At 69.7% G+C, this 111,891-nt stretch carries 114 protein-coding genes and 1 pseudogene (1 of these 115 running past the window's edge); 52 read left to right on the plus strand and 63 right to left on the minus strand.

Annotated elements, in window-relative coordinates:
• Positions 1–12: 12 nt before the first annotated feature.
• Genes D7D94_RS14420 through D7D94_RS02830 form a run of 4 tightly spaced genes read right to left on the minus strand, consistent with a single transcriptional unit; the run spans position 13 to position 3,986 of the window.
• Positions 13–183 (minus strand): DUF2795 domain-containing protein, encoded by a 171-nt coding sequence (locus D7D94_RS14420; protein ID WP_246171909.1) that lies wholly within the window; start codon positions 181–183, stop codon positions 13–15.
• Positions 101–1,123 carry a glycosyltransferase family A protein gene (locus tag D7D94_RS02820; RefSeq protein WP_156241120.1) on the minus strand — a complete coding sequence of 341 codons (1,023 nt, stop codon included), beginning with the start codon at positions 1,121–1,123 and terminating at the stop codon, positions 101–103. Before D7D94_RS02820 ends, D7D94_RS14420 begins: the two co-directional genes overlap by 83 nt.
• Positions 1,120–2,601 carry a D-glycero-beta-D-manno-heptose 1-phosphate adenylyltransferase gene (rfaE2, locus tag D7D94_RS02825; RefSeq protein ID WP_156241121.1) on the minus strand — a complete coding sequence of 494 codons (1,482 nt, stop codon included), beginning with the start codon at positions 2,599–2,601 and terminating at the stop codon, positions 1,120–1,122. The genes D7D94_RS02820 and rfaE2 (D7D94_RS02825) overlap by 4 nt, the downstream gene beginning before the upstream one ends.
• The gene (locus D7D94_RS02830) at positions 2,598–3,986 is read right to left on the minus strand and encodes an aldehyde dehydrogenase family protein (protein ID WP_156241122.1); all 1,389 of its coding nucleotides are present in this window, start codon (positions 3,984–3,986) and stop codon (positions 2,598–2,600) included. Before D7D94_RS02830 ends, rfaE2 (D7D94_RS02825) begins: the two co-directional genes overlap by 4 nt.
• Before the next feature lie 157 nt (positions 3,987–4,143).
• On the opposite strand from D7D94_RS02830, the gene D7D94_RS02835 reads away from it, so the two are divergent.
• Entirely contained in the window at positions 4,144–5,304 is a 1,161-nt protein-coding gene (locus D7D94_RS02835; RefSeq protein ID WP_156241123.1) for a glycosyltransferase family 9 protein, read from the plus strand.
• A gap of 72 nt (positions 5,305–5,376) precedes the next feature.
• Here the strand turns inward: D7D94_RS02835 and D7D94_RS02840 are convergent, their stop codons facing one another.
• Genes D7D94_RS02840 through D7D94_RS02870 form a run of 7 tightly spaced genes read right to left on the minus strand, consistent with a single transcriptional unit; the run spans position 5,377 to position 11,960 of the window.
• Positions 5,377–6,084, minus strand: coding sequence for an SDR family oxidoreductase (locus tag D7D94_RS02840; RefSeq protein ID WP_156241124.1), 708 nt, complete (start codon positions 6,082–6,084; stop codon positions 5,377–5,379).
• Positions 6,085–6,130: 46 nt separating this feature from the next.
• Complete coding sequence (rfaE2, locus tag D7D94_RS02845; RefSeq protein ID WP_156241125.1) at positions 6,131–7,471, minus strand: D-glycero-beta-D-manno-heptose 1-phosphate adenylyltransferase; 1,341 nt, start codon at positions 7,469–7,471, stop codon at positions 6,131–6,133.
• Entirely contained in the window at positions 7,468–8,088 is a 621-nt protein-coding gene (locus tag D7D94_RS02850) for a D-sedoheptulose-7-phosphate isomerase (RefSeq protein ID WP_156241126.1), read from the minus strand. The genes rfaE2 (D7D94_RS02845) and D7D94_RS02850 overlap by 4 nt, the downstream gene beginning before the upstream one ends.
• Positions 8,085–9,323, minus strand: a complete 1,239-nt coding sequence (locus D7D94_RS02855; protein WP_156241127.1) for a glycosyltransferase — start codon at positions 9,321–9,323, stop codon at positions 8,085–8,087. Before D7D94_RS02855 ends, D7D94_RS02850 begins: the two co-directional genes overlap by 4 nt.
• Positions 9,320–10,360, minus strand: a complete 1,041-nt coding sequence (locus tag D7D94_RS02860; protein WP_156241128.1) for a glycosyltransferase — start codon at positions 10,358–10,360, stop codon at positions 9,320–9,322. The genes D7D94_RS02855 and D7D94_RS02860 overlap by 4 nt, the downstream gene beginning before the upstream one ends.
• Entirely contained in the window at positions 10,357–11,385 is a 1,029-nt protein-coding gene (locus tag D7D94_RS02865; RefSeq protein WP_156243285.1) for a glycosyltransferase family 9 protein, read from the minus strand. The genes D7D94_RS02860 and D7D94_RS02865 overlap by 4 nt, the downstream gene beginning before the upstream one ends.
• Before the next feature lie 32 nt (positions 11,386–11,417).
• Positions 11,418–11,960 (minus strand): HAD-IIIA family hydrolase, encoded by a 543-nt coding sequence (locus D7D94_RS02870; protein ID WP_156241129.1) that lies wholly within the window; start codon positions 11,958–11,960, stop codon positions 11,418–11,420.
• A 141-nt stretch (positions 11,961–12,101) separates the two neighbouring features.
• On the opposite strand from D7D94_RS02870, the gene D7D94_RS02875 reads away from it, so the two are divergent.
• A complete protein-coding gene (locus tag D7D94_RS02875) occupies positions 12,102–13,055 on the plus strand; it encodes a glycosyltransferase family 9 protein (RefSeq protein ID WP_156241130.1) in 954 nt (317 codons plus the stop codon).
• A 29-nt stretch (positions 13,056–13,084) separates the two neighbouring features.
• Here the strand turns inward: D7D94_RS02875 and D7D94_RS02880 are convergent, their stop codons facing one another.
• On the minus strand, positions 13,085–13,930 hold the full coding sequence (locus D7D94_RS02880; protein ID WP_156241131.1) for a sigma-70 family RNA polymerase sigma factor: 846 nt from the start codon (positions 13,928–13,930) through the stop codon (positions 13,085–13,087).
• Between the two features lie 305 nt (positions 13,931–14,235).
• On the opposite strand from D7D94_RS02880, the gene D7D94_RS02885 reads away from it, so the two are divergent.
• The gene (locus D7D94_RS02885) at positions 14,236–15,117 is read left to right on the plus strand and encodes a manganese catalase (RefSeq protein WP_156241132.1); all 882 of its coding nucleotides are present in this window, start codon (positions 14,236–14,238) and stop codon (positions 15,115–15,117) included.
• Positions 15,118–15,124: 7 nt separating this feature from the next.
• Here D7D94_RS02885 and D7D94_RS02890 read toward each other — a convergent pair whose 3' ends face one another.
• Together D7D94_RS02890 and D7D94_RS02895 are read right to left on the minus strand one after the other, a co-directional pair.
• Positions 15,125–15,820 (minus strand): esterase/lipase family protein, encoded by a 696-nt coding sequence (locus tag D7D94_RS02890; RefSeq protein WP_246171852.1) that lies wholly within the window; start codon positions 15,818–15,820, stop codon positions 15,125–15,127.
• Positions 15,802–16,566, minus strand: a complete 765-nt coding sequence (locus D7D94_RS02895) for an alpha/beta fold hydrolase (protein WP_246171853.1) — start codon at positions 16,564–16,566, stop codon at positions 15,802–15,804. Before D7D94_RS02895 ends, D7D94_RS02890 begins: the two co-directional genes overlap by 19 nt.
• A gap of 197 nt (positions 16,567–16,763) precedes the next feature.
• Between D7D94_RS02895 and D7D94_RS02900 the strand changes: the two genes are divergently transcribed.
• The 3 genes from D7D94_RS02900 to D7D94_RS02910 are packed head-to-tail and all read left to right on the plus strand — an operon-like array spanning position 16,764 to position 18,587.
• The gene (locus tag D7D94_RS02900; protein WP_156241133.1) at positions 16,764–17,576 is read left to right on the plus strand and encodes a hypothetical protein; all 813 of its coding nucleotides are present in this window, start codon (positions 16,764–16,766) and stop codon (positions 17,574–17,576) included.
• The gene (locus D7D94_RS02905; RefSeq protein ID WP_156241134.1) at positions 17,566–17,982 is read left to right on the plus strand and encodes a phage holin family protein; all 417 of its coding nucleotides are present in this window, start codon (positions 17,566–17,568) and stop codon (positions 17,980–17,982) included. The genes D7D94_RS02900 and D7D94_RS02905 overlap by 11 nt, the downstream gene beginning before the upstream one ends.
• Positions 17,979–18,587: a DUF3618 domain-containing protein gene (locus tag D7D94_RS02910; RefSeq protein ID WP_156241135.1), complete on the plus strand. Its 609-nt coding sequence runs from the start codon at positions 17,979–17,981 to the stop codon at positions 18,585–18,587. The genes D7D94_RS02905 and D7D94_RS02910 overlap by 4 nt, the downstream gene beginning before the upstream one ends.
• 60 nt (positions 18,588–18,647) lie before the next feature.
• Here D7D94_RS02910 and D7D94_RS02915 read toward each other — a convergent pair whose 3' ends face one another.
• On the minus strand, positions 18,648–19,277 hold the full coding sequence (locus D7D94_RS02915) for a hypothetical protein (RefSeq protein ID WP_156241136.1): 630 nt from the start codon (positions 19,275–19,277) through the stop codon (positions 18,648–18,650).
• Positions 19,278–19,444: 167 nt separating this feature from the next.
• On the opposite strand from D7D94_RS02915, the gene D7D94_RS02920 reads away from it, so the two are divergent.
• A complete protein-coding gene (locus D7D94_RS02920) occupies positions 19,445–19,897 on the plus strand; it encodes an SRPBCC family protein (protein ID WP_156241137.1) in 453 nt (150 codons plus the stop codon).
• 16 nt (positions 19,898–19,913) lie between these two features.
• Entirely contained in the window at positions 19,914–21,284 is a 1,371-nt protein-coding gene (locus D7D94_RS02925) for an MFS transporter (RefSeq protein ID WP_156241138.1), read from the plus strand.
• Between the two features lie 3 nt (positions 21,285–21,287).
• Here D7D94_RS02925 and D7D94_RS02930 read toward each other — a convergent pair whose 3' ends face one another.
• Positions 21,288–21,608 carry a DUF7882 family protein gene (locus tag D7D94_RS02930; protein WP_156241139.1) on the minus strand — a complete coding sequence of 107 codons (321 nt, stop codon included), beginning with the start codon at positions 21,606–21,608 and terminating at the stop codon, positions 21,288–21,290.
• Between the two features lie 178 nt (positions 21,609–21,786).
• Here D7D94_RS02930 and D7D94_RS02935 point away from each other — a divergent pair, with 178 nt between their 5' ends.
• Positions 21,787–22,680, plus strand: a complete 894-nt coding sequence (locus tag D7D94_RS02935) for a helix-turn-helix domain-containing protein (protein ID WP_216648680.1) — start codon at positions 21,787–21,789, stop codon at positions 22,678–22,680.
• On the opposite strand, the gene D7D94_RS02940 is transcribed toward D7D94_RS02935, so the two are convergent.
• Positions 22,667–23,425 carry a helix-turn-helix domain-containing protein gene (locus D7D94_RS02940; RefSeq protein ID WP_173024224.1) on the minus strand — a complete coding sequence of 253 codons (759 nt, stop codon included), beginning with the start codon at positions 23,423–23,425 and terminating at the stop codon, positions 22,667–22,669. The two genes, D7D94_RS02935 and D7D94_RS02940, sit on opposite strands and share 14 nt — an antisense overlap.
• Positions 23,422–23,970 carry a MarR family winged helix-turn-helix transcriptional regulator gene (locus D7D94_RS02945; protein WP_246171854.1) on the minus strand — a complete coding sequence of 183 codons (549 nt, stop codon included), beginning with the start codon at positions 23,968–23,970 and terminating at the stop codon, positions 23,422–23,424. Before D7D94_RS02945 ends, D7D94_RS02940 begins: the two co-directional genes overlap by 4 nt.
• 95 nt (positions 23,971–24,065) lie before the next feature.
• Between D7D94_RS02945 and nagE the strand changes: the two genes are divergently transcribed.
• Genes nagE through D7D94_RS02960 form a run of 3 tightly spaced genes read left to right on the plus strand, consistent with a single transcriptional unit; the run spans position 24,066 to position 27,082 of the window.
• Positions 24,066–25,970: an N-acetylglucosamine-specific PTS transporter subunit IIBC gene (gene nagE, locus D7D94_RS02950; RefSeq protein WP_156241142.1), complete on the plus strand. Its 1,905-nt coding sequence runs from the start codon at positions 24,066–24,068 to the stop codon at positions 25,968–25,970.
• A gap of 60 nt (positions 25,971–26,030) precedes the next feature.
• The gene (locus tag D7D94_RS02955; protein ID WP_156241143.1) at positions 26,031–26,675 is read left to right on the plus strand and encodes an SDR family oxidoreductase; all 645 of its coding nucleotides are present in this window, start codon (positions 26,031–26,033) and stop codon (positions 26,673–26,675) included.
• Positions 26,672–27,082, plus strand: coding sequence for a ribosomal maturation YjgA family protein (locus D7D94_RS02960; protein WP_156241144.1), 411 nt, complete (start codon positions 26,672–26,674; stop codon positions 27,080–27,082). The genes D7D94_RS02955 and D7D94_RS02960 overlap by 4 nt, the downstream gene beginning before the upstream one ends.
• On the opposite strand, the gene D7D94_RS02965 is transcribed toward D7D94_RS02960, so the two are convergent.
• From D7D94_RS02965 to D7D94_RS02980, 4 genes are read right to left on the minus strand one after another with little or no spacing between them, the layout of a single operon-like run.
• A complete protein-coding gene (locus D7D94_RS02965; protein ID WP_156241145.1) occupies positions 27,036–28,637 on the minus strand; it encodes a deoxyguanosinetriphosphate triphosphohydrolase family protein in 1,602 nt (533 codons plus the stop codon). The genes D7D94_RS02960 and D7D94_RS02965 overlap by 47 nt on opposite strands.
• Before the next feature lie 10 nt (positions 28,638–28,647).
• Positions 28,648–29,247 (minus strand): DnaJ family domain-containing protein, encoded by a 600-nt coding sequence (locus D7D94_RS02970; RefSeq protein ID WP_156241146.1) that lies wholly within the window; start codon positions 29,245–29,247, stop codon positions 28,648–28,650.
• 51 nt (positions 29,248–29,298) lie between these two features.
• Entirely contained in the window at positions 29,299–30,132 is an 834-nt protein-coding gene (locus D7D94_RS02975; protein ID WP_156241147.1) for a hypothetical protein, read from the minus strand.
• A 34-nt stretch (positions 30,133–30,166) separates the two neighbouring features.
• Positions 30,167–30,961, minus strand: a complete 795-nt coding sequence (locus D7D94_RS02980; RefSeq protein WP_156241148.1) for an NUDIX hydrolase — start codon at positions 30,959–30,961, stop codon at positions 30,167–30,169.
• 106 nt (positions 30,962–31,067) lie between these two features.
• Here D7D94_RS02980 and D7D94_RS02985 point away from each other — a divergent pair, with 106 nt between their 5' ends.
• Together D7D94_RS02985 and D7D94_RS02990 are read left to right on the plus strand one after the other, a co-directional pair.
• Positions 31,068–32,372 (plus strand): glycoside hydrolase family 3 N-terminal domain-containing protein, encoded by a 1,305-nt coding sequence (locus D7D94_RS02985; RefSeq protein ID WP_246171855.1) that lies wholly within the window; start codon positions 31,068–31,070, stop codon positions 32,370–32,372.
• Between the two features lie 350 nt (positions 32,373–32,722).
• A complete protein-coding gene (locus D7D94_RS02990) occupies positions 32,723–34,666 on the plus strand; it encodes an HNH endonuclease signature motif containing protein (RefSeq protein WP_156241149.1) in 1,944 nt (647 codons plus the stop codon).
• A gap of 53 nt (positions 34,667–34,719) precedes the next feature.
• On the opposite strand, the gene D7D94_RS02995 is transcribed toward D7D94_RS02990, so the two are convergent.
• From D7D94_RS02995 to D7D94_RS03015, 5 genes are all read right to left on the minus strand, one after another.
• Complete coding sequence (locus tag D7D94_RS02995) at positions 34,720–35,595, minus strand: 3-methyladenine DNA glycosylase (protein ID WP_156241150.1); 876 nt, start codon at positions 35,593–35,595, stop codon at positions 34,720–34,722.
• A gap of 1 nt (position 35,596) precedes the next feature.
• Complete coding sequence (locus D7D94_RS03000) at positions 35,597–36,877, minus strand: M18 family aminopeptidase (RefSeq protein ID WP_156241151.1); 1,281 nt, start codon at positions 36,875–36,877, stop codon at positions 35,597–35,599.
• Between the two features lie 81 nt (positions 36,878–36,958).
• Positions 36,959–37,669, minus strand: coding sequence for an SOS response-associated peptidase (locus tag D7D94_RS03005; RefSeq protein ID WP_156241152.1), 711 nt, complete (start codon positions 37,667–37,669; stop codon positions 36,959–36,961).
• A 9-nt stretch (positions 37,670–37,678) separates the two neighbouring features.
• A complete protein-coding gene (locus tag D7D94_RS03010; protein ID WP_156241153.1) occupies positions 37,679–38,710 on the minus strand; it encodes an App1 family protein phosphatidate phosphatase in 1,032 nt (343 codons plus the stop codon).
• A 5-nt stretch (positions 38,711–38,715) separates the two neighbouring features.
• Positions 38,716–39,390, minus strand: a complete 675-nt coding sequence (locus D7D94_RS03015; protein ID WP_156243290.1) for a DedA family protein — start codon at positions 39,388–39,390, stop codon at positions 38,716–38,718.
• Between the two features lie 111 nt (positions 39,391–39,501).
• Between D7D94_RS03015 and leuS the strand changes: the two genes are divergently transcribed.
• Complete coding sequence (leuS, locus tag D7D94_RS03020) at positions 39,502–42,069, plus strand: leucine--tRNA ligase (RefSeq protein ID WP_156241154.1); 2,568 nt, start codon at positions 39,502–39,504, stop codon at positions 42,067–42,069.
• Positions 42,070–42,232: 163 nt separating this feature from the next.
• Here the strand turns inward: leuS and D7D94_RS03025 are convergent, their stop codons facing one another.
• Positions 42,233–42,544: a putative quinol monooxygenase gene (locus tag D7D94_RS03025; protein WP_156241155.1), complete on the minus strand. Its 312-nt coding sequence runs from the start codon at positions 42,542–42,544 to the stop codon at positions 42,233–42,235.
• Between the two features lie 176 nt (positions 42,545–42,720).
• On the opposite strand from D7D94_RS03025, the gene D7D94_RS03030 reads away from it, so the two are divergent.
• Together D7D94_RS03030 and D7D94_RS03035 are read left to right on the plus strand one after the other, a co-directional pair.
• Positions 42,721–43,338 carry a ComEA family DNA-binding protein gene (locus tag D7D94_RS03030; protein WP_156241156.1) on the plus strand — a complete coding sequence of 206 codons (618 nt, stop codon included), beginning with the start codon at positions 42,721–42,723 and terminating at the stop codon, positions 43,336–43,338.
• Between the two features lie 5 nt (positions 43,339–43,343).
• The gene (locus tag D7D94_RS03035; protein WP_246171856.1) at positions 43,344–45,668 is read left to right on the plus strand and encodes a ComEC/Rec2 family competence protein; all 2,325 of its coding nucleotides are present in this window, start codon (positions 43,344–43,346) and stop codon (positions 45,666–45,668) included.
• 27 nt (positions 45,669–45,695) lie between these two features.
• On the opposite strand, the gene D7D94_RS03040 is transcribed toward D7D94_RS03035, so the two are convergent.
• Positions 45,696–46,112, minus strand: a complete 417-nt coding sequence (locus D7D94_RS03040) for a VOC family protein (RefSeq protein WP_156241157.1) — start codon at positions 46,110–46,112, stop codon at positions 45,696–45,698.
• Between the two features lie 127 nt (positions 46,113–46,239).
• Here D7D94_RS03040 and D7D94_RS03045 point away from each other — a divergent pair, with 127 nt between their 5' ends.
• Positions 46,240–46,530 (plus strand): hypothetical protein, encoded by a 291-nt coding sequence (locus tag D7D94_RS03045; RefSeq protein WP_156241158.1) that lies wholly within the window; start codon positions 46,240–46,242, stop codon positions 46,528–46,530.
• A gap of 85 nt (positions 46,531–46,615) precedes the next feature.
• On the plus strand, positions 46,616–47,104 hold the full coding sequence (locus D7D94_RS03050) for a tetratricopeptide repeat protein (protein ID WP_246171857.1): 489 nt from the start codon (positions 46,616–46,618) through the stop codon (positions 47,102–47,104).
• A gap of 12 nt (positions 47,105–47,116) precedes the next feature.
• Here the strand turns inward: D7D94_RS03050 and D7D94_RS03055 are convergent, their stop codons facing one another.
• From D7D94_RS03055 to D7D94_RS03070, 4 genes are all read right to left on the minus strand, one after another.
• On the minus strand, positions 47,117–47,632 hold the full coding sequence (locus D7D94_RS03055) for a 2'-5' RNA ligase family protein (protein ID WP_156241159.1): 516 nt from the start codon (positions 47,630–47,632) through the stop codon (positions 47,117–47,119).
• Between the two features lie 66 nt (positions 47,633–47,698).
• Positions 47,699–48,196, minus strand: coding sequence for a GNAT family N-acetyltransferase (locus tag D7D94_RS03060; protein ID WP_216648681.1), 498 nt, complete (start codon positions 48,194–48,196; stop codon positions 47,699–47,701).
• 170 nt (positions 48,197–48,366) lie between these two features.
• Entirely contained in the window at positions 48,367–48,699 is a 333-nt protein-coding gene (locus D7D94_RS03065) for a DUF6176 family protein (protein ID WP_156241160.1), read from the minus strand.
• Between the two features lie 136 nt (positions 48,700–48,835).
• Positions 48,836–49,525, minus strand: a complete 690-nt coding sequence (locus D7D94_RS03070) for a hypothetical protein (protein WP_156241161.1) — start codon at positions 49,523–49,525, stop codon at positions 48,836–48,838.
• Positions 49,526–49,633: 108 nt separating this feature from the next.
• Between D7D94_RS03070 and D7D94_RS03075 the strand changes: the two genes are divergently transcribed.
• Positions 49,634–50,449: a LysM peptidoglycan-binding domain-containing protein gene (locus tag D7D94_RS03075; protein WP_216648682.1), complete on the plus strand. Its 816-nt coding sequence runs from the start codon at positions 49,634–49,636 to the stop codon at positions 50,447–50,449.
• A 47-nt stretch (positions 50,450–50,496) separates the two neighbouring features.
• Here D7D94_RS03075 and D7D94_RS03080 read toward each other — a convergent pair whose 3' ends face one another.
• Both D7D94_RS03080 and D7D94_RS03085 read right to left on the minus strand, forming a co-directional pair.
• A complete protein-coding gene (locus D7D94_RS03080) occupies positions 50,497–51,186 on the minus strand; it encodes a nucleotidyltransferase domain-containing protein (protein ID WP_156241163.1) in 690 nt (229 codons plus the stop codon).
• Positions 51,187–51,353: 167 nt separating this feature from the next.
• Complete coding sequence (locus D7D94_RS03085) at positions 51,354–51,980, minus strand: class I SAM-dependent methyltransferase (RefSeq protein WP_156241164.1); 627 nt, start codon at positions 51,978–51,980, stop codon at positions 51,354–51,356.
• Positions 51,981–52,237: 257 nt separating this feature from the next.
• Here D7D94_RS03085 and D7D94_RS03090 point away from each other — a divergent pair, with 257 nt between their 5' ends.
• Positions 52,238–52,945: a DUF6226 family protein gene (locus D7D94_RS03090; protein WP_156241165.1), complete on the plus strand. Its 708-nt coding sequence runs from the start codon at positions 52,238–52,240 to the stop codon at positions 52,943–52,945.
• Positions 52,936–53,277: a hypothetical protein gene (locus D7D94_RS03095; RefSeq protein ID WP_156241166.1), complete on the plus strand. Its 342-nt coding sequence runs from the start codon at positions 52,936–52,938 to the stop codon at positions 53,275–53,277. Before D7D94_RS03090 ends, D7D94_RS03095 begins: the two co-directional genes overlap by 10 nt.
• 126 nt (positions 53,278–53,403) lie before the next feature.
• On the opposite strand, the gene D7D94_RS03100 is transcribed toward D7D94_RS03095, so the two are convergent.
• From D7D94_RS03100 to D7D94_RS03110, 3 genes are read right to left on the minus strand one after another with little or no spacing between them, the layout of a single operon-like run.
• Positions 53,404–54,372, minus strand: a complete 969-nt coding sequence (locus D7D94_RS03100) for an epimerase (RefSeq protein WP_156241167.1) — start codon at positions 54,370–54,372, stop codon at positions 53,404–53,406.
• Positions 54,369–54,983 carry a DUF4166 domain-containing protein gene (locus D7D94_RS03105; RefSeq protein WP_156241168.1) on the minus strand — a complete coding sequence of 205 codons (615 nt, stop codon included), beginning with the start codon at positions 54,981–54,983 and terminating at the stop codon, positions 54,369–54,371. The genes D7D94_RS03100 and D7D94_RS03105 overlap by 4 nt, the downstream gene beginning before the upstream one ends.
• A 14-nt stretch (positions 54,984–54,997) precedes the next feature.
• Positions 54,998–55,627, minus strand: coding sequence for a VanZ family protein (locus tag D7D94_RS03110; RefSeq protein WP_156241169.1), 630 nt, complete (start codon positions 55,625–55,627; stop codon positions 54,998–55,000).
• Positions 55,628–55,834: 207 nt separating this feature from the next.
• Here D7D94_RS03110 and D7D94_RS03115 point away from each other — a divergent pair, with 207 nt between their 5' ends.
• Complete coding sequence (locus tag D7D94_RS03115; protein ID WP_156241170.1) at positions 55,835–56,626, plus strand: hypothetical protein; 792 nt, start codon at positions 55,835–55,837, stop codon at positions 56,624–56,626.
• A 154-nt stretch (positions 56,627–56,780) separates the two neighbouring features.
• Complete coding sequence (locus tag D7D94_RS03120; RefSeq protein ID WP_156241171.1) at positions 56,781–57,467, plus strand: hypothetical protein; 687 nt, start codon at positions 56,781–56,783, stop codon at positions 57,465–57,467.
• A 114-nt stretch (positions 57,468–57,581) separates the two neighbouring features.
• Here D7D94_RS03120 and D7D94_RS03125 read toward each other — a convergent pair whose 3' ends face one another.
• Positions 57,582–57,944: a hypothetical protein gene (locus D7D94_RS03125; RefSeq protein ID WP_156241172.1), complete on the minus strand. Its 363-nt coding sequence runs from the start codon at positions 57,942–57,944 to the stop codon at positions 57,582–57,584.
• 190 nt (positions 57,945–58,134) lie between these two features.
• Here D7D94_RS03125 and D7D94_RS03130 point away from each other — a divergent pair, with 190 nt between their 5' ends.
• Complete coding sequence (locus D7D94_RS03130) at positions 58,135–58,827, plus strand: hypothetical protein (protein ID WP_156241173.1); 693 nt, start codon at positions 58,135–58,137, stop codon at positions 58,825–58,827.
• Between the two features lie 91 nt (positions 58,828–58,918).
• Here the strand turns inward: D7D94_RS03130 and D7D94_RS03135 are convergent, their stop codons facing one another.
• From D7D94_RS03135 to D7D94_RS03185, 11 genes are all read right to left on the minus strand, one after another.
• A complete protein-coding gene (locus tag D7D94_RS03135; RefSeq protein ID WP_156241174.1) occupies positions 58,919–59,383 on the minus strand; it encodes a hypothetical protein in 465 nt (154 codons plus the stop codon).
• A gap of 200 nt (positions 59,384–59,583) precedes the next feature.
• Positions 59,584–59,937 carry a GntR family transcriptional regulator gene (locus tag D7D94_RS03140; RefSeq protein ID WP_173024225.1) on the minus strand — a complete coding sequence of 118 codons (354 nt, stop codon included), beginning with the start codon at positions 59,935–59,937 and terminating at the stop codon, positions 59,584–59,586.
• Positions 59,934–60,845: a hypothetical protein gene (locus D7D94_RS03145; RefSeq protein WP_156241175.1), complete on the minus strand. Its 912-nt coding sequence runs from the start codon at positions 60,843–60,845 to the stop codon at positions 59,934–59,936. Before D7D94_RS03145 ends, D7D94_RS03140 begins: the two co-directional genes overlap by 4 nt.
• A gap of 238 nt (positions 60,846–61,083) precedes the next feature.
• Complete coding sequence (locus D7D94_RS03150) at positions 61,084–61,860, minus strand: class I SAM-dependent methyltransferase (protein ID WP_173024226.1); 777 nt, start codon at positions 61,858–61,860, stop codon at positions 61,084–61,086.
• Between the two features lie 762 nt (positions 61,861–62,622).
• Positions 62,623–63,237: a hypothetical protein gene (locus D7D94_RS03155; protein ID WP_156241177.1), complete on the minus strand. Its 615-nt coding sequence runs from the start codon at positions 63,235–63,237 to the stop codon at positions 62,623–62,625.
• Positions 63,238–63,458: 221 nt separating this feature from the next.
• The gene (locus tag D7D94_RS03160; protein WP_156241178.1) at positions 63,459–64,349 is read right to left on the minus strand and encodes a F510_1955 family glycosylhydrolase; all 891 of its coding nucleotides are present in this window, start codon (positions 64,347–64,349) and stop codon (positions 63,459–63,461) included.
• 76 nt (positions 64,350–64,425) lie between these two features.
• Positions 64,426–65,031 carry a DUF305 domain-containing protein gene (locus D7D94_RS03165; protein ID WP_156241179.1) on the minus strand — a complete coding sequence of 202 codons (606 nt, stop codon included), beginning with the start codon at positions 65,029–65,031 and terminating at the stop codon, positions 64,426–64,428.
• A 70-nt stretch (positions 65,032–65,101) separates the two neighbouring features.
• Complete coding sequence (locus tag D7D94_RS03170; protein WP_156241180.1) at positions 65,102–65,551, minus strand: DUF6153 family protein; 450 nt, start codon at positions 65,549–65,551, stop codon at positions 65,102–65,104.
• Between the two features lie 43 nt (positions 65,552–65,594).
• Positions 65,595–67,838, minus strand: coding sequence for a heavy metal translocating P-type ATPase (locus D7D94_RS03175; protein ID WP_425486979.1), 2,244 nt, complete (start codon positions 67,836–67,838; stop codon positions 65,595–65,597).
• 64 nt (positions 67,839–67,902) lie between these two features.
• Complete coding sequence (locus tag D7D94_RS03180; RefSeq protein WP_156241181.1) at positions 67,903–68,238, minus strand: heavy-metal-associated domain-containing protein; 336 nt, start codon at positions 68,236–68,238, stop codon at positions 67,903–67,905.
• 24 nt (positions 68,239–68,262) lie between these two features.
• Positions 68,263–68,544: a metal-sensitive transcriptional regulator gene (locus D7D94_RS03185; protein WP_156241182.1), complete on the minus strand. Its 282-nt coding sequence runs from the start codon at positions 68,542–68,544 to the stop codon at positions 68,263–68,265.
• 108 nt (positions 68,545–68,652) lie between these two features.
• Between D7D94_RS03185 and D7D94_RS03190 the strand changes: the two genes are divergently transcribed.
• The 4 genes from D7D94_RS03190 (at position 68,653) to D7D94_RS03205 (ending at position 71,177) form a co-directional block, all read left to right on the plus strand.
• Positions 68,653–69,057 carry a four-helix bundle copper-binding protein gene (locus tag D7D94_RS03190; protein ID WP_156241183.1) on the plus strand — a complete coding sequence of 135 codons (405 nt, stop codon included), beginning with the start codon at positions 68,653–68,655 and terminating at the stop codon, positions 69,055–69,057.
• A gap of 68 nt (positions 69,058–69,125) precedes the next feature.
• Positions 69,126–69,746, plus strand: a complete 621-nt coding sequence (locus tag D7D94_RS03195; protein WP_246171858.1) for a DUF305 domain-containing protein — start codon at positions 69,126–69,128, stop codon at positions 69,744–69,746.
• A gap of 304 nt (positions 69,747–70,050) precedes the next feature.
• Complete coding sequence (locus tag D7D94_RS03200) at positions 70,051–70,446, plus strand: hypothetical protein (RefSeq protein WP_156241184.1); 396 nt, start codon at positions 70,051–70,053, stop codon at positions 70,444–70,446.
• Between the two features lie 125 nt (positions 70,447–70,571).
• A complete protein-coding gene (locus tag D7D94_RS03205) occupies positions 70,572–71,177 on the plus strand; it encodes a TlpA family protein disulfide reductase (protein WP_173024227.1) in 606 nt (201 codons plus the stop codon).
• 370 nt (positions 71,178–71,547) lie between these two features.
• On the opposite strand, the gene D7D94_RS03210 is transcribed toward D7D94_RS03205, so the two are convergent.
• The 5 genes from D7D94_RS03210 to D7D94_RS03230 form a co-directional block, all read right to left on the minus strand.
• Positions 71,548–71,898, minus strand: a complete 351-nt coding sequence (locus D7D94_RS03210; protein WP_156241185.1) for a GntR family transcriptional regulator — start codon at positions 71,896–71,898, stop codon at positions 71,548–71,550.
• Positions 71,895–72,917 (minus strand): hypothetical protein, encoded by a 1,023-nt coding sequence (locus D7D94_RS03215; RefSeq protein WP_156241186.1) that lies wholly within the window; start codon positions 72,915–72,917, stop codon positions 71,895–71,897. The genes D7D94_RS03210 and D7D94_RS03215 overlap by 4 nt, the downstream gene beginning before the upstream one ends.
• A gap of 226 nt (positions 72,918–73,143) precedes the next feature.
• A complete protein-coding gene (locus D7D94_RS03220; protein ID WP_173024228.1) occupies positions 73,144–74,211 on the minus strand; it encodes a hypothetical protein in 1,068 nt (355 codons plus the stop codon).
• A complete protein-coding gene (locus D7D94_RS03225; protein WP_343032142.1) occupies positions 74,186–74,848 on the minus strand; it encodes an RNA polymerase sigma factor in 663 nt (220 codons plus the stop codon). The genes D7D94_RS03220 and D7D94_RS03225 overlap by 26 nt, the downstream gene beginning before the upstream one ends.
• Positions 74,849–75,300: 452 nt before the next feature.
• Positions 75,301–76,284: an ROK family protein gene (locus D7D94_RS03230; protein ID WP_246171859.1), complete on the minus strand. Its 984-nt coding sequence runs from the start codon at positions 76,282–76,284 to the stop codon at positions 75,301–75,303.
• A gap of 278 nt (positions 76,285–76,562) precedes the next feature.
• Here D7D94_RS03230 and D7D94_RS03235 point away from each other — a divergent pair, with 278 nt between their 5' ends.
• The 8 genes and pseudogenes from D7D94_RS03235 to D7D94_RS14430 all read left to right on the plus strand — a co-directional run bounded on the left by D7D94_RS03235 (position 76,563) and on the right by D7D94_RS14430 (position 85,500).
• Entirely contained in the window at positions 76,563–77,834 is a 1,272-nt protein-coding gene (locus D7D94_RS03235) for an extracellular solute-binding protein (RefSeq protein ID WP_246171860.1), read from the plus strand.
• Positions 77,834–78,763, plus strand: a complete 930-nt coding sequence (locus D7D94_RS03240; protein WP_246171861.1) for a carbohydrate ABC transporter permease — start codon at positions 77,834–77,836, stop codon at positions 78,761–78,763. Before D7D94_RS03235 ends, D7D94_RS03240 begins: the two co-directional genes overlap by 1 nt.
• Before the next feature lie 71 nt (positions 78,764–78,834).
• Positions 78,835–79,602: a carbohydrate ABC transporter permease gene (locus D7D94_RS03245; RefSeq protein WP_216648683.1), complete on the plus strand. Its 768-nt coding sequence runs from the start codon at positions 78,835–78,837 to the stop codon at positions 79,600–79,602.
• Between the two features lie 2 nt (positions 79,603–79,604).
• Entirely contained in the window at positions 79,605–81,206 is a 1,602-nt protein-coding gene (locus D7D94_RS03250; RefSeq protein WP_156241192.1) for a glycoside hydrolase family 66 protein, read from the plus strand.
• On the plus strand, positions 81,193–82,923 hold the full coding sequence (locus D7D94_RS03255) for a glycoside hydrolase family 13 protein (RefSeq protein ID WP_156241193.1): 1,731 nt from the start codon (positions 81,193–81,195) through the stop codon (positions 82,921–82,923). Before D7D94_RS03250 ends, D7D94_RS03255 begins: the two co-directional genes overlap by 14 nt.
• A 51-nt stretch (positions 82,924–82,974) precedes the next feature.
• On the plus strand, positions 82,975–84,150 hold the full coding sequence (locus D7D94_RS14330; RefSeq protein ID WP_216648684.1) for a glycoside hydrolase family 66 protein: 1,176 nt from the start codon (positions 82,975–82,977) through the stop codon (positions 84,148–84,150).
• 27 nt (positions 84,151–84,177) lie between these two features.
• Positions 84,178–85,089, plus strand: a pseudogene (locus D7D94_RS14425) (glycoside hydrolase family 66 protein); the annotation flags it as partial.
• Between the two features lie 45 nt (positions 85,090–85,134).
• On the plus strand, positions 85,135–85,500 hold the full coding sequence (locus tag D7D94_RS14430) for an RICIN domain-containing protein (protein ID WP_246171911.1): 366 nt from the start codon (positions 85,135–85,137) through the stop codon (positions 85,498–85,500).
• Positions 85,501–86,394: 894 nt separating this feature from the next.
• Here D7D94_RS14430 and D7D94_RS03265 read toward each other — a convergent pair.
• A complete protein-coding gene (locus D7D94_RS03265) occupies positions 86,395–87,120 on the minus strand; it encodes a hypothetical protein (RefSeq protein WP_156241194.1) in 726 nt (241 codons plus the stop codon).
• 68 nt (positions 87,121–87,188) lie between these two features.
• Here D7D94_RS03265 and D7D94_RS03270 point away from each other — a divergent pair, with 68 nt between their 5' ends.
• From D7D94_RS03270 to holA, 3 genes are read left to right on the plus strand one after another with little or no spacing between them, the layout of a single operon-like run.
• Positions 87,189–87,362 (plus strand): hypothetical protein, encoded by a 174-nt coding sequence (locus tag D7D94_RS03270; RefSeq protein ID WP_156241195.1) that lies wholly within the window; start codon positions 87,189–87,191, stop codon positions 87,360–87,362.
• 48 nt (positions 87,363–87,410) lie between these two features.
• Positions 87,411–88,250, plus strand: coding sequence for a transposase (locus D7D94_RS03275; RefSeq protein WP_156241196.1), 840 nt, complete (start codon positions 87,411–87,413; stop codon positions 88,248–88,250).
• Positions 88,251–88,290: 40 nt separating this feature from the next.
• Positions 88,291–89,340, plus strand: a complete 1,050-nt coding sequence (gene holA / locus D7D94_RS03280; protein WP_156241197.1) for a DNA polymerase III subunit delta — start codon at positions 88,291–88,293, stop codon at positions 89,338–89,340.
• A gap of 515 nt (positions 89,341–89,855) precedes the next feature.
• On the opposite strand, the gene rpsT is transcribed toward holA, so the two are convergent.
• The 7 genes from rpsT to D7D94_RS03315 all read right to left on the minus strand — a co-directional run bounded on the left by rpsT (position 89,856) and on the right by D7D94_RS03315 (position 99,789).
• Positions 89,856–90,116 carry a 30S ribosomal protein S20 gene (rpsT, locus tag D7D94_RS03285; RefSeq protein ID WP_156241198.1) on the minus strand — a complete coding sequence of 87 codons (261 nt, stop codon included), beginning with the start codon at positions 90,114–90,116 and terminating at the stop codon, positions 89,856–89,858.
• A gap of 146 nt (positions 90,117–90,262) precedes the next feature.
• Positions 90,263–90,994 (minus strand): alpha/beta fold hydrolase, encoded by a 732-nt coding sequence (locus D7D94_RS03290; protein WP_156241199.1) that lies wholly within the window; start codon positions 90,992–90,994, stop codon positions 90,263–90,265.
• A gap of 70 nt (positions 90,995–91,064) precedes the next feature.
• Positions 91,065–92,792 carry an ABC transporter family substrate-binding protein gene (locus D7D94_RS03295; protein WP_156241200.1) on the minus strand — a complete coding sequence of 576 codons (1,728 nt, stop codon included), beginning with the start codon at positions 92,790–92,792 and terminating at the stop codon, positions 91,065–91,067.
• A gap of 167 nt (positions 92,793–92,959) precedes the next feature.
• A complete protein-coding gene (locus D7D94_RS03300; protein WP_156241201.1) occupies positions 92,960–94,888 on the minus strand; it encodes an ABC transporter ATP-binding protein in 1,929 nt (642 codons plus the stop codon).
• Positions 94,885–95,826, minus strand: coding sequence for an ABC transporter permease (locus D7D94_RS03305; protein WP_246171862.1), 942 nt, complete (start codon positions 95,824–95,826; stop codon positions 94,885–94,887). The genes D7D94_RS03300 and D7D94_RS03305 overlap by 4 nt, the downstream gene beginning before the upstream one ends.
• Before the next feature lies 1 nt (position 95,827).
• Positions 95,828–96,799 carry an ABC transporter permease gene (locus D7D94_RS03310; protein WP_246171863.1) on the minus strand — a complete coding sequence of 324 codons (972 nt, stop codon included), beginning with the start codon at positions 96,797–96,799 and terminating at the stop codon, positions 95,828–95,830.
• Between the two features lie 188 nt (positions 96,800–96,987).
• A complete protein-coding gene (locus tag D7D94_RS03315; protein ID WP_156241203.1) occupies positions 96,988–99,789 on the minus strand; it encodes an ExeM/NucH family extracellular endonuclease in 2,802 nt (933 codons plus the stop codon).
• Positions 99,790–100,021: 232 nt separating this feature from the next.
• Here D7D94_RS03315 and lepA point away from each other — a divergent pair, with 232 nt between their 5' ends.
• From lepA to leuA, 12 genes are all read left to right on the plus strand, one after another.
• Positions 100,022–101,872 carry a translation elongation factor 4 gene (gene lepA / locus D7D94_RS03320; RefSeq protein WP_156241204.1) on the plus strand — a complete coding sequence of 617 codons (1,851 nt, stop codon included), beginning with the start codon at positions 100,022–100,024 and terminating at the stop codon, positions 101,870–101,872.
• A 39-nt stretch (positions 101,873–101,911) separates the two neighbouring features.
• Complete coding sequence (locus D7D94_RS03325) at positions 101,912–102,562, plus strand: DUF1990 domain-containing protein (RefSeq protein ID WP_156241205.1); 651 nt, start codon at positions 101,912–101,914, stop codon at positions 102,560–102,562.
• On the plus strand, positions 102,562–103,779 hold the full coding sequence (hemW, locus tag D7D94_RS03330; protein WP_156241206.1) for a radical SAM family heme chaperone HemW: 1,218 nt from the start codon (positions 102,562–102,564) through the stop codon (positions 103,777–103,779). Before D7D94_RS03325 ends, hemW begins: the two co-directional genes overlap by 1 nt.
• A gap of 85 nt (positions 103,780–103,864) precedes the next feature.
• Positions 103,865–104,905 (plus strand): heat-inducible transcriptional repressor HrcA, encoded by a 1,041-nt coding sequence (gene hrcA / locus D7D94_RS03335; protein ID WP_156241207.1) that lies wholly within the window; start codon positions 103,865–103,867, stop codon positions 104,903–104,905.
• Between the two features lie 54 nt (positions 104,906–104,959).
• Entirely contained in the window at positions 104,960–106,078 is a 1,119-nt protein-coding gene (gene dnaJ / locus D7D94_RS03340) for a molecular chaperone DnaJ (RefSeq protein WP_156241208.1), read from the plus strand.
• A gap of 4 nt (positions 106,079–106,082) precedes the next feature.
• A complete protein-coding gene (locus D7D94_RS03345) occupies positions 106,083–106,814 on the plus strand; it encodes a 16S rRNA (uracil(1498)-N(3))-methyltransferase (RefSeq protein WP_156241209.1) in 732 nt (243 codons plus the stop codon).
• A gap of 22 nt (positions 106,815–106,836) precedes the next feature.
• Positions 106,837–107,187, plus strand: coding sequence for an HIT domain-containing protein (locus D7D94_RS03350; protein ID WP_156241210.1), 351 nt, complete (start codon positions 106,837–106,839; stop codon positions 107,185–107,187).
• A 64-nt stretch (positions 107,188–107,251) separates the two neighbouring features.
• The gene (locus D7D94_RS03355) at positions 107,252–108,277 is read left to right on the plus strand and encodes a PhoH family protein (protein WP_246171912.1); all 1,026 of its coding nucleotides are present in this window, start codon (positions 107,252–107,254) and stop codon (positions 108,275–108,277) included.
• Positions 108,274–108,741: an rRNA maturation RNase YbeY gene (ybeY, locus tag D7D94_RS03360; RefSeq protein ID WP_156241212.1), complete on the plus strand. Its 468-nt coding sequence runs from the start codon at positions 108,274–108,276 to the stop codon at positions 108,739–108,741. The genes D7D94_RS03355 and ybeY overlap by 4 nt, the downstream gene beginning before the upstream one ends.
• On the plus strand, positions 108,738–110,168 hold the full coding sequence (locus tag D7D94_RS03365) for a hemolysin family protein (RefSeq protein ID WP_156241213.1): 1,431 nt from the start codon (positions 108,738–108,740) through the stop codon (positions 110,166–110,168). Before ybeY ends, D7D94_RS03365 begins: the two co-directional genes overlap by 4 nt.
• A complete protein-coding gene (gene era / locus D7D94_RS03370) occupies positions 110,161–111,066 on the plus strand; it encodes a GTPase Era (RefSeq protein WP_156241214.1) in 906 nt (301 codons plus the stop codon). Before D7D94_RS03365 ends, era begins: the two co-directional genes overlap by 8 nt.
• Positions 111,067–111,283: 217 nt before the next feature.
• On the plus strand, positions 111,284–111,891 hold the 5' end (the start) of the coding sequence (gene leuA, locus D7D94_RS03375; RefSeq protein ID WP_156241215.1) for a 2-isopropylmalate synthase. It continues 1,147 nt past the right edge of the window; only the first 608 of its 1,755 coding nucleotides appear in the window; it begins with the start codon at positions 111,284–111,286; its stop codon lies off the right edge, out of view.

Below are 111,891 nucleotides of genomic sequence, written 5' to 3' on the forward strand. Positions count from 1 at the left end.
GCTTCGCCGTGCTCAGTTCGCGTCGGCGATCGCCGAGCTCACCGCCGTCGGCGCGTCGTACTCGCCGTCGGGGATGGCCTCGAGCGCCTGGAGGACGTTGTCATCGGCTCCCGACTTCCGTGCCGAGGCGACGATGTCCTCCTTGCTCGCGGGATAGTCGATGCCGCCCAGGAACTTCTGCACCTGAATCGGGTTCGGGGTGTCGCTCATCCTTCTCTCCTCTCTCGGTGTCGGGCCCGTCCGGGCCCGCCTGCGATCGGCCGAAGACGACGTCTGTCGCCTCCACGCGCCGGTCGACGATGGTGGTGGGCGCCTCGAGGTGCACGGCGCCGCTGGGGAGGACGCCGGCGCCGCCCCGGGTCTCCATGACGCGCCACTGGGCTGCCACGTCCTCGCCCGCGTGCGCGACGGGCAGGCGCGGCCAGAAGTCGAAGCCGCCGGCGGTCTCGAGCGCCTGCCGGTCGAAGAGGACGCAGCCGCCGACCCATGCGATGCGGTACGCGAGCCGGTCGTCGTCGGCCAGCCCGCGCTCGGCGGCCTCGTGTGCCAGGTTCGCCGCGTTGTGCAGCGGCCAGCGGTCGAAGCCGGGGGAGCCGCGACGGATGCGCTCGGGCCGCACCCCCTCGGGTCCCCACGGCTCGAACGTCGTGCGCTCGTGCGGGCGCACATCCGGCAGGTAGGACAGGCCCTGCACGGCGTACCCGACGAAGCCGCAGCCGGTCTCCGAGAGCGCGGCGTCGAGCCGCGCGAGGGCGTCGGGCTCCAGCCAGACGTCGTCGTCCAGGAACAGCACGCGCGGGGCGCGGGCCTGCTCGAGGAGGAACTGACGCTGCTCGGCCATGCCCCGTCGCGGCAGGTGGGGAAGCACGTCGACCGGGCGGCCCTGCGCGCGCAGCACGCGGACCATCGCCTGCACGGCGGGGTCGGACGACGCCGCGCCGCCGTCGGACTGGTCGCTCACGACCACGCGGAATGCCGGATCGTCCTGCGCGGCGAGGCCGGCGAGCGTCACCGCGAGCGCCGACGTGCGCCCGGCGCTCGGGATGAGCACGTCGACGGCGGGCGCGACGCGTGCGGCGGGCGCCGCCCAGTGCGCGGCGCCGCGGCGGCTGATCGCCGTCATCGCGGCGGCATCCCCTCCGTCGCGGTCGGCACCGCCCGGATGCGGCCGAGGATCTCGGTCGTGGAGTGGTCGGAGACGTAGTCGAGGATGGCCACCTCGCCGCCGACCGCGCGCACCTCGGCCGTCTCCGCCAGCATCTCCGGTGTGTAGTCCCCGCCCTTGGCGTAGACGTCGGGGCGCAGTCGGCGGATGAGCGCCGATGGCGTGTCCTCGTCGAACACCGTGACGTAGTCCACGCACTCCAGGGCCGCGAGCACGTTCGCGCGGTCGGAGGAGCCGTTCACGGGCCGGTCCGGGCCCTTCAGGCGCCGCACCGAGTCGTCGCCGTTCACCGCGACGACGAGCACGTCGCCCAGGCGCTTGGCCTGCCGCAGATAACTCGTGTGGCCGCGGTGCAGCACGTCGAAGCAGCCGTTGGTGAAGACGACGCGCTCGCCCTCGGCACGGCGCCGCTCGATCTCGACGGCGAGCTCGTCGGCCGAGAGCGCGGCGTCGGAGGGGCGCCCGGCCCAGGCGGCGAGCTCGTCGAGCGAGCACACGCAGGTGCCGGGCTTCCGCACCGCGACGTCGGCCGCCTGCTGCGCGAGGGCGCACGCCGACGTGACCGGAAGCCCCGCTGCCGCTGCCACGGTGAGCGCGGCGACGAAGACGTCGCCGGCGCCGGAGGCCTGCTTCTCGGGCGTCGGATGGGCGTGGGTGCGCAGCGGCGGATGGTCGGGCTGCAGGAGCACGGTTCCGGTGCGGTCGAGCGTGACGACGGCCGCGTGCGCCCCGGTGGCCGCGAGGATGTCCCCGGCGTGCGCGGCGACCCGCTCCGGGCGCTCCTCACCCGCGCCGAGCGGCGCCCCGAGCACGCGCTCGGTCTCGCCGGCGTTGGGGGTGACGAGGTCGGGCTCGAGCGCGCGCCACCGCGCGAGGTCGTGGGCGTCGACCACGCGCAGCGCGGGGCGGTCTCCGGCGCCGAGCGCGGCGACGACCGCGTCGGAGAGGAGCGTCGACCCGTAGTCGCAGATGAGCTGCGCGTCGGCGCCGTCGGTGGCGGCCAGCGCATCCGCGACGAGGCCCTCGACCGCGTGCTGCGGCCATCCGCCCTCGTGCGTCTCGTCGATGCGCAGCATGAGCTGGTCGCCCGACATCACGCGCACCTTCGTCGTCGTGCGCGTGTCGGCGACCGGCCGCAGCCGTGCGACGTCGACGCCGGCCTCGGCCAGCGCGGCGCGCAGGGTGCGCCCCGCCTCGTCCTCGCCGACGACGCCGACCGCCTCGACCCTCGCGCCGAGCGCGGCGAGGTTCATGGCGGTGTTGGCCGCGCCGCCGGGCGCGTGCACGCGCTCGGCGACATCCACCACCGGTGCGGGGGCCTCGCGGGCGAGACGCGAGATGTCGCCGCTCCACCAGCCATCGAGCAGGTAGTCGCCGATGACGACGACCCGCGGCGCGCGGGCGCGGATGACCCCGAGGTCGTCGAGCGCGCTCACCGCGTGACCGCCGGCGAGAGGTGGACGACCTTGACGACCGTCATCTCGTCGAGGAGCTCGGGGCCGTAGCCGAACCCGGAGCCGCTTCGGCCGCGCGGCTGGGCGGAGCCGCCCGGGGCGCCGCCGAACACCGCGTTGACCTTCACCGTGCCCACGGGCAGCGCGTCGATGGCGCGGTTGGCGTGGCCGATGTCGGCGGTGAGGACGCTCGCGGCGAGCCCGTGCTCGTCGTGCGCGGCGAGGCGCACCGCCTCATCGAAGTCGTCAACGACCATGACCGGCGCGACCGGTCCGAACGTCTCCTGCTGGAAGACGGGCATGGTCGGCGTGCAGCCGACGAGGACGGTCGCGGGGTAGTGGCAGCCGGGGCCGTCGGAGATGGCCCCGCCGACGAGGGCGCGCGCGCCCTGCGCGATGGACCCGGTCACCTGGGCGTCGACCTCCGCGCGCATGCGCTCGTCGACGAGCGGCGCGAGGGCGTTCGCGGCGTTGCGGGACTCCGCCTCGGCGACGAGCGCGGCGACGAAGTCGTCGGCGATGTCGCGGTGGACGAAGATCCGCTCCACGGAGGTGCAGATCTGGCCGCTGTTCGCGAACGATCCGAGCGCGGCCTGGCCGGCCGCCCAGACCGGGTCGACGCCGGCATCGACGACGAGCGCGTCGTTGCCGCCGTTCTCGCGGATGAGGTGGGCCCCGGTGAGGGCCACCGCGCGCGCGATGCGCTCGCCGGCGGCCGTGGAGCCCACGTGCGCGACCATGTCGACATCGGGGCAGCTCACGAGGGCCTCGCCGGTCTGCGCGCGCCCGCTCACCGTGCACAGGACGCCCTCGGGCAGCTCGGCGGCGAGGATCTCGCCGATGAGGAGGCCGAGGTGGGGGCACCGCTCGCTGGGCTTGTGCACCACCGTGTTGCCCGTGGCGATGGCGGCGCCGATGAGTCCGATGGCGACCGCGACCGGGTCGTTCCACGGGGTGACGACGGCCACCACGCCGCGCGGCTCGGCGCGCGTGAGATCCAGGGCCTCCGCGCCGCCGCGGAGGCTTCGACCGCGATGCAGGGGACCGTACTCGGAGTACTGCAGGAGCGTGTCGACGGCCGCGCCGATCCCGCCTTCGACGTCGGAGCGCAGGCGCCCGTTCTCCCGCTGCTCGAGATCGGCGACCTCGCTCGCCCGCGCGGCCAGCGCGTGCGCGGCGCGTCGCAGCGCCTGCCCGCGGGCCGCGGCCGGCGTCGCGCGCCACGCGGGGAAGGCCTCCCTCGCGCGCGCGACCGCGGCGCGCACCTCGTCGGCGTCGGCTGCGGGCACGCCGCCCACGATCGACCCGTCCCGCGGATCGGCGATCACGATCTCATCCCCCGTGCGGACGAATGCCCCTGCGCTCATCGATGTGCTCCTCCCGATCGTCGGCTCTTGACCGACCCCTACCCAATCCCGCCGCCGTTCACACGCACACGCGGAGGTTTGCTTTCCCGGCCGGCGGGGAAGTGGGAGAGACAGGACCGCCCGCGCCGTTCCGACGGCGCCGAGAGAGGGAGCACGCATGACCCCAGACGCCGCACTCGACACCGCAGCCCCCGCCCTCGCCGTCGTGGCGCCGCCCCGCGAGCGGTTCGCCGACGTGCGGCGCATCGCGCTGCTGCGCGGCGGGGGCCTCGGCGACCTCCTCTTCGCGCTCCCCGCCGCACAGGCGCTCATGGCGGCGTACCCCGACGCGGAGGTGACGCTGCTCGGCTCGCCGATCGCGGCGGCGCTGCTTCCGGGGCGCGCGGGCGCTCCCCATCGCATCGAGGTGCTGCCGCCCATCCGCGGGGTGGGCGCCGCGCCCGGCGCGGTCACCGACGACGACGAGATCGCCCGGTTCGTCGCCGCGCAGCGCGAGCGGGGATACGATCTCGCGGTGCAGCTGCACGGGGGAGGGCGCTTCTCCAACCCGTTCCTGCTCTCCCTCGGCGCGACGCACACGATCGGCACCCGCACCGACGATGCGGCGGAGCTCGAGCGCACCGTCGACTACATCTACTACCAGCACGAGATGCTGCGCGGGCTCGAGGTCGCGGGGCTGGCGGGCGCGGCCCCGGTCGCGCTGGAAGCGCGGTTGGGCGTGTCGGATGAGGAGCATGCGGCCGCCGCGGCGATCAGCGGCGAGGACCGGCCGGTCGTCGTCATCCACCCCGGCGCCACCGACCCGCGGCGGCGCTGGCCGGTGGAGCGGTTCGCGGAGGTCGCCACCGCGGCGGTCGCCGAGGGCGCGCGCGTGGTGCTCGTCGGCGACGGAGCGGACGCGCACCTGTGCGGCGAGATCGCCGCGCGGATCGATGCGCCGGAGGACGGCCTGGTCGTCGATGCGTCGGGACGGCTCGACCTCGGAACGCTCGCCGGGGTGCTCGCTCGCGCGGATGTCATGCTCGGGAACGACAGCGGCCCGCGCCACCTCGCGCAGGCGGTGGGCGCGCGCACGGTGTCGGTCTTCTGGTTCGGCAACGTCGTGAACGCCGGTCCGCTCGGCCGCGGACGCCACCGCGTGCACCTGGGGTGGACCACGCACTGCCCGACCTGCGGGCGCGACAGCACGCAGGTCGGCTGGACCGCGCCGCGCTGCGAGCACGACGATTCGTTCGTGGCGGGGGTGGCCGCCGCCGACGTGCGCGATGACGTGCTGCGGCTGGTGGCCGACGCGGTCGCGGAGCGCGCGGCGCTCTGACTCCCGCGCATCGCGCCGAGTCGACAGCGGCCCGCCGGCGGAAGCCGGCGGGCCGCTGTCGTGGAGCGCGGATCAGGGCCAGGAGGGCTCGGCCTCGGGCGCCACGACGAGCTCGCGCACCTCGACCCCCTGCGGCTGCTGCAGCGCGAACAGGATGGTGCGCGCCACCTCCGACGGGTCGATGAGCTGCGCGTCGGGGCCGGGCTTGTACTGCTCGTCGCGGTCGTCGAAGAACCGCGTGCGCATGCCGGCGGGGATGAGCGTGGTGACGCCGATGCGGCCGTGCGACTCCGCGGCCAGCGCGCGGGAGAACCCGAGCACGCCGAACTTCGACGCGCAGTACGCCGTCGCGTCGGGGAGGGCCCGCAGCGCGAGCGACGACGCCACCGTGATGACCCGGCCGTGCACCTTCTCGATGTGCGGCAGCGCCGCGCGGACGGTCGACACCGTGCCCATCAGGTTGACGCCGATGACGAGCTCCCACTGGTCCGCCGCCACGTCGCCCAGCTGACCGCAGCGGTCGATGCCGGCGGCGGTCACCACGGCGTCGATCCCGCCGAGCTCCTCGGCGATCTCGGCGACCGCGCGCTCGACGGCGGCGCGGTCGGAGACGTCCGCCTGGCGGGCGAGGACGCCGTCGCCGGCGCCGGCGATGTCGCGGTCGATGACCGCGGGCGTCCCTCCGGCTTCTGCGACGGCGCGCACGACCGCCTGGCCGAGGCCGGAGCCTCCGCCGGTGATGAGAACGCGGCCGACGGGGCGGGGGTAGGTGTCCTGCATGTGCTTGCTCCTTCTCCGGCGTGTGGCCGGTGATCTGGGTGGGGTGTCAGCCGACCTGGGCGAGCGCGGAGGCGAGCGCCGTGGTGGATCGACCGAGGTGGTAGGGGAGCGTGAGGGCGCGGCCGCCCCACTGCTCGAGGATGCGGGCCTCGGGGAGGCTCTCCGCGCTGTAGTCGCCGCCCTTGATCCACAGGTCGGGGCGGATGGCCTCGATCGCGGACTCGGGTCCGTCCTCGTCGAAGACGACGACGGCGTCGACGCAGGCGAGGGCGCTCAGCAGCTCCACGCGGTCCTGCTGCCCGATGATGGGGCGCTGCGGGCCCTTGAGCCTGCGCACCGAGTCGTCGGAGTTCAGGCACACGATGAGACAGTCGCCGAGTGCGCGGGCGGCCTCCAGCGTGCGGACGTGGCCGGCGTGAACGAGGTCGAAGCAGCCGCCGGTCGCGACGACGGTGCCGCCGCGCGCGCGGACGGCCTCCGCGATCGCCCGCGCGTCGCCGCGGTCGTCGCCGAGGTGCGCGATCTCGCGCGAGGCGAGCGATGCCACGCCGCCCGCGGCGAGGTAGGAGCCCGCCTCGTCGATCGCGGCGCGCACCGCGGCGCGGCGGCTGCCGCCCTCGGCGAGCACCGTGGTCGCGGTCGCCGCGAAGCGGTCACCCGCGCCGCAGGGGTCCGACGTCGCCACGGGAAGCGCGGACAGCCGCACCGCGTCGTCGCCCTCGAGCAGCAGGGCGCCCTGATCGCCGAGCGTCACGACGACGGCCGCGCACCCCCAGCGCTCGCGCAGGACGGCGGCCGCCTCGTCGGCGTCGCGGACGCCCGCCGCGGCGGTCGCCTCGGCTTGGTTCGGCGTGACGAGGTGCGCTTGGGCGATCGGCGTCGCGCCGCGCGGGTGCGGGTCCCAGACGAGGGGCACGTGGGCCGCGCGCTCGGCGAGCGCCGCGCGCAGCGTCTCGTCGGCCGCGAGCCGGCGGCCGTAGTCGGCGACGATGACCGCGTCGGCCGCGGCGATCGCGGCGAGCATGTCGGCGGTCACCTCGGGCGCGGGCGGCTCCTCGCAGCCCTCGTCGAGACGCCCGACGGGGAGTCCGTTCGTGCGCAGCCGCGTCTTCACGGGCGTCGGCGCGTGCGAGGGCCCGGCCACGACGCCGATGCCGGCGAGGGACTCCCGCAGCTGCTCGGCGCGGGCGTCGTCGGAGAGCGCCGTGACGAGCACGACCTCGTGGCCGTCGCGCGCGAGCATCGTGGCCACGAGCCCCGCGCCGCCGGCGCGGCGCGATCGGTCGCCGACCTCGATCACGGGAACCGGGGCATCCGGGCAGAGCCGCGTCGAGGTGCCGTCGATGTCCTCGTCGAGCAGCGTGTCTCCCACCACCGCGATCTTCATGACCGGGCTCCTTCCTCGTTCGCCACCTGCGCGTCGAAGACGAGGCAGACGGCGTGGATGGCCGCGAGCTGCGCCTCCTGCACGTGCGGTGACGCGCCCTCGAGGCAGATCGCCTCGTCGCTCGCGTCGGCGAGCGGGTTCGGGCCCGGCCCGGTGAGCGCCCAGGTGGTCGCGCCGGCCTCGCGCGCGGCCTGCACGGCCTTCAGGAGGTTCGGGCTCGCTCCACTCGTCGACAGCAGCAGCACGATGTCGTCCGGGCGCGCGTGCGCGCGCACCTGGCGGGCGAACACCTCGTCGAAGCCGTAGTCGTTGCCGATCGCGGTGACGCTCGACGATTCGGCGTTCAGCGCGATGGCCGAGAACGCGGGCCGGTCGTGCTGGTAGCGGCCGACGAGCTCGGCGGTGAGGTGCTGCGCCTCGGCGGCCGAGCCGCCGTTGCCGCCGACGAGGATCCGCTGTCCGCGGCTCAGGCGCGCGGCGAGCTCCACGCCCCAGGCCCGCAGGCGGTCGGCGTGCTGCTCGGCGGCGATGAGCGCGGCCGCGGCGTCGCGGAGGTGCTCGCGGACGGGGTCGACGTCGACGCCCGTGCGGGGGCGCGTGGTCTCGGCGATGGTCACAGCGCCGCTCCTTCCAGTCGGTGCCCCGCTCGACGCGAGCGCGACAGGGTGTTCTGGTAGATCCGCTCGGTCTGGGCCGCGACGCGGTCCCACGAGTAGCGCGACTCCACGCGCTCGCGCCCTGCGGCGCCGAAGGCGCGCAGCCGGTCGGCGTCGGGGAGGAGCAGCTGCAGCGCCGACGCGATCGCCTCGGGATCGCGCGGCGGCACGTGCAGTCCGGTGACGCCGTCGACGACGCTGTCGATGAGGCCGCCGACCGAGGCGGCGACGACGGGCGTGCCGCAGGCCATGGCCTCCAGCGGCACGATGCCGAACGGCTCGTACCAGGGCGCGCACACCACGACGTCGGCCGAGCGCAGCAGGGCCGGCATGTCCTCGCGGCTCGCCTGGCCGCGGAAGCGCACCAGGTCGCTCACGCCCAGCTCGTCGGCGAGCTCCTGCAGACGGTGCACCTCGGGGTCGCCGTGCGTGGCGCCGGCGACGATGAGCTCGATGTCGTCGATGCCCTCCGCGCGCAGCAGCGCGATGGCCCGCACCACGAGGTCGACGCCCTTGCGGGGGACGATGCGCCCGACGCTCAGCACGCGGTAGCGCGCACCGCGCTCCTCGACGGGCCCCTCGGCCTGGAAGAGGTCGAGGTCGACCCCGCAGGGCGCGATCGCGATGCGCCGCGACGGCACGCCGAGGGCGCGCAGCTCGAACGCCTCGTCCGAGCACGTCGCCACGACGGTGTCGGCCTCGCGGCCCACGCGCGGCTCGAGATACTCGCGCTCCGGGGGGCTCGTGTCGGCGGCGCCCTGGTGGCGGCGCTTCACGGCACCCAGCGCGTGGAAGGTGTGCAGCACCGGGGGCGGCGTGCTCGCGCCGCGCAGTGCTGCGGCGCCGTCGAGGGCGGCGAGGCCCGACATCCAGAAGTGGCTGTGCACGACGTCGGGGCGGTCGTCGGCCCAGTGGGCGGCGAGGCCGGCGGCGAGCTCGCCCATGTACGGCAGGAGATCGTCCTTGGCGACGTGCTCGGCGGGGCCGGCGTCGACGTGCACGACGTCCACGCCCTCGTCGAAGGCGACGCGATGCGGCAGCGCCTCGTCGTCGCGGCGCGTGTAGACGGTCACGGAGTGGCCGCGGCGCGCGAGGGCGCGCGACAGGGCGGCGACGTGGACGTTCTGGCCGCCGGCGTCGACGCTTCCGGGTGCGGCCAGCGGGCTCGCGTGTTCGGAGACCATCGAGATCTTCATCGGTCCGTTCCTTCCGTGATCGTGACGAGCGTCGGTGCCATCCGCCGCGTGTCGCCGGTGCCGGCGGACGCCCGCCGGCGTCGTGCCGCGGCATGCGCCGCGACGCGGTCCTCGAAGAGCCCGTCCCACGCACGCAGGAAGGTCTTCAGCCCGTAGTGCTCGAGCGCGAACGCGCGCGCCGCGGCGCCGCGCGTCCGGGCGTCGTCCGGGTCGTCCATGAGGCGCCGGGCCGCCAGCGCCAGCTCCTCCGGGTCGGACGACAGGGCGCCCGCCTCCGGCGGCACTGCCCGCGCGGCCTCGGTGGTCGCGAGCACGAGCACGGGCATGGCGAGGTGCATGGCCTCCAGCAGCGACAGTCCGAGCGACGTCCACCGCAGCGGGTGCAGGTACGCGCGGCGTCGCGCCAGCTCCGAGTGCAGGCGCGCGGTCGGCAGGTCTCCGACGACCTGCAGGCGGTCCTCGCCGAGACCGAGCGACGCCGGCAGCAGATGGTTGTCGATTCCGAAGGTGTGGAGGGGAGCCGCCTCGGCGAAGCGCGGCAGCAGGTCGGTCCCCGTCACGCGCGCGCGCCGCACCGGTTCGTTCACGACGACGCCGAGGGCGGCGATCTCGCCGGTGTACAGCGGGCCGGGGTCGGGGATGCCGTGCTCGATGACGACCGTGGGAGCCTGGCCGCTGTCCCACACCAGGCGGTTGAAGTGCGTGACGTGGACGATGGGGATGTCCGTCTGGTCGGCGAGCGGATGCCGCTGGTCGATCGGGTGCTGCTTGGGCGTGTTGTGCTCGACGAAGACCGCCGGCACGTCGCGCCCCGGCACCCGGCCGAGGAGCCGCTCGACGAGCTCGATCTCCTCGAGGCGCTGCAGCACGATGAGGTCGACCTCCTCCTCGCGGAGCGCCATCTCGTCGACCGCGCGCGCGGCGGGCGGCAGCGGCGGCGCGGTGGCGCCCGCGGCGACGGGGATGAGGTAGTCGTGCGATCCGGACAGGAAGGCGTTCATCCATCCGCCGTGCACGTGCCAGGCCAGGATCCTCATGCGGTGACTCCGTCCTTCGAGGAATGGGGTGAGGGGATGCGCGCGTGCTCGTCGGCGAGGCGGATGGCCGAGGCCGCCGCCTCCTCGGGAGCGACGCCCGCCAGACAGGGGTGGCCGGGCACGGGGCAGTTCCGAGCCCTGGTGCCGCGACAGGGCGCTTCCTGGTCGCCGAGGAGGGCGACGGGGACGCCGTAGGGCGCCCAGCGGATGGCCGGGACGACGGGGGAGAAGAGGCTCACGACGGGCGTTCCGACGGCGGCGGCGAGGTGCGCAGGGCCGGTGTTGCCGACGATCACGACGTCGGCGCCGGCGAGGACGCCCGCGAGCTGCGACAGCTCCAGGTCGCCTGCGAGGTCGACCGCGCCGGGGGCTGCGGCGACGACGAGGTCGACGAGGTCCTGCTCGCCCGCGGAGCCGGTGACCACGACGCGGCGCCCGACCTCGACGAGCAGCGCGGCGGTGCGGGCGAAGCGCTCGGGCGGCCAGCGGCGCGCGTCGACGGCTGCGCCCGGGTGCACCACGATGTAGGGATCGGCGCCCGTGAGGGCGCTCATGTCGGGCGGCGTCGCCACGCGCATGCGCCGGTCGCCTTCCGGAGCGAACCCGGCCGCCGCCGCGATGGCGAGCGCGCGCTCGACCTCGGGGATGTCCTCGGGGAGGTCCTCGCCGGGTCGCAGGCGCACGTCGAGGAGCGAGCCGGCGTAGTCGACGGAGGCGCCGGCGATGCGCGTCACGCCCGCCAGGCGCAGGATGAGCGCGAGGGGGAGCGGCGACTGGTGGAACGAGGTGAGGATGACCGCCTCGGTCACGTCGGCCGCGGCGATGAGCTCGCGGAGCCGGCCGATGTGCTCATCCGTTGCCGCCGGCGCGGGGTCGGCGATCCAGGGCGCGTCCCAGACCAGCACCTCGGCGACGCCGGGGAGGAGGGCCGCCGCGGCCGCGCCGCGCGGACCGCAGAGCATGACCACCTCGGCCTCGCGCGCGACGGCGCGCACGGCGGGGCCGGTGATCAGCACGTCGCCCATGCTGTCCAGGCGCGCGACGAGCACGCGCCGGGTCACGAGGCCGCTCCCACCGGTGCGAGGAGCATCTCGACGGCGGCGCGGAGGTCGGTCGCGACGGCGGGAGCTGCGGCGACCTCCTCCGGGAGGGTGCGGGCGGTGGGCACGAGCACGGCGCGTGCGCCGGCCGCGGCCGCTGCGCCCATATCGGCGCCGATGTCGCCGATGACGGCGACCTGCGACGGCGCGAGGCCGAGCGCCGCGGCGGCGGAGAGCACCATGCCGGGCCGGGGCTTGCGGCACGCGCAGCCGTCCTCGGGCCCATGCGGGCAGTACCGCCAGACGTCGAAGGGCCCGAGCAGCTCGTCCACGCGGGCGTTCACCGCGCGCGCCTGCTCGTCGGTGAGGATGCCGCGCGCGATGCCGGACTGGTTGCTGACGACGCCCGTGGCGAGGCCCGCCGCGCGGACGCGCTCGAGCGCCGCGACCGCCGTCGGCATGGGCGACACCTGCTCCGGGTCGCCGTTGTAGGGCACGTCCACGATGAGAGTGTCATCGCGATCGAAGAGGATCGCGCGCAGGGCGTCGTCGACGGTCATAGCAGAAGCACTTCCCTCCTCGACGCGGAAGCAAACTCCTCCGCGAGAACTTCCCCTCCGGGCGTGGCGCGTCGCGGCCATCCGCTCGCTCGGCCGGGCCCCGGTTACCGCCGCCTCGGCCGCAGACCCCAGGATGGACGGGTGCGCATCTTCACCGAACCCTCCGACCGGCCGATCCTCCTGGCGCTGCGCGCGCTGAAGCTCGGCGATCTCCTGGTGGCCGTCCCGGCCCTGCACGGGCTGCGGCGCGCGTACCCCGACCACGAGCTCGTCTTCGCGGGCCCCGGCTGGCTGGAGCCCGTGGCCGCGCTCGTCGGGGACATCGACGCGCTGCTGCCGACCCCGGGCCTCGACGACCTGCTGCCGCTGGAGCCGGGCATCGTCGACGTCGCGGTGAACCTGCACGGCAACGGCCCCGAGAGCCGCGCCGTCATCGACGCGCTCGAGCCGCGGGTGAAGATGGTGCACCGCTCGCCGTCCGACCCGGACGCGCTGCCGTGGCTCGACGGCATCCTCGAGCGCCACCGCTGGGCGCGGCTGGTGTCGGCCTTCGGCGCGCCGGCCGACGAGGACGACGTCGCCATCTCGGTGCCCGACGAGGAGCCGCTCGCCCGCGGGGCCGCGGTGATCCATGTGGGCGCCTTCTACGGCTCGCGCCAGTGGCCTGTCGAGCGGTTCGCCGCCGTGGCCGCCGCGCTGCGTGAGGACGGGATGCGCGTGATGCTCACCGGCGGCGGCGCCGACCGCGAGCGCGCCGAGGCGGTCGCGGCCGCCGTCGGCATCCCCGATGAGGACGTGCTGGCCGGGCGCACCGACCTCACGGCGCTGGCCGCGCTCATCGCGGCGGCGGCGGTGGTCGTCACGGCCGACACCGGCGCCGCGCACGTGGCGTCCGCGTACGGCACGCCGTCGGTCATCGTGTTCGGCCCGGCGCCCGTGGCGGAGTGGGGCCCGCCCGCCGGCCCGCACATCGCTCTGACCGACGCGAGCCTGCGTCGCGGCGACGCCTTCGCCGACACCCCCGACCCCGCCCTGCTCGCGGTCACCGCCGATGACGTGCTGGCCGCCGCCCGTCGGGTGCGCCGCACGGTCTGACCCCGTCGGCGCGCCGACCCCGACCGCCCTCATGCCGCCAGGAGGTCGGGGGTCAGGCGGCCGCGCAGCGTGGCGAGGATCTTCGTCAGCAGGCGCGAGATCTGCATCTGCGTCACGCCGCACTCGCGTGCGATCTCCGCCTGCGACTGCTCGTGGACGAAGCGGAGGTAGAGGATCCGGCGGTCGCGCGGGCTGAGGGTGCGGCAGGCGTCGGCGAGGGCCGCGGCCACCTCGGCGCGCGCGAACTCGGTGCCCGTCGCGCGCAGCGTGTCGCCGAGGGTGAGCGTGCCCAGGCCGTCGGCCGCGATGCCGTGCGGGGCGTCGAGCGAGGCAGGCTGCCGGCTCTGCCCGCAGTCCAGCGCCTGCACGATGTCGTCGACGCTGAAGCCGGTCTCCTGCGCGATCTCCGCCGCGCTCGGCTCGTGGCCCAGCCGCTGCGCGATGCCGGGGATGGTGGTGCGCAGCTCCGAGTGGAGCTCCTGCAGGTGCCGCGGCGGCCGCACCAGCCAGCTCGTGTCGCGCAGGTAGCGCTTGATCTCGCCGGCGATCGTCGGCACGGCGAAGGAGACGATGTCTGCGCCGCGGGTCGGCTCGAAGCGCTGGATGGCCTTCGTGAGCCCGAGGTACGCGACCTGCCGGAGGTCGCCGGCGTCCTGCGAGCGCGCGAGGTAGCGGCTCGCGACGGCGTCGGCCACGTCGAGGTAGTCGACCACGACCCGCTGCTGGATCCGCCGCCGCTCGGCCTCGGGAGCGTCGAGCGCCTCGGTCAGCAGCGCGACCGACCGCGCGTTCCGATCGTCCTGCTCGGCCCGCCGAGCCGCAGCCGCAGCCCGGCGCGCGGGGCTTCCGAGCGAAGCGAGGGTCGTGACGGGCATGGGCACCTCTTTCGAAGCGTCACGCAGATGGTCACGAGCGTCGCGTCAGCACGCGTGTCGCCCGCGGCATCTGCGGTCGTGGTGACTCCGAAGCTGCGCTCCGGAGGGAACTGCTCCTACAGAACCGCATCCCCGTGCCCGGGGGAAGTGGCTTGCGGAGAAGGAGAAGGAGCTGTAGAAGAAGTCGACGCGCCCGGGAAGCGGATTGTGCCACGCGCTCCTCCATCTCGGTACCCCCTGCGCACACCGGCATATCGAGCACAGACTTGCGGCATCACCGCAGGATCCGACTCGAAAGGCGATTCATGTTCTTCCATCGACAGGAACTCCAGCACAAGGCCAAGCCCGACGCCCCCGACGCGGTCTACGCGCGCAAGCTCCAGGAGGTGCTCGGCGGTCAGTACGGAGAGATCACCGTCGCTCTGCAGTACCAGTTCCAGGGCTGGAACATGCACATGCCCGGCAAGTACCGCGACCTCGTGTTCGGCATCGGCGCCGAGGAGATGGGGCACGTCGAGATGCTGGCGGTCATGATCGCCCAGCTCCTCGAGAAGTCCCCCCTCGGCATCACCGACGAGGCCGTGCAGAAGGACCCGACGGTCGCGGCCGTCATCGGCGGCACCGACATCCAGCACGGCATCGTGGCGGGTGCCGGCGCACGCCCCGTCGACAGCATGGGCAACCCGTGGTCGGGGTCGTACATCACGGCCAGCGGCAACCTCCTCGCCGACTTCACGGCCAACGCGAACGCGGAGATGCAGGGCCGCCTCCAGGTGGCGCGGCTCTATCACATGACGGACGACCACGGCGTGCGCGACCTGCTCGGGTTCCTCCTGGCTCGCGACACCATGCATCAGAACCAGTGGCTGGCCGCGGCCGAGGAGCTGAAGGCGGAGAAGATCGAGGAGCTGCCGGTGCCGAGCAACTTCCCGCTCTCGAAGGAGGAGCGCGACGTGTCGTACCAGTACCTCAACTTCAGCGACGGTGCGGCCGCGAGCGAGGGCTCGTGGGCGTCGGGTCCGACGCCCGACGGGAAGGGCGAGTTCACGTATCACGACGGTCCCACGACGACGGCTCCGTACCCGGGCCCGACGCACCCCGATGCGCGCTTCTACGGCACGACGGAGGTGCCGAACCGGATCGAGAAGATCGCCGGCGCGGCGCAGGACATGTTCCACAAGGAGTAGGACCGGGTCAGCCCGGCGAGGGCTCCGAGAAGGCGGCCACTTCGGCGATCACGCGCGGATGCGCGAGGACGCGGAAGTGGCCGCCCGTCTCGATCACGACGTTCCGCGCTCCGGGGAGCTCGCTGCCCTCCGGGATGTGCGGGTCGAAGCGCGCGTACACCGAGACGATCCGGCGGTTGACCTCCGTCTCCCGTGCAAGGGCGAGGATGGCGGCGTTGCGCGGGGAGAACGCGTGCAGGGTCGGGACGGCGAGGAATCTCGCGTAGCGCGAGCCGCCGAACGGCGTCGCGATCGCCACCATCCCGCGCACGCGCGACGCGGCCGCCGTCGCCGACATCATCCGCTTGCCGATGAGCCCGCCCTTGCTGTGCGCGACGAGGACGACATCGTGCAGGTCGCGCTCCTCGAGAAGTCGCGCGACGATCTCCGCGCCCTCGCCGAACGGGCGGCGGTTGTGGCGCAGCGGCTCCACGACATGCACGGGATGACCGCGATCGTGCAGCGCGACGACGAGCGGCGTGAGGAATCGCCATGACTCGTAGACGCCGGGGATGACGACGATCGGTGCGAGGCGCCCGTCCTGGAAGTCACGGGCGGAGCGGCGTCGCGTGGTGGCGCGCAGCTGCCCGAGCCCGGCGTAGGCGTAGTCGGCCGCCCACCACCCGGCCCGTCGCAGCAGCCCGCTCACGTGGCCGGCAGCCACGCGGTCTCCGTCGCGAGGAAGTCCTGCAGCGCGGAGGCGACCGCGCGCGGGGCGGTGTGCTGCACGAGGTGCGGATGGCCCGGCATCTCCACGAGCCGCGCGCGCGGTGCGGCGTCGCGCAGGCGCCGGCACCACCGGAGCCCCGCGATCGGGTCGCGGCCGCCGCGCACGACGAGCAGCGGCCGCTCGAGCGCGCCTGCGCGCTCCTCCATCGGATAGGCCAGCATGTGCGGCAGCTGGCGCGCGTACCAGCGAGGTCCGCAGCGCGCGTAGTCCGTGAGCACCATGAGGTCGGTCGCGGGTGTCTCGCGCAGGCAGTCCAGCCCGAGGGACATGCCCTGGCGCAGCGCGCTGCGGTGGCGGTCGTCGACGACGGGGCCGACCGCCACCACGTGCGAGACGAGGTCCGGGCGCTGCACGCCGAGCTCCACCGCCCACTGCGTGCCCATGGAATTGCCGACGACCACGACGGGCTGCTCGCCGATGCCCGCCACCACCTCGCCCAGGAGGCTCGCCATCTCGTGCACATCGGGGGAGCGCTCGGGCTCCGGAAGATCGTCGAACCCCGGCATGTCGAGGGAGTGCACGGTGTGCTCCTCGGCCAGGACGTCGTGGAGCCGCGCGAAGGCGCGATGGGAGATCCCGATGCCGTGCACGAGCACGAACGCGCGCACGGCGCCGGGTCGGGAGGTCGTGTGGACGCGGAAGGTCATGTCGCGCACCTGCACGAGTCGCTCTGTCGCCATCCCCGCAGTCTTCCGGGTCGAGCGGGTCGCCGTCTCGGGCTTGACGCCGCGCGCGATCATCCGGAAGCGCCCTGAAGAAGACCGCGGACGCGTTCTGCCACAGAAGACCGTCGCACGTCAACCCACGCGCGGAACGTCGCGAGACCGTGTTGCATCGCAATCAGTCCATCCGAGCGGTAACGGAAAGGAAGTCACACATGTCTCAGATTCCCGGTCAGGTGCCGAGCGAGGCGGACAGCCGCCCCAACGGCGCGGTCGAGTCGGCCCGGCAGGAGGCCTCCGGTCTCAAGGACACGACCCAGGCGGAGGCCGGGCACGTTCTCGGCACCGCCAAGGAGGAGGCGTCGCACGTCGCACACGAGGCGAAGTCGCAGCTCAAGAGCGTGTACTCGCAGACCCAGAGCGAGCTGAAGGACCAGGCGGCGGGCCAGCAGCGCCGCGTGGCCGACGGCCTCCGCACGATCGGTCACGAGCTGCAGTCCCTCGCCGTGGGCGAGGCGCCGTCGAACCCCGGCATCGCGAGCGACCTGGTGCGGCAGGCGTCGACCCGCCTCACCGACGCATCGTCGTGGCTCGAGGATCGCGAGCCCGGCGACCTGCTGCACGAGGTGAAGAACTTCGCCCGCCGCAAGCCGGGCCTGTTCATCGCCGGCGCGCTGGTGGCTGGCCTCGCCGCCGGCCGTCTCACCCGCGCTCTCGCCGAGAGCGCGCACGACGAGAGCGACGCGTCGGGCGTCGCGGGTGCGGGCGCAGCGCCCCGTCCCGTCACGACCCCGCCCGTTCCGCCCGTGACGACCACGCCGGCCTCGACGCCGCCGGTGGTCCCGGGCGGCACCGTGGGCGGCGCGGGCACGATCGGCGGCACGGCTCCCGTCGTCGGCAGCTCCGCCACCGGCGCCCCCGTGACCCCGCCGGTGCTCCCGCCGACGCGCAACGAGGGCACGCCCGTCTACGACCGGTCCCGTGCGCAGAACCTCACGGGCGATGAGGGGAGTCAGCATGGAATCTGAGCACACCCCGTCCGAGGAGAAGGCCGCGGCCACCTCGCTCGGCGATCTTCTGTCGGAGGTGACCAGCGACATCTCGCTGCTCATCCGGCAGGAGCTCGAACTCGCCAAGGCGGAGCTGCGCCAGTCGGCCACCCGCGCCGGCAAGGGTGCGGGGATGATGGGCGGCGCCGCGTACGCCGGCCTCATGGCGGTGTTCTTCCTGTCCGTGGCGCTCTGGTGGGCGATCGGGCTCCTCACGGGGCTCGGATGGTCGGCCGTCATCGTCGCCGTGATCTGGGGCATCATCGCCGCCGTCCTGTTCGCCAAGGGCCGCAAGGACATCAAGACCGTGAAGGGCGCTCCGCAGACCGTGGAGTCGCTGAAGAAGATCCCCGACGCTCTGAAGAGAAATGAGGAGAACCGATGACTGATTCACCTGAGGCCATCCGCGCCGACATCGAGCGCACCCGCCGCGAGCTCGGCCGCGACGCCGACGCCCTCGTCGACAAGGTCACGCCCTCGAAGATCATGGACCGGCAGACCAGCAAGCTCAAGGGCGCGTTCGGCTCCGTCCGCGAGCGCGTCATGGGCGCGGTCGACGACGCCGGCTCGAGCGTGCACCGCGCGGGCTCGAACGTCGGCGGCTCGGTCTCCGACTCCGTCTCGGGCGCCGGCTCCGCCGTCTCCGACGCCACGCACCGCGTGGCCGCCAAGGCCGAGGGCAACCCGATGGCCGTGGGCCTCATCGCCTTCGGAGCGGGTCTGCTCATCTCCTCGCTCATCCCCGCCTCCGAGAAGGAGAAGCGGATGGCGGAGGACGTGAAGGAGCAGGCGCAGCCGCTGCTGGACGAGGCGAAGAGCGTCGCCCAGGAGGTCGGCGCCAACCTCAAGGAGCCCGCGCAGGAGGCAGCCGCATCCGTGAAGGACGCTGCGACCGACGCCGCCGGCACCGTGCGCTCCGAGGCCCAGTCGTCGGCGGAGAACGTCACCGACCGGGCCAAGGAGGCTCGCGAGAACGTGCAGGGCAGCTGACCCGCACGCGCACATCGATGGGCGGGACCCGACGGGTCCCGCCCATCGGGCTGTCCGGCGTCAGCCGATGCCGAGGATGAGGCCGACCAGGCTCCAGGCGCCGTAGGCCGCGAGCGAGGCCCCGCCCACGACCGCGGCGCCCACGGCGCCGCCGCCGACGATGAGGCCGGTGCGCAGCCGCGAGCGCGGCGCCCGTCCGCGCTGCGCGACGAGGTCGGCATTCCGCTCGACCGTCGCCGCGGTGCGCGTGCTGCGCAGCTCGACGGCCGCCAGCGGCGAACCCGTCCACTTCTCCACGCCCCAGGCGAGACCGCGGGTCGTCTGCACCCTGAGGTTCGTGCCCCAGCCCGCTGCCGGGTCGATCGGGCGCGCGCGCAGCCGCTCGGCCGACGCCCGCACCCGCTCGACGTCGCGGAGGCCGGCCTCGGCGAGCACCGCGGCCATCCCATGCAGGCGCTTGCGTGCGCGCTTGCGGAGGGTCGTGTCCGCCGCGCGCACCTCGAGACGGTGCATGGCCGTGCGCACGTCGTCGAGCACGCGGTGCGCCTCTGCGACGTAGCGGGCCGCCTGGCGGTCGGGTCCGAGCGCGAGGAAGGCGCCCTCCTCGGCGAGAGAGTCGACCGCCTGGTCGAACGCGAACACCGGGCTGCCCGAGGGCAGCGCCCGGTTCTGGTGATGCTGCTGCGTCATGCCATCCGCCTTCCGCCGCGTGATGTCCCGTGCTCCAGCTTACGAGCGGACGGACGATCTGTCCCGTGCTCGCGTTACCCGAGGCGCGCGCATGCCGCAACCCCTTCACTCCCCGGCACAGCCCCCGCACGATGGAGATCCACGCAATCGATCGGAAAGGACACCTCATGGCTCGCATCACAGAGAGCATCGATGTCGACGTCGACGTGACCACGGCGTATGACCAGTGGACGCAGTTCGAGACGTTCCCGCAGTTCCTCAGCTTCGTCGAGTCGATCCGCCAGATCGACGACGAGACCACCGCCTGGAAGGTCAACATCGGGGGCGTCGCCCGCGAGTTCACGGCGAAGATCACCGAGCAGCACCCCGACGAGCGCGTCGCGTGGAACAGCATCTCGGGTGACGCCGACCACGCCGGCGTCGTGACGTTCCACCGCCTGTCGGACACGAGCTGCCGCGTGACGGTGCAGCTCGACTGGGAGCCCACCAGCCTCACCGAGAACGTGGGAGCGGCCCTCGGCTTCGACGACCGCGCTGTGAAGAAGGACCTCGCGCACTTCAAGGAGTTCATCGAGTCCCGCGGCGCCGAGACCGGCGCCTGGCGCGGCGACATCTCCTGACCCCGGGGAGGGGCGGATGGCCGACGCGGTCGGAGAGCGCCTGACAGCGCAGCAGCGACTCGTCGTCGTGATCGCGATCCTCGCGTCGTTCGTGAGCTTCCTCGACGGCAGCGTCGTCAACGTCGCGCTCCCGGCGATCAGCCGGGAGCTCGGCGGCGGCCTCACGACGCAGCAGTGGGTGGTGGACGCCTATCTCGTCACCCTCAGCGCGCTGATGCTCCTGGCCGGGTCGGTGTCCGACGCGTTCGGCCGCATCCTCGTGATGCGGTGGGGGCTCGTCGGCTTCGGCGTCTCCTCGCTCGTCATCGCGGCGGCCCCCGATCCCGCCCTGCTCGTCGCCGCGCGCGCCGTGCAGGGCGCGGCGGGGGCCTTCCTCGTGCCGAGCTCCCTCGCCCTCATCACCACGGCCATCCGCCCGCCCCTGCAGGCGAGGGCGATCGGCGTCTGGACCGCGTGGACCACCGCGGCGATGATCGCCGGTCCGCTGCTCGGCGGGCTGTTCGTCGATCTGCTGTCGTGGCGTCTGGTCTTCCTCATCAACGTCCTGCCGATCGGCGCGACGCTGTGGCTGCTCACGCGCCTCGAGGCCCGCGATGTGCGCAGACCGGGAGTGCGGGTGGACCTCGTCGGCGGTGCGCTCTGCGCGCTCGGGCTCGGTGCGGGCGTGTTCGCGCTCATCGAGCAGCCGCGGCTCGGATGGTCGTCTCCCGCCATCGCCGTGCCGCTCGTCGTCGGCGCGGTGCTCTTCGCGGCGTTCCTCTTCCGCCAGCGCCGGGTGCGGGATCCGATCCTGCCGCTGGAGCTCTTCGCCGTGCGGAACTTCTCCGCGGGCAACATCGCGACGCTGTTCATCTACGCCGCGCTCGCTCTCAACGGCTTCGTCGTCGGCGTCTACCTGCAGCAGGGCGCGGGGCTGCCGGCCACGCTCGCCGGGCTCGCGAGCCTGCCCGTGACGATCCTGATGATCCTGCTCAGCGCCAGGGCGGGAACGCTCGCCGGACGCTGGGGGACCCGCGGCTTCATGACGGCGGGCCCGCTGGTCATGGCCGTCGGCGCCGCCCTGCTCCTGACCGTGAGGGACGACTTCGACTACGTCGGGCAGGTGCTGCCGTCGATGGTGGTGCTGGGCACAGGACTCGCGCTGACCGTCTCGCCGCTCACCGCGACCGTGCTCGGCTCCATCGACTCGGAGCGGTCGGGCATCGCGTCGGCCGTGAACAACGCGGTCTCGCGGGTGGCGGGCCTCATCGTCATCGCGCTGCTGGCGACGATCGTCGGCGGGCGCCTCGACCTCGCGGGATTCCATTCCGCGGCCGTGGTGACCGCGGTGCTGTTCGCCGCCGGCGGCGTCGCGTCCTGGCTGGGAGTCCGCGACGCGCCGGCGTGAGGGTCAGACGGCTCGGGGCGCGTTGTTGATGTGCTCCTCGATGAGCTGGATGCCGCCGAGGGCGTTCGCGGAGACGGCGAGCTCCTCGACCCACTCGCGGTTGAGCGGTGGCGCCTGCGGCTCGTCGAACTCGAATCGCAGCGGGATGGCCGGGTGCACCCAGATGGTGCTGCGGCCGTTGTCCTCCTCTTCCGGATGGCGCCAGGAGACCGAGAAGCTCTCGTCACGGCGCAACTTGCTGATGATGACGACCTTGAGGTGCGCGAGCGCACGATCGTCGATGTGGATGGCGGAGGCATTCGCGCCGTAGTAGAGCACTCCCATGCGCACAACGCTAGACGGCGGGGATGTGCGGACCCCGCGGGCGGCTCCTTCGGCCGTGACGGAACAGGCGGCTTTTCCGACGAACGTCGGAAAAGAGGCAGGACGCGCCGCGATGTCGCCGGGTGGGTGTGCGAAGAGCACCCTCGGCGCCCCCGGGACGTTCTACCTTCTTCATTGGATGGAGGCGCCGTTCGTGGTGCGCGGCGCGAGTGTGGAGCAGGACATGTCGGAGACGAGTGCGGTGCCCGGCGCGCAGCGGCCATGGCAGGACGACGATCTCGCGGGGCGGCCGGAGCCGGCCCTCGATGAGGCGCAGGCACCGGCCGGAGGACGGCTCTCCGTCTTCCGCCGCCTGCTCGACGCGGAACGCGCCGTCCGCGTGCGTGCGCTCGCCCAGGCGCGTGAGCGCCGGTGGCTCGACGCCGACTCCGCGCTGCTGGTGGCCCTCATCGATTCGGCGTCGTCCGACGATGACCTGCGACGACTGGCGGTGGCGCTGCAGGCGGACGGGCGCGGGGCCACCTGGCACATCGGCGACGCCTTCGGGCTGCCCGTGATCGTCACCTCGTGCTCGCGCGTTCCCGAGCCCGCTCGGCAGGCGCTGGAGCGCGAGGTGCGCCGCCTCGGCCATCCGCAGGCGCGTCTGCACGACGCGACGCTGCAGCCCGACGAGGACGACCTGCTTCCCGCCCTGCGGGAAGCTCTGCAGGCGCGCGCGGCGACAGACGACGGCCTGTCGCTGCCGGCGGGGGTGCGGCTGCTCCTCGAGGACGTGGAGGTGCCCATCGACCTGCTGCGCCGCGCCTCTCCCGGCGCTTTCGCCCTGTGGCGGTCGGACGACGACGCCCAGCTCGCGACCGTCGAGGCGTATCTCGACGCGGGCGGCCGGGTCTCCGAGGCGTGCCGCCGACTGCACATCCACCGCACGACGCTCTACTACCGGCTGGAGAACCTTCCCGAACTCGTCCGCGACGAGCTCGCCGACGGGCTGCGTCGCAGCGTGATGCACGTGGTGCTGATGACGCTCCGCTCCCGCGCGGCGGGAGAGGACGCCGCCCTCACGGGTGGATGACCGTCAGCAGCGAATCCGGATGGTCGGGCACGACGAGCGTCTGCCAGGTCGACCGCTGCCATCCGTGCTCGACGTCGTAGAACAGACTCGTCCCGAACGTCAGCTTGCGTGCGCGCTGACGCGCCCACAGCGTGCGGAAGGACGGGTAGCGCCGGTGCAGGGTCGCGACGAGCTCCTGGAAGCGCTCCTCGTCGGGCGCGGCCTGGAAGCGCAGCGAGTCGACGAGGCGGATGGCCGTCTCCCGCCATTCGCCCGGTGAGGGCGCCTCGGCCTCGTGCTCGAACACCTCCACGAGGAGGTTTCGCCCCACGTCGAGGAAGCCGTTCGCGACCTGCGCGCACGCGCGGTTCACGACCAGCACGTCGTGCACGCCGTTGGTGATGTAGGCGGGGTGCGGCTCCACGAGGCCGAGGATGGCGAACGCGCCCTTCGGCAGCCCGTCGCGGCGCGAGATCGCGCGTGTCGCGCTCGTCTGCGCCAGCTGCTGGAAGTACTCCGTCGTGTCCTCGTCGAGCCGCAGCGCGCGCGACAGCGACGCCACCACCTGCGGGGAGGGGAGGTGCCCGTGGGCCTGCTCGAGGCGGATGTAGTAGTCGCGGTTGATGCCGGCGAGCTCGGCGACCTCCTCGCGGCGCAGACCGGGAACGCGCCGACCGTCGTCGCGGGCGAGCCCCACGTCCTCGGGCTGCAGCTCGTGACGCCGACCGCGCAGGAGCTCGGCGATGAGGGTGTAGCGCAGGGTCACGACGCGGTCTCCGGTCCCGACCCGGGTCGCGCTCCGCGGCGCGTGGTGGCGCCGATGGTGCGCAGCGCGTCGATGAGCGAGGCCACCTGCGCCCAGCTGAGGCCCTCGAGCAGGGTGGACTCCTGCGCGACGAGCGTGCGCATGGCGGACTCGACCCGGTCGCGACCCGCGGGCAGCAGCGTCACGATGCGGCTGCGCTGATCGGCGGGGTTGTCCGTGCGCGCGAGGTAGCCGCGCTCCTCCAGCCGCTCGATGCGGTAGGTGATGGTGCCGCTGGTGGCGGTGGTCCACGTGGCCAGCTGCGACGGCGTCATCGCCTGCTCGGGTGAGCGGCGCAGCAGCGACAGGATGTCGAACTCCCAGGCGCGCAGTCCCGCGGCGGAGAACGCCGACTCGCGCACGCGCTGCAGGTCGCGGGCGACCCGGCGCAGGCGCGACATCACGTCCAGCGGCGAGAGGTCGACGTCGGGCAGGATCGCCGACCAGGCGTCGATGATGAGGTCCACCTCGTCATCGCCGCTGTCGTAACCGCGTGCATCTGCCACCACGACACAGCATAGGACGGCGTCCGCCGAACTCCGTGGCGGGCGTCTGCGGCAGCGTGTACCGTCGGGCCATCACTCGTCTGTCGGAGGTCAGGATGAAGTTCTTCCAGCGGCTCGGCCGGTCGTTCATGCTCCCCGTCGCGGTGCTGCCGATCGCGGCCATCCTCGTCGGCGTCGCCTTCTTCATCCGCAACGTCGCGGGGGAGAACGTCGCGGTCACGTTCCTCAACGGCGCCGGCGGCGCGCTGCTCGACAACATGCCGATCCTGTTCGCGATCGGCATCTCGCTGGGCATGGCGTCGAAGTCCGACGGCACCTCGGCGCTGGCGGGCCTCGTGTCGTGGCTGACGATCACCACCCTGCTGTCGCCGGCCAACGTCGCGCTCTTCCAGGGGATCGAGGAAGGCGCCGTGGATCCGGCGTTCGGCGTGATCAAGAACGTGTTCGTCGGCATCATCGCCGGTCTCATCGGGGCGTTCAGCTACGACCGCTTCAAGGACACCCGCCTGCCCGACGCCCTCGCGTTCTTCTCGGGCAAGCGGTCCGTGGCGATCGTCGCCGCGGGGATGTCGCTCGTCGTGGCGCTCATCCTCTTCTTCATCTGGCCGGTCGTGTACGGCGCGCTCGTGGCCTTCGGCGAGTTCATCGCCGCGCTCGGGCCGATCGGCGCGGGCATCTACGGCTTCATGAACCGCATCCTCATCCCGCTGGGTCTCCACCACGCGCTGAACTCCGTGTTCTGGTTCGATGTGGCGGGCATCAACGACCTCGTGAACTTCCTCGGCGGCGAGGGCGAGTACGGCGTCACCGGCCAGTACATGACCGGCTTCTTCCCGGTCATGATGTTCGGTCTGCCGGGCGCGGCGCTCGCGATGTACGTGACGGCCAAGACGACGCGCAAGAAAGTCGCGGCGGGCCTCCTCCTCTCGGGCGCGGTGTCGTCGTTCGTCGTCGGCGTGACGGAGCCGCTGGAGTTCGCGTTCATGTTCCTCGCCCCGGTGCTCTATCTGATCCACGCGGTCTTCATGGGCATCTCCTTGGCGATCAGCGCCATCCTGCCGGTGCGCATGGGCTTCGGGTTCTCCGGCGGCGCGATCGACCTGCTGCTGGGATGGACGAACCCGATGGCGCAGAACCCGTGGCTCATCCCGGTCATGGGCGCGTTCTGGTTCCTCGTGTACTTCCTCGTCTTCCGCTTCGTGATCGTGCGCTTCGATCTGAAGACGCCCGGCCGCGAGGACGACGAGGTCGAAGCCGACGTCGATCGGCCGGCCGACGGCGACGACCGCTACCGGGGCACCGCCGCCCGCTTCCTCGAGGCGCTCGGCGGGCAGGAGAACATCGTCGAGCTCGACAACTGCGCGACGCGGCTGCGGATGGTCGTGGCCGACGTCGCGAAGGTGGACGACGCCGCGCTGCGTCGTGCGGGAGCGGCCGGCACCATGCGCCCGGGCGGCAAGGCCGTGCAGGTCGTCTACGGCCTGAACGTCCAGTTCGTGAAGGACGCTATGGAAGATCTCATGGCGGGCCGCGCGCCCGTCGCCGAGCGACGCGACGACGCGCCGGCGCCGACCCCGGTGCTCACGACAGCGCCCGCCGTCGTCCGGCTGCGGCAGCCGATCGAGGGGCGAGTGGTTCCGCTGTCGGCGGTGCCCGATGCCACCTTCGCCGAGGGGATCATGGGGCCCGGCGTCGCGATCGAGCCGACCGGCGACACCGTGGTCGCACCAGCCGACGGGCGGGTCGAGCACGTCTTCCCGACCGCGCACGCGGTCGCGATGGTGCTCGCGGACGGCACCGAGCTGCTCGTCCACGTCGGAATCGACACCGTGGACATGGCGGGCGAGGGGTTCGAGACGCTGGTGTCCGCCGGTCAGGAGGTGACGGCGGGGACGCCGCTGCTGCGGATAGACCTCGACCGCCTGCGCGCATCCGGCCATCCCACCATCACGCCCGTCGTGGTGCTCAACAACCCGGAGGCCTCGGTCGAGATGTCCTGACCCGCCCCGGCGGTTCCCCACGCGCATAGGGTGGACGGACGCAACCGGAAGGGGAGACCCATGGCACGCATCCTGATCTTCGGCGGACACGGGAAGGTCGCGCTGCGCCTCGCGCCGCTGCTCGCCGAGCGCGGTGACGCCGTCACCGGCGTCATCCGCAATCCCGACCACGAGGCCGACGTCCGGGCGGCCGGCGCCGAGCCGGTGATCGCCGACATCGAGACGCTGGACGTCGACGGCCTGGCCGACCTCGTCCGCGGGCACGACGCGATCGTGTGGTCGGCCGGTGCGGGAGGCGGGAACCCCGCGCGCACCTGGGCCGTCGATCGCGATGCGGCCATCCGCTCGATGGACGCCGCCCGTGCGGCCGGCGTCTCGCGGTACGTCATGGTGTCGTATCTCGGCGCGGGGCCGGACCACGGCGTTCCCGAGGACGATGCGTTCTACGCCTACGCCGAGTCGAAGGCGGCCGCCGACGAGCACCTGCGCGGCAGCGGTCTGGACTACACGATCCTGCAGCCGGGCGGCCTCACCCTCGACGAGCCGACCGGCCTCATCGAGACCGGCGACCTGGGCGACGGACGCGTCGCGCGCGGCGATGTCGCGGCCGTCGCAGCCGCGGTGCTCGCCGACGCGAGCACGATCGGCCGCTCGATCCCGTTCGGCAACGGCAGCACGCCGATCGCCGAGGCGATCGCGGCGTGAGCCGCCGCGCCGTGCTCGCCGCCGCGGCGGCGGGCACGGTGGCCGCGGGGCTGGCCGTCCACGTCGCGCTGCCGGCGTCGCCCGCGACGGATGGCCTGGGCGACGTCCTCTACGCCGTCCTCGTCTTCCTGCTCGTGGCGTTCGCGGCGCCGCGTGCGCGCGTCGTCGCCGTGAGCGCCGTCGCCCTCGCGTGGTGCGTCGCGGTCGAGCTGCTGCAGCTGACCGGCCTCCCGGCCGCGTGGGGGAGCGCCGCGCCGCCGCTGCGGCTCGTGCTCGGCAGCGGCTTCGCGGCGCTCGACCTGCTCTGGTACGCCGTCGGCGTCGCCCTCGCGGCGGGCGCGGACGCCGTGCTCCGACGGGTCAGAGCCCCTGGCCGGCGTCCCAGAGGCGCTCGGGCGAGCCGTTGATGAGCGCGTCGATGTGCATGGCCTGCGCGTCGGTGAGCGACGCGACGTAGTCGATGATGCCGCGGCCGGTCGCGCGCCGTCGCAGCTCGACGCCGTCGGACGCGTCGGCGAGCTCGGGCTCCTCGCGGCGCAGGCGGGCGTAGTCCTCGGCGGCGAGGTCGACGAGGTCGAGGAGGCGTCGCGGCGCCCGCCGCACGTCGTGCGGGTCGTCGAGCCACGCCGCGAACCCGTCGACGAGGCGCTCGAGCACGCTCGCCTGGCCGCGCTGGTACAGCGCGAGGTCCGGGCGCTCGAGGATGAAGCGCTGGTGCAGGAATTTCAGCACGGCGACCTCGTGCCACGCGTCGCGGTCGAGGCTGACGTGCCCCGAGCGGATGGGCGGCGTCTCGCTGACGGTCACCGAGTGCTGCAGGCGGGTGATCCAGGCCGCCGTGAACTGCGACAGCGTGCGCTCGGTGAGCATCGAGCCGTCGAACGGCACCGCGAGGAGGCCGTCGATGACCTCGTCGGTCACCCGGGCGACGGCGGCGGCGAACGCCTCCTCGTCGGCGATCCACGGGTCCTTCGCCTCGAGCCGCCGCCACAGCAGCTCGAGGGAGCGGCCGGGCGCGCGCTGCGACAGCACGAGGTCGCCCTGGGCGGCGGCGTGCAGGGCGGCGCGGTCGCGGCGCCACGCGCGGAACTCGGCGGAGATCGTGGACTGGTTCAGCAGACCCGCGCGGTAGAAGTCGTCGAGGTCGTGCAGCGAGTACGCGATGTCGTCGGCGATGTCCATCACCGAGCACTCCACCGTCTGCTGCAGCGGCGCGATCGCGGGGTAGGGCGCCCGGGCCGCGCGCATCTCGTGCGCGTCGAGCGCGAAGGCGGAGAACTTGTACGCGCCGCTGCCGGGAGAGGCGGGGGAGATGCCGCGCGGGGCCTCCGGCCGGCCGGACCAGCCGTCGCCCTCCGCGCGCAGCCACGGGTACTTCAGCACCGCCGCGCGCACGGCGGCGGTCAGGTTGAGACCCGCGCCGGCCCGGTCGTACTCGTCGAGGCGGGTGACGATGCGGAAGGTCTGCGCGTTGCCCTCGAAGCCGTCGCGCAGGCCGAAGCGGTCGCGCGCGAGCCGGTCGAGGGCCTGCTCGCCGAGGTGGCCGAACGGCGGATGGCCCAGGTCGTGCGCCGCGGCGGCCGCCTGCACGACGACGGGATCGCAGCCGCCCAGCCGCGCGACGATCTCGCCCTCCGGACCCGCGCTGTGCGACAGCTGCACCGCGATGCCGCGGGCGACCGCGGCGACCTTGACCGAGTGCGTGAGGCGGTTGTGGACGGCGAGGCCCGCGCCGGCCTGCGCGATGACCTGGGTGACGGCCGACAGACGCGAGTAGTACGGAGAGAAGCGGATGCGCTCCACGTCGACGCGGTACTCCGGGTTGCGCTCGCGCCGCTGATAGTCGTCGAGCGCCTCGGGCACGCGTCGCGCCGTGCGCGGGTCGTCGTCCAGAGCGGTGGCGGCCGCGAGAGCGGGCGCGTCGTCGGCCGCGAGAGCAGCGGCGGCAGGTGCATCCGTCATCCGACCGATGCTACCGGCCGTCCGCCTCGCGACGACGACGCCGCAGCCGCCGGCGCCGCGGGCTCTGCTCGGGCGCCGCGGCCGCGCGCGCCGCCTGCCGACGCTCCTCGCGTCGGGCAGCCCATCCGGCCACCTCGGCGTCGATGTCGACGAGCGGTGTCACCACGGGCGGGCCGCCGAGGAGCTGCATGCGCGCGAGCTTCACCCGGCGGTTGAAGTCGTCGAGGTGCTCGCGCACGTCCTGCTCGCGCGACATCGCGTCGAGCGTCTGCGCGAGGTCCGCGTGCTCCGAGCGCAGCTGCAGCGCGGGCGGGCCGAGCCCGGTCAGCCCCTCGCGCTCGATCTTGCGGCGGATCCACCAGTCGGGATCGTGCGATTCGCCGAGGCCCTGGATGGGGCGCCCGGCACCGGGGAGGTCGTCGAACTCGCCGCGGCGCATCGCCTGCTGGATGACCATCTCCACGTACGCCGGGCGATCGGTCAGCCCGGGAGCACCCGCCGAACCCGTCGGGGCGTCGTCCGCCTCGCCGAGCTCCTCGCGCATGCGGTCGATGCGGTACTGGACCGCGCTCAAGCGCGGGTCGACGTGCTCCTCGTCGCGTGCTGCCATGGCGTCACCTCCGCGCCTCCAGGCTACGACGCGCGCGCGGAGTGCGGGTCGTCAGCCGGAGAGCTCGGCACGCAGTCGGTCGAGGTGCTCCGCGGTGATGTCGTCCTCGGCGCGATCCTGCCCTGGGGTCTCCCGGAGCACCTCGAACGGCTCCGTCATCGCCTCCCCGTCCGGACGCACGTCGAGATGGGTGACGGCGTCGCCGCGGGCGTGCAGCCACCGCGCCATGTCGTAGTCGCTGGGGGAGTCTCCCGCCGTGAACCAGCGGCGGGGCGCGGCCATCCGCTGCTCGACGAGGGAGAGCGCCCGCTCGGCGCCGAGCGCCTTGCCGGCGTCGACGTGCTCGATGTCGATGGAGATGATCGTCGGGATGATGTGGAACCGATCAGCCAGCCCCTGGTCGTCGATGACCTGCTGGCAGGCGCGGACGAGCGCGGGCTGCGCCGCGAGGTACGCATCGCTCGCGACGTCGACGTTCTGCTCGATGGAGATCATCGTGCGCTTGGTGTCGTCCCAGAACATGAGGTCGGCGTGCGGTTCTGCGAGCTCGCGGATGGCGTCCACCAGCGCCTGCGGCGGCCGCAGCTCGATGTCGGCGTGGATCTCGCCCACTCGCACCTCGGGCGCATCGGGCTCGAGCGAGAACCAGGTCGCGCCCTTCTCGCCCACGCCCCACACCGGAGCATCAGGGCGGAGGCCGGCGGCGGCGAGCTCGGGGATCACCCGCTCGACGAGGAACGCCGTGGAGCGGCCGGTGTTGAACACGACGGGCGCGCCGGCGTGGGCGAGCGCCACGAGGTCGGGCGCGATCGTGGCCACGCGCAGCGTGCGGGTGACGGTGCTCGCGAGCGGGCCGTCGACGTCGAGGAGGAGTCCGAGGGTCACCCGACCATCCTCTCCGATCCGCCGCCGGTCGGCGTCAGGCGGGCACGTCGAGCGTACGGCTCGCATCCCACGGGAGCGTCCATCCGAGCCGGTCGAACATCGCGTCGAGCACGCCGGCGGTGAAGCCCCACACCACGCGCTCCTCGCCCGTCCGCGGGTCGGGCACGACGAACGCCGGCCCGCGCCAGGTGCTGCCGCGATGGTGCGTGACCGACGTGAAGCGGGACGCGGGCGACAGCAGGTCGGCGACTGGCGCGCGGAACACCGCCGACGATTCGGCGACGTCCACCACGCGCACGGCGGATGGCCGGCGCCACCAGGCGAGGACGGGCGTCACGAGATGGCCGGAGGCGGGCACGGGGATGGACGCGAGTTCGCCGAGCACGTCGACTCCGGCGAGGTCGAGCCCGGTCTCCTCGTGCGCTTCGCGGAGCGCCGCGGCCGTGACATCGGCATCATGCGCGTCGACGCGCCCGCCGGGGAAGGCGACCTGTCCCGGGTGAGACCGCAGGGTCGTCGCGCGCGCCAGCAGCAGCACGTCGAGGTCGCGCGAGACGATGGGGCGCGCGTCGGGCTCGCGCGGCGCGGCGTCGTGCGGGGCGGGCGTCTCGGCGGCGCGCACAGGTGCGTCCGCGACAGACGAGGTGGGTGCGTCGGCGGCGGGCAGGTCGTCGAGCACCCCGAACAGGACGAGGACGGCGGCCGGGCGGCCGGCGGCGGGCATCATGCGCGCGCGCTCCGTCGCCCAGGGGCCGGCGAAGTCGCGGTCCGCGGCGAGGGCCTCGAGCTGCGCGCGAGCGGTGGCGGGCGGCAGCGGCTCGGACGGCATGGTCCCGAGCGTAGCCGCCGGCGCGCTTGCTCCGCGTGACCTGGGAAGCCGCAGGCGGGCTGCGCGTCACCGTGTCGTGCGCGGGCCCCCGGCTTAGCATTGCGCTATGAGGACGAGATCGAGCGGACGCACCCGGGCTCTCACCCGAGCGGCGGGTGCCGCGGTCGTGACCGCCCTCCTCCTCGGCGGCACCCCCGCCGTCGCGTCCGCGCAGTCGTCGCCATCCCCGTCGGCCCAGCCTTCGGAGGCGGCCACCCCCGAGCCGACGCCATCCGCGCCCGCCGAGCCCTCGCCATCCGCCACCCCGCCCGCGGAGCCGACGGTGCGCGTGGAAGCCGCGTCGGCCGATGCGTACGCGGCCCGGGCGGCGCAGATCGTCGCCGAGATGAGCCCCGAGCAGCGCGCGGGGACCGTCGTGATGGGGCACATCCCGTCGCGTGACGCGGAGACGGTGCGGTCATACCTCGCCGGCAGCAACCTCGGCGGGTTCCTCCTCATGGGGGCGAACGTCGGCTGGGAGGAGCAGACGCGGTCGCTCACCGACGCCATGGCCGTCGACCCCGCGCTGCCGCCGCTCATCGCCGTCGACCAGGAGGGCGGCGCGGTGTCACGTCTCTACTGGGATCGGGCGCCGTCCGCCAGGGAGCTGCGCGACCAGTCGCCGGGCGCGACCGAGGCCGCCTTCGCCAGGCGCGGAGCGCTCGTCGCGCGCGCGGGCATCAGCGTCAACTTCGGCATCGTCGCCGACACCACCGCCGACACCAGCTCGTTCATCTGGCAGCGAGTGCTCGGCGAGACACCGAGCGCTGCGACGTCGCGCGTCGCGGCGGCGGTGAGCGGCGAGTCGCCGTACGTGCTGTCGGCGCTCAAGCACTTCCCCGGGCACGGACCCGTCCGCGAGGACTCGCACTTCACCATCCCGGCGACCGACGCGACGCTGTCGCGATGGAACTCGCGTGACGCCCGCCCGTTCCTGGCCGGGATCTCCGCGCAGGCGCCGCTGGTCATGATGGGGCACCTCGCGTACACCGCCGTGAACCCGGCGCCGGCGTCGCTCTCGCCGGAGTGGTACCGGATCCTGCGCGACGAGCTCGGCTTCGAGGGCGTCGCCGTCACCGACGACCTCGGCATGCTCGTGCAGAGCGGGCGCCTGGAGTACCAGGACCCGGTGCAGAATGCGATCACGGCGCTCTCCGCCGGTGCGGACCTCGTGCTCACCGTCGCGCGCTCGACGCCGCAGACCGCTCCCGACATGGCGGCGGGCATCGCCGCGGCGGTGCAGTCCGGGACGCTGTCGGAGGAGCGACTCACGGAGGCCGCGACGCGCGTCGTGGCACTGCGCCTGCAGGCCGGCGGCGCAGGACGCTCGCTGCTGCCGTGCGAGGGGGAGTGCGCCGCGCCCCAGGGCTGACCGGCGCTTTTGTGGCGTGTGGCCCGGGCGTGTGGCTCGGGCGTGTGGCCGGGCGTCGGATGGTCGGCGCTCGCGCGGTGCTCGGGCGGTGCTCTCGGGCGCGTACGGCGAGTGGTTGGGGTCGGCTCTCTCGGTTAAGCTCGTAGCTTAACGCCGTAAGCCTGCGCGCACTCGCGCAGCAGACTCACGGAGGCCGGTCAAGCGCCGAAGAAGGCAGCTCGACGCGGCGTGGCGGGCGTGACGCGTGCACAGGTTGACTGCGGCGGCGTGTCTCCTACGGGTTTTCCACAACAGCTGAATGTTCGACTGTTCCCGCTTGAAATGTCGGTAGCCGCTTCTATCGTGGAGGCATGGTCAAAGACGCCAACCTGGTCGCGCGGACCGCTCCCACCGTCCCGGTGGAGGCGGCGGTCGCGCTGCTGGATGGTCTCTTCGCGGGGGTGGAGGATCTTCCGGATGTGGACCTGGTGGCGGTGACGGGGCGGGTGGAGCAGCTCGGCCGGATCGTCGACGCACTCCGGGTGCGGGCGGCGGGGGAGGTCACGCGCCGCTCCCGGCGGGGGTTGGAGCATCCGCTGTCGGAGGCGCTGGGGTGCCGGACCGGCAGGGAGGTGCTGGAGCGGGTGACCGGGGTGCCGGGGCTGACGCTGTCGGGGCGGGCGCGGCTAGACGAGCGGACCCGGGAGCGGGAGTCCGCGACCGGCCTCCCGCTCCCGCCGGAGCGTCCGCTCCTGGCGGCGGCTCTCGCGGGTGGGCGGATCGGGGCGGAGCCGGCGGCGCTGCTGGTGAAGGCGTTCGATGCCGCGTCGAAGGCGCTGCCGGCCGAGGAGCGGCACAAGGTCGACGCGATGGAGGCGCACCTGGTCGGCATCGCCACCGGTGCCATCGCCTCGGACCTCGACGACGCCATCGTCCCCGACGATCTCGCCACCCTCCTCGACCCCGCCACGGCCACTCCCGAAGCCGATGCTGACGCGGCCGAAGCCGAAGCCGACGTCGACGTCGATGCGGAAGCCGGTGGTGCTGAGGCGGACGAGGAAGCGGGTGGGGTGGTGCCGCCGCCGTGGAGTGTGGTGAAGGCGCATGCGGATGCGTGGGTGGATGTGCTCACGGCGGACGGGTTCGATCCGGATCATGAGCACGACAAGGCGTTCCGGGCACGGGGTCTGACGGTCACGGAGCTCCCGAACGGGAACTTCCGGGTGAACGGGATCCTCGTTCCCGAAGCCGGAGCCCTCCTCCAGATCCTCCTCGCCGCGCACACCAATCCCGCCCGCGGCGCCGCCTTCACCGGCCCCGACAGCCCTGACAGCGCGGACAGCGCGGCAGATGAGGGGTCCGCTTCCACATGGGGCGCAGACGCTGGTAGCGCCGACGGAACGGAAAACGGTGCCGCTGACGGAGCCAGCGGGACGACGGACGCCGACGCGGACGCCGAGGGCGGGTTCCTGGACGGGGTGGATCCGGAGGATCAGGGCACGAAACCGTGGCAGGCGGCGGAGATCGTCCACGACCCCCGCACCGCCACGCAGAAGCGCCACGACGCGCTCATGGCGATGCTGCAGGCGGCCTCCCGCGCCGCAGAGACCCCGACCCTCGGCGGCGCCGCCCCGACCGTGATGATCCACGTCACCGACACCGACCTCGCCACCACCCACCCCGACACCGACCCGACCGACGAGTCCGCATGGGACGGCTCACCGGGGTGGGACGACTCTCCAGGGTGGGACGACTCTCCAGGGTCGGGGAACGACCATCCTCCGAACTCCGGGCCACCACCGACCTCGCCTTCGCCAGCTGCGCCACCACCCTGGTCACCCTCGCGGCGACGCCGGTCGGGGATCGCGCACCTCGACGGCACCTCCCGGGCCGTGCCAGTGTCGGTCGCTCGGCGGATCGGGTGCAGCGGGGACATTCTCCGAGCCGTGTTCAGCGCCACCGGGAGGATCCTGTCCCTGACCAGCCTGCAGCGGACCTTCACCGCCACGCAGCGGAAGGCGATCGTCGCCCGAGACGGCGGGTGCATCATCCCCGGATGCACCATCCCCGCCGCCTGGTGCGAGATCCACCACGTCCAAGACCACGCCCTCGGCGGCGCCACCCACACCGACAACGGGGTCCTGCTGTGCTGGTGGCATCACCATCACCTCGAGCACTCCGGATGGGACATCCAGATGCGAAACGGCACCCCCTACATCGCCGCCCCGAACTGGATCGACCGACACCACCGCTACCGGCCCGCACCCACCTCCACCACCCGACTCCACGCGAAGATCCGCGGCAGGCAGCAATGAGCAGCCCTGCAGCTACCGTGAAGGCGGAGTGCCGGTACAGCGTTCAGCAGCGGTCAGTCTCTGCCCTGCCACGCCCCGAGGATCTCCTCGCGCAGTGCGTTGCCGCGAAGCGCGAGGTCGCGCTGGCGACGCACGTACTCGGCCTTGCCCTCGGGCGTCTCGATCGCGACGGGTGCGAAGCCCCAGTCCGCGAGGTCGTATGGCGATGCCTCCATGTCGAGCCGGCGGATGTCCCGCGCGAGCTCGAATGCATCGAGCAGCAGCTCGCCGGGAACGAGCGGCCCGAGTTTCACCGCCCACTTGTAGACGTCCATCCCCGCGTGCAGGCACCCGGGCTGCTCGCGCTCCGGCTGCCCTTCGCGGCTCAGCAGCTCGCGGTTCCGCGGCACGGCGTCGGGCGTGAAGAACCGGAACGCGTCGAAGTGCGTGCACCGCAGCTCGTGCGACTCGACGACGGCGTCCGTCCCGCTCTGTCCGAGGCGCAGAGGCTGTGGATGGCGGTGGTCGCCCTGTCGGTAGACCATCGCCCACTCGTGCAGGCCGAAGCACCCGAACTGCCCCGGTCGCGACGCGGTGCGTCGCAGGATCGCGTCGATGAGCGACAGCAGCTGCGGCTTCGCGGCCTCGAACCCGTCGCGGTCGACCACGAGCGACCCGGGGGCGGTTCCCGTCACGTACCAGCGCCATCCAGTCCGCTCGCCGCCCGCCGCCTCCTCGAGCTCGACGCCGGGGCCCGGATGCCAGCGTCGCAGCACCGACGGCTTGTATGAGTAGTACGTGAAGAGGAAGTCCCACACCGGGTGCTTCTCACCACGCGCGGCGCGCGCCCGGTGCGCGGCCGTCAGCGCGTCCGCGCGGGCGACGTGCGCCTCCTCGCGCGCGCGCCACTCGGCGCGGGCAAGGGACGTGGTGATCGCGAGCGCGGGCATGTCAGCGGGCGAGGATGGCGCTCATCGCGCGGGAGAGGTACCAGGGGTCGACGACCGCCGTGAGCTCGCGCGCCGAGTGCATCGAGAGGATCGGCACGCCGACATCGACGGTGCGGATGCCGAGTCGCGTCGCCGAGATCGGCCCGATCGTCGATCCGCACGGGATCGCGTTGTTCGACACGAACTCCTGCGACGGGACGTCGGCCGCGCGGCAGGCGGCGTTCCAGGCGGCGGCGCCGTGGGCGTCGGTCGCGTAGCGCTGGTTCGCGTTGATCTTGAGGATGGGGCCGCCGCCGACCATCGGCTGGTTCGCCGGGTCGTGACGCTCGGCGTAGTTCGGGTGGACGGCGTGACCGACGTCGCTCGAGATATGCAGCGAGGCCGCGTACGCTCGCGCGCGCTCCTCGGGGCCCGCGCCCAGCGAGGTCGAGATGCGGACGAGCACCTCCTCGTGGAACGGCCCCGCCGCGCCCGACCGTGACGCACTGCCGATCTCCTCGTGGTCGAACGCCGCGAACATCGCGATCGCGTCGGCCGGCCGGGCATCGCGGATGGCCGTGAGCGCGGCATGCGTGGACAGCAGGTTGTCGAGACGGCCCGAGGCGAAGAGCGCCTCGTCCGCGCCGAACACACGCGGGGTCTGCGTGTCGGCGACGACGAGGTCGTAGCCGTCGATCGCGTCAGCGGTCGTGCCGGCGAGGTTCGCGACGACGGCGAGGATGTCGGCGCTCTCGCGGTCGCCGAAGCCCCAGACCGGCTGCGTGTGGCGCTGCTTGTCGAGGGCGAGGCCGTCGTTCACCGAGCGGTCGAGGTGCACGGCGAGCTGCGGGAGGCGCAGCAGCGGCCCGGTCCGCACAAGGTGCTCCGCGCCATCCGCCGTCACCACGCGCCCGGCGAGCTCGAGCTCGCGGTCGAGCCACGAGTTCAGCAGCGGGCCGCCATAGATCTCGACACCCAGCTGCCACCATCCGCCGGGGCCGATGGTCGTGGGCTTCGGCTTGAGCTTGAAGCCGGGGGAGTCGGTGTGCGCGCCCACGATGGCGAAGGGCGTCGTCGCGGTCGCGCCATCCGGCACGACGAAGGCGATGACCGAGCCGTCGCGCACGACCACGTACCGGCCGCCGGGAGCGATGTCCCACGCATCGGCCTCGTTCAACCGGGCGAACCCATCGGCCGTCAGACGCCGTGCTGCCTCCCCGGCGGCGTGGTACGACGACGGCGACGCGCTCACGAACGCGGCGAGGTCGTCGATGTGGGCGCGTGCGGCAGTGGGGACGGTCATCCCTCCAGGGTATCCAGCGCTCGCTGAGCGACGGTCCGCCCAGCGCTCACAGCGACGGTCGCCCCGCAGCTCGCCCGCCGGCTACTCCACCGGCTCGATGAGCTCCGGGGAGTCGTTGCGCACGTTCCCAACCGCCGCCGCGACACGGTGATAGGTGAGCTGCTCGGCCACGCGCGGCGCGTCGTCGAGCGCGGCGTCGAGGATGTCGAGCGGGTAGTCCACGTCGGTGTCGAGCCACGCGTCGGCGTGGTCGGCGTCGAGAAACACCGGCATCCGCTGGTGCACCGACCCGAGCTGGCCGATCGCCTCGCGCGTGAGGATGGTGAAGCTCAGCATCCAGCGCGTCGGGTCGTCGGCCGCCTTCGCCGGGTCCGTCCACCACTCGTACAGTCCGGCGAGCAGGAGCGCCTCCTCCTCGGACGGGTGGATGAAGAGCGGCACCTTGCCCTCCTCGGTGACCTGCCACTCGTAGTAGCCGCTCACCGGGACGACCGCGCGGCGCTTCTGCAGCGCGGGCGCGAACATCCGCTTCTCCTCGAGCTCCTCGGCGCGGGCGTTGAAGGCGCGCACGCCGATCGACGGGTCCTTCGCCCACGACGGAACGAGTCCCCACCGTGCGGACTCGAGACGCCGCGTCGGCGGATCGGTCTTCGCGGAGTCCAGCACGATCGCGGCCTGCGCGGTGGGCGCGACGTTGAACGAGGGCGCGGGGAGGTCATCCGAGACGAGATCCACGCGCAGCTGACCGACCAGTTCCGAGCCCACCCGGGCCACGACGAAGCGTCCGCACACGGTGGCAGGCTACGCCTTCAGAATCCCGACGGCCTCGAGCCGCTCGGCGAGCCCCGCGCCGTCGCCCGCGGTCACCCACGGCACACCGGCGGCGCTGTGGTCATCGACGACGGTGCGACCGCCCGCGAGCACGGCCTGCGCGGGCGACAGACGGCGGATGGCCACAGCCGAGACGGAGTCCGGATGCTTGCGCGTGAACTCGGTGTAGATCTCGTCGTCGTGCTGACCGTCGTCGCCGATGAGCAGCCATGCGATGTCGGGGAACTCCTCGGCCAGGCGCAGGAGGTTCATGCGCTTGTGGTCGCTGCCGCTGCGGAACCACCGCTCGTGGGTGGGGCCCCAGTCCGTGAGCAGCATGGACCCGGGCGGGAAGAGATGCCGCGAGAGGAATGAAGTGAGGGTGGGAGCGATGTTCCATGCCCCGGTCGACAGATAGAGCATGGGGGAGCCGGGGTTCTCGCGCACGATGCGCTCGAGCAGCACGGCCATCCCCGGAACCGGCTGGCGGGCGTGGGTGTGGATGACGAACGAGTTCCACGCGGCCAGCAGCGGACGCGGCAGCGCCGTCACCATGACCGTGTCGTCGACGTCGGAGACGATCCCGAACCGGACGTCGGGGTCGACGACGAACACGCGACCCGACGTCTCGCTGCCGCCCTCGACCGACAGCCGGAAGGTCTGCCATCCCGGTTCGAGATCGGCGGGAACCACCGCATCGATGACGCCGCCGCGATCGGCGACGACCTCGTGCGTCGCGCCGCCGACGGTCACGGTCACCTTCGCGAACGCGATCGGGATGCCGGCGAAGGAGCGCCAGCCGCGGACGCTCGCCGCCTCGCCCTCGGGCGTATTGCGCGGCGCGGGCACGATGAGCACGCGGCCGAGGACGCGGATCCAGCCCTTTCCGCCGTAGCCCGAGAAGGGGACAGCGGTGGGCACTCGCCCCTTGCGGCGCGCGACGCGTTCGCGCCATGCGTGGAAGCGGCGCTCGAGTCGCGCGACCCAGTGGATCTTGCTCGGGGCGGGTGTCAGGGAGGACATCGCCCTCAGTCTTCCATGGCCCGATCGTTCGCGGGGCTCTCGTCGCCGTGCAGATGGCGGTGCTCGATGCGCGCGATGACCTTCTTGGCCGCCACGACGAGGACGGCGAACAGCAGGATGGCCCCGACGAAGAGGTAGCCGGCGTAGTGCGCCTGGTCGGCGATCTCCCGGAACCCCCGCGCGGCGCTGGCCGAGATGCTCACGTAGATTCCCGCCCACAGCACGCAGGCCGGGAGGGTCCACGCGATGAAGCGGCGGTACGCGAACCCGGTCATGCCGACCGTGAGCGGCACCAGGGAGTGCAGCACGGGCAGGAAGCGGGAGAGGAAGATGGCGATGCCGCCGCGGCGCTCCAGGTAGCGCTCCGACCGCTCCCAGTTGCGCTCGCCGATCCGGCGACCGAGCCAGGAATGGCGGATGCGCGGGCCGAGCCAGCGGCCGAGCGCGAAGCCGATGCTCTCGCCGATGAGCGCGCCGACGACGACCGCGCAGCCGAGGGCGAGGCCCTGCCACACGGACTCGACGCCGGCGGCGGCGACGATCACGATAGTGTCACCCGGCACGACCAGCCCGACGAGGACGCTGGTCTCGAGCATGACCGCGAGACCCGCCAGCACGGTGCGCAGGACCGGATCCACCGCCGCGACGAGGTCCAGGATCCACAGGAGGATCTCGTTGATCACGTGCCGAGCATACGAGACGAGCGCTCGCGCTAACCTTGAGTCTCCCCGATCTTCCGCTGTCCGGCTCCCCGGGCGGCGCCTTTCGATTCCGATTGGCCTCATCGCACCGTGTCGCAGAACCCCGTGTCGCAGAACCCCGCAGAGCACCCCGAGAACGACGTCCACGCCATCCAGGCGAAGTGGCAGGCCTACTGGAGCGAGCACGGCACGTTCCTCGCCGGGGAAGAGGGCGACACTCGCCCGCGCAAGTACGTGCTCGCGATGTTCCCGTACCCCTCGGGCGATCTGCACATGGGGCACGCGGAGAACTACCTCTACAGCGACATCGTCGCGCGCTTCTGGCGGCACCGCGGGTACAACGTGCTGCACCCGATCGGCTGGGACTCGTTCGGCCTGCCCGCCGAGAACGCCGCCATCAAGCGCAAGGCCGACCCGCGCGAGTGGACCTACGCGAACATCGCGCAGCAGCGCGAGAGCCTCAAGCGCTACGGCGTCTCGTTCGACTGGAGCCGCGTGCTCCACACGAGCGACGAGGACTACTACCGCTGGAATCAGTGGCTGTTCCTGCAGCTGCACGAGCGGGGTCTGGCGTACCGCAAGGAGAGCCCCGTCAACTGGTGCCCGAACGACCAGACCGTGCTCGCCAACGAGCAGGTGGTCGACGGGCACTGCGAGCGCTGCGGTGCCGAGGTCGAGAAGAAGAAGCTCACGCAGTGGTACTTCAAGATCACGGAGTACGCCGACCGCCTGCTCGACGACCTGAACCAGCTCGAGGGCTTCTGGCCGCACAAGGTGCTGCAGATGCAGCGCAACTGGATCGGCCGCTCGGTCGGCGCCGACATCGACTTCGAGATCGAGGGCCGCGACGAGAAGGTCACCGTCTTCTCCACGCGCCCCGACACGCTGCACGGCGCGACGTTCATGGTGGTCGCTCCCGACAGCGACCTCGCCGCCGAGCTCGTCGCCGGCTCCTCGCCGGAGGTGCGGATGGCTTTCCAGGCCTATCTGGACGACGTGCGCAAGCAGACCGACATCGAGCGCCAGAACTCCGACCGCCCGAAGACCGGCGTCTTCCTCGACCGCTTCGCGATCAACCCCGTGAACGGCGAGCGCCTGCCGATCTGGGCCGCCGACTATGTCCTGGCCGACTACGGACACGGCGCCGTCATGGCCGTGCCCGCGCATGATCAGCGCGACCTCGACTTCGCCATCCGCTTCGACCTGCCCGTGCGCGTGGTCGTCGACACGTCCGCTCCCGTCACCGGGGCCATCCCGGTGATCGAGCTGGACGAGGACGGCGTGCCGATCGACCCCATGCCCTCGGAGGACCCGCGCGAGACCGGCGTCGCCCTCACCGGCGAAGGCCGCCTCATCAACTCGGGCGCCCTCAACGGGCTCTCCAAGCGCAACGCGATCGCCCGTGTGGTCGAGCAGCTGGCGGCCGCCGGCACCGGCCGCGCCGCCAAGCAGTACCGTCTGCGCGACTGGCTGATCTCGCGTCAGCGGTACTGGGGCACGCCCATCCCGATGCTTCACACCGAGGATGGCCGGGTCGTGCCCGTTCCCGAGGACCAGCTGCCCGTGCGCCTGCCCGTCGCGGAAGGTCTCGATCTCAAGCCGAAGGGCAAATCGCCGCTGGGCGCCGCGACCGAGTGGGTCACGACGACCGTTCCGGCCACCGGCGCGCCCGCGCTGCGCGATCCCGACACGATGGACACGTTCGTCGACAGCTCGTGGTACTTCCTGCGGTTCCTGTCGCCGGGCATGGACGGCGCGCCGTTCGGCTCCGCCGACGCCTCGCGCTGGGCGCCGGTCGACGCCTACATCGGCGGCGTCGAGCACGCGATCCTGCACCTGCTGTACGCGCGCTTCATCACGAAGGTCCTCTTCGATCTGGGTCGCGTGGACTTCACCGAGCCGTTCTCCAGCCTCATCAACCAGGGCATGGTCATCCTCGACGGCGCGAAGATGTCGAAGTCGAAGGGCAACCTCGTGCTCTTCAGCGACGAGCTCTCCGCGCACGGTGCCGACGCGCTGCGCGTCGCCCTCGCCTTCGCGGGCCCGGTGGAGGACGACAAGGACTGGAAGGACGTCTCGACCACCGGCGCGCAGAAGTTCCTCGCCCGCGCCATGCGCGTCGCGCAGGACGTGACGAGTTCGCGCGACGTGGTGTGGGCCGACGGCGACGCCGCGCTGCGCCGCGTGACGCACCGCCTCCTCGCGGAGGCGCCGAGCCTGGTCGAGCAGACCAAGTTCAACGTCGTCGTGGCGCGCCTCATGGAGCTGGTCAACGCCATCCGCAAGACGATCGACAGCGGAGCGGGCGCCGGCGACCCCGCCGTCCGCGAGGCCGCCGAGGTCACCGCCATGGTGCTCGACCTCTTCGCCCCCCACACGGCGGAGGAGATGTGGGAGGTGCTCGGCTACGAGCCGTCGGTCGGACTCGTCACGTGGCGGAACGCCGACCCGACGCTCCTCGTCGAGGAGAAGGTCACCGCGGTCGTGCAGATCGACGGCAAGGTGCGCGCCACGCTCGAGGTGCCGGCGAAGATCGACGGTCCGTCGCTCGAGCACCTCGCACGCAACGACGACCGGGTGCTGCGGGCGCTCGGCGAGCGCGAGATCACGCGCGCGATCGTGCGGCCGCCGAAGGTCGTCAGCTTCTCGACGAAGTAAGGCAGCGCGCGCGAAGGCCGGCTTCCCGGTAGGGAGGCCGGCCTTCGCGCGCGGGCTCCGGGCGTCGCGACCGGACTCCCTTGCGGTCGGGCCCGGTCACGGCGAATCGGTGAGCGTCCACCAGACGCCGCCCACCACGAGCAGTGCAACGCGGTGCACCACCTCAGGCGTCGTCTCGAGAGACGGTGCGGCGATCGGTCAGCCCCAGGACCGAGTAGCGGCGCTCGATACCCGCGGTCGCACGTCCCCACTCGCTGCTCGCGACGCGTTCCTGATGCATCCTGAAAGCGGGTTCGTCTGCGAACTGCTCATCGACATCCCAGACCAGAGGGTCAGAGGACGGCGTGACGGCGAAGGCGAGGCACCCCGGCTCGGTGCGGGTCAGCGCGACGTGTCGGGGGAGGTGCTCGGCGACCAGCCTCGACTCGACCTCGTTCTTGCAGACCAATCGGCCGGTCAGACGAACAGCGCTCACCCCATCGATGCTAGACGGCCGTGTCGTCCCGGGTGCGGGACTCCGGACTCGTGGGGCGCGCTCGTCCAGGTGCCGCCCGGGCATCACCGTGTGCACAGGCCGCCCGGTGCGGCGTGGCGCGCAGCCTTCCGCTCTCCCTTCCTCACGGGGGTCCGCCGCCGCCTAGCGTGACGAGGATGAGCGCCGAGACGGGCTTCCGATCGCCGCGCGCCCGCCTGGGCGTCGGCGGGGTGGTCGTGCTCGTGCTCGCCGCTCTCGCCCTGACGGTCGGCATCGGCATCTGGCGCGGCGCGTCCTCTCCGGTGGAGGAGGTCGCGGTCACCACTGCGCCGACGAGCAGTCCCGTGGCGGAGGCCGGGCAGTTGTTCGTGCACGTGCACGGCGCAGTGAATGAGCCCGGGCTCTACGTGCTCGCGGCCGGCGCTCGCGTCGTCGATGCGATCTCCGCCGCCGGCGGGCTCGCCGACGACGCGGACGCTGCGGCGGTGAACCTCGCCCGGCCGCTCGCCGACGGAGAGCAACTGGGAGTGCCCGCCGTGGGGGAGGAGCCGCCGCCACCCGCACCATCCTCGGGAACGGGGTCAGGGCCATCCGGCGGGGAAGCTCTCGTGAGTCTCAACAGCGCGGACCAGGCCGCGCTGGAAGCCCTGCCGCGTATCGGCCCCGCTCTCGCGCAGCGCATCATGGCGTGGCGTGAGGAGAACGGCCCGTTCATGGCGGTCGAGGATCTGCTCGCGGTGCCGGGAATCGGCGACAAGATGCTCGAGACGCTCCGGCCGTTGGTGACGCTGTGACGCGCGTGCGCGACCTGCGACTGCTGCCGATCGCCGCTGGGGTCTGGGCGGTGGCGCTGGTGTGCGTGCTCCTGCCGGCAGCCGCACCCGGCATGGTCGTCGGACTGTGGATGGCCGCGGTCGCGCTGGTGGTGCTGCTCGCGGTGCGGCGGGGTCGGCTCATCGCGGGTGCGTTGCCGCTGCTGGCGGTGGCGCTGGCAGTGTCAGGGGTCGTCGCGACGCACGCGGCCGTCGCTGAGGGGGATCGGGCGGCGGCCCGCGAGCTCGCTGCCCAGCCGGGTCGCGTCGTCGAGGCGACGGTGACGCTCACGACGAAGGTGCGGCAGGTGGGCGATGCGCTGTGGTTCGACGGCGACACCGCGCAGCTGCGCGGCGGGCGCGACGAGATCCCGCTGCGCGTCCCCCTCACGATCTCGATCGAGCCCGACCAGCTGCGGGATGGCCCCGCTCTCGACCTCGGGTCGGTGGTGACCGTGCGCGGTTCGGCCGAACCGGGCGACGCGGGGCAGCGGTCCGTGCTGGTCCTCTTCGCCGGGCGCGGCGAGGTGGTGCGCGGGCCGCCGCACGTGCTGGGTCTGATGAGCGGGCTGCGCGACGGCTTCGTGCACGACGTCGTAGCCGGGCTTCCCGAGCCGGGCGCGGGCCTGCTTCCCGGGCTCGCCGTCGGCGACGACCGCGGCGTGTTCGAGGAGCTCGATGCCGCCATGAAGACGTCGTCGCTGTCGCACCTGACCGCGGTCAGCGGAGCCAACTGCGCACTCGTCGTCGGGATCGCGTTCGCGGCGGCGGCCGCGATGCGCATGCCACGCGCGATGCGAGTGATGATGGCGCTGGCGACGCTGGGCGGCTTCGTGCTGCTCGTCACGCCGGAGCCGAGCGTCATCCGCGCGGCGACGATGGCCGCGATCGCGATGCTCGGCGTGCTGCTCGGGCGCACGGGCGCGGGTGCGGCCGCGCTCGGAGGTGCGGTCGTGGTCTTGCTGACGCTCGACCCGTGGCTCGCAACGACGTACGGCTTCGCGCTGTCCGCGCTCGCGACGGCGGCGCTGCTCCTGCTCGCGGGTCCGCTCGCCGAGGGGCTCGAGCGCTGGATGCCGCGGGTCGTCGCACTCGGCATCTCGGTGCCGCTGGCCGCGCAGATCGTGTGCGGGCCGATCCTCGTGCTCCTGAGCCCGCAGGTGTCGGCCTACGGGGTGGTGGCGAACATGATCGCCGCGCCCGCGGCACCTTCGGCCACCGTGCTCGGGATGCTCGCATGCGTTCTGCAGAGTGTCCCCCTCCTGGCCGAGGGACTTGCCGGTCTCGCATGGGTCCCGTCGGCGTGGATCGGGCAGACCGCGCTGCTGTTCGCGCGCCTTCCGGTCGCGACCGTGCCCTGGTGGGGCGGTCTCCTCGGGTGTCTCGCGCTCGCCTTGGCCGGCGCCGCTCTCGTCGCTGTGCTTCTGCGCCCCGGCCGAGTGCGGGCGGGCGTGCGGCGAGCGTCACTCGTCGTGCTGGCGGTGGTGGCCGGCGTCAGCGCGGGGACGAGCGCGCTCGCCGGCGTCGCCGGACCGCTGACTGCCCCGCGCGACTGGAGCATCGCGATGTGCGACATCGGACAGGGCGACGCGGTGCTGCTGCGCTCCGAAGGCGCGACGATGCTCGTCGACACGGGGCCGGATCCGGCGCTTCTCGACGACTGCCTGACGCGACTCGGAATCGCGCGTCTCGACCTTCTCGTGCTCACGCACTTCGATCTGGATCACGTCGGCGGAGTGGACGCGGTCGCCGACCGCGCCGAAGCGGTGCTGCATGGACCGGTCGGCGCGGATGGCAGGGGATGGCTTGAGCGCGCCGGTGATACTCATTTCATCGACGCATCCGTGGGGATGTCTGGGAGCCTCGGCGCCGCGCGTTGGCGCGTGCTGTGGCCGAAGCGCGACAGTCGCGCCTTTCCGGAGGGGAACGATGCGAGCGTCGTCCTCGAGATCGCGGGAGGGACCATCCCGCGCACGCTGCTGCTCGGCGACCTCGGCGCATCGTCCCAGGCGGCATTGCGCGGATCGGGCGCCCTCGCGGCGCGGTTCGACGTCGTCAAGGTCGCGCACCATGGCAGCGCCGATCAGGACCCCGAGCTCTATCGCATGGCGCGCCCCGCCCTCGCCCTGATCGGCGTGGGCGCCGACAACGACTACGGTCATCCCGCCGACGGCATCCTCGCCGAGCTGAGGTCGCTCGGGACGACGATCACGCGCACGGATCAGGACGGCCTCGTGCTGGTCGGCCGGTCGGCGGATGGCGCGCCCTGGGTGTGGCGGGAGCGTCCGCCACCCCAGAAAGCCGCAGGATGAGCGGCCGACGCGGCCACCGCCATCCGCTCAGCTGGTCTGATCGGTCGCCTCCTCCTCGTAGCCGATGAGCCAGCTCACGCCGTGCCGGTCGACGACGCGTCCATCGTGCGCGCCCCAGCTGCGCCGCTGCAGCGGATCGATCACGATGCCGCCGTCGGACAGAGCGTGGAACCAGCGGGTGAGGGTTGCGCCGTCCGCGGTGCCGAGCAGCGCGATGCTCACCCCGCTCATCCGCAGCGTCTCCTCGCCTGCGACAGCGTCGGTGCCGTACAGACTCACGGAACCGGACAGCGCCCCGTGCGCGATCGCGTCGGCGGGGCCATCCGTGCGGTCGAACTCGGCGTACGTATGCAGGGCGAGCTCGCCGCCGAAGACGTCTCGATAGAACGTGAGCGCCTCGGCGGCGGTGCCGGGAAACCAGAGGTACAGGGTCTGCGCGGTCATGGGGCTCCTTCGCCGGTCGCCACGGCGGTCGTGGCATGCGTCAAGGATGCCCGATGGTGGCGCTGGCGTCTCCAGGCCCATATATTGATCGCCATCGCTCAAGGGGGGCGGGGGAGTGAGTGAATCGATGAAGATCAAGAAGCGGACGAGTGCGGTGCTCGGAATGGGTGCGGCGATCGCGATGAGCATGTTCGGGGCGGTGGCGCCGGCATCAGCGGCTACTCTGGCGCCGTCTTGCGTGATCGCACACACGCTCAGCAACGGTGACGTCAAGGTGGCGAACAACTGTGCGAAGGCGAAGCGGATCAAGGTCGTCATGGCTTGGGGTCCCGACCTGGCCTGCTGGACCATCGGCGCTGGCGGGGCTGCCATCTGGGACGACCCGCTCGGTCGTCTCGACCGGGTCGTGCTCTGCTGACCGCGTAAGCGAGGGCGGGGTCGGGCGGGTCCCGGCCCCGCCTTCCTCGTGACCGGACGCGAACGGTTCCTGTCAGGATGGGCAGGTGAGCGAATCTTGGGATGAGCGGATCGACGCCTTCTGGGAGTCGGCGGACGGTGCGCGGCCAGCGGAGACGCTCGCCGCGATGGCCGTGCTGATCCGCGAGCGCGGGGACGGCGACCCGGACGCGCTGTACGAATGGGCGTCGGCGCACGACTTCCTCGGGCGGGAGGCGGAGGCGATTCCGCTGTATCGCGAGGCTCTCGCTGCGGGGCTGTCGGGGGAGCGGCGTCCGCAGGCGATCATCCAGCTCGCGAGCTCGCTGCGCAATGTCGGCGACCCCGCGGCGGCGATCGACCTGCTCGAGGAGCATGCACCCCATGCGGTCACGGGCTCCGCATCGCAGGCGTTCCTCGCGCTCGCGCTCCACGACGCCGGCCGCACCGACGAGGCACTCCGCGTCGCGCTGCGTGCCCTCGCCCCGACACTGCCGCTGTACTCGCGTGCGGTCGCTGCGTACGCCGATGAGCTGGTCACCGTCCGAGCGGAGTAGTCGCAGGGGGCGTTACTCGTGGCCGAGGGGAATCTCGGCCGACTCCCGCCAGACTCCGTTCGCGCCCTCGACGAGGAGCGTCACGGCATCGGCGCGTCCGTGAAGCGGAAGGACGGCGCGCACCTCCCGCTCGGCGCCGATCAGCTCTGCGTGAGTGGCGGTGTCGCCGACGGTCGCGTGTGGTTCGGACCCGTCGTGTAGACCGCCGTAAGGAGGATAGGCGGGGAAGGCACGATGGACGGCGGCGGTGAGTCGCACGAAAGGCGACGCGTCGCCAGGAGCGAGCCACAGGATCTCGCCTCCGAACCAGCCCGTGTCGGTGAGCGCGAAGTCGAACCGCCGGACGGAGCAGACCGCGCGGCGCAAAGCCGTCGTCGCGGCTTCGTCTAGCTGCGAGGCCGGCACGAACGGAAAGAGAACGGTGATGTGCGGGGGTACCCCGGTGCGGGCGTCCGCTGCGAACCGCTGTCGAAGTCCGACGAGATCATGCGAGGTCGGCGCCTTCACGATCAACGCTGTCCGAGACATGGCTCGATGATAGAAGGGCCCGTCGAAGCACCGACGCGTTGCCGCATCAGACGTGCAGCAGGGCGGCTACAGTTCCATTCCCATCACCGTGCGCACCAGCGGTCCGCCGTGGTCGTCCTCGAGGCGGCGCATGCCGATCTTCTCCGCAACCCGGCGCGATGCCAGGTTCTCGGGATGGATGATCGCGACGAGCCGATCCGCCGTCGTGTTCCGACGAGCGAAGTCGCGGCAGGCGCCGGCGGCTTCCGTGGCCAGGCCGTGACCTTGCCGGGGGACGCGAATGTGATAGCCGACCTCTAACCGCGGCTCGCCATTCACGTCCTGCCAGGTCAGGCCGCAGTCGCCGACGAACTGACCGTCATGCGTCTCGACGACCCACAGTCCGTACCCGTGACGCTCGTAGTTATCCTGGTTCCACGCGATCCACGCTTGGGCCTGTTCCCTGTTCTTCGGCGATGGGTAGAACGCCATCACTTCCGGGTCTCCAAGGAGCTCAGCCATATCGTCGAGGTCATCGCGGCGCATCGGACGGAAGCGCAAATGGGGTGTGTCGGCGGGAAGCACAGACGGACGATACCCGAACGACGCAGTTTCCTCCTGAATCCGCCTCAGGTGCCCTCCACCGGGAGCCACGGGTCACGGGCCGCCGTGCCGAAGTCGTCGGCGCGCTCGAGTGCGGCGACGATCGACGGCCCGCGTGTGCTGATCACCCGATCGCGGCGATGTCAGCTCTGTTAGGCCGCGTCGTCCGGCCGGAGATCGAGGACGACCGCGATGTCCGGCCGGCCGGCGACGGCGGCTTCCATGACCTCGCGATGCTCGGCGTCGATCCCGTGCTCGGATCGCTGTGCGACGGCACGCGCGCGCTCGAGATCCGCGCTCTCCATCGCGTAGACGAGGATCGGCCCGTCGGACGTGTCGAGGATGACGGCCTTTTCGTGCATGACGCCCTCGTCGGCCAGCGTCGCCAGAGCTTCCGCCCTGCGCGGGCCGTCGACCTCCTGAAGCCAGCTCTCCAGTCGTTCGCGTTGGTCCGGTTCGATCCGGCGGATGGTCAGGGAGATCATGCGCGCAAGGCTAGCGGCGCTGAGGCGGTTGCGATGCTTCGAGGCTAGTTACCGGCCCCGGCGCGATGGATCCCCCGCGAGGCGGACATTCCTCCGTGATTTCCGCGAGGCAGCAGAGCCGAGGCGCGGTGCCGCGTCACTGCTGGCCGAATATGACCACCTGCCATGCGCTCTCCACGCTGCTGTCATACGCCTCGAACCTCACGGCGACGACCTCTGTGCCCCGTGGCGATGGCAGCGCAAGGACCTGCGTGCCCTGGTCGCACGCGAGCGATTGGGATGCGCTCGTGCTCCCGCCGCTCGCGAGATCCAGGGTGATCATTCCCGTCATCGTGGCATCGCCGAAGCAGTCGAATTCGACCCGGTCGAGCGTCACGGGCTCGTTGAATGACACGCTGTCGCCTTCCCCCGACTCCTTGCTCTCGTCGACGCTGACCATCGCACTGAAGCCGGCCCCAGCGCCGTCGGGCAGTGGCATCGAAGCCTGCTCCGCCATCCATTCGGGGACAGCCGGATCCGCTGCGTCCACGGATGCGCACCCGACGAGCAGGGACAGTCCGAGAACAACGGGAACAGCCATCAGGCGGTCGTGGCGCATACGTGCACCGTAGTGATGCTCGGACTCCGAGGGCGACGAGCGCGCCGGTGAGAACTCGTGGACGCGATCGAGCTCGTCGGACAGCAGCACGGTGTGGGGGAGACCACGCAGGGAGTCGGCGTCGTCGGCGATACCTCGAAGGCGGGCGGCGTCCGCAGGTGCCTCCCACGGGAACGAATCCGGTTCCGGTGCGTCGTCTTGCACGAGCGCGCGGGCTTCTGCGATCACGTCGGCCGCCGAGCGAGTGTGCTGCTGCTCCGATGAGCGGGGCGGACCAGGGCCGGGATCGGACGCCGCTCGGCGGCCTGACTACGATTCCACCGTGCAGGGCTCTGTGTGCCACCGGCGGATGGCGTGGTCGCGCTCGCCGCGATGATCGTCCCGTCGCTGACCGGCTGCTTCGCGCCATCCGCTCAGATGGGCCCCGATGCGAAGACGCAGGAGCGCGTCGTCGCGTCTCCTTCGCCGACGCCGGAACCGACGCCCGCCGTTCCCCCCGACGGCACCGTCGCCACCGGCGTCCTCGTGGACGACACCGGGTCCAGGCTCGGCGAGGTCTCCGTCGACGTGAAGGATGGGGCGTACTGGCTGCACCTGCCCCTGCCCGCATTCGAGGGGTACGAGGAGATCACGCCGGCGCTATCCGACAGTCCTTTCACGCTCGACGAGTGCGGGGCAGCCAACATCTGGCAGTTGGGTTTCGGCGGCGTTGACGACACGAAGGAGACGTACGACGTGCAGCTGTCGACGTTCTACGACGACCCGTCCTTCTTCACCTCGGCGCTCTACGTCGCGACGGGTCTCTCACCGGAGCAGGAGGAAGCTCATGACGGCTGCTGGCAGCCGATCCTCGCGAAAGCCGATCTGCACTGGACCGCTCCGGTCGTCCGTCCGTGGGCTCAGGTCGAGGATGCAGGGCCGGCGTCCGGCGCACGAGGGACGACGGAGATGGTCGACGCCCGGCTGCTGTACACGACCGCGGGCGGCGACACGTGGGCATCGATCGCGGCACGCTTCGGAGTGTCAGAGGACGACCTGGAGTGGATGAATCCCATCCGCATCCCCGGAGATGAGCGGATGGCCTACGCACGCCAGGTGCTCAACCTCGATCCTGAGAACCGCGGCGACAGCGAGTCCCGTCGACCCCAGTGAGCGACGCGCGCTTCCTCCGGGCGCAGGCCTTCGCCCTGGTTGAGGGGTCAGCGCACGAAGCCCGACTGCACGCGGCCACCCGCGACGACCAGCTCTGCTTCCACGCGGTCTGCGAAGGCGTCGAACATTCCGGTCAGCAGCGGCGCCGAAAGGGCATCGGCGCGATCTGCGTCGAGTTCGCGCAGGCGGCGCGGCAGGTACTTGCCGGCGCCGATCCACCGGCTCAGTGTGAGCAGGATCAGTTCGGCGGTGCGCTCGAACAGCAGAGATGCCGTCACCTGCCTCTCGAGAGCGTCGGTGCTATCGCGCAGATCGTCCAGCAGATCGGTGATGACGTAGCGACGGAACGCCAGCTCATGAGCGTCGGCAGTCGGTCCTCGGTCCAAGATCGGCTGCCAGGTCGACCGCAGTTCCTCCAACCGCTCGCCGCCTCGTATCTCCACGCCCTCGGTGAGCATGTGCAGGATCACCGGTCGGTGCTGGGCGACGCCGCGCTCTGCCCAATCAGAGAATCCTGCGCTGATGTAGGCGAAGACCTCGAAGAACTCGTTGTCGAAGGCGAAGCCGCCGGCCAAGCTCTGCCGGCCGTCGGCGAAGAGGCCGTCTCCGATCACGAGGAGGTCGATGTCGCTTGTCGGAGTGCGAGTCCCGCGTGCTGTGCTCCCTCCGACCACCGCGATCTCAGCTGAAGCGAAATGCGCAGCGAGGAACCTCTCGACGACGTCACGCTCTTTCATAGGAGTGAGCGTAGGGGGCGGTTGGAGGACGCAGTCGATCCTCGACGAGCGTCGGTACGTCTCGGTCCTCACGGCCGCGGTCCGGTCGATGACCTTCGCACCCTCGCCTCCCTCGGCGAAGTGCTTCGCCAAACATCGAGCCCAGCAGCAGGACTGCTGAGCAGCGATCAGGAGATGGAGTCCACCCTCGAGTTCGATCGCTGCGCGAGGATGGCGCCGTGGGGCCGAGGGTGGGGACGAGCGCCGGTCCGGGTGTGTGTCTCGATGACCGCGAAACCGGCCGCCCGCAGCTCGCCGCTCAAGACCTCGGGTGGCCAGCGATATGCGGTCGCGACGGCGTGATCGAACTCCTCTACCGCCGGCCCTGTGAAGAATCCCAGCAGCAGTCCGCCCCCTGGGCGCAGCACCCGAGCGAACTGATCGAGCGCGCGACGAATATCGCCGGGCCGGTGGTGAACGAAGGAGTACCAGGCGAGAACCCCGGCGAAGCTGTTCGCGGGGTGAGGCAGTGCATCGATGCTGGCCACGTCGAACGGAACCCCGGGGTGCACGGCACGCGCATGCTCGACGAACGCGGGCACGAGATCGATCCCGCGAACGTCGTTGCCCCTGCTCGCGAGATAGCCGCTCCAATGACCTGGGCCGCACCCGGCATCCAAGATCAGCCCTCGCATCTCATCGGCCCATGCCGTCACCAGCTGCAGGTCGGACGGGTGCACCGACGCCATCGAGCCGAGATGCTCCGCGTATTCGTCTGCGCGACGAGCGTAGGAGGCGAGGATGTCGGAGCCCATAGCGGGAGCCTACGAGCCGAACATGCGGACGGGTGGCTCGGCGCAGACGAGGACGATGACGTCGCCCCCTCGTGCGAGAGTGAGGGCGATTCAACGGGGGAGGCCGAGATGTCTGAGCAGTTCGACGTCGAGGAGCGGTACCCCGAAGAGTGCTTTCGTCGGCTGCGCGCCGCCGCGCTCTTTCTCATGATCTCGCAGCGCCGCTCGGTCTGAGAACTGCTCTCGCCGAACTGCGCGTGGCACGGCAGGATGGCGAGGTGAGTCTCTACGTCCGTCCGCCGATCGACGCGCCGGTCTTCCATGACGCGGACGGTCAGGTCATCGACTACGGAAACCGGTGGCACGGGTCGCCGCCCGAGGACACCTATTCAGTCGACACCCACCCGGAACGCTTCGCGCCCCTTCACACCGTCGCAGCAGCTCTCATCGCGCACCTGCTCGAGACCTACGATGTCGAGGTCGAGGAGGGCACGGAGACGGCGGCGGATCTTCTGCACCCGGCATCTCACGACGTGTTGCGTGCCGTGCGGCTTCGCCCCAGCGATGCGGCCTGCGCATCGCTGACGCTGGTCTTCACCGCGTACCCCGGGATCTACATGCATGCAGGCTTGTTGCACGACTTTCACTACCCGGTCTGCGGTTGTGACGCATGCGACTCGGATTGGCAGGCAGAAGCCGATGATCTCGAGCAACAGGTGCTCGCGGTCGTCGCCGGCAACTACAGAGAGAGCGTCGAACGCGGGAACCGACCATGGGTTGAGTACGCCTACACGTATCCCGATGGCGCGAGCTCAGGACGGTCTCGGCCCGAGGACCTTCCGGAAGAACGTCTTGCGGCGGCGAGGCACATCCTCCATACCCTGCCTGAGGGGTGGGCGCCTTGGCCATGCTCGACCCCAGGGAGCATGATCAGCAGGGCTTGGCTGTGCTCTCCGCGCGGAGAAGGGTCTCGCGCATGTTGCTGACATTCATCGTCGTCATCGCATCCCTCGTGGTCATCGTGATTGTCGGGGTCCTCGCGCTCGATCGATATCTGTCCGGTCGACCGCAGAATCTCGACGCCCGCCCACGCGCTGAGGCGATGCAGAACGGTCGGGAGCTGCTGCTCCCTCGATCTGGTCTGGTTCGACGACCGCTGCCGGGTCGTTCACGTCGTCGAAGGCGCACAGCCACGGCCTTGGCCGCTGTTCCATTCGTGCCGCGCCCGGCTCGTGGAGTTGTCGAATTCTTCGCCGGACAGGCCGAGCGATACGGCCTGGACGTGCACGGCGCAAGACTGGAGTGGTGCGCGCGCTGATCCCGCCTGCCCGATAGCGGAACAGACGCCGAACCGGCGCGGCGCGACCTCCGGCGGTTGGGTGTAAGTCGCTATTTGCACGCTCCTACCGGGTGGAGGCGACCGCCCGATCGGCGCTTTCCAGGTTCAGCCTCGCTGGACGAGGTCGAACGACTCCCGGATGGCCTGATCGAGCGTCGGATAGCGGAATGCGAAACCCGCGGCGATCAGCTTCTCGGGGAGCACCCACCGGCTCTTGAGGATCAACTCCGTCTCGGTGCGGATGGCGATGGCGCCGAGCTCCAGCATCCATCGGGGCATCGGCGGGCCGAAGCTGACGCCGAGCACGCGGCGCACCGTCGCCATGAACTCCGCGTTGTCGACGGGGTGCGGCGCCGCGGCGTTCACCGGTCCCTGCAGACCCGGAGTCTCCTCGATGAAGTCGACGATGCGGGCGACGTCTTCAACATGCACCCAGCTGAAGCGCTGGCGGCCCTTCCGCGCGCCCGCCAGGTGCGCGGTGCCCGCCTGCCGTCGTCCCGGGCTCACGGGCCACCAGCCATCGTGCTGAGCCCCTCCAAGTCCCAGACGAGCGAGCTTCTGCAGTGGCCCGAGGACGCCGCCATGGCCGAGGACGATCGCGCTGCGCAGCGCCACGCGTCGGGTGCCGGCCAGGTCCTCGGCGAACAGAGCGTGCTCCCATGCTTTCGCGACCTCCACCGAGAAGCCCGTGCCGAGCTCGCCGGTCGACTCGGTCATCGGCCGGTCCTCGGCGTGACGGTAGATCGTGGCGGTCGACGAGTTGATCCACAACGGCGGGGGAGCGCTCGCCTTGGCGATCGCGGTGCTGAGCGCAGCGGTGGTCTCCAGCCGCGAGCTGAAGATCTCCGCGCGGTTCTCGGGTGTGTAGCGGCAGTTGACGCTCTTGCCCGCGAGCCCGATCACCAGCGCCGCCCCGTCCACCGCTGCCGCGATGCCGGCGGCGTCGCTCCAGACGAGGTCAGCACCCGAGCGCGAGATCGTCACCACCTCGCGCCCCGCGTCGCGGTAGCGCTGCTGCAGGTGACGGCCCATGAATCCGCTGGATCCGCCGATCACGACACGGCCGGTGCTCATGTGTCCTCCTCTATGCGATAGCGGAATGTGCCGCCGTACTCGTAGATGCGTCCGATGACGGGCAGATCGATGGTCACGCGCACTCGCTGCGCGCCAGCCTCCTCGTCGAAGCTCTCGACGAGCCGGACGACGGGTGCCAGGAACCGCGGAAGCCGCAGCCGCAGCACGCCGAGCCGCATGCCGACGGCTCGGCTCCTCAGACGCAGCGCACCGGTGGCCACATCGAGGTCGAACTCCGCCGCGACGACCACTGGGTCTCCGATCTCGTCCACTGGACGCCCGTGGCGATTCAGCACGACGGCGTCGCGCATGGTCCAGCGGCCCTGCGTCGACATTAAGACGCGTTCGCCGAGCAGGCGGCCGGCGACAAGACGGTTCGTGATCCGGAAAGGTACGTCCTGCTCCCACCCTGCGAACAGGACGCCGCGGCGGTGGAGAGGCCGAAGCAGCGGCTGCAGCCACCTGCGCGAAGTGCCGACCCGATCGAAGACTCCCTCGCCGATCCCGACGTGGCCAGGCGGGAGAGTGTCGAAGTATTCGCGCAGCGTGAGATGCAGGTCCGCGCGACGAGTCCCTAGCGCCCGGGCGTACGGGGATGCGCCAGGGGACATGCCTCCGAGCCTAGCTAGCGGATTCGGTCGTTCCACGCAGGCGCAGCAGGTCGATCAGAGCGCGCAAGCCAAACGAGGTGTGCTGCCCCAGCGGCGGAGTGCCAGCGAAAGCGATCTACGACCGCGGACAGGATCGGTGCGTGCGTCAGCACGACGAAGATCACGTAGCCGACGACACCACCGACGGTGTTCCAGATGAAATCGTTGATGTCCGCGACGTGACCGCCGGAGAACAGCCTCTGCGCGGCGAGTTGAAGGAGTTCGATCGTCAGGCTGACGACCGCGGCGGTGAGCAGCGTCTTCCACCAGGATGGCCGGCGCATCAGCAGCGGGATCAGGATGCCCAGCGGCACGAACACCACCACGTTCGTGAGGGCGTCCGCGAGTTCGTAGTCGTGAAACGGGATCAGCGCCAGCGCCGGCGCCCACGGCTCCTCGTTCGGGGGTGGGTTGAGGAAAATCGGGAACACTGTGTTCGCGAAGACGCCGGCGGCGTAGACGGAGATCGCGGCCGCGACGGCAGCGCGCGGCCAGGTGAAACGTCCTCGCCGAAGCAGGAAGACCAGTTGGATGACGAACACGACGACGCCGAAGGGAACCGCAACGGGCAGGACCGGGACTTCGCCGAACGGGTTGGAAGACACTTAGTGCAGCTTAGTGACGTCGAACTGCCGCTCAGGACTGGTGGGGTGGACCGTCCCGATAGTTGATCCCTATCCGGGCGCTGACTGCACTGGTGGCGTGTGCTTCATCTGGAGGCATCAGCACGACCTGGCGTGGTCACACGGTCTTGTGTCCGACGGGGCGGGACTTTGTCCGGGGCGTGCTGTCGTGGGCGGTACATTTCGGCTATGGGATATTCTGCGGCGCGGTGGTCGCGCCCCGTCGTCAAGCTCCTGGCGCTTACCGTGGTCGGTGCCGCGGTCGTCGGTGTGAGTGGTTGCGCTTCCGAGGCTCAGGTGAGTCCACAGTTCGCGCGGACGTCCGCGGAGGCGATCTTCAACGCGGACACCGCCTACCCCGTAAATCTCCTGTTCGTCGCTGATTCGGGCGACAGGATCTGGGACTCGCTGGCCGGGGTGGCTATCGTGGACGGCGCGAGTTTCGGACCGGGCGAGGTCGAAGTGCACCGTGGTGAGGACGACGGTCAGTCGGAAGTAGGGAACATCACCTTCTCCTACCCGGGAACCGAAGGGGAATCGCGCTTCTCGCAGGTGGAGCTGTACTTCGAGGGAGAGCGCGAACCGGTTGTCGTCGATGTGGGTGACTGGTCGCTGGAGCCTCAGACTTCGGTGTCGACTCAGTCGCCCCTGAATGAAGAGGTCGTGGCCATGTCCGAGTGCGGCTCCTACGAGGTGGTCTTCGCGGATGAGGACCAGGCAGATCCCGAACCCGACTTCGTCGTCGGCACCGAGGGAATGCAGCTGCAAGACGCCTCCGTCACCGAACGCGGAGACGGTCACGGCGAACTCGCCGCTAGTGCCACGATGGCCTGCTCGACCGAGTACGACTCTTATGTAGCATCCCCTCGGGTGATCGGACACAACCAGGAAGGCGATGAGGTCATCTTCCAGGCCTCACCGGTTGCCATCGGCTTCACGTCGATCGACGACGCCGCTTTGGCCCGCATTCGCGCGCGCTGAGCGACCGAACCCCGAACGACAGGGGATTCTCACCGAACGAGTCTGTCCCGATAGGCCATCCTTCACCGGGAGAAGATGAGATGAGTGAGGTTGACGGCTCCGGTCCGGCGGTGGGGGGTCACCATGCCAGGCCATGCTCTAGGAGGATTAGGACGTGCTCAATGCCCAGGAGTCCGAGGAACTACAGCAACTGCGTGCGCGCGCGTACGGACCGGGCGGGGGCATGGAAAGTGACCGCCTCGCGCAGCAACGGTTGCTCGAGCTCGAGGCGATCGCGAACGGGTCCGCTCCTGAAGTGGACACTATGCCGGTGGACGGTCCGGTTGAGCGCAGTGTCTCTGAAGAGGCGTCCTCGAGCAGGGCCACACCCAGCGCTCATGGCGCGGGACGTGCCGTACCGGTGCTCGTCGCCGTTGCTGGTGCTGTTCTGCTCGCGGTGGGCGCCTTCCTCGGAGGTTTCGCCTTCGGGCAGCACGAGGACGACCCTGTCAGCCCAACCGCGTTCCGGGAGGGTTACCCACCGTCAGTGCGCGAGAGCTACGAACGCGTAGCGCCTTCTCTGGACTGGGACGACCCCTACCAGATCTCGCTCGCGTCCGAGGGTGAAGCGGGAACGATATGGGTCGGCACCGCCGGCGGGCATGCGTATCAGTGCTCAGTCCTTGACCACGGCGGTGGGAAAGTGGAGACGCAATGCACCAGTGCGGTCGCGGACGACGACGATCCCGTGCGCTTCACGTGGCCCGACAGTCTCGCCGACGAGGGATCCGGCGCCACCACAGTGACTATCGGCAAGAACGGCCAAGTGAGCGCGTCCTGGACGCAAACGCTTCCGGAGTAGATCGGGGGAGCGGAGGCTCCTGCCGCGTCGGCTGTAGGGAGCCGACGCTGTCCGAATAGACGATCCTTCACCGGGACACCTTCCGGGCGAGTAGCTCCGAATGGTCTGTGCTGGTTAGAACAGCGCGATCCCGACGCCCAGACTTACAGCTGTGAGGACGACGAAGAGGCCTCCGAGGGCGAACGTGCCCCACATCCTGACCGGGTCGATCCTGCCGTCGACTCGGCGCCGGGCGGCAGTAATTCCTCCAGCGATGCTTGTGACGAGCGCGATTGCGAAGCCGATGCACACAAGAGCGATTGCCGCTCCCGGAAGCGCCAACTCACCCGCCGTGGTTGCGGTCTTCTTGATCCAATAGGCGCCGCCCATCACACCTGCGATCCCGATGGCGGTGCCCGCCAGCATGTATTGCAGCGGTGACCGTTCAGCTGAGAGGTACGCGACCGAGGGATGTTGCGAGGTGGGCGCGCCAGTCATGACATCACTATGACGGACGCCGCTTGCGAACTCCACGCTGCCCTCCAGCTAGGCCGTGCCTTGAGCAGCAGGATTCCGACAGTGAGCCGTCCCAATAGGCAATCCTTCAGCGGGACAGCCAGAGTTGTGTAGCGGATCGCGGATACTGCCTGTCCTTCCGTTGCCGCGGGTGATCGTCGACACTGGGGAGATGTCGTACGTCGAGGTTCCCGCAGACGAAGTCCCTGACCCGCGCATCGAGGCGCTAGAGCAGTTGAGGGAGATGCCGGTTCCGACGGCGGTGTTCGTGCCCCAGCCTCACCTCGAGAAAGCTTCCACTCCGAGTCTTCAGCGCAGGGGCGTGAGTGAGGGCATGCGGGGAATGAACGTGAGCTTCACCTACATGTTCTTCCTCGATCCGGATGATCGGATGGCACCCGAGAATCTCGCTGAGCTCGATCCGGACACAGAACGCGCTCTTGAGGAGGCTGCGGACTCCGCAGGCCCGAGCTGGTTGGTCGAGATGATGGAGGAGATGCGCTTCCCGCAGCTGTGGGAAGCGGTCCGCACGAGCTGGCACCGTGATGAGGACGAGTCTTCCTCGCTGGATGCCCTGTTGCTCGAGCACGCGGAACACGTGCTGCGCAACTGCTTCCGGACCCAACGGGGACTCGAGGGCTTCGCTGGCGGTCTTCCTCCCGCCCCCGACTTGAGTGAGAGCGCCCTCCAACGACCGGCCTTCCTCGTCGTTGACGGCGTCGAGCTCGAGGGCGCACGCATTGATACCGACCCGCACGTGTACGCGATAGGCGCCGAGTTGCCATCAGGTGGCACGGCCACCGGCGTCGTCCCTCGCGACAAGCTCGATCACATCCGGCTGGAACTGAAGACGCACCAGCCCTGACTGTTCCGATAGCCCATCCTCCACCGGGACACCTCCCGCGGTTTGACCAGCGCCCTAAGCGCTTCAGGCGTCCATACCGCGGCGGTGCGCATCATTGCTTGCCGTACATGACGACCTTCCACGCGCTTTCGGTGGTGCTCTCAGAGGCTTCAAACCTCATCGCTGCAACATCTGCCCGTCGCGAAGGCGACACGTTTAAGATTTGCCGGCCTTGATCGCACTGGAACGACTGCGATGCTTCGTCGTTATCCCCATTCGTCAACTCCAGGCTGATTGTTCCGCTCATCGTGCCGGTGCCGAAGCAGACAACCTCGACGCGATCGAGCGTCACCGGCTCGTCAAACAGCATGCTGGCGCCTCCGCTCGATTCCTCCGGATTCGTCGCGGTGCTGATCAAGGAGCTCAAGCTAGCCACTGCTCCTTCGGGCAGCGGCGCTTCGTCCTGATCTGCTAACCATGCAAGTGCTGCGGCATTACTCTGATGTGCCGGGAAGCACCCGGCGAGCAGCAGTAGCCCGGCGGCAGCGGGAAGGGCAAGCAGGCGTTGGAAGCGCATGACTGCACCGTACTTGGCGCAACGTCCCGATAGCCGATCCTTCACCGGGACACTGCGGTGCGGGCTACTTCGCAGCAGCGGCGATGAAGAGTTTTCCCCTCTCTCGTGTCGGCTGACGACACTCACCGCTGCCGCGTTGCCCGCTTGTTGGGGTGGCCGTAGCTAGGCCCCTGCCGTCCCCCGCTAACGATCGGCTCCGCTCAGGTTGGTGGCCAGACGGCGCGGAGGACGCGGATGGCGTCGTCGAGTTCCGTTCCTGTCTCTGCGCTTGTTTGGGCGAGACGTCGGGCGGCGTCGAGGACGGCGCGGTTGGTGGTGCTCGCGTTCGCGCTGACTCGGGTGCCGCCTCCTGTTCGCGCGGTGAGGTATCCCTCGACCTCGAGTGCCTTGTAGGCCTTCGCGACGGTGCCGGGAGCGATGGCGAGGTCTTTGGCGAGTTGCCGTACGGAGGGCAGGCGCTCGCCTGCGGCGAGCTGCCCAGTCGCGATCCACCCGCGGATTTGGTCGCGGATCTGCTCCGCAGGTGGGGTGGGCCCGGACAGGGTGACGATCATGCTGCGCCGGTCGGCACGCGCGGGCGCGAAGCGGCCGCGGAGAGGAGCACCGTCGCCCAGGACGCGAACCCGAGGGTGATGGCCGCCCAGGACAGTACGCGAAGAGCGGGCTCGAGCGCGGCGAACGTCGTCCAGAACGTGGCGATGCCTTCCCCCGTGGGGAACTGGCTCCGGATCGACGCGGTGCCGGCGAGAGACGCGAGGACGAGGCCGAGGTGCACAACGAGCGCGCCTCCCGCCGCGGCGAGAACATTGCGGCTGCGCACAGTGCGTTGCCGGACGTCCTCCTGCGCCGAGGAGTCGATCGCCGGCGCGGAGATCAGGAACAGATCGAGGAACATGACGGCGACGAGCGCGGCGACGAGCAGGAGACATGGAAGAGAGTAGAACCACCCGTAAATACCCGTGCCCATCGCGCGTTCCCCACCCAACGGGACGAAGTACATCGTGTATCTGCCGGTCTCGGGGTCGGGCTGCGAAGCCGCCCCAGCGGTGAGAGAGACCGCGAGCAGGACGGCCACGATCGTCGTCGTCAGGATCATCCAACTCGGTCGCACGAAGCTCAGCGGAGTTCGACGAGCGAGCTGCGCCATCCCGCTGCCGCGGCGAGGGCGAACAGGCAGCCCAAGGAGCACGATCCCCATGAGCCCGACCGCGAGCGGCCACGCGAAGCGGGAGGCGACAAGCAGGGCGGAGAGCGCCGCGGGAATCTCGAACGGCAGCAGCACGGTCGCGTTCAGCAACGGAACGACCGCCCCGAGGAGCACGAGAACGAGGCCGGCGAGCAGCGTCCAGGAACGAGCTGGACCCGCCAACGAGTCGGCGCGGCCCCGGATGATCCACCACACCAGGCCCACGATGAGGCCAACGAAGACAGGGCCCAGGGACAGGAGAATGACGAACACCACGCCAGACCACCTCCTCAACTTGTGTCAGCCAGCTAATACGTCGCAACGTACCAGTTGAAGAGTACAAACGATAGAAGTCTGTCGTCCGTTCGAACCTAGGCCGCGATCTTCCCGGTGCTCGACGAGATCCAGTGCAGCGTCGCGGCGAGGCAGAGGCCGGCGTGGTAGTTGCGGGCGGTCGTTTTCTGAGCGCATCGCAATCCCGCGCCACTGCATCGCATCGCCGGTGGGCCTCCAGTCAGCAGGGCTTGTTCCCGGTCCAAAGCGTCCACCGATCGCGCTCGATCACCCGACCTGCGGGCAGGACAGCCCCGAGCGCGCAGACCAGATCGTCGAGCTCGGCGTCGGTGAGATCGTGAAGAATGCTGCGACCGGTGCGTGCTGCGATGTCCGCTTGGTACTCAGCGACTGACTCGTAGCTCCTTCGTTCCTCCCAGAGCTGATGCAGCTTCACATCAGTGAGGCCGGCCATTGTGAGGTCCTCTGCCATAGCGGAAGCGGTTGGGCGACGTTCCTGCTCGATCGTTAGAAGGTGCGGATGTACAGAGAAGAAGTATCCGCGGGGGTGGTCGGGAGCGGGCGGTTGCTCGACGTCTTCGAGGGTTCGGTCTTGCACGATCACCCAGCCGCCGGGCCGAACGATTCGCGCACATTCTGCTGCGAACTGGCCCGGACTCGAAAGATGATGAACCAGAGCTCGTCCGAATACGATGTCCGCGCTTTCCGCGGTGAGTCCGGTGTGCGCGGCATCTGCTTGCACGACGTCGAAGCGGTCATCGGAGATAGCCTCGGAAGCGGTTTCGAGGAACTGCGCGCTGATGTCCACGCCTATAACTTGGGACGCGCCGAGGTCGAGCCACGCCTGCGAATACGTGCCGCCTCCGCATCCAACGTCCACAATTACCTTGTCGCGTGCATCTCCAATGATGTCGAGAATCGCCCCGTGCCAGCTGGGGCTGGCCGATCTGTCAGCGTAGGTCCGACGGACGAGCGGGTCGAAGAAGTCGATTGGCACAGTCGCTCCTACCAGCATGTCCGGGTATCTCGACATCAAGATATATCTACGACGCCGCGGAAGCAACGGCTCCTGGGGATCGACGCATCGGCCTAAGACTTGAGTAATAGGGACAAACAGCGGCCATCGGAACCCGCAGGAACGCCCCGATCACCAGGAGGGGGAATTGGGCCCCTGCCGCTCGGCGAGTCGCCCGCGACCACCAGCGCTTCATGCGAAGACCGTATCGCTTCGGCCGCAGAGGGCTGGGCCCTGCGTCGATCGGGCTCAGGCCTCGCGACGGACTGTGAATCGCCAATCCTGATAGACGGCGGGCTACCGGAAGCCGTTGGCGAGCGGTTGTCCCGATAGCCGATCCTTCACCGGGACAAGAAAGCCGCTCAACGACGGTTGCTTCGTCAGTGAATCTGATACAGCCAACGCACTCCCTGCGCGTCGGGGGCGGGAGGATTCGTCGGGTCCATCATGTCGTAGGACTCCAAGACTTCCGAGATTGACATGAGCGAAGCCCAATCCTCTGGTCCTGCCGACGATGCAGGATCCTCAGGGTTTGGCCCAACCATTGCCTGCCATTGCTCGTCTCCGATCGTTCTCGGGATGGGAATGCGCACACCGAAGAGCTCGTCCTTGAGGCCAGCTGCGCCGTGGAAGATTACTTCCACCATGTCGCCACGTGCTTCTGATCGCACGACGGCGAGATGAGATGCGGGGCCCTGAGGTACTGCGAGCTCAATGAGGCGAGCCCAGTCGATGGAGGCCGATTCAGGCTGCGGCATCCCGCACCCACTTCGGGCACACGACAACTCCGTTACACATGGCCGTGATGACTCCCTTTGCCGACTTGGTCTCGTGAACTACCTTCATGTCCATCGTCTTGGTGACCCTGCAGATCCCAACGGTGCACACATACTGGTTAGCGGGAGTCATGTACACGAAGGACGTTCCCTGCTGAACCCGCTTTCGGGGGAACTGAACGGTCTTCTTGATCATGTTCTGAGTCACCCCATGCTTGTCACGAGCTTTGGCCCAACCCCACGAGGTTTCGTTCCTGTAGCGGAGGTACACCGACTTCGCCTTGTTATCCTTCCACTGATTCACGATCTTCCATGAAGGGGTGGTGGCGGCAGAAGTTGCAGAAAGCGGGGGGACTGTGTGGGCCTGATAGATGTCAGTGCCCATGTCCTCAGCGATAGTAGCGAGCTCTGTCTCCGAGATGGTCTGCCCGAGCTCGACTCCGAGCTCGCCCACAAGCGTTACCACGACCTCATCTTCTCGCGCCTCATCGAGGGTTGTTCCTTCGGCTGGCGCGGCACCGAGCATCAGGCCCATAACCACAGCGAGGGGAACGAGGGCTTTGGATCGAAGAATCTTGCGCATGACTGTCTACATCTGGGAACGGGCTGGCGCGTCTGCCACAACTCGTGACGAGCAGCTCTTGCCGGCCAGGGTGCCATCCCGCGCACACCGTGCGGTAAACGCCGGTTGAACGGGCGAGGCTCGTCTCGCTTCCGGAGGTGTCCCAATAGACGATCCTTCACCGGGACACTCACGTCCCTGTTGTCGGCTTAGCTTCGCTGATGCTCTCGCTGTAGGCGTTTTCATATGTGGGGTTCGGGCCTGAATAGCACCTGGCCGGTGGCATCGGGGTCGGTGAAGAGACGTACGCCGCGTTCGTCGGCGACGATCACTTCGTCGTTCGTGGTCGTTGTGAGGGCTTGCACGGCGCCGGAGATCTCGCTGCCGGCCGTCCATTCGCCGGAGTCGGCTTGATACATGAGGGTGCCGTCGAGTCGTGCTCCGACGATGCGTCCGTCGCTGAAGGTCGTGATGAGACTCATGGCCGGCGCGTTGGTGTCTGGGGTGAAGGTCTCGCCCCCGTCGCGGCTGATATGTAAACCGGTGGCGGTGGTCGCGTAGAGGGTGTTGGGGTTGATGGGGTCGGCGAGGATGTCCCATGCGTCGAGGCCGGTGCCGTCGTTCCAGGTGCGTCCGCCGTCGTCGGAGCGGTAGATGGTGCCGAAGTTGTTCGCGTAGATGCGGTTCGGCTCGGCGGTGCTGATGGTGAGGTCGTGGAAGTCGGCTTCGCCCGTGAGGGCGACGTTGTGCCAGGTGTCGCCGTTGTCGTCGGAGCGGATGAGTCCGAGGTTGCGGTCACCGAAGTGGTCGGGGCTGTTCTTGCCGGGGTGTCCGGAGGCATAGAGGGTGCCGACGACTGCGGTGAAGCCCATGGCGTCGAAGTCGTTACCGGCGATCGGGCCGGTGAGTTCCGCGTCGCGGTCGATCTCGTCGAGACGGTAGATGCCGCCGTGGCTGGCGACGAGAAGGCCGCCGGTCTCGCGGTCCTCCGTGAGGCCGTGGATGTGTTCGAGGGCGATCTGGGTGTCGTGGTCGGGGTCGGATGGGCCGGTGCATGCGGCTAGGAGCATGGCGGCTGCGGTGGTGAGGGTCACCGTTGTGGCGGTGCGGTGAAGGGCAGGGTGGACGGGCATGGTCACTCCAAGAAACGTCAGACGGGGTCGACCGGTGGCCGCCCGGGGAGGGCAGCCACCGGTGTGAAGGACGTGCTCACCGCCGGGCGAGCATGTCCTCCATCTGCGCGATCTCAGCGGCCTGGTCGTCGATGATCTTCTGCGCCAGGGCGAGGGCGTCGGGGTTCTGCCCGTCCTCGAGCTGCGTCTGAGCCATGTCGATGGCCCCTTCGTGGTGGACGATCATCTGCTCGAGGAACAGCGTCGACGCGGGTCCACCGTCGGCCTCTTCGAGGGCGACCATGTCCTCTTCGGACATCATCCCGCCGCCGTGGTCCATGCCTTCCATCTCGGGATCCTGCCCCCAGGACTCCAGCCACTGTTTCATGGTCTCGATCTCGGGGGCCTGCGCGGCCCTGATTTGCTCGGCGAGGGCCGCGACGTCCGGGTCGACGCCGTCTTTGACGAGCAGCGTGTCGGACATCTCGATGGCCTGCTCATGGTGCATCGCCATGCCCATCGCGAAGGACACGTCGGCATCGTTGAACGTCGCCTCGCTCGCTTCTGCCGTCGCGGTCGGCATGCTGTCGTGGTCCATGCCTTCCATGACGGAACCGCCGCCGCCGGCGGTGTCGCTGCAGCCGGTGAGGACGAGCGCTCCGGCGAGGAGACCGGCGCTGAGCGTGAGGGTGCGGAACTTCATGATCTCTCCAATGTCATGTGATGTGCGGGCGCGCGACAGCGCACCCCGTGTCTGCGAGGCAGGCAACCGATCACGTGCGACTGATGGAGAAGACGGTCAAATCAGGTGGTCGACTCGGCGCGACCACAGGCGGGCGGATGCCGGGCGGCACCGTGAGCGTTCGAGCCAGCAGCAAGAATCCACGCGTGGGGCGAATGGCGGTCACCAGCGCCGCCACGAAGAGGGCGAGCACGCACGCCATGGTCGACATGCCGTCCATCTCGCCCTGACACCTCCCCTCAGCGCAGGCGGCGCTGCCGTCGAAGGCCGACACCATCGCTTCGGCCTCATGCAGGCCCGCGTCGTGCAGCTGGGCATCGTGGACGGTGGTGACAGGTGCGTGATGGGTCTGGCCCGTGCTGAGGACGTGCATTCCGAGCAACCCGATCACCACCCCGACGACCACGCTGACGGTGAGGAGGAAGGTACGCAGCACCGACCTGCGCAGAGTCAGCTGGTGACCTGTTCGCATCGCGCGCATGCTGTCTCCCTCCCTTCCCGCGGCACCTTACAAACCGCTTCTGTCAGCTGCCCTGAAGCACCTGGGTCGTCGTCACCTCGGGGCGCATGTCGAGGCGACGCAGCAGCTGCGCGTTGAGGGCGACGACGATCGTGGACAGGGACATCAGGATCGCCCCGATAGACATCGGCAGCACGAACCCGACCGGGGCGAGGACGCCTGCGGCCAGCGGCACCGAGATGAGGTTGTACCCCGCCGCCCACCACAGGTTCTGCTTCATCTTCCGGTAGCTCGCCCGAGACAGCTCCATCACCGACAACACAGAGCGGGGATCATCGCTGGCGAGGATCACCCCGGCCGACGCGATCGCCACATCGGTGCCCGCGCCGATCGCGATACCCACATCGGCCTGAGCAAGGGCGGGGGCGTCGTTGACGCCGTCGCCGACCATGACCACCTTGCGGCCCTCGCCCTGGAGCTGCTGCACCTTGGAGGCCTTGTCCTCGGGGCGCACCCCGGCGAAGAACCGGTCGATCCCGAGCTGGGCGGCGACGGTGGACGCGACGGCGTCCGCGTCGCCGGTGATCATCACGACCTGCACCCCGCGCGCGTGCAGAGCATCAACCGCCGTCTGCGACTCATCGCGGATCGCGTCCTCCAAGCGCAGCGCGCCCGCGGCCGTGCCGTCGATGAGCACGTGGAGGATGATCGCGCCCTCCGTGCGCCATTCGTCCGCGATCGGCAGCTCGGTCGCACCCTCCTGCTCGAGCAGGTACGGGCCGCCAACTTGCACGGTGCACCCGTCCACGGTGGCACGGACCCCGACAGCCGGGGAGGACGTGAATCCCGTCGCGGTCGGCAGGGTGAGGTGCTTCCCTGCGGCGCTGTCGACGATTGCGCGAGCCAGTGGGTGCTCCGAGTCCGATTCGGCCGCTGCGGCCAGAGCGAGCAGACGAGCAGGGTCGTGCCCGTTCGCGGGGTGGATGGCGGTGACGGCGGGGGTGCCTTTAGTGAGGGTGCCGGTCTTGTCGAAAAGGACCGTGTCGATGGTGCGCATGCTCTCCAGCGCGAGCCGGTCCTTGATCAGCACCCCGCCGCGCGCCGCGCGTTCGGTCGCGATGGACACCACCAGGGGAATCGCCAGCCCCAGCGCATGCGGGCAGGCGATCACCAGCACCGTGATGGTCCGCACCACCGCCACATCGGGAAGGCCGATCGCTGTCCATACCGCCGCGGTGATCGCGCCAGCTCCCAGGGCGAACCAGAACAGCAGGCCCGCGGCACGGTCGGCGATCCGCTGGGCTCTCGAGGAGGAGCTCTGCGCGTCGGCGACGAGACGCTGGATGCCGGCGAGAGCGGTGTTGTCGCCGACGGCGGTGATCTCCACCCGCACCCCGGAATCGGTGGCGACGGTGCCGGCGGTGACCTGGTCGCCTTCCGTGCGGCGCACCGGGCGGGACTCACCGGTGATCATCGCCTCGTCCATGCTCGCCGTCCCCTGCACCACCCTTCCGTCCGCGGGCACCCGGCCGCCGGGCCGAACCACCACCACGTCACCGACGCGAAGGTCTGCAGGTGCGACCGTGACCGTGGAGTCGCCCTCGACGCGCTCGGCCTCGTCCGGCAGGAGGGCGGCGAGAGAATCCAGCGCCGACGTCGTCTGCGCAAGCGACCTCATCTCGACCCAGTGACCGAGCAGCATGATCACGACCAGCAGCGCCAGCTCCCACCAGAAGTCGAGTTCGTGATGCAGCAGCCCCAGGCTCGCACCCCACGACGCGACGAACGCGACCGTGATCGCCAGCCCGATGAGGAGCATCATCCCCGGCTTGCGTGTGCGGATCTCACTGACCGCGCCCGACAGGAACGGGCGCCCGCCCCACACGTACATCACTGTGCCGAGGACCGGCGAGACCCAGCCCACCCACGGCGCGTCCGGCAGGGAGTAGGCCACGAGCATGGCGAACATGCTCGAGAACCCCACCACCGGGACGGCGAGGGCGAGCATGACCCAGAACAACCGGCGGAACTGCGCAACATGGTCCCCGTGGCCACCATGACCACCATGGTCGGCGTGGTTGCCGGGAGCGGTGTGGTCGTCGTGGCCGGTCATGCGGTGCTCGGACAAGTCATGGCCGGTGTGCCTGCTCTGCTCGCCGTGCGCGCCGTGGCGGTCGTGGGCATGTCCGCCCTGCGGATCGCCGTGAGCGGGTTCGGTGGCGACGGCCTCGCGCATCCCCTCCGCGGTCTGCTCGTCGTCGCCGTCACCCGAATCGTGGTGGTGCTCGTGGTGCTCGTGCTGGCTCATCGGAGCCTCCCTCTGCCGTGCCGATGTGTGATGGCGGTGGTGGGCGGCACTTCGCCCGGATGGGTCAGGCCGGTGTGTCCGCGACCGTGTACCCGGCCTCGTCGACGGCAGCCCGCACGGCGTCAAGATGCAGCGGGCTGCCGTGGCGGATGGTGACCGTCGAGGTTCCACCGGCGTTCAGGTCAACGCTCACCTGCTCGACACCCTCGAGTGCGACCAGCTCCTCCGTGACACTGGTCACGCAGTGCCCGCACGTCATCCCCTCTACGAAGATCTGTGTGGCGTCGAAGGGCGCTGTCGCAAGTCTTGCCGTGTCCTGCTGGGCGCTATCGGGGGCGGCGCAGCAGCTGCAGCCAGGGCCGGTTTCCTTCAGTCCCAGTTCGACTCGCTGGATCGTCATCATGGGTTCCTCTCATCGGGGTGGTCAGGAGCGCACGAGCCGGGCGATCGCCGCATTCGCCTCACGGATCTTCTCCTCCGCGACCGGGCCACCCTGCGCGGTCGCCTCGGCGACGCAGTGGCTGAGGTGATCACCCAGCAACGACAGTGCCACCGCTTCCAGCGCCTTCGTGGCCGCGGACACCTGAGTGAGGATGTCGATGCAGTACTCGTCGCTCTCCACCATCCGGGCGATGCCGTGCACCTGACCCTCAGCACGACGCAGCCGCTTCAGCAACGCCGTCTTGTTGTCCGCATACCCGTGCATGGCCCTCATACTATACCCCCGCGGGGTATATCAATCCCCTTCGGTGACCCGCCTCCCCGCCGTAGCGTCGCCCGCGCCGGGGAGAGCCCCCGGGGAAGGGACACCGTCATGACCGTTGCAGACCAGATGCTCGCCACTCACCCGAAGGTCGGCTCCGCCGCCGCGCAGGACACGCTTCTGCGCTGCATCGAGGCGTGTACCGAGTGCGCGCAGGCGTGCACCGCGTGCGCGGACGCGTGCCTGGGAGAGGACATGGTTGCCGACCTCGTCGCGTGCATCCGCAAGAACGCCGACTGCGCCGACATCTGCGCCACCACCGGCGCAGTGCTCACCCGGCAGACCGCGCCCGACGTCGCAACCCTCCGCGCCCTCCTCGAAGCCTGCCGCACGGCATGCGCGTCCTGCGCCGCCGAGTGCGAACAGCACGCCGAGATGCACGAGCACTGCCGCGTATGCGCCGAATCCTGCCGCCGCTGCGAGCAGGCCTGCACCGACCTGCTCGCCGCACTCTGAGTCCCGGCAGAACCCGCGACACCACAGTACCGCCACCTCAGCCATCCCCATTCGCACCAGGAGACGTCATGACCTCGAACGAGCACGCACCCAAGCACGAAGGCCAGAACGCAGCCGACGGCGGTCGAAAGGGCGAGCACGATCACTCCAAGCCCTGGAAGATGTACCTGCGGTTCGCGGCGATGATCCTCACTGGCATGGTCGTCATGTACTGGGTCATGTTCGTCGGCTCCTGGGAATGGAGCCACGTCCGCTTCAGCGAGAGCCGAGTCTTCATGGCCCTCACCATGGGCGGCACCATGGGGCTGGTCATGCTGGCCTGGATGCTCAACATGTACAAGAATGTCAAGGCCAACATCGCCGTCGTCGCCGCCAGCGTCCTCCTCATCGCCGGCGGAGTGGCGCTCGACCGCAGCCAGATCACCGTCGACGACACCGACTGGATGAGCGCGATGATCCCCCATCACTCCCTCGCAATCACCCGCTCCGAACGCGCCCAGATCCAGGACATCCGCGTCTGCGAACTCGCCGCCGAGATCAGCAAAGCCCAGCGCAACGAGATCCTCGAAATGGACTGGCTCATCGACGACATCAAGAAGAACGGCATCGCCGACACCCCTGGAGAAGCGGAAGCCCGCCCCGCTCCCACCTTCGACCGAACCGCACAGCGCGAGTGCCCCGCAGAGTGAACGGCTACCCGATGCAACACCGTCATGGATCAGAACTCTTGCCCCGAGCGACGGCATCGAATCGGTGGCACTCGCCATCAAAGAGCTGTCCCGTTAGACGATCCCTCACCGGGACACCGCTGAGGGGTGTGCGCGCATGTGCCACTCGTACATTTTGAAAAGGCGACACAATGAGGTCATGCGATCGTCGCGACGGAACCGACGGTGGGGCGTGCTTAGACGATCCTTCACCAGGACACTCGAGGATCGCGGTGCTGGATATCCTCGATGCTTCGACGATCTTGAGCGGCGAGGGGAGCTCTCGATGGTGAGCGACGCGGATACCGAGCCTCCGGTCCTGCTCTTCCTGCGCGCGATGGAGCGGGCGGCGAAGCGCTGGCCGCCGCTGCGTATCGAAGCGCTTGCGCATGTCGATGGCCGCTACGCCATCGTCATCTATCGAGAGCGGCCAGCCTTCACCCTCTCGGGGCACATCTTCGACATGCGCTGGCTACATGAAGCTTTCGAACCCAACAGTCCCGACGACCTGGCGTCGGCGATGATCGTCGAGATCGGTGAGCCGTCGGGTATGGGCCAGGAGCGTTTTTCACCCTGGCTACGCGAGCTGGTACCGACTGGGGAACGCGTCGGTTGGTTTGGTGACGCGCTCCCGCCCGACTCGGTGCCCGCACAAATCGCGCTGAAGGAATCGTCTCGATAGACGATTTTTCACCGGGACATCTTCTGAACTGCGACTTAGAGACGAGCTGGGTTGCGCATGCGGCGGCTGATCAGGGCGTCACGTCACGCTGGCGCCGTATCGGTGATCGAGAGGAAGAAGGCGTGGTGGCTCGATTCTTCGCACGTCTCGCATCCGCGGCAGCAGGAGCAGCCGTTGTCAGCGTGCTCCTTGCCAGCTGCACCGTGGACGACGCGCTGACCACGAGCTTCGGCGAAGACTCGGCTGCTTCCGTGTCCACGGAGGGACGCATTCAAGAGATTGCTCCTGAGGATCGCGGAGATCCTGTCGAGTTCGAGGGTGTGGACGAACACGGCCGGCATATCTCCTCCGACGACGTCGAAGGGGTCATGGTCGTCAACTTCTGGTACGCCGGATGCGGCCCTTGTCGAGCAGAGGCCCCTTTGCTTGAGGATGTGTGGTCCGAGTACGCCGCGGACGGAGTCCGTTTCATCGGCGTGAACATTTACGACCAGGCGGACACCGCTCTCGCGTTCGCTGAGACCTATGGCATCACCTACCCGAGCGTGATCGATGCTGACAGCGGACAGGTGCGACAGGCATTCGCCGGTCAGACGCCTCTGAACGCCACTCCTTCAACCCTCGTGCTGGACAGCGAGAACCGGGTGGCGGTTCGCATCGTCGGTCAGCTTCCGGATGCGTCCATCCTCTCCACACTTGTGGCGGACACGCAGGCCCAAAGCGGGACGTAGACGTTCGCCTGTCGGCGCCTCGGTACGGGCGCAGGACGTGCGTCCCCTTAGGCGATCCTCCACCGGGACACTTCAGGACCTGGAAGGTGTGGATATCTATCGGTCTCGCTGCTCTTGCTCCGAACGCTGTGCACGTTCCTGCTCCCGAATAGCGCGGGGCCCCAGCACGAAGAGGGCCGCGCCGCCGATGGACACCGCCGCCGAAGCCCCGAGCAGTGGTGGCCAGGGCAGAAAACCCGTCGCCGCAGCGATGATGGTTAGGGCGAACAACGCAATAGCGATCGGGCCGAGGATCCACCCCACCCAAAGTCGGTATCTGCGCATGCCCATGGGCCGATGCTACTCAGAGACCGTCCTGATAGGCCATCCCTTACCGGGCTCTCCAGAGTGTGCGCATGATAGCGATGACGTCGTCGAGGGGAATGTTCGCTTCCTCGCTTGCTTCGGCTACCGCGCGGATGCGCTCGATCACCGCCTGGGGGGCGCGCGAGGCGCCGGGAGCGACACGTGTGCCCGCGGCCGTGCGAGTGACGACGAGCCCTTCCTGCTCGAGGGTCTTGTAGGCCTTGGCGGCAGTGGCCTGAGCGACGGCAAGGTCTCGGGCGGTTTGCCGCACGGTGGGTAGGCGTTCTCCGTCTCCCAGTTGTCCGGACCGGATTGCTCCGCGGAAGAGCTCCGTGATCTCGTCCGCTGTCTTCGGCGCGGACGTCAGCTCGGTCATCGCACCGTCTCGACAGTGCTGGGCGTCGCCGCCTGCGTCCGACCGGCGGCGAAGGCTGCGCGGACCATGTCGACGATGAGGCGGAGCGCCAACGCAACTCCCGCTCCTTGTACGACGTAACCGGTGAGGTTCAGCGGACGTGCGATCTCGTTGTATCCGCCGTAGATCATCAGCCGCGGGATTGACATATCCTCGGTTACCCACTGATCATCCAGACCCACCGCGGACCCACCGACCGCACCCACATGCATCCACACAGCCCCGAGTGTGGCGAGAAGTCCAGCCAGCAGGACGAGACCGAGGATCCGCGCCGTCGCCTCCCGATCGGCGCGAGCGCCCCCGGTGCCGGCAGCGCTGCGCGCCAAGGGGCGGTTCGCGTCGGCACGCAACACGGCGAAGAGAACGACGAAGGCGACCGGCAGAGCGATGAGGGTGGCGAGGTGATTCGGCCAGCCGGCACCGGCCACATAGCCGAGTCCACTGTTGAAGTTCATGAAGATGGGGAGCGAGGTGTACTCGGGGACCTGTCCGAAGAAGGACGCATCTCTGGGAGCAGACACGGCGATGACCGTGTGCCACAACGCCGTCACTGCGATCAGCACGGTCGTCGCGCCCGTGACCCACAACAGGGCCGGGGAGAGGAACGCCCGCCATCTCTGGCGCGGCACGAGGGCGCGGTCCCCAGGTGCCGGCAACGGCACGCGCGCTAGCGCCACACCCGCGCCCAACACAATCAGAACAGCGACAGCGAGCGGAGCAGGGCGACGCCACCACCCGTCATAACCGGACGCGTCATACGTGAACGCCGCAGCGGCACTCATCAACGACGCGGTCAGCACAATAAGGGCCGCTCCCGCGGTCCCCACGACGAGGAGAACACGGGCTCGGTACTCCGTCCTAGGCAACGACACCAAACGGCGCGGCCGCAACCAGGAGAGCGCGAACAGCACCACGCCGAACGTCAGCGCGACTTCCAGCGGAAGCATGCGCTTCACATCAAGCAGGAACGTGAGGAACATCTCGACCTCTCCTCGGACGGCACCACGCCGGCCATACCTTGTACTGCGAACGTAGCACGAAATTGTACTGAACTCGCAGATCAAGTCCGCGGAGGCATCAGCCGGCCGATGTGTGCCGCTAGGCCATCCCTTACCGGACGCTGTCGTCTCGTCGTCGAAAAGAGTCAGTGACATAAGCGGCACTGGCCCGCTCGCCGTGGTGGCGAGCGGGCCAGCATGGATTCGCTCAGAGTCCTGGGGCCTCGTCGACGACGGTGGTCTTGACGAGGGTGCGCGTGTCCGGGACGGAGTCGGGGAGGATCCCGTTGCCGCCGATCTTGCTTGTGCTGGTCTGCGCGAGGGAGGTGATCATGCCCGTGGACGTGTCGAGCGTGACCTGCGTGAGACGGGTGTTCAGCCAGTTCCCGGACCGGTACTCGAGGGATGCGTGGTTCCCTTCGGCCTCTTCGAGGGTGATGCCGGGAACGAGCGCGAGTGCCCGGAGGGTGGCTGCCCGCAGGTCTGCGGGCATGAGGTTCGCGGCGAGGGTATCTGCCATCGCGTCCACGACCCACTGGTCGCTGACCTCGGAGTCGCCGGAATCGGCGCGGTACCACTCGAGAAGTGCGTGCGGGTCGCGTGGCATTTCGTTGTAGTACGGCCGGTACTGATCCAGCAGGTACTCGTGTGTGTCGCCTTCTGCTGCCGGGTACTCTCCTCCGGGAAGCACTTGGATGTCGGGCCAATAGCCGCTGCTCTCCGCGGCGTTGGCTTCCCAGTCCGCTGTCGCTTCGTCTGCCCGGTCACCGTACGAGGTCGTGACCCGCTGGTCCGCGCTTGCGTCCCAGACCCAGTCCCCAGCGCGATCGGCGGGGACGTAGAGGGCTCGCGTGTCCTGGACGACGAGACCGGCTTCCGCGTCTGCACGGTTGGCGTTGTTGAAGCGCATTCCGGCGTCATCTCCCATGTCGGCATCCCATCTGAGGAGCGACTCACTCGTCTCCTCGATGCGGAGGTACTGCCCCGGGGCGAGGGTGGTGTCGACCGCCGTGATCGTCACGTCCGCCGCATCTTCGAGGACGGCCGCGGCGGCGGGATCGACCTGGGCGGGAGCGAGGACGCCGACGGCGACCGCGGCCGTGGCCACGCCTCCCACCAGTGCGGTGGCAGCGAACCACCGCCGGCGGGCTCGCACACCGACGCGGTCGACGGTCGCGATCTCTCGCAGCAGCCTCTGTCGGGCGCTGTTGATGTCTGCTTCGCTCACCGAAGTGGCATCGGGATTCATGTCACGCACCTGCTCCAAGACGTCCATCTGTCTCCTCCTTCCCCATCCAGGTCAACCGGGCCGCGGTGTGCGATCCTGGGGGTGCGAGCTTTCGTCGCACCCGGTTCGACCGCGACGCGACCGTGCCGACGGGCACACCGAGCGCGACGGCCACCTCCTCTTGCGTGAGGTTGCCCCATGCGTACAGCAGCAACGTCTCGCGATCTCGCGCCGACAGGGCGGCGATCCGCGGCGCCAGGCCGCGCACCGCCGCTGCAGCATCCAGCCGGGTGGTCGCCCCGTCGATGCCGCCCTCGTAAGAGAAGTCCTCACGATGAGCAGAAGCCGACGCAGCCTGCCACTGCCGAACCTCATCCGCACGATGCTTCTTCATCACCCGAGAGGCGATGCCGAGCAGCCAAGGGCGGGCGCTTTTCCACGCAGTATCGAAGTCCCCGCGACGTCGGAATGCCACGAGGAACGTCTCGCTGAGGACGTCCTCGACAGCGTCGGCTCCGACGCGTCGGCGGATGAACGCCGCAACCGACGCCGAGTGCCGCTCGAAGAGCTCCGCGAATGCGCGAGGGGATTCCCGCGACCGGGAGAGGATCTCACTGTCTGTGCTCACACTAGGTATTGCTCTCTCCGGTCCAAACCCTTCACAGAATCTTCGAGCCCGCCGCACAAGCGAGATGGGCGGGTCGTGTTGGGCGCACAGACGAGGCCCGCTCCGAGGGTGCTGAGCTCACATCATTCTGTCCCCCTCGACGCACGTTCCGTCTCGCCAGGAAGACCAGCCGACGGGAGGCGGCCCACCTGCAAGCGGGTGACGCGATAGGGGATCCTTCACCGGGACACCTGCGCGGAGATCTGAGCGAGGTGAGTGCGGGTCCCACTTCACTCCGCTGCATCCGCCCTTCCGCGGCGGCTTGCCCGACTAGAACGTCCTCGTTAGAGCCAGCCGAAAACGATCGTTTTCGGTCGCATCGCGAAGCAGCGCTTGTATCCGCGCCGCAAACGTGTGTCAAAACCCGGTTTCGGCGGGGGTTTTCGGGGAGGTGTCGGGGCGGCATAGTTCTGACCATGCGGTCCGGTTGGTGTGAGGGTCCAAACCGCTCCGCCGACCCACAGCGACGCCTACGACGCCGATGCGTGGCCTCGGTTGAGAACGAATCGCTGTAGTGCAGGGACGGCGGCTCCGCGGCACCACTCTTCGTTCGAGTCGGTGGTGAGGACCATCGGCACGGGGGATGCGCGGGGATCCCGCTGTTGGAGGACTGCGGCTTGGACAGCAGGCAGAGTGTCTCTGATGAGCCCAATACCCTCGCCCCCGACTATGACGAGCTCGGGCGCCGTGAGGTTCGCCACGGCGGCCACTAGCTTGCCGAAGGCTAGTCCGGCGCGCTCAAATATGCTTCTGACTGCCTCGTTTCCTTGGTGGTGCAGGTCGAGAAGGCTCGGCCAAGGCTGATGTTGCCCGAGAGCTTCCGCTGCCTGGCGCTCGATGAAGGGAGTGGTCAACATCGATTCGGCGCACCCGCGATGGCCTTGGCTGCAGGTTGGCCCAAGGGGATCGAGGGGCCAGTGGCCGACGAGGCCAACACCTGAGTCGGGGCCGAGTAGCGGCGCACCGTTAGCGACACATCCGTAGCCCACACCGACCCCGAGGGTCAGGACGGCGAAGTTGCTGTGTCCGGAGCCTTCTCCGAACCAGTGCACCGCCCGTGTGTAAGCCTCCAGATCGTTCGCGCACGCAGTTCGCAGGCCGGTTGCTCCTTCGACCATGGCTGCGAGGGGAACAGCATTCCACTTTAAGAACGGTGCAGACTCGATAAGGTCATCGTCTCCGACCACTCCGCCAACCGCGATGCCGATGCCATCGAGCACGAACTCGGTTGAGAAGTATGAGGTGAGGCTGACGACGCAGTCAGCAACCTCTTGAGGATCACCCTCATGCCTCACGATCCGTATGGGTGTAACTGATTCCCCACGGAGGTTCACGACCACTGCCGTCAGCGTGTCCACAGACACCTTGACGCCCAGGAAGTGATGTGATTCAGCGACAACGTCGAGGAGCGTGGACGGCCTCCCTCGACCCTCGACGATCTGGCCAGACTCCACGAGCAGTCCTCCGGCGATCAGCTCGGAGCTAGCTCGCGTCAACGTAGCCGGCGCAAAGTTCAGTCGTCGAGCGATGTCCGTCCGGCTGAGTGGGCCATGCAGGAGCACCTCGAGGGCAACTTCCTGAGCTGCTCGATCGCGCGGATCCCAAACCATGATTTCTTCGTCCGTGAAGCAAATGTTGTCGAAGCAGACGATACAGCAGGTACTTGCAGTTCTTTAACTTCATATGCTCAAATAATTGGGCGGTCCAGGAACCGCCCGAAATGGAGACTGCAATGAGGCACACACGTTTCGCTTCTGCCGGCGCACTCGTCGCTGTTGGAGGCATCATCCTCGCCGGATGTTCATCCGCGAACGCGCCGGCCGAGGACATCACACTCACCTTCTGGGGAACATACGGCAATGGAGGTAACAGCGCCCAGACGGAGGTGCTGGAGAACGAACTGATCCCGGCGTTTGAGGAAGCCAACCCGGGGGTGTCGGTGAACTACGTCGACATGCCGTACGACGGTCTCAAGCAGAAGCTGACGACGAGCGCGGCCGGAGGAGAGCTCCCTGATCTGATTCGCTCGGACATCGGGTGGGTGTCGCAGTTCGCACAGCTTGGTGTGTACCGCAAGCTCAGCGGTGAGATGCCCGACTTCAAAAAGCTGGCCGCCGATGTCTACCCTGGCACGCTCGAGACAACGGCGTGGAATGGCGACTACTACGGCCTCCCGCTCAACACGAACACTCGCGTCCTCGTCACCGACAAGACCGCACTCGACGCTGCTGGCATCGAGGCGCCGCCGGCAACTTTCGACGACCTCCGCGAGATGGCTGAGGCTCTGGAGGGGACGGATGTTGCCGCGTTCGCGGACAGTGGGCTGAGCGCGTGGAATGTGATGCCATGGATCTGGTCCGCCGGCGGAGACATCGCCGATTCGGACCTGACCAAAGCATCGGGTTACTTGGACAGCCCGGAAAGCGTGTCGGGTGTGCAGCTTCTGGTGGATCTATATCAAGCGGGGCAGATTCCCAACCTGATCACCGGCAACACGGGTGCAACGTCCACGAGCGACGGCCTTCCGACCAACGCCTACGCGAGCATTCTGGACGGTCCGTGGATGCAGGACATCTGGGCTGGGCAGTACCCCGACTTTGAGCCAATCTATGCGCCTGTGCCCGCAGGCGACGGAGGATCAATCAGCGTCGTCGGCGGGGAGAGCATCGTCGTCACCGAAGGCACTGCTCATGCCGACGCGGCGTACGATTTCGTCGCCTTCACCCAGTCAGAGCAGTACCAGCTCGGGATGGCTCAGGCGGGCCAGATGTCGGTCAAGCCGTCCCTGGCAGAGAAGCAGGCCGAACTCGTGCCCTACTTCGGCGCATTCGCAGACCAGCTTGAAACCGCACGGGCCCGACTCCCGATCCCGCAGGCCGGTGAAGTGGACACCATCCTCAACACCGAACTCGTCCCCGCCTTCGAGGGAACCACCACGGTGGAAGCGGCTCTTGCCTCGGCTGCGGCGCAGATCGATGAGCTCCTCGCGGAGAACCAGAACTAGTGACAGCTCTCACCACTGAGCGGGAGGCGCGCGTCGCCTCCCGCTCAGTTCCCACAAGCCATCGTTCACGGCGCTTCGACGCGACGCCGTGGCTGTTCATCATGCCGGGCGCGATTCTGTTTGCTGTATTCATCGTGTACCCGATGGTCCAGGCCGGCCAGATGAGCCTGTACGACTGGAACATCCTCCGCGGAGCTGCGAGCGAGTTCGTCGGCTTCGACAACTACATTCGCGCCTTCAACGACGACCGGTTCTGGTTGAGTCTGGCGAACAGCGGGATCTACATGCTGTTCACCGTGCCACCCCAGATCGTTCTCGGTTTGGCGATCGCCATGCTGTTGCGATCGAAGGCACCAGCGCAGCCCCTCTTCCGCGTGCTGTTCTACCTTCCGGTAGTGACGAGCTGGGTCGTTGTCTCCCTTCTGTTCAAGTACCTGTTCGCAGACCAGGGACTCGTGAACTTCGTGCTCGGATCCGACACCTCATGGCTCTCGAACCGGTGGACAGCGCTCGTGGCCATCTGCGCGCTAGGCGTGTGGAAAGGCATCGGCTGGTCCATGATGATCTTCCTCGCAGCCCTTCAGGGCGTACCCCAGTCCCTCGAGGAAGCAGCAGCGCTTGACGGTGCGAACTGGTGGCAACGGTTCCGAGCGGTCACAGTGCCCGCCATCTGGCCGGCGATGCTGTTCGTCATCGTCATGCTCGTCATCGGCGGCTTCAACGTTTTCACGTCCGTTCTCCTGATGACCGCAGGCGGTCCGGGCGGCCAGACGGAAGTCCTGCTCACCTTCATGTACCAGCAAGCGTTCTCCAACCTCGACTTCGGCTACGGGGCAGCCCTGGCAGTCCTTCTCACCCTCGTCGTCTTCGTTTTCTCCGTGATCCAGTTGAGGGTCTTCCGCGACCGAACCGATGAGGAACTGTCATGAGGCGCCGACAACAGGGCACCCGCGCTCTCACCGCCCTTCGTCTCGTTGCCCTGATCGCAGGCGCGGCAGTGATGACGACGCCGTTCCTGTACATGCTGTCGACGTCCTTCAAGCCGCAAGCATTCGTCCTCACGACACCGCCGCAGTTCATCCCAGACCCCTTCACCTGGAGTAACTACGCGCAGGCGTGGACAACTCAGGACTTCGCGCGGTACGCCGCCAACTCCGTCATCGTCGCCGTCATCTCAACGGCACTGTCCGTACTAATCAGCTCGATGATGGCTTACGGATTCGCGCGATTCGAGTTCCGGGGCCGCGAAGTAGTGTTCCGGATTCTCCTCATAGGACTCATGGTCCCGGCGATGATGCTGATCATCCCGCAGTTCGTGCTGGCCAAGTACTTCAACCTCCTCGACTCCCTCGCGGGGCTCATCGTGTTCTACGTTGCGGGGTCCCTCGCCCTCAACGTGTTCCTCCTTCGAGGATTCTTCGCCGCGTTACCCGGAGAACTTGATCAAGCAATGCAGATCGACGGTGCAAACGCATGGACTCGCTACTGGCGACTCGCCATCCCTCTCGCCCGACCGGCGCTTGCAACCGCGACGATTTTCACATTCTTGGCGAGCTGGGACGAGTTCGCGTGGGCTCTCACAATCATCAACAACCCCGATAACCGGACGTTGCCGATCGCGATCCAGCTTTTTCAGGGGCAGAACGCCACCCAATGGGGCCTCGTCTTCGCAGCCTCAGTGATCGCCATCATCCCGGTAATCGTCGTGTACCTCGTTTTCCAGCGCCACTTCGTACAAGGCCTCACCTCGGGGGCCGTCAAAGGATGACCATGACAGACACCACCTTGCTGCCCACGCGCGCGACGTATGCCCCAGGCCAGGGCATCTCCATCGATATCGAGCGGCCCGAGTCCGGCAGCTACTCGGGCGAAATCTCAGTATGGAAGCTCGGAGAGATCGTCTCTCGCTTCCCCGTCGCGAACGTCACTCGCTGGGATGGGCCAACACTGCCTGAAGGCTCCTACGGCATCGAATTGACAATCGATGGCGAGCTCTGCGGTCGGACGGCAGTGGAGGTCACCTCCACCCCCCGCGCACGGCTGCGATACGGCTTCGTTGCGAGCTACAGCCCCGGGAAGGATGCAACTGCCTGTGCAAATCTCGCCCGGCGCCTCCACCTCAACAGCATCCAGTTCTACGACTGGGCCTACCGGCATGCCGACCTGATGGGTGGGGGCGAGAGCTACACAGATGCCCTTGACCAGACCATCAGCCTGGACACCGTCCGAAACTTGATCGCGGCATACCGCGACGTAGGCACTGACTCCATCGGATACGCAGCCGTCTACGCGGCGGGACCAGAAGAGTGGCCGGCGTGGAAGCAGCACGCACTCCTCCGCCCGACCGGAGAACCATACGCACTCGGCGACTTCCTGTTCATCCTCGACCCTGCCGCGCCGGAATGGCTGTCTCATTTCCGCGGCGAACTCAGCCGGACGAGCGTCGCGCTGGGATTTGACGGCTACCACCTGGATCAATACGGCTACCCCAAATTCGCGGCGACACCGGATGGCACTGCGGTGAACGTCGCGGAGTCATTCGCCACCCTGGTCACGCAGGTCCGTGACGAGCTGCCCGACGCGCGACTCATCTTCAACAACGTCAACGACTTTCCTACGTGGCGCACCGCGTCGCTCCCTCAAGACGCCGTCTACATCGAGCCATGGGAACCCAACGTCACGCTCGAGTCCCTCGCGCGCATCACGCGCCGCGCGCGGTCTGCCGCGGGCGGGCAACCGATCGTATTGGCCGCGTACCAGCACATTTATGACAGCGTCGACGCCCGGACCGGCGACCGCTCGACAGCATTCACCATGGCCACGCTCTTCTCCCACGGTGCGACTCAGCTGCTCGCAGGCGAGGGCGGGCACCTGCTCGTGGACCCGTACTACGTGCGCAATCAGGAAGCCGCGGAGGAGACCTTGTCCTTCTTGGCTCGGTGGTACGACTTCCTCGTCGAACACGACGAGATCCTCATGAGTTCCGACCTGCACGAGGTGACATCGTCGTATGTGGGGGAGTACAACGGTGACCTCGATGTCACCTACCCCACAGCCCCCGTGGCATCTGACCCAGGAGGTGGCGTCGTCTGGCGTCGAGTGGTGTCGCACGGATCAGACCTGATCGTCCACCTCATCAACCTCGCCCAGCAGGTCGACACCCAGTGGGATGCCGCCCGCGAGCTGCCTGTCGCGGTCGACGGAGGCGCCCTTCGCATGCGACACATCCCGGGCCGCACCCCCCGCATCCGCGTCGCCGACCCAGACGGCATCGGCCGTCTCACCCAGGTTCCCGTTCGCATCGAGGGTGACTACGTCATCGCCGAGCTTCCTCCACTCCACGTCTGGCAGGTCCTGCATGTCACTTACTGAGCTCTCATCCAACGTGTTTTCCAGGTCCAAGAAGGACTGGTGGAAAAGCGCAGTCGTCTACCAGGTGTACCCACGAAGCTTCCAAGACTCAAACGGCGACGGCATCGGAGACCTGCGAGGCATCCTCGGTCGCCTGGATCACCTGCAGCGCCTCGGCGTGGACGTCATCTGGCTGTCACCGATCTACCGCTCACCGCAGGCGGACAACGGCTACGACATCAGCGACTACGAGCAGATCGACCCCGTCTTCGGGACGTTTGCGGACTTCGACGAACTCCTCGATGGAGCTCATCGCCGAGGCATCAAGATCGTCATGGACCTGGTGGTCAACCACACATCCGACCAGCACCCGTGGTTCATCGAATCGCGGTCCTCGATCACCAATCCCAAGCGGGATTGGTACATCTGGCGGGATCCACGCCCCGGCTCCACTCCGGGACGGCCCGGGAGCGAACCCACGAACTGGAAGTCCTTCTTCTCTGGATCCACCTGGGAGCTGGATACGACCACCGGTCAGTATTACCTGCACCTCTTCGACCGCCGTCAGCCTGACCTCAACTGGGAAAACGACGACATGCGCGCGGCGGTGTACGCAATGATGCGTCGCTGGTTGGACCGCGGAGTCGATGGCTTCCGAATGGACGTCATCAACCTCATTTCGAAGGATCCCGCTTACCCTGACGCCCCTGGTGCGTTCGACAGCTATGGCGATGGTTTCTCCTTCTACGCACACGGTCCCCGCCTCCATGAGTACCTGCAGGAGATGAACCGGGAGGTGTTTGCGGGACGCGACGGGATGCTGACCGTTGGCGAGATGCCCGGGGTGACGACCACGCAGGCGAAGGCGTTCACAGACCCGGAGCGACACGAGCTCAACATGGTTTTCCAGTTCGAGCATGTGGGACTCGACCACGGCGAGGGCTCGAAATTCGCGCACCAACCTCTGCGACCGGGCGACCTTGCCGAGTCATTCACAACCTGGCAGGACGCTCTCGCCGAGACCGGTTGGAACAGTCTCTACCTGTCCAACCATGACCAGCCACGGCCCGTTAGCAGGTTCGGTGACGACGAGACCTGGTGGCGGGAGTCGGCGACCGCACTCGCCACCATCCTTCACATGCAGCGCGGGACGCCGTACATCTATCAGGGCGAAGAGATCGGGATGACGAATCACCCATTCCCGACCGTCTCCTCGCTCCGCGACATCGAAAGCCTCAACCATCTCTCCCACGAGGTCGACGCAGGCGCTTCGGAGGTCCTAGTGCTCCGCGACATTCGCCGAATAGGACGCGATAACGCTCGCACGCCCGTGCAGTGGACCAGCCACCCACTCGCCGGGTTTACAGAGGGCACGCCCTGGATCGACGTCAACCCCAACACGTCATGGCTCAACGCAAACGCGCAGTACGGACAGCCCGGCTCTGTCTTCGAGCACTACCGATCGCTCATCGCCCTGCGCCACGAGCTCCCCGTTGTCGCTCTTGGGTCCTTCCGACGCATCGATACGGACTCGCGGGCGGTCTTCGCATTCGAGCGCCGTCTGGAAGCAGCAACCCTGATCGTGATCGCGAATCTCTCGTCGACGAACACCAGAGTCGACCTCAGCGACGAACTTCCCACCATCTGGTCGAGTCGTCTCTTGCTCTCCAACTGGACAGACGGGCAGGCCAGCGGCCAGCAGTTCCGTCCGTGGGAAGCCCGCGTCTACAGCCTCTGATCGCCTTCTTCCAAGGGGTGGGCACCCGACAACGTAGTCAGGAGAATGAACGTGAGGAAATTCACAAATCGGTTGCTTGGCATCACCGCCGCCGCGACCCTCGTCGCGGCCGGGGTTGTGCTCCCAGCGCTACCAGCCGCAGCCGCAACGGTAAGCGACGCGTGGACAGACAAGGCGCGATACGCCCCCGGTCAACAGGTCACTGTAACCGCCGAGGTCGCAGGAACCGGCAGCGTGCAGTTCTCCCTGGTGCACCTCGGTGTCGTCGTACAGACGGGAACTGTCCAAGCCACCGGAGCCGGAACAGTGAGCTGGACCGTCACGCCACCGACCGCTGACTTCACCGGGTACATGGTGCACGTCGACGCGGGGACCACTGCGACCCAGACAGCGATCGACGTTTCCAGCACCTGGACACGATTTCCACGAATGGGCTACCTCGACGAATACCCCGCCGGCATGACTGCAACCGAGCGAGAGGAAGTCGTTTCCGAACTGTCGGAGAAGTATCACCTCAACGCGCTGCAGTATTACGACTGGATGTGGCGCCACGAGGCCCCAATCGAGCGCGACAGCTCGGGCGAGCTCGTCGACACATGGACCGCGTGGAACGGCGATGTGATAGCCCCCTCCACGGTGTCCGGACTTATCGACGCGGGACACGAGCTCAACATGGCCGCGTTGCCATACTCCATGAGCTACGCCGCCCTCGAGGGATTCACTACGAACGGAGTGAGCGCCGACTGGCGCTTGAAGTACGCGAAAGACGGCACCGACTGGAAGTTCCAGATGTTGCCCAACCGTCCCGACACCAACTTGTGGATCATGGATCCGACCAACACCGACTGGCGGGACCACATCACCGCGCAGTACTCCGATCAAATCGACACGTTCGATTTCGACGGCACCCACATCGACCAACTCGGCAACTGGGGAGACGGCGCCTCGAACGGCGGCATGACCGATGCCGCGGGCAACCCTGTCGACATCCCCATCGGATTCCGTGACCTCGTTGCAGACACCCGCGAACAGACCGGCAAGCCTGTCGGCTTTAACGCGGTCGACGGGTTCGCGGGCTCATCCCTCGCTAGCTCGAGCAGCGACTACCTCTACACCGAGCTGTGGGAAAACCACGAGACGTACGCCGAAGTCCAGGACTACCTCGCCACCCAGCGTGCGCAGTCCGGAGGAAAGGCAGCTGTCACCGCCGCATACCTGAACTACTGAAGCAACACGGGCGACCGCTACGAGGCGGAAGCAGGAGTCCGAGTTGGTGTCGGCACCAACACCAATCACCCGGGCTACTCGGGGTCCGGATTCGTTGACCAGTTCGGGGACATCGGCGACAGCGTCACTCTCAGTGTGAACGTTCCAGAGTCGCGCCGGTACGGAATTGTGCCCGCCTGGACCAACGGCACCGGAAACACCGCAACAAGAACCGTATGGGTCGACGGTGTGAAAACGGGCACGCTGCGGATGTCCCCAACCAACGGGTGGGACGCCTGGAACACCGAAGCCGGCTTCGGCACCTACCTGTCAGCTGGTAATCACACCATCAAGGTGTCCGTGGAGTCCACAGATACGGGGTTCATCAACCTCGACAGCATCACCCTAGGAACCTTCAACACCCCTTCCGTGCAGCTCGCAAACGCCGCACTCGCGGCCAGTGGGGCCACGCACATCGAGATGGGCCAGGGGGATCAGATGCTTGTCGCTCCGTACTTCTTGGACGACTCCAAGCAGATGAGCAACGAACTCCAGAAATGGATGGGGTCCTACTACGACGTGGTCACGGGATACGAAAACCTGTTCTACGGACCCACGCTGCGCCAGCTTCCCAACGCAGTCGAAGTGACGGGACACACGGTCAGCGACGACGGCACCGCCGACACCATCTGGGCGACGCCAATGCGAAACGACGGACGGGACATCCTGCACCTCATCAACCTGGAGGGCAACGACGATCGCTGGCGCGAGCCTGCTGCGTCCGCACCTGCGCTGACGAACCTGCCGGTCAAGTACTACTTGGACGACAAGCCGTTCCCCTCCACCATCCGCGTCGCAAGTCCAGACAACGGCGGACGTTCCCAGACTCTGAACTTCACAACGGGCACAGACGGGGGCGGCAAATTTGTCTCCTTCACCGTCCCCCAGCTCAAGAACTGGAGCTTCGTCTACTTCGGAGACTCGACGCGAGATAACGGCAACGTCGTGACGCAGGCAAGCAAGTGCTTGGACGTCGCAGGTGGGAACACCGCCAACGGCACCGCGGTACAGGTGTGGGATTGTGCAAGCGTCCCCGCGATGGACTGGACCTACTCAAACAACAAGCTGCAGGCACTAGGCAAATGCCTCGACCTGGTCGCGGGGGGCACCGCGGACGGAACACTCGCCCACCTGTGGGATTGCTCCTCCGTAGCCAGCCAGACCTGGGAACGCACCGGGCAGAGTCAGTACCGCAACCCCGCTAGCGGCAAATGCCTCGACATCGTGGGCGGATCGCTCACGAACGGCACTCGAGTTCACCTCTGGTCATGTCACACCGGCGCAAGCCAGAAGTGGACCACACCGCAGTAAACCGCAGACGTTCGGTGGGGGTGTCAGCGCCCCCACCGAACGTCGCCGACATCAACCTGTACAGCGGGTAGTGGGCCGCGCGACCCCTCGAGCTTTGCCACGCACGAGGCCGTTGCTGGGCGGACCAACCGCGTCCGGCTCGCACGATTGGCGATTCCCGGGTTGCGGACCGTCACGCCGGAAACGATCGATTCTGGCGCACGGGCCCGCATAGCTGGTCAGCAGCGCGACACGCCGCTACCTTGAACACCGAAACCCCTTGCCGAAACCGAATCACGCCGAAACGCGGGCAGTACCCTTTCGGCGCGACTGCAGGGCCGAGCGAATGCGCCCTCCCAAGGATCATTTCGTGCGTAGCTATGCTTCGGGCGGTGTCCCGATAGACGGTCCTTCACCGCTACACGCGTTTCCTTGGCGTCAAGAAGCCGACTTTTCGGATACCTGCCTGACCGGCCCGATTCCCGTATACCTGTCCCGCAAAATTGCCCGGTGAAGGTGCCTCAAACGCTACACGGTCACGTGCCCGGTCTCGAGCGCGGGGACGCCGCTACTCAACTGCGGACCGCGGAGTCAGAATCACGGCGGTGGCGATCGCAGCGGCAGTGAAGCCGAGCACTCCGGTGGCGAGCAGCGCGGGCCGCGCCGGCCACACCGCGTAGTTCATGACTTCGTAGTGTTCCCGTCCCAGGCGCCCTCGAAGTCCGTCGTCCCCTTCGCGCTCAGGACGATCTCGACGACGAGCGACACCATCGGAATGAGCCAGACCAGCGTCCAGACAAACGGTCGCGCGACCGCGGAGCTGCGCGACTCATGCCTCGGCCGTCACGTTTCGAGGTCGTGCGCTTGCGCTGAGCAGCGGCCCACCCGTCCTCGCCCGAGGGCGTGCGGGCGACGTCATTCGCGCTCAGTCGTGCTCCTCCTGCGCAGCACGAGCGTCACCAACAGCGCAAGAGCGCTCAACCCCGTCCCGTACGCGGGGATCGACTCGCTCCACGGAGTCGTGTCGTACGAGGAGTAGCCGACGAAGAGCGGAGCCATGGCGTAGACAACCACGCCGCCGCCCGCCGTGAACAGCCCGGTCGGCAGCAGTGCGAGCGCGAGCAGGGGAGCGCGGACGTAGGTCGTCGCCCACCATGCGACCCACGCCACTTGACCGAGGACGGCGACGTGAGCCGTCCACCCGGTGAGCGCAGAGGGAGAACCCAGCTGACCGGACGCGAGAGCGTGGACGCCGCCGAAGGCGAAGGCCGCGGCGGTCACAGCGGCGGATGCCCACAGCAGCGGTCCGCGAGGGCGTGCGACGCCAAGGGTGGCGACCAATACGGCGACGGCGACGAGCATCAGGCCGGCGCCGAAGAGCTGAGCGGCACCGTCGATCACCGTCCACGGCGCGGACGGATTCTGATAGTCGAAGAGATGGTCCTCGAGCAGGCCGCACATGCTCGTGTCGTTCTCGTCGCCGACGAAGCGCGGGCACTGCGTCCAGCGGCGAGACGAGGCCATCAGCTGCAGAGGCACGGACGCCGCCAGGAGAACGGCAGCGCTGACCGTCGCGATCGTGGCAGTGCGCGACATCGATCCCGCCGAGTGGCGGGTGCGAGCGATGGCCGAGGTGCTCATGGCGGTCACGCTAGCGGAACGATCTCCGCACAGCGATGGGGTGCGACAGCGGAGTGCGACAGAGGATCATGGCCGCCATGAAGGGTTCCGCGAAGGTCGCGCTGAGCCTCGTGCCGATGGCGATCTTCGTCATCGTGCTGGGGGTCCTCATCGCTCAGCAGACTGAGCGCCGGCTGCCCTACGGCGGCTACTGCGACAGCACCACAGCGCAGTGCGCGACCCTCGACCCACCCGATCACTGACGAGAGCGGGGCACCCGGGCCGCCTCGGCCATCCGGCAGAATGAGCGGATGGCAGCGGAGGCGACGCTCGACGACATCGCGGTCGAACTCGCCGCGGTGCCGCCGGATGAGTTCGTCGCGGCTCGCACCGCGCGCGCCAAGGATCTCGCCGACGCAGAGCTCGCCGCCGCAGTGCGCGGACTCCGGAAACCGCTGCTCGCCGCGTGGGTGGTCAACGTGTTCGTGCAGGACCGGCCGGACGAGATCGCGCAGGCGCTCGAGCTGGCAGCGGCGCTGCGCGAGGCGCAGGCGGAGCTCGACGCGCAGACCCTCTCCGCCCTTGGACGCCAGCGCCGCCAGCTCGTGCGCCAGCTCGCGCAGCAGGCCGCCGGCATCGCGAAGGACCGGGGCGTGCGTGTCTCTCCGAGCGCGATCGATGCGGTGCAGGAGACGTTCAATGCCGCGATGTTCGACGCCGACGCGGCGACGGCGGTCGCATCCGGGCGGCTGCTGCGCCCTCTCGAGGCAACCGGCGCCTTCCCCGCCGACCTCGACGGCGCGGTTTCCGGCTCCATACCTCAGCGTGCGACGGCTTCCGAGAACAAGGGGTCGGATGGCGATGCGCGGCGCCGCGCGCGGGCGGCGGTCCGCGAGGCGGAGAGGGAGCTCCAGCGCGCGGAACGCACCGAGGCCGACGTCGCATTGCGGCGAGAGAAGGCGGACGACGGCATCCGTCGCGCAACCGAGCGGGTCGCCGCGCTGCAGGCCGAGTTGGCGAAGGCCGAGAGCGAGGCGGAGCGCCTGAGACAAGAACTCGTCGACCTCAGCGACGAGGCCGACACGGCGTCGCGTTCGACGGCGGCCGCGCGCCGCGCGCTCGAGAAGGCGCGGGCGGCCGCGGGGGAGTAGTCCCGGGAGGGGTGTCAGGGGCCGCCGGTAGGCTGAGTCCATGGCCGCAGCACCCCGCAAGACCCCCGCGAAGGCGACGAAGACGGCCATCCCGCAGCTGTCGTGGCGGCGCCCGGAGCCGGCGCCGATCGTGCTCGTCTCCGGGCCGGAGGAGGTCTGCGCTGAGCGCGCGATCGCCGGTGTGCGCGACTACCTGAAGGCCGAGGATCCGTCGCTCGAGATCACCGACATCGTCGCATCGGACTACACCTCGGGCATGCTCCTCGCGGTGACCTCGCCGTCACTCTTCGGCGAGCCGCGGATGGTCCGGGTGTCGGCCGTGGAGAAATGCAGCGACGCGTTCCTCACCGAGGCGCTCGCGTACATCGAGGCTCCGCAGGAGGGCGCCACGCTCGTCCTCCGGCACAACGGCGCCACGGTTCGCGGGAAGAAGCTGCTCGACGCCATCCGCTCGGGCGTCGGCCGCGGCGTCGAGGTGCCGTGTCCTGCGGTGAAACGAGATGCCGACCGCTTCGACTTCGCCGCAGGAGAGTTCTCCGCAGCCGGGAAGCGGATCGCGCCGAAGGCCCTGCAGGCGCTGACCCAGGCGTTCACCGGCCATCTCGCCGAGCTCGCCGCCGCGTGCCAGCAGCTCGTCGCCGACGTCGAGGGCGACATCACCGAGGACGTCGTCACGCGCTACTACGGCGGCCGCGTGGAGACGAACGCCTTCGCCGTGGCCGACACCGCCATCGCCGGGCGCTACGGCGAGGCGCTCGTCGCGCTGCGGCACGCCCTCGACTCCGGGGCAGACCCGGTGCCGCTGGTCGCGGCGTTCGCGATGAAGCTGCGGACGATGGCGCGCGTTGCCGGCTCGCGCGAGCCCTCGCGCGCGCTCGCGACCCGCCTCGGGATGAAGGACTGGCAGGTCGACCGTGCGCGCCGAGACCTGCAGGCCGGATGGAACGAGCGTGCCCTCGCGCTGGCCATCCAGGCGATCGCCCGCGCCGACGCCGAGGTGAAGGGTGCGTCGCGCGACCCGGTCTTCGCCCTCGAGCGGATGGTGACGGTCATCGCCACGCGCGCCCCGTTCGGTGCTCCCACGCGCTGAGACCTGCGACCACGTGTAGGGAACTGCGCACGCGCTTGGAGACCGCGGCCACGCGCCGAGACCGCGCCCACGCGCCGAGACTGCGTCCATGCGCCGAGACCGCACGCGCCGAGACAGACGCCGCGCGCTGCGGGCGAGATTGCTTCATCGCTCCCGGCCTGCGCGAATCCTCCCGGACTGCATGCTCCACGAGCGCACCCACCGCGTTCGCTCCGAGACAGCGCGTGGTGCACGCTGTGTCGGCGCGAAGGCGCAGGCCGTGAGCGACAGTGCTGTCTCGGAGCAGCGCCGCGCCGTAGCAGCGGAGTGCCGCACCGCGCATCCCGCCGGCTCGGCCGCCCCGCGCGTCCCGCCGGCTCGGCCGCCCCGCGCGTCCCGCCGGCTCGGCCGCCCCGCGCATCCCGCCGACACCCCCGCGCGCTGCGCCCCGCGCGTCGAACCGCACTACGCGCCCCCGCGCACAGCAGAAGGCCCGCCCCGCGATGCGGGACGGGCCTTCTCCAGAGCGATGAGGCTCAGAGCGAAGAGACCTGCTTCGCCATGCCCGACTTGCGGTTGGCGGCCTGGTTCTTGTGGATGACGCCCTTGCTCACGGCCTTGTCGAGCTTCTTCGAGGCCTTCGCCAGGGTCGCCTCGGCGGCGGCCTTGTCGCCGGCGGCGACAGCCTCGCGCGTCTTGCGGACGAGCGACTTCAGCTCGCTCTTCACGGCCTTGTTGCGCTCGCGCGCCTTCTCGTTGGTCTTGATGCGCTTGATCTGCGACTTGATGTTTGCCACGTCGAATGACTTTCGTTCGGAGTGATTCGGGCGATCCTGTGACGGCCGACCCGAGTGTGCTTCTTCAGTTGCCGCGTGACGAGAGAGGGGCGTCGTACGGCTGTGTGGGTGCCCCCACACGCAAGCCAAGGACCAATGCTACCAGGTCAGCCCTGGCCGTCCGCTCGCTCGACGGTCGCGATCGCGAGATCGAGCACGGCGGCGAAGACCGCGGGCCGCATCGCCGTGACGAGGTGCGTGGAGCGCGGCACGACGATGAGCTCGGCATGCGGCACGAGGCGCGTGAAGAGGCGCTCGTGCAGGCGCAGCTGATCCCACTCGCCGTTCACGAACCAGGTGCGCGTCTGCAGCCGCGGCAGAGCCGAGCGCATGTCCAGGGTGGCGAGGCCGGACAGGGCCGCGTCCTCGGAGCGGAGCGCGTATCCTCCTGCCCCGAAGTCGAGGCGCGTCTCCTCGGGAAGGGTCGCCCGCAGCACGCGCTGGACGAGCCACATGCCGTTGCCGGGCATCCGCTGCATGCCCTGCAAAAGGAGGCGATACAGGCGGAGGCCTGCGCCGCGGGGGAGCGCGGTCGCTCCCACGGCGATGAGGGCCGCGACCGGTGGGGCGTCATCCTGCGCGAGGAGCGCGAGCGACAGCAGCCCGCCCATCGAGTGCGCGACGAGGAGCACGGGGCCGGCGGCGGCCGCCGAGCGGATGGCGCGGTCGATGGTGGCGAAGGCCTCGTCGAGGGACCAGTCCTCGTCCATCCGCGACCCGTGTCCGGGCAGGTCGATCGCGTGCACCACGACGCCCCGCCGCTGCAGGTGCGCCACCTGCGCGCGCCACATCGTCGCCGACGTGCGGATGCCGTGCACGAGGACCACCTGCACGCTCATGCCGCCATGCTATCGACCACGCAGAAGGGGCCGACGGCAGCTGCCGTCGGCCCCTCGGGGAGGGTGAGGATTACTCCTTGACCCAGCCCGTGTTCTCCACCGGCTGCAGGCCGAAGAGGTCCAGACCCGTGTAGGTCTCGGGGGTCAGGTTCGCCAGACCCTCCTTGGCCGTCACGATCTGCGGTCCGGCGTAGAGCGGGAAGATGCCCCACGTCTCGGCCATGATCTCCGACTCCAGCTTCAGGCCGGCCTCGGTCTGCTCCTCGGCCGTCGGCAGCGCGGACACCTCGTTGGCGATCCGCTCATCGATCTCCGGCGTGCCGGTCGACGAGAGGTTCAGACCGCTGTCCGAGCAGTAGATCTGGCACATGTACGCCACCCCGTACGGGTCGCTCGACGAGAAGCCGAGCATGACGAGGTCCCAGTTCTTCGTGGTGAGGTCGTTCGAGAAGTCCGACGACGGGCGCACCTCGGGGGTGATCGCCGCGCCGATCTCGGCGAGCTGCGTCTGGATGATGCGGCCGCGCGCCTCGACCACCGGGTCGTCGCCGAACAGCGGAAGGACGCCCTCGAGACGGACGCCGTCCTTCTCGCGCACGCCGTCGTCGCCCATGGTCCAGCCGGCCTCGTCGAGGATCGAGTTGGCCTCCTCGACGTTGTACTCCCAGCCGGCCTCGCTCAGCGCGTCGACGTAGCCCTCCTGGAAGGGGAAGAGGTTGAAGGAGCCGGCGTCGGGCTCGGTGTAGTCCAGCCCGTTCCAGACGACCTCCTTGATCTGGTCGCGGTTGATCGCCATGAACATCGCCTTGCGCACATCGAGGTCGGCGAACTGCTCGCGCTCCGCATTGATCTCGAGGAGGTTCGTCGCCGTGCGCTGCGCACGGTACGTCACGACGCCATCCATGTCGGCGACCTGCGCGAGGCGGTCCTCGGTGTTCGTCAGCGCCCAGTCGATCTCGCCGTTGCGGAACGCGTTGATCTCCGCGGTGTCGTCGAGAACGCGGAAGGTGACCTTGTCGAGCATGGGCTCGTCGCCCCACCAGTTCTCGTTCGGCACGAAGGTGACGGTTCCGCCGTTCGCGTCGAAGTCCTCGACCTTGTACGGGCCGGCGCCCCACTCGGGGTGCACCTCGCCCACGTACGCCTCGTTGAAGAGCTCCGGGGTGTTGATCGCCGGGTTGACGAGATGCCAGAAGAGGCCCTCGGTCCACGGGTAGACCTGCTTGAAGGTGACGACGGCCTGGCGCTCGTCCTCGCCCTGCTCGACGGACTCGATCAGCTCGTAGCCGTCGGTGGTGTTGGGGATGTAGCCCTCATCCAGCGAGCGGTTGGCGATCCACGTCTGGTTGTAGGCCTCCCACGTGATCGGGCTGCCGTCGTTCCACGTGGCCTCAGGGTTGATCGTGTAGGTGACGACGGTCTTGTCGTCCACGATCTCCGTCGTCCAGTCGGTCAGGTAGTTGGGGTTGGCGTACGCCTCGCCCTCCGGCGTCATCAGGATCGTCTGCGGGTTGTACCACTCCCACAGCGTCGCCGTGTCGACGGTGCCGTCCGAGTGGTTGGCGTTCAGCTGCTCGGGGATCTCGGGGATCGGGAAGGTCGCCTCGCCGCCCTGCTGCAGGTTCTCGCGCGGCTGCGGGTTGTAGTCCGCGCCCGTGATCTCGGTCTTGGCTGCGTTTCCGCCGTCGGAACCGCCGCCGCCGTTGTCACCGCCGCCGCCACCGGCACAACCCGCGAGGACGAGGGCCAGCGTGCCGGCTGCGGCTGCGGCCCCGATCCACTTCTGCTGCTTCTTCATGGTGCTCCTTTCGCGCCTTCGCAGGCGTGGGGATGTGGGAGAGATGAGATCGAGGCTAATCGCGGGGCGGACGCTCGTGCCGGAACGTGAGCGAGCCGTGACCTGCGTGCCGCGATCTCGAGGAACCCGAGCGCGGTGCTGCTGCGCTCCGCGCTCGGGCTACGTCGTCAGCTGGCGCGCGCCTGGCCGCCGCTGCTGAAGGTGCTCGGGTCGAGCTCGACCCGCTGGCGCCCGCGCTCGATCTTCGGGTCGGGGATGGGGATGGCCGACAGCAGCGCCTGCGTGTACGGGTGCTGCGGGCTGTCGAAGACGTCGTCGACATCGCCGAACTCGACGAAGTCGCCGCGGTACATCACGGCCACGCGATCCGCCAGATGCCGCACGACCGACAGATCGTGGGCCACGAAGAGGTAGCTGATGCCGAGGCGCGTCTTCAGCTCGTCGAGCAGGTTCAGCACGCCGGCCTGGATGGAGACGTCGAGCGCCGACACCGGCTCGTCGAGCACGACGAGCTTCGGCTCGGTGGCGAGCGCCCGGGCGATGCCGATGCGCTGGCGCTGGCCGCCCGAGAACGCCTGCGGGAAGCGGTCGCTGTGCGCGGGGTTCAGGCCGACGAGCCCCATGAGCTCGTCCACGCGCTCATGCGTGCGCTCCTTCGAGACGCCGATGGTCTGCAGCGGCTCGGCGATGATGTCGAAGACCGTCATGCGCGGGTCGAGCGCGCCCATCGGGTCCTGGAAGACGATCTGGATGTCGCGGCGCGCGATCCGCTCGCGCTTGCGGCCCTTCAGGTCGCGCACGCTCGTGCCGCCGAGCAGGATGTCGCCGCCCTCGGGTGCGGAGAACTCCATGATCTCGAGGAGCGTCGTCGTCTTGCCCGAGCCCGACTCGCCGACGATCGCGAGCGTCTCGCCCTGCTTGATGTCGAAGGAGATGTCCTTGACCGCCTGCACCTCGCCGACCTTGCGCTTGAGCACGCCTTTGAGGATCGGGAAGGTCTTCGACAGGTGCGACACCTCGAGCACGGTCTCGCGCTCCTCGCGCGGCACGCGCACGAGGTCGCTCTCCGGGATCTCCGGGATCGGGTACACGGGGCGCCCGCCGATGATGCCGGAGCGGATCTCGTCGGCGCGGATGCACGCGGCGCGATGGTCGTCGCGGCCGCCGACCGGGATGAGGGCCGGCTCGCCGGCGCGGCACGCGTCGAGCACGATGGGGCAGCGATCCGCGAAGGGGCACGCGTCGGGCAGGTCGATGAGCAGCGGCGGGTTGCCCTTGATGGCGACCAGCGGCTCCTTCTGCTTGCGGTCGACCCGGGGGATGGCCCCGAGCAGGCCGATCGTGTAGGGCATCCGGGTGTCGTCGAACAGTTCGACGGCGGGCGCCTGCTCGATCGGCTTGCCCGCGTACATGACGAGGACATCGTCGGCGATGTTGGCCACCACGCCCATGTCGTGCGTGATCATGATGACCGCGGCGCCCGTCTCGCGCTGGGCGGTGCGGATGAGATCGAGGATCTGCGCCTGGATGGTCACGTCGAGGGCGGTCGTCGGCTCGTCGGCGATGATGAGCTTGGGCTTGTTGGCCATCGCGATCGCGATCACCACGCGCTGCCGCATGCCGCCGGAGAACTCGTGCGGGAACGACTTCATACGGCGCTCGGGCTCGGTGATCCCGACGAGGGTGAGCAGCTCGACGCCCCGCTCCCACGCCTGCTTCCGGCTCATGCCGGAGTCGTGCACGACGAGCGCCTCGACGAGCTGGTCGCCGATCGTGTACACAGGCGTGAGCGAGGTCAGCGGATCCTGGAAGATCATTGCCAGGCCGTTGCCGCGGATGGCCGACATCTGCTTGTCCGTCCTGCCCAGCAGCTCCTGCCCCTCGAACGAGATCGAGCCGGTGACGTGGGCGGTCTCGGCGAGGAGGCCCATGATCGCCAGCGAGGTGACGGACTTGCCGGATCCCGACTCGCCGACGATGCCGAGAGAGCGGCCGGGGAGGAGGTCGAAGGAGACGCCGCGGACGGCGTCGACCCTTCCGGCCTCGGAGGCGAAGCTGACCCGCAGGTCGCGGACGGAGAGAACAGGTGCGGTCATGCGCGGCCTCCAGCCGCCGAAGTCGGGTCGAGGGCGTCGCGCAGGCCGTCGGCGACGAGCGCCATCGAGACCGTGAGCAGGGTGAGGGCGCCGGCGGGGAAGAAGAACATCCACGGCGCGCTGGTGATGATGCCGGAGCCGGTGCCGATGAGCGACCCGAGTGAGACGTCGGGCAGCTTCACGCCGAAGCCGAGGAACGACAGGCCGGTCTCGAGCATCACCGCGCTGACGACGCCGAGCGTGAAGTTGATGACGAGGAGCGACCCGATGTTCGGGATCATGTGGCGCAGCACGATGCGGAAGCCGCTGACGCCCATGTAGCGCGCGGCCTGGATGTACTCCCGCTCGCGGATCGACAGCGACAGCGTCCAGATCGTGCGGGCCGCGATGAACCAGTTCGTCAGGATCAGCACGATGGTGATCACGCGCCAGTCGCCGCCGGAGTCGTTGGAGATCATCGCGATGATGAGGAAGGTCGGCACCGCCATGAGGAAGTGGATGACCGCGAGCGCGGTCTTCTCGAACCAGCCGCCGAAATAGGCCGCGGCGGCGCCCACGAGCGCGGAGATGACGGTCGTCCCCACCGAGACGCCCACGGCGATCATCATGGAGCGCTGCAGGCCCACGACCACCATGGCGTAGAGGTCGTTGCCCGAGTTGTTCGTGCCGAACCAGTGGTCGGCGTTCGGCGCGTCGCTGAGGGCGAGGAAGTCGAGCTCGATGTGGTCGTACTTCTGGAACAGCGGCCCGATGACCGCGAACAGCACCAGCAGGATGAAGATCACGATGCCGGCGACGGCGGGGCGGTTGCGCATGAAGCGCCGGACGTACAGCGAGGACTTCCGCAGCGGCTTGCTGCGTCCGCCGCTCACCTCGGAGACCGCGGGGGGCGGGTTGTCTCCGTGCTCGAGAGGATCGCGCATATCTGTGATCGTCATGTCAGCTCACCCGCACTCGGGGGTCGAGGGCGACGACCGCGACGTCCGCGAGCATCGCACCGATGAATGTCATGAAGGCGCCGAATGCCGCGGTGGCGACCGTGCCGTGGATGTCGTTCGTCGAGATGGTCTGGGCGAAGTACTGGCCCATGCCGCTCCATCCGAAGATCGACTCGGTGAGGATGGCCCCGGTGAAGGCGGCGGGGATGTTGAACGCCACCTGCGTGGTCACCGGGATGAGAGACGTGCGCAGCGCATGGCGGCGGATGGCCTGCGCCTTCGTCAGCCCCTTCGCGCGGGCGGTGCGGACGTAGTCCGCGCTGATGTTGTCGAGGAGCAGCGAGCGCTGGAGGAAGTGGTACGCCGCGTAGCCGGTCAGCACGAGGCCCAGTGTCGGGAGAGTCAGGTGCTGGACGACGTCGACGAGGACGGGGAGGAAGCCCTCGACGCCCACGCTGGCCGATCCTGTGACGTAGAACACCCGGGTGCCCACGGCCTGGTTGATCGAGATCGCGATGAGCACGATGCCGAGCGCCGCCACGACGACGGGGATGTTCATGGTGACGATCGACGTCGCCTGGCCGATCCGATCGGCGAGCTTGTACTGGCGCGAGGCGGTGTAGACGCCGATGGCGATGCCGACGATCGCGGTGAGGATGGTCGCCCCCAGCACGAGCTCCGCGGAGATCCACATGCGGTAGGCGACCTCGTCGTTCACCGATCCGCCGGTGGGGCTGAGGCCCCAGTCCCAGCGGGTGAGGATGCCGGAGAGCCAGGTCCACCAGCGCTGGAAGAGCGGCACGGTGTCGCTGAGGTTGCGGGGCTCCAGGAGGGCGACGATCTGCTGCTCGGAGAGCGGCGGGCGGCGGCCGACGTAGTTGCTGCGCGGGTCGAGGTAGAGCCACGCCAGGAAGTAGGTCAGATTCGTCGCGACGGCGATGATGAGCAGCCACCCCAGGATGCGGCGGAGCATGTAACGGATCAAAGTCGGGGGTTTCCTTCGTCGGACTGCGCTGAGCACGCTGGTAGCGCATTCATCGCACACGTTGAGCGTCGACTCTACCCCTGGTCGCTCCCATCGGCGGTGTTCACGCCCGCGCGTGGCGAGCGGTCCGGGTCCCGCGCGCGCTGTCACGCGGCGGGACCCGGACCGGGTTCGTGTCAGCGCAGGACCAGCATGCGCTCCTTGCTCTCCGACGGCAGGAAGCCGCCGCCGGCGGGGACGAACACGGCGCTGACGCGGTGGTTTCCGCGCGGAAGGTCCGCCGGCACCTCGAGCACCGCCGTGCCGTCGTCGAGCTGCACCTCGCCGAGCACGCGGCTCTCGCTGTGGAACGCGACGGTGCCGACGGGCTCGGCGTCGCCGGCGGCGGTCACGGTCGCGGTGAGGAGATTCGGCGCGCCCTTCTTGGCCTGCCCGGGAGGAGTGGTGCGCAGCGTGGTGCTCGTCTCCACCGATGCGGCCTCGTCGACCGTGTCGAGCCCGACGATCACGGGGTCGTGGTCGCTGGAGCGGTAGGGAGTCGGCTCGTAGAAGAGCGTGCCGTGGCTGTTGTAGCGGCTGTACTCCAGCGCGACGGCCTCGCCGCTGTTGATCGACCAGATGTCGGCGCCGGTCGCGAGCTCGGCGGCTGCGGCGTTCAGAAGCACATGGTCGAGCGAGCCCGACAGCGCCTGGAACACGTAGCTGCTCTCCGATGACCCGAACGCGGTCTCCGCGTCGACGTAGCCGGCCTCGTAGAGCACCTGCATCGGGTCCTCCTGCGTGTAGGAGTTGAAGTCGCCCACGAGCAGCTGCGCCTCGGCGCCGGTCCCCGTGGGGTCCGTCGCCATCCACTCGGCGAGCGCCTGCGCCTGCAGCACCCGCGACTGGTTGGACGTGCCCTGGCCGTCGCCGGCGTCGACATCTCCCGGCCACGGCCCGACGGAGCCCTTCGACTTGAAGTGGTTCACCACCACGGTGAACGGCTCCCCGCCGGGAGCGGCGAACGTCTGCGCGATCGGCTCGCGGGCGTTCTGGAACGCGTCCACCTCGGCATCGCCGGTGTCGAGAGCGGTCGCGACGCCGACCGGCGAGACGGCCGCCGGCTGGTAGATGAGCGCGGAGGTGATGACGTCCTGCTCGCTCGCGTCGGGCAGGTCCGCCGGCGACGCGACGTACGCCCACTTCTCGGTGCCCGCGGCCTCGTTGAGCGCGGCGACGAGGGTCGCCAGGGCCTCGTCCGGCTCCTCGCCGAGACGTGCGGAGTTCTCGATCTCCATGAGCCCCACCACGTTCGCGTCGAGGGCGTCGATCGCCGCGACGATGCGCGCCTCCTGGCGCTCGAAGTCCTCGGCATCCCAGGCGCCGCGCTGATCGCAGCCCTCGTCGACGGTCACGCCGTCGCCGGCGCGGTCGCGGTACGGCACGCAGCGCGCGTCGTCGACGCCGAGGGTGGTGAAGTAGTTGAGCACGTTGAACGACGCGACGCTCACGTCGCCCCCGACCTCCTCGGGTGCGGATGTCCGCGTGTTGTCGAACACGACGCCGTCGGCACCCGACCCGTCTGCCACCAGCGGCTCGGTGGGGTTGAGCTTCCACGCGCTGTTGCGGAAGTCGACGATGTGGGGCTCCGTGAACGTCGCCGATGCGCCGACGCGGATGGGCTCGACGAGCGAGATGTAGGCGGGGGTGAGGTCGCGGTTCGCGCTGAAGCTCGCCGAGGAGCCGTCATCCAGGCTCACGCGGCGGGCGGCGTTGTCCGCCGCGACCGCCTGCGCCTCCGCGCTCCCGGGGCGCGCGACGTCGGTGGGCTGGCGCAGGGGCGCGTCCCCGGCGGCCAGCACGACCTCGCCGTAGGAGTTCGTGGCGTACGTGTCGGCGACCGTGAAGTGTCCGGTCGGCGCGACGAGCATCGACTCCAGCCGCTCCCGCTCCTCGTCGGTCTCCGGCCAGCCGACCGCTGCGGGGGCGACCGGCTCGGCGTCGGCGACGACGCGCGCGCCGCCCGCGCGCACCGACAGCTCGGTGAGGCCGTAGTACTCGACGACCTCGCCGGTCACCTCCACGGTGTCGCCGATCGCCACGTCGTCGACGGTCGCCGTCGAGTAGACGAAGAGCGCGTCGGAGGCGGTGTGCGCGGCGGGATCGAGATCGCCGCCGGTGCCGGGCGTCTGCACGACGTAGCCGTCCAGCCCGCCGGAGGGGTAGCGCGCGGTCACGACGCCGGTCGTGCTGACCGTCGCGCCGACCAGCGGCGAGCGGTCGCCCGTGCCCTGGATCTCGGCGATCGCCACCGGCTCCCCGGGCTCGGGCGTCGGCTCGGGCGTCGGCTCCGGCGTCGCGCCGCCGTCTCCGCCCACCGGCGTGGGCGCCGCGGTGACGAAGTCGGCGCCGTTGTCGGCCGTGTTGGCTCCGTCGGTGCGCGTGATCGCGGTGGCGTTGGTCGTCGCGGGCGCCGGGGAGCCCGCGAAGTCGTTGGCGCCGCCCCAGCCGACGTAGTCGACGACCCGGTCCGCGGTCGCGAGCCCGGACGAGCCGGAGAGGGCGGTGTCGTCGGACACGAGGGCGACCTTGCCCTGCGAGCCGCTGAGCGCCGTCGAGCCCTCGACGTCTGCGGCGACGTCGGGCAGGGCGGTGTTCGAGCCGTACGCCTGCCCGACGACCAGAGCGGCGTCGGCGGCCAGCGTGAGGTCGCCGAGCGGCGTCACCTGCCAGCTCGAACCCGTGGCCGACGCGTACTGCACGCTCCAGCCGGCGAGGCTCTGCGGCTGCGACGTCGTGTTGACGATCTCGACGAAGTCGCGGCTGAAGGCGGCGCCGCTGTTGCCGCCCCCGCCGTAGATCTCGTTGATGAGCACGCCGGCGCCGGGGGCCACCGCCGCCTGTGCGGCCGTCGGCGCGAGGAGGGCCGCGGCGATGCAGGCCGTCGACGCCAGACAGATCGCGCGGCGGACGCCGCGCGGGGAAGAGGGATGGTGCACGTTCGTCTCCTTCGGAGTGCGGGAGGCGCGGGTCGGCCCCGCGTCTTCCAGGCAATCGTCGTCGGGTGAACGGACAGTGGCCAGCACCTTGCGGGAGGACGGCGGCGCGCTGCGCGGAAGGACCGCGGCGCGGTGCACGGGAGCACGGCGCGGCGCACGGGAGCACGGCGCGGCGCGGCGCGCGAGAGAAGGGGCACGGCGGGCGCGCCGCGGCCCGTAGAATCAGACGGATATGTCCCCTCGTGCCACGACTCCGCTCCCGCCTGCCGCGACACCGCCTGAGCGCATCCGCAACTTCTGCATCATCGCTCACATCGATCACGGCAAGTCGACGCTCGCCGACCGCATGCTGCAGCTCACCGGCGCGGTGTCCGACCGCGACATGCGCGCGCAGTACCTCGACCGCATGGACATCGAGCGCGAGCGCGGCATCACGGTGAAGAGCCAGGCCGTGCGGCTGCCGTGGCAGCACGAGGGCGACACCTTCGCGCTGAACATGATCGACACGCCCGGTCACGTGGACTTCACCTACGAGGTGTCCCGCTCGCTCGCCGCCTGCGAGGGCGCCGTGCTGCTCGTGGACGCCGCGCAGGGGATCGAGGCGCAGACACTCGCCAACCTGTACCTCGCACTCGAGAACGATCTGACGATCATCCCGGTGCTCAATAAGATCGACCTGCCCGCCGCCGACCCCGACCGCTTCGCGAAGGAGCTCGCCGATCTCATCGGCGGCGACCCCGCCGACGTGCTGCGGGTGTCGGGCAAGACGGGGCAGGGCGTCGAGGAGCTGCTCGACCGCCTCGTGGCGGAGATCCCCGCGCCCCAGGGCGACCCCGATGCCCCGGCTCGCGCCATGATCTTCGACTCGGTCTACGACGCGTACCGCGGCGTGGTGACGTACGTCCGGATGGTCGACGGTCGCCTCTCGCCGCGCGAGCGCATCCAGATGATGTCGACGCGCGCCACGCACGAGCTGCTGGAGATCGGCGTCTCGAGCCCCGAGCCCACGCCGTCGAACGGCCTCTCGGTGGGCGAGGTCGGCTATCTCATCACCGGCGTGAAGGACGTGCGCCAGTCGAAGGTCGGCGACACCGTCACCAACCAGCGCACTCCCGCCTCGCAGGCGCTTCCCGGATACACCGACCCGAAGCCGATGGTGTTCTCGGGCCTGTACCCGATCGACGCCAGCGACTACACCGACCTGCGCGAGGCGCTCGACAAGCTGAAGCTGTCGGACGCGTCCCTCGCCTACGAGCCCGAGACATCCGTCGCCCTCGGCTTCGGCTTCCGCTGCGGCTTCCTCGGACTGCTGCACCTCGAGATCATCACCGAGCGCCTCTCGCGCGAGTTCGGCCTCGACCTGATCACCACTGCGCCGAGCGTCGTCTACGAGGTGACGACGGAGACGGGCGAGACGCTCATCGTCACGAACCCGAGCGAGTACCCCGAGGGCAAGATCGGCTCGGTCGCCGAGCCGATGGTCAAGGCGTCGATCCTCGCGCCGAAGGAGTACGTCGGCACCGTCATGGAGCTGTGCCAGACTCGCCGCGGCACCCTGCTCGGCATGGACTACCTGTCCGAGGAGCGCGTCGAGCTGAAGTACACGATGCCCCTCGGCGAGATCGTCTTCGACTTCTTCGACCAGCTGAAGAGCCGCACGCAGGGCTACGCGAGCTTCGACTACGAGCCGGCGGGGCAGCAGGAGGCGGACCTCGTGAAGGTCGACATCCTCCTCCAGGGCGACCGCGTCGACGCGTTCAGCGCGATCGTGCACCGCGAGAAGGCCTATGCGTACGGGACGACGATGACGGAGCGTCTGCGCAAGCTCATCCCGCGTCAGCAGTTCGAGGTCCCCATCCAGGCCGCGATCGGCGCCCGCATCATCGCGCGCGAGAACATCCGCGCGATGCGCAAGGACGTGCTCGCGAAATGCTACGGCGGCGACATCTCCCGCAAGCGCAAGCTGCTCGAGAAGCAGAAGGAGGGCAAGAAGCGCATGAAGATGGTCGGCCGCGTCGAGGTGCCCCAGGAGGCGTTCATCGCCGCGCTGTCGGGTGACGTCGAGACGAAGTCCGGGAAGTAGCCGGGGGCTTTGCCAGGGGCTGCGGTTAGGGTGGACGACATGCGCCGGGAGACCTTCCGAGACGAGACGGTCGACTATGCGGCGGTCGGGGCGACGCAGGCGCCCGACCTGCTGCAGTACCCGCCGGAGCGCAGCATTCCGGCGGCCGCACAGTGGCGGATCGGCAGCGGCGAGGAGCGATTCCGCACGGCCGTCGACGCGCTGCTGGCCTGGGCGCCGCTGAAGGGCGCCGGCCTCGAGCTCGCCGATGTGCGGCCCGCTCCGGGACCGACGTACACGGGGGTCAGCTTCGACGACTCCGGCAACGCCGTCGCGCCGAGCCGGTCGGATGCCGATCAGCGCTTCGACGCCGAGGGCACGCCGTACGTCGGCGCCGGCACGACCGTGACCGTGCGCGGCAAGGTCGCGCGCTTCCGCGCCGACGCCGAGCTGCGGGTGATCTTCGTGATCGAGGAGGCGCGTCGCGTGGGCTTCGCCCTCGGCACGGTCGGCGGCTCGGTGGTGAGCGGCGAGGAGTCGTTCATGATCGAGTGGCGCGAGAACGACGAGGTGTGGTTCGACGTGCGCGCGTTCGACCGGCCCGTCACGTTCTGGAACCGCCTCTTCAAGGGGCTCGTGCGCCGCCGCCGCAAGGCGCTGTTCGCCGCCTACCTGCGCGCCATCTCGCCGCTGTTCCGCACCGGCGCCTGATGGCCGGAGCACTTCCGCTCGGCGATCCCGCACCCGCCGACGGCGCACTTCCGCGTGACCTCCCGGTCGACCCGTCGGCCGACCTCGGCATCTACCTGCACGTGCCGTTCTGCCGTGTGCGCTGCGGGTACTGCGACTTCAACACCTACACGTCGAGCGAGCTGCGCGGCGCGCGGCAGGACGAGTACGCCGACGTCCTCCTGCAGGAGATCGCGCTCGCCCGCGGCGTGCTCGCCGACGCCCGCGCGCTGCGCCCCGCGCAGACCGTCTTCTTCGGCGGGGGAACGCCCACGCTGCTGCCCGCCGGCGACCTCGCGCGCATGCTCGACGGCATCCGCGACGCCTTCGGCATCGCGTCCGACGCCGAGATCACCGTCGAGGCGAATCCCGACACCGTGTCGCCGGCGGTCGCCGAGGAGCTCGCGCGCGCGGGCGTGACGCGGATGTCCGTGGGCATGCAGTCGGCCGTGCCGCGCGTCCTCGCCGCGCTCGACCGCACGCACTCGCCCGACAACGTCGCGACCGCCGTCGCCGCCGGTCGGGCAGCCGGACTCGACGTGAGCGTCGACCTCATCTACGGGGCGCCGGGGGAGACCCTCGACGACTGGCGCGCCTCGCTCGACGCCGCCCTCGCGCTCGCGCCCGATCACATCTCCGCCTACGCGCTCATCATCGAGGACGGCACCAAGCTCGCCCGTCAGATCCGGCGCGGCGAGGTGCCGGCTCCCGACGACGACCTGCAGGCCGACATGTACGAGCTGGCGGACGCCCTGCTCGGCGAGGCGGGGTACGACTGGTACGAGGTGTCGAACTGGTCGCAGGGGGAGGCGCACCGCTCGCGCCACAACCTCGCGTACTGGCGCGGCACCGACTGGTGGGGGTTCGGGCCCGGTGCGCACAGTCACGTCGCAGGCCTCCGCTGGTGGAACGTCAAGCACCCGGCCGCGTACGCCCAGCGGCTCGCCCTGGGCGAGTCGCCGGCGGCAGGACGGGAGCGACCGGACGCGGAGGCGACGCTGCTGGAGCGGGTGCTGCTGCAGAGCCGCATCCGCGAGGGGCTCGCCGTCGACGCGCTGCCGGCGTCCGCTCGAGGCGCCGTGGCGGGGCTGATCGCGGACGGCCTCGTCGAGCCGGCTGCGGCCATCCGCGGGCGCATCGTGCTGACGCTGCGCGGGCGGCTCCTCGCCGACGCCGTCGTGCGCGCGCTCACCGACTGACGCCCGGCGCGCTCACCCCGTTCGCCGAAAGAGGTCGGTAGACTGGCACTCGGACGCATCGAGTGCCAGGGAGAGGGGTGCGCACATGGTCAGCGACCGCGGGCTGCAGGTCCTCCGGGCGATCGTGCAGGACTACGTCGACACGCACGAGCCCGTCGGGAGCCGCTCCATCGTCGAACGCCACTCCTTCGGGGTCTCGGCCGCGACCATCCGCAACGACATGGCCCTCCTCGAGGACGAGGAGCTCATCGCCCAGCCGCACACCTCGTCGGGCCGGGTGCCGACGGACAAGGGCTATCGCGTCTTCGTCGACCATCTCGCCGAGCTGCGGCCGCTGTCGTCCGCGCAGCGCTCGGCGATCACGTCGTTCCTCGGGGAGCCGTCCGACCTCGACGACCTCCTCGCGCGCACGGTGCGGCTCCTCACGCAGCTCACCGGCCAGGTCGCGCTCGTGCAGTACCCCTCGTTCGCGCGCGCGAGCATCACGCACGTCCAGCTCGTGCAGCTCGACCCGCGGCGCGTGCTCGTGATCATGGTGACCGACACCGGCCGGGTCTCGCAGCGCATCACGCAGCTGACCGTCGAGCTCGACCAGGAGGCGCTGGATGGCGTCGCCGCACGTCTCGTGCCGCTGCTCGCCGGCCGCTCGGTGGGCGACGCCGCCGACCAGCTCGCGCGCGCGGTCGAACTCGCCCCCGCGCCGGCGACTCCCGTGGACGTGGCGTTGCGGGACGTCGCGAAGGCGGCGGCCGAGGAACTCGACGAGTTCCGGCAGAACCGCCTCGTCATGGCGGGATCAGCGACGCTCGCCCGTCGCGAGCAGGACTTCCGCGGCAGCATCCATCCGCTTCTCGAGGCCATCGAGGAGCAGGTGACGCTGCTGCGGCTGATGAGCGAGATGGTCGCCGACGAGCACGGGCTCGCGACGAGCATCGGGCGCGAGAACGCGGCCTTCGGCCTCTCGGAGGCGTCGATCGTCGCGAGCCAGTACGACTCGGCCGTCGGCGCCGCCCGCATCGGCATCATGGGCCCGACGCGCATGGACTACCCCCGCAACCTCACGGCGGCACGGGCGGTCGCCCGCTACCTCACGAGGCTGCTGGACGAAGACGAGGGCCGGCGCTGACGCGCCGCCCTGACGACCGGAGCACGGGCGCACGACGCCCGCAGGAAGGCTGAAGTGGCTGATCATTACGAGACCCTCGGCGTGGCGCGCGACGCCTCGCAGGAGGACATCAAGAAGGCGTACCGCAAGCTGGCGCGTCGTCTGCACCCCGACGTGAATCCGGAGCCGCAGGCGGCCGAGGACTTCAAGGCCGTCACGCACGCCTACGACGTGCTGAGCGACCCCGAGCAGCGACGCCGCTACGACATGGGCGGCGACGACTCGCCGTTCGGCGGCGGCGCGGGCTTCGGCGGCTTCGGCGACATCTTCGAGACCTTCTTCGGCGGGGGCGCCGGCGGTGGCGGCGGCCGCGGCGGACGTCCGCGGTCGCGGCGCGAGCGCGGACAGGACGCGCTGGTGCGCGTGACGCTCGAGCTCGGCGACGTGGTTTTCGGCACGCATCGCGACATCGAGGTCGACACCGCGGTGCTGTGCGAGACCTGCCACGGATCGTGCTGCCAGCCCGGGACGAGCCCGCAGACCTGCGACATCTGCGGCGGCACCGGCCACGTGCAGCGCCAGGTGCGCAGCCTCCTCGGCAACATGGTCACCATGCAACCCTGCGGCGCGTGCCAGGGCTACGGGACCGTCATCCCGCACCCGTGCCCGACCTGCAGCGGCCAGGGGCGCGTCCGCTCCCGGCGCACCGTCTCGCTCGACATCCCCGCAGGCGTCGAGACCGGGCTGCGCCTGCAGCTCCCCGGCTCCGGAGAGGTCGGCCCGGCCGGCGGCCCCAACGGCGACCTGTACGTGGAGGTCACGGTGGCACCGCACCCCGTCTTCAGCCGCGACGGCGACGACCTCCTCGCGACTCTCGAGGTCTCGATGACCGACGCCATCCTCGGCACCACGACGTCGATCGACGCCCTGGACGGCGAGGTCGAGGTCGAGGTCCGCGCGGGCATCCAGTCGGGCGAGATCCTCACGGTGAAGGAGCGCGGCATCACCGGGCTCCGCACCTCGCGTCGGGGTGACCTCCGCGTGGGCGTGCAGGTCGTGACGCCCACGAAGGTCGACCACAAGACGCGTCAGCTGCTCGAGGAGCTCGCGCGCCGCACCAAGGCTCCGGAGCCGCGCCTGGCCGAGTTCCACCAGGGCCTGTTCTCGAAGCTGCGCGACCGCTTCCGCGGCTGAGCCGATGGCGCTGCACTTCTATGACGAGCGGGCGGGAGAGGTCGCTCCCGGCGAGGACATCGTGCTCACCGGCGCCGAGGCGCACCACGCCGCCTCGGTCCGCCGCGTGCGCGTCGGCGAGGACGTGACGGTGACGGATGGCCGTGGCGCGTGGGTCGTCGGATCCTGCGCGGAGGTCTCCCCGCAGCGGGTCGTCGTGCGCGTCGCCGCGCGCGAGGACGTTCCGGCCGCGACGCCTCGCCTCGTGCTCGTGCAGGCGCTCGCGAAGGGCGGCCGCGACGAGCTGGCCGTGCAGGCGGCCACCGAGCTCGGCATCGACGAGGTCGTGCCGTGGCAGGCGTCGCGCAGCGTCTCGCGCTGGCAGGGTCCGAAGGCCGAGAAGGGCCGCGCGCGCTGGTCGACGATCGTGCGCGAGGCCGCCAAGCAGGCGCACCGCGCGTGGATCGCCGAGGTGTCGCCGATCGCCGACCTCGCGCAGCTGACCGCTCGCGCAGAGACCGCGCGGATGCTCGTGCTCGACCCCACGGCGCCCGTCGCGCTGACGGCGATCGAGATCGACGACGCGCGCGACCTCGTGCTCGTCGTCGGCCCCGAGGGCGGCATCGCGCCGGACGAGATCGACCGCCTCGCGGCCGCGGGGGCGGAGCGCGTCCGGCTCGGCACGACCATCCTCCGCACCTCGACGGCGGGCCCCGCCGCCCTCGCGATTCTCAACGCGAAGCTCCGGCGCTGGTGAGCCGGTCGGTAGAATCGACGGCATGAGCGAGCCGTCGATCTTCACGCGCATCCTGCAGGGGGACATCCCGGGCACGATCGTCGCCCAGACCGAGCGGGTGTTCGTGATCGAGGACATCAGTCCGCAGGCGCCCGTGCACCTCCTCGTCATCCCCAAGACGCAGGAGTACCGCGACGTTGCCGAGCTCGCCGCCGGCGACCCCGCCCTCCTCGCCGAGATGATCGCGACGGCCCAGCGGGTCGCCGACGAGCGCGCGGGCGGGCAGTTCCGACTGATCTTCAATACCGGCGCAGACGCGGGCCAGACCGTGTTCCACGTGCATGCGCACGTGCTCGCCGGCGAACTCCAGGAGAAGAGCCTCATTGGCCACTGACCCCACGGGCTCCGGCCCCTCCGCCGACGTCGTCACCGAGACCATCCACGCCGACGGCGTCGCGATGGTGCAGCTGCTCGGCCCGCAGGATCGACTCCTGCGCATGGTCGAGAGCGAGCACCCGGCGGTCGACGTGCATGTCCGCGGCAACGAGATCACCCTGCGCGGCGCACCCGCCGACGTGCGTGCGGCGCGCGCGCTCGTCGACGAGCTGCTGCAGATGACGCGCGGCGGGCACGACCTCGGCCCCGCCGATGTCGCCACGTCCAACCGCATCCTCGAGCAGGGCGGTCCGCGCCCGAGCGAGGTCCTCGGCGAGGCCATCCTCTCGACCCGAGGCAAGGTCATCCGCCCGAAGACGCTCGGCCAGAAGCAGTACGTCGACGCGATCGACGAGAACACCATCGTGTTCGGCATCGGCCCCGCCGGCACCGGCAAGACCTACCTCGCGATGGCGAAGGCCGTGCAGGCGCTGCAGCGCCGCGAGGTGAACCGCATCATCCTCACGCGCCCGGCCGTCGAGGCGGGGGAGCGGCTCGGCTTCCTCCCCGGCACGCTGACGGACAAGATCGACCCGTACCTGCGCCCGCTGTACGACGCGCTCAACGAGATGATGGACCCCGAGCTGGTCCCCAAGCTCATGGCGAGCGGCACGATCGAGGTCGCCCCGCTGGCCTACATGCGCGGCCGCACGCTGAACGACTCCTTCGTCGTGCTCGACGAGGCGCAGAACACCACGCCCGAGCAGATGAAGATGTTCCTCACGCGCCTGGGCTTCGGCACGCGGATGGTCGTGACCGGCGACATCACGCAGGTGGACCTGCCGGGCGGCACGTCGGGCCTGCGCCTCGTCACGCGCATCCTCGATCACGTCGACGACATCCACTTCGCACGCCTGACGAGCGACGACGTCGTGCGGCACACGCTCGTCGGACGCATCGTCGACGCGTACAGCGAGTACGACGAGAAGCGCGCGGCCCACCGGGCGGAGCTCGACGAGGCCCGCGAGTTCGTCAACCGCGCCGAGCGCCGCGGTGCCACGCGCACCGGCGGCCCGCGCGACCACAAGCCCAAGCGAGGGATCCGATGATCGACATCAACAACGAGTCCGCCATCGAGATCGACGAGAGCGTGCTGCTGCGCCTGACGCAGCACAACCTCGCGCAGCTCCATGTGAGCCCCGACGCCGAGGTGGCGATCGTGCTCGTCGACGAGGGCGCGATGGAGGCGCTCCACGTGCAGTGGATGGACGAGCCGGGCCCGACGGATGTGCTGAGCTTCCCGATGGACGAGCTGCGCCCCGGCACCGACGACATGCCCACGCCCGCCGGCCTCCTCGGCGACATCGTGCTGTGCCCGCAGGTCGCCGAGAGCCAGGCCGAGAAGGCCGGGCACCCCCTCATGGACGAGCTCATCCTGCTCACCACCCACGGACTGCTGCACCTCCTCGGCTACGACCACGCCGAGCCCGAGGAGCACCGGGTGATGTTCGGCCTGCAGGACCGCCTGATGGCGAGCTTCGCCGCCGAGGAACGCCGACGACCGCGCACATGATCCCCACGCTGCTGCTGATCGGCGCCGTCGTCTTCGTCGCGATCGGGGGGCTCATGTCGGCACTCGATGCCGCACTGTCGGTCAGCTCGCGCGCGGACCTCGTCGACCTCGCCACCGAGGGGCGCAGCGCGCGTTCGCTCGCGCACCTCGCCGACGATCCCGACAGCCACGCCAACGCGATCGGCTTCCTCCGCGTGCTCGCCGAGACCGGTGCGGCCGTTCTCGCGACCGTGGCGTTCACCGTGCTCTTCGAGAGCGTGTGGTGGGCGGTGCTCGCCACCGTCGTGGTGATGACGGGGCTGTCGTTCGTGGCGGTGGCCTCGAGCCCCCGGTCCGCCGGGCGTCGTCACGCGCCGGCCCTGCTGCGCTGGTTCGCGCCGCTCGTCCGCGGCATCCGCATCGTGCTCGGCCCGCTCGTGCGCGCCCTCGTCGTCGTCGGAAACGCCATCACCCCCGGCGCCGGGCGCCGCAGCTTCGAGTCGGAGGACCAGCTGCTGAGCATGGTCGACGAGGCCGCCTCGAACGACCTCATCGAGGCCGACGACCGCGACCTCATCCACTCGGTGTTCGACTTCACCGACCAGGTCGTGCGCGTGGTGATGGTGCCGCGCACCGAGATGGTGACGGTGGAGGCCGACGCGACCGCCCGCGAGGCGATGACGATCTTCCTGCAGCGGGGGATGTCGCGGCTGCCGGTCGTCGACGACGAGATCGACGATGTCGTCGGCGTGCTGTACCTCAAGGACCTCGTGCTGCACGCGTTCCGCGAGGGCGCCACCTGGACCGACGGCGCCACCGCCCGCGCGCTCGCGCGCCCCGCGGTGTTCGTGCCCGAGCAGATGCGCGCGGAGACGCTGCTGCAGCAGATGAAGCGCGACGCGGTGCACGTGTGCATCGTCGTCGACGAGTACGGCGGGGTCGCCGGCCTCGTCACGCTCGAGGACCTCATCGAGGAGCTCGTTGGCGACATCTCCGACGAGTACGACACGCCCTCGAAGGAGATCGTCGAGCTGGCGGATGGCACCTTCCGCGTGAGCGCGAGCCTCGGCCTCGACGAGGTGGCCGAGCTCTTCGGCATCACCCTCGAGGACGAAGACGTCGACTCCATCGGCGGTCTCCTCGGCAAGCAGCTGGGCCGCGTCCCGCAGCCGGGCGACACCGTCGAGGTCGAGGGGCTCGTGCTCACGGGTGGGACGTCCCGCGGCCGCGGGCGGGGGATCGCGACGGTCTTCGTCGACCGCGGCGCGGCGCTGCGGACCGTGGACGAGGTGCGGGGGCGTCAGCCGCGCACCGAGGACATCCTGCTGCCGACGACCGGCGAGGTCGCCGTCGACGGCCGGAGGAGCGGCGGCAGGAAGCCGACCGCGAAGAGGAACGGCGCGCGCCTCGGCGACGACGCCGCGAGGAAGGACGAGCACGATGACTGAATCCCCCGAGAGCCGCAGCGGCTTCGTGACCTTCGTGGGGCGGCCGAACGTGGGCAAGTCGACGCTCATGAACGCGCTCGTCGGCGAGAAGGTCGCGATCACCAGCGAGAAGCCGCAGACGACGCGGCGCGCGATCCGCGGCATCCTCAACCGACCGGGCGGCCAGTTGATCGTCGTCGACACCCCCGGCATCCACCGCCCCCGCACGCTCCTCGGGCAGCGCCTCAACGACCTCGTCGAGTCCGTGCTCGGCGACGTCGACGTCATCGCGTTCTGCGTGCCGGCCGGCGAGAAGGTCGGCCCGGGCGATCGCCGCATCGCGGAGTCGCTCGACGGCTACGGACGCGCGAAGAAGGTCGCGATCGTCACGAAGACCGACGCGTCCTCGCACGACGAGATCATGGAGCGCCTGCTCGAGGTCGACGCCCTGCGCGAGGACTGGGCCGCGGTCATCCCGCTCTCGTCGGTCACGGGCGAGCGCCTCGACGTGCTCACCGACGAGCTGCTCGCGCTCATGCCGGAGGGGCCCGCGCTCTACCCGGACGACGTCGTCACTGACGAGTCGCTCGAGGACCGCGTCGCGGAGATCATCCGCGAGGCCGCGCTCGAGGGCGTCCGCGACGAGCTGCCGCACTCCATCGCCGTGACCATCTCCGACATGGCTCCGCGCGAGGACAACCCCGAGCTCACCGACATCTGGGCCGACCTCGTCGTCGAGCGCGACAGCCAGAAGGCGATCATCATCGGCCACAAGGGGTCGCGGCTGCGCGACGTCGGCTCCCGCGCCCGTGCGCAGCTGGAGCCGCTCGTCGGCACCCGCATCTACCTCTCCCTGCACGTGCGCGTGGCGAAGGAGTGGCAGCGCGACCCGAAGCAGCTGCGCCGCCTCGGCTTCTGAGCATCCTGCGTCGTCGGCTGATGGGGATATTCGCATCGTGCGTGATTCAGCACGGATGAGCGGGGCTGAGACCGCGCATTCTGCGTGCTACCGTAGAGACATGCGCTGTGGCGGTCTGCTTCTTCTTAGCTGCCGCGACGAGACCTCGATCTAGGGCCACTCGTCGCGGAGCTCTTCGACGGCCCGATCTCGTTCGCAGACCCGGAAGAAGCACCCCATGAAGAACAACCAGAAGCCCAGCGCCCTGCCGGTCCACCGGTACCGCCCGTTCCACGAGCAGATCGTCGTCGACCTGCCCGACCGCACCTGGCCATCCCGCCGCATCGAGCAGGCGCCGCGCTGGTGCGCGGTCGACCTGCGCGACGGCAACCAGGCCCTCATCGACCCGATGAGTCCCGAGCGCAAGCGCGTCATGTTCGACCTGCTCGTGAAGATGGGCTACAAGGAGATCGAGGTCGGCTTCCCGTCGGCGAGCCAGACCGACTTCGACTTCGTGCGCCAGCTCATCGAAGAGGACCTGATCCCCGACGACGTCACCATCCAGGTGCTGACGCAGGCGCGCGAGCACCTCATCGCCCGCACGTACGAGGCGATCAAGGGCGCCAAGCAGGCGATCGTGCACCTGTACAACTCCACGAGCGTGCTGCAGCGCGAGGTCGTCTTCCGCACCGACAAGCAGGGCATCATCGACATCGCGCTCGAGGGCGCTCGCTGGTGCAAGCAGTACGAGCAGACCGTCCCCGAGACGACGGTCTACTACGAGTACTCGCCCGAGTCGTACACGGGCACCGAGCTCGAGTTTGCCGTCGAGATCTGCAACCAGGT

The organism is Microbacterium oryzae (genome assembly GCF_009735645.1).
In the GTDB taxonomy this organism is placed as follows: Bacteria; Actinomycetota; Actinomycetes; order Actinomycetales; family Microbacteriaceae; genus Microbacterium; species Microbacterium oryzae.

Excerpts from the sequence above, each read along its gene's own strand:
- D7D94_RS03080 (WP_156241163.1), bottom strand. The coding sequence starts at position 51,186 with ATGAAAGAGCGTGACGTCGTCGAGAGGTTCCTCGCTGCGCATTTCGCT.
- hemW (WP_156241206.1), top strand. The coding sequence starts at position 102,562 with ATGGCCGGAGCACTTCCGCTCGGCGATCCCGCACCCGCCGACGGCGCA.
- D7D94_RS03165 (WP_156241179.1), bottom strand. The coding sequence starts at position 65,031 with ATGAAGTTCCGCACCCTCACGCTCAGCGCCGGTCTCCTCGCCGGAGCG.
- D7D94_RS03355 (WP_246171912.1), top strand. The coding sequence starts at position 107,252 with ATGGTGCAGCTGCTCGGCCCGCAGGATCGACTCCTGCGCATGGTCGAG.
- D7D94_RS02970 (WP_156241146.1), bottom strand. The coding sequence starts at position 29,247 with ATGGCAGCACGCGACGAGGAGCACGTCGACCCGCGCTTGAGCGCGGTC.
- D7D94_RS03000 (WP_156241151.1), bottom strand. The coding sequence starts at position 36,877 with ATGACCGTCCCCACTGCCGCACGCGCCCACATCGACGACCTCGCCGCG.
- D7D94_RS02885 (WP_156241132.1), top strand. The coding sequence starts at position 14,236 with ATGTTCTTCCATCGACAGGAACTCCAGCACAAGGCCAAGCCCGACGCC.
- D7D94_RS03040 (WP_156241157.1), bottom strand. The coding sequence starts at position 46,112 with ATGACCGCGCAGACCCTGTACCTCTGGTTTCCCGGCACCGCCGCCGAG.
- hrcA (WP_156241207.1), top strand. The coding sequence starts at position 103,865 with ATGGTCAGCGACCGCGGGCTGCAGGTCCTCCGGGCGATCGTGCAGGAC.
- D7D94_RS03085 (WP_156241164.1), bottom strand. The coding sequence starts at position 51,980 with ATGGGCTCCGACATCCTCGCCTCCTACGCTCGTCGCGCAGACGAATAC.
- D7D94_RS02830 (WP_156241122.1), bottom strand. The coding sequence starts at position 3,986 with ATGAGCGCAGGGGCATTCGTCCGCACGGGGGATGAGATCGTGATCGCC.
- D7D94_RS02900 (WP_156241133.1), top strand. The coding sequence starts at position 16,764 with ATGTCTCAGATTCCCGGTCAGGTGCCGAGCGAGGCGGACAGCCGCCCC.
- D7D94_RS03235 (WP_246171860.1), top strand. The coding sequence starts at position 76,563 with ATGAGGCACACACGTTTCGCTTCTGCCGGCGCACTCGTCGCTGTTGGA.
- D7D94_RS03180 (WP_156241181.1), bottom strand. The coding sequence starts at position 68,238 with ATGACGATCCAGCGAGTCGAACTGGGACTGAAGGAAACCGGCCCTGGC.
- D7D94_RS03135 (WP_156241174.1), bottom strand. The coding sequence starts at position 59,383 with ATGCGCTTCCAACGCCTGCTTGCCCTTCCCGCTGCCGCCGGGCTACTG.
- D7D94_RS02955 (WP_156241143.1), top strand. The coding sequence starts at position 26,031 with ATGGCACGCATCCTGATCTTCGGCGGACACGGGAAGGTCGCGCTGCGC.
- D7D94_RS03325 (WP_156241205.1), top strand. The coding sequence starts at position 101,912 with ATGCGCCGGGAGACCTTCCGAGACGAGACGGTCGACTATGCGGCGGTC.
- nagE (WP_156241142.1), top strand. The coding sequence starts at position 24,066 with ATGAAGTTCTTCCAGCGGCTCGGCCGGTCGTTCATGCTCCCCGTCGCG.
- D7D94_RS03255 (WP_156241193.1), top strand. The coding sequence starts at position 81,193 with ATGTCACTTACTGAGCTCTCATCCAACGTGTTTTCCAGGTCCAAGAAG.
- D7D94_RS02925 (WP_156241138.1), top strand. The coding sequence starts at position 19,914 with ATGGCCGACGCGGTCGGAGAGCGCCTGACAGCGCAGCAGCGACTCGTC.
- D7D94_RS02840 (WP_156241124.1), bottom strand. The coding sequence starts at position 6,084 with ATGCAGGACACCTACCCCCGCCCCGTCGGCCGCGTTCTCATCACCGGC.
- D7D94_RS02990 (WP_156241149.1), top strand. The coding sequence starts at position 32,723 with ATGGTCAAAGACGCCAACCTGGTCGCGCGGACCGCTCCCACCGTCCCG.
- D7D94_RS03220 (WP_173024228.1), bottom strand. The coding sequence starts at position 74,211 with ATGGACGTCTTGGAGCAGGTGCGTGACATGAATCCCGATGCCACTTCG.
- D7D94_RS03290 (WP_156241199.1), bottom strand. The coding sequence starts at position 90,994 with ATGAGCGTGCAGGTGGTCCTCGTGCACGGCATCCGCACGTCGGCGACG.
- D7D94_RS03055 (WP_156241159.1), bottom strand. The coding sequence starts at position 47,632 with ATGTCTCGGACAGCGTTGATCGTGAAGGCGCCGACCTCGCATGATCTC.
- D7D94_RS03200 (WP_156241184.1), top strand. The coding sequence starts at position 70,051 with ATGGTGAGCGACGCGGATACCGAGCCTCCGGTCCTGCTCTTCCTGCGC.
- D7D94_RS03105 (WP_156241168.1), bottom strand. The coding sequence starts at position 54,983 with ATGTCCCCTGGCGCATCCCCGTACGCCCGGGCGCTAGGGACTCGTCGC.
- D7D94_RS03350 (WP_156241210.1), top strand. The coding sequence starts at position 106,837 with ATGAGCGAGCCGTCGATCTTCACGCGCATCCTGCAGGGGGACATCCCG.
- D7D94_RS02835 (WP_156241123.1), top strand. The coding sequence starts at position 4,144 with ATGACCCCAGACGCCGCACTCGACACCGCAGCCCCCGCCCTCGCCGTC.
- D7D94_RS03185 (WP_156241182.1), bottom strand. The coding sequence starts at position 68,544 with ATGCACGGGTATGCGGACAACAAGACGGCGTTGCTGAAGCGGCTGCGT.
- D7D94_RS02915 (WP_156241136.1), bottom strand. The coding sequence starts at position 19,277 with ATGACGCAGCAGCATCACCAGAACCGGGCGCTGCCCTCGGGCAGCCCG.
- D7D94_RS03295 (WP_156241200.1), bottom strand. The coding sequence starts at position 92,792 with ATGAAGAAGCAGCAGAAGTGGATCGGGGCCGCAGCCGCAGCCGGCACG.
- ybeY (WP_156241212.1), top strand. The coding sequence starts at position 108,274 with ATGATCGACATCAACAACGAGTCCGCCATCGAGATCGACGAGAGCGTG.
- D7D94_RS02985 (WP_246171855.1), top strand. The coding sequence starts at position 31,068 with ATGAGGACGAGATCGAGCGGACGCACCCGGGCTCTCACCCGAGCGGCG.
- D7D94_RS02865 (WP_156243285.1), bottom strand. The coding sequence starts at position 11,385 with ATGGGCGACGTGCTGATCACCGGCCCCGCCGTGCGCGCCGTCGCGCGC.
- D7D94_RS03190 (WP_156241183.1), top strand. The coding sequence starts at position 68,653 with ATGACCGTTGCAGACCAGATGCTCGCCACTCACCCGAAGGTCGGCTCC.
- D7D94_RS03215 (WP_156241186.1), bottom strand. The coding sequence starts at position 72,917 with ATGTTCCTCACGTTCCTGCTTGATGTGAAGCGCATGCTTCCGCTGGAA.
- D7D94_RS03155 (WP_156241177.1), bottom strand. The coding sequence starts at position 63,237 with ATGCGCAAGATTCTTCGATCCAAAGCCCTCGTTCCCCTCGCTGTGGTT.
- D7D94_RS03130 (WP_156241173.1), top strand. The coding sequence starts at position 58,135 with ATGTCGTACGTCGAGGTTCCCGCAGACGAAGTCCCTGACCCGCGCATC.
- D7D94_RS03210 (WP_156241185.1), bottom strand. The coding sequence starts at position 71,898 with ATGACCGAGCTGACGTCCGCGCCGAAGACAGCGGACGAGATCACGGAG.
- lepA (WP_156241204.1), top strand. The coding sequence starts at position 100,022 with ATGTCCCCTCGTGCCACGACTCCGCTCCCGCCTGCCGCGACACCGCCT.
- D7D94_RS02935 (WP_216648680.1), top strand. The coding sequence starts at position 21,787 with ATGGAGGCGCCGTTCGTGGTGCGCGGCGCGAGTGTGGAGCAGGACATG.
- D7D94_RS03140 (WP_173024225.1), bottom strand. The coding sequence starts at position 59,937 with ATGATCGTCACCCTGTCCGGGCCCACCCCACCTGCGGAGCAGATCCGC.
- D7D94_RS03045 (WP_156241158.1), top strand. The coding sequence starts at position 46,240 with ATGAAGATCAAGAAGCGGACGAGTGCGGTGCTCGGAATGGGTGCGGCG.
- D7D94_RS03265 (WP_156241194.1), bottom strand. The coding sequence starts at position 87,120 with ATGAGCACCTCGGCCATCGCTCGCACCCGCCACTCGGCGGGATCGATG.
- D7D94_RS02980 (WP_156241148.1), bottom strand. The coding sequence starts at position 30,961 with ATGCCGTCCGAGCCGCTGCCGCCCGCCACCGCTCGCGCGCAGCTCGAG.
- D7D94_RS03170 (WP_156241180.1), bottom strand. The coding sequence starts at position 65,551 with ATGCGCGCGATGCGAACAGGTCACCAGCTGACTCTGCGCAGGTCGGTG.
- D7D94_RS02920 (WP_156241137.1), top strand. The coding sequence starts at position 19,445 with ATGGCTCGCATCACAGAGAGCATCGATGTCGACGTCGACGTGACCACG.
- D7D94_RS03195 (WP_246171858.1), top strand. The coding sequence starts at position 69,126 with ATGACCTCGAACGAGCACGCACCCAAGCACGAAGGCCAGAACGCAGCC.
- D7D94_RS02905 (WP_156241134.1), top strand. The coding sequence starts at position 17,566 with ATGGAATCTGAGCACACCCCGTCCGAGGAGAAGGCCGCGGCCACCTCG.
- holA (WP_156241197.1), top strand. The coding sequence starts at position 88,291 with ATGGCCGCAGCACCCCGCAAGACCCCCGCGAAGGCGACGAAGACGGCC.
- D7D94_RS03065 (WP_156241160.1), bottom strand. The coding sequence starts at position 48,699 with ATGATCTCCCTGACCATCCGCCGGATCGAACCGGACCAACGCGAACGA.
- era (WP_156241214.1), top strand. The coding sequence starts at position 110,161 with ATGACTGAATCCCCCGAGAGCCGCAGCGGCTTCGTGACCTTCGTGGGG.
- D7D94_RS03250 (WP_156241192.1), top strand. The coding sequence starts at position 79,605 with ATGACAGACACCACCTTGCTGCCCACGCGCGCGACGTATGCCCCAGGC.
- D7D94_RS03305 (WP_246171862.1), bottom strand. The coding sequence starts at position 95,826 with ATGACGATCACAGATATGCGCGATCCTCTCGAGCACGGAGACAACCCG.
- D7D94_RS02860 (WP_156241128.1), bottom strand. The coding sequence starts at position 10,360 with ATGAGGATCCTGGCCTGGCACGTGCACGGCGGATGGATGAACGCCTTC.
- D7D94_RS03095 (WP_156241166.1), top strand. The coding sequence starts at position 52,936 with ATGTTGCTGACATTCATCGTCGTCATCGCATCCCTCGTGGTCATCGTG.
- D7D94_RS02820 (WP_156241120.1), bottom strand. The coding sequence starts at position 1,123 with ATGACGGCGATCAGCCGCCGCGGCGCCGCGCACTGGGCGGCGCCCGCC.
- D7D94_RS02910 (WP_156241135.1), top strand. The coding sequence starts at position 17,979 with ATGACTGATTCACCTGAGGCCATCCGCGCCGACATCGAGCGCACCCGC.
- D7D94_RS03160 (WP_156241178.1), bottom strand. The coding sequence starts at position 64,349 with ATGCCCGTCCACCCTGCCCTTCACCGCACCGCCACAACGGTGACCCTC.
- D7D94_RS03275 (WP_156241196.1), top strand. The coding sequence starts at position 87,411 with ATGGCAGCGGAGGCGACGCTCGACGACATCGCGGTCGAACTCGCCGCG.
- D7D94_RS03345 (WP_156241209.1), top strand. The coding sequence starts at position 106,083 with ATGGCGCTGCACTTCTATGACGAGCGGGCGGGAGAGGTCGCTCCCGGC.
- D7D94_RS03270 (WP_156241195.1), top strand. The coding sequence starts at position 87,189 with ATGGCCGCCATGAAGGGTTCCGCGAAGGTCGCGCTGAGCCTCGTGCCG.
- rfaE2 (WP_156241125.1), bottom strand. The coding sequence starts at position 7,471 with ATGAAGATCGCGGTGGTGGGAGACACGCTGCTCGACGAGGACATCGAC.
- D7D94_RS03365 (WP_156241213.1), top strand. The coding sequence starts at position 108,738 with ATGATCCCCACGCTGCTGCTGATCGGCGCCGTCGTCTTCGTCGCGATC.
- D7D94_RS03030 (WP_156241156.1), top strand. The coding sequence starts at position 42,721 with ATGAGCGCCGAGACGGGCTTCCGATCGCCGCGCGCCCGCCTGGGCGTC.
- D7D94_RS02965 (WP_156241145.1), bottom strand. The coding sequence starts at position 28,637 with ATGACGGATGCACCTGCCGCCGCTGCTCTCGCGGCCGACGACGCGCCC.
- D7D94_RS03100 (WP_156241167.1), bottom strand. The coding sequence starts at position 54,372 with ATGAGCACCGGCCGTGTCGTGATCGGCGGATCCAGCGGATTCATGGGC.
- D7D94_RS02930 (WP_156241139.1), bottom strand. The coding sequence starts at position 21,608 with ATGGGAGTGCTCTACTACGGCGCGAATGCCTCCGCCATCCACATCGAC.
- D7D94_RS02870 (WP_156241129.1), bottom strand. The coding sequence starts at position 11,960 with ATGACCGTCGACGACGCCCTGCGCGCGATCCTCTTCGATCGCGATGAC.
- D7D94_RS02880 (WP_156241131.1), bottom strand. The coding sequence starts at position 13,930 with ATGCCCGTCACGACCCTCGCTTCGCTCGGAAGCCCCGCGCGCCGGGCT.
- D7D94_RS03175 (WP_425486979.1), bottom strand. The coding sequence starts at position 67,838 with ATGAGCCAGCACGAGCACCACGAGCACCACCACGATTCGGGTGACGGC.
- D7D94_RS03300 (WP_156241201.1), bottom strand. The coding sequence starts at position 94,888 with ATGACCGCACCTGTTCTCTCCGTCCGCGACCTGCGGGTCAGCTTCGCC.
- D7D94_RS03245 (WP_216648683.1), top strand. The coding sequence starts at position 78,835 with ATGACGACGCCGTTCCTGTACATGCTGTCGACGTCCTTCAAGCCGCAA.
- D7D94_RS03125 (WP_156241172.1), bottom strand. The coding sequence starts at position 57,944 with ATGACTGGCGCGCCCACCTCGCAACATCCCTCGGTCGCGTACCTCTCA.
- D7D94_RS03115 (WP_156241170.1), top strand. The coding sequence starts at position 55,835 with ATGGGATATTCTGCGGCGCGGTGGTCGCGCCCCGTCGTCAAGCTCCTG.
- D7D94_RS02995 (WP_156241150.1), bottom strand. The coding sequence starts at position 35,595 with ATGCCCGCGCTCGCGATCACCACGTCCCTTGCCCGCGCCGAGTGGCGC.
- D7D94_RS02895 (WP_246171853.1), bottom strand. The coding sequence starts at position 16,566 with ATGGCGACAGAGCGACTCGTGCAGGTGCGCGACATGACCTTCCGCGTC.
- D7D94_RS02855 (WP_156241127.1), bottom strand. The coding sequence starts at position 9,323 with ATGAAGATCTCGATGGTCTCCGAACACGCGAGCCCGCTGGCCGCACCC.
- D7D94_RS03010 (WP_156241153.1), bottom strand. The coding sequence starts at position 38,710 with ATGTCCTCCCTGACACCCGCCCCGAGCAAGATCCACTGGGTCGCGCGA.
- D7D94_RS03310 (WP_246171863.1), bottom strand. The coding sequence starts at position 96,799 with ATGCTCCGCCGCATCCTGGGGTGGCTGCTCATCATCGCCGTCGCGACG.